This is a genomic window from Mycobacterium sp. NGS59, assembly GCF_059812345.1.
In genome coordinates this window covers 1-113,541 of record NZ_JCALCN010000002.1, presented here as the reverse complement: position 1 = coordinate 113,541, position 113,541 = coordinate 1, and the positions used below count along the sequence as shown (strand labels likewise).

At 66.9% G+C, this 113,541-nt stretch carries 113 protein-coding genes (1 of these 113 only partly in view); 49 read left to right on the top strand and 64 right to left on the bottom strand.

Annotated elements, in window-relative coordinates; genetic code table 11:
* Positions 1-159, bottom strand: the 5' portion of a protein-coding gene (locus AC5Y46_RS03075; RefSeq protein ID WP_499990263.1) for an acyl-CoA synthetase. 1,524 nt of this gene lie to the left of the window's left edge; the window shows 159 of its 1,683 coding nt (coding positions 1-159); the start codon lies at positions 157-159; the stop codon falls past the left edge of the window.
* Between the two features lie 34 nt (positions 160-193).
* Between AC5Y46_RS03075 and AC5Y46_RS03070 the strand changes: the two genes are divergently transcribed.
* Positions 194-1,003 (top strand): crotonase/enoyl-CoA hydratase family protein, encoded by an 810-nt coding sequence (locus AC5Y46_RS03070; RefSeq protein ID WP_499990067.1) that lies wholly within the window; start codon positions 194-196, stop codon positions 1,001-1,003.
* Positions 1,004-1,308: 305 nt separating this feature from the next.
* A complete protein-coding gene (locus AC5Y46_RS03065; protein ID WP_499990066.1) occupies positions 1,309-2,226 on the top strand; it encodes a type IV toxin-antitoxin system AbiEi family antitoxin in 918 nt (305 codons plus the stop codon).
* Here the strand turns inward: AC5Y46_RS03065 and AC5Y46_RS03060 are convergent.
* From AC5Y46_RS03060 to AC5Y46_RS03050, 3 genes are all read right to left on the bottom strand, one after another.
* On the bottom strand, positions 2,163-2,861 hold the full coding sequence (locus tag AC5Y46_RS03060) for a sensor domain-containing protein (protein ID WP_499990065.1): 699 nt from the start codon (positions 2,859-2,861) through the stop codon (positions 2,163-2,165). The two genes, AC5Y46_RS03065 and AC5Y46_RS03060, sit on opposite strands and share 64 nt — an antisense overlap.
* Complete coding sequence (locus AC5Y46_RS03055; RefSeq protein ID WP_499990064.1) at positions 2,858-4,501, bottom strand: serine/threonine-protein kinase PknH/PknJ; 1,644 nt, start codon at positions 4,499-4,501, stop codon at positions 2,858-2,860. The genes AC5Y46_RS03060 and AC5Y46_RS03055 overlap by 4 nt, the downstream gene beginning before the upstream one ends.
* 93 nt (positions 4,502-4,594) lie before the next feature.
* Positions 4,595-5,812, bottom strand: a complete 1,218-nt coding sequence (locus tag AC5Y46_RS03050) for a cytochrome P450 (protein WP_499990062.1) — start codon at positions 5,810-5,812, stop codon at positions 4,595-4,597.
* Positions 5,813-5,857: 45 nt separating this feature from the next.
* On the opposite strand from AC5Y46_RS03050, the gene AC5Y46_RS03045 reads away from it, so the two are divergent.
* Positions 5,858-6,568, top strand: a complete 711-nt coding sequence (locus AC5Y46_RS03045; protein ID WP_499990061.1) for an acetoacetate decarboxylase family protein — start codon at positions 5,858-5,860, stop codon at positions 6,566-6,568.
* 57 nt (positions 6,569-6,625) lie between these two features.
* On the opposite strand, the gene AC5Y46_RS03040 is transcribed toward AC5Y46_RS03045, so the two are convergent.
* Positions 6,626-7,657 (bottom strand): LLM class F420-dependent oxidoreductase, encoded by a 1,032-nt coding sequence (locus AC5Y46_RS03040; RefSeq protein ID WP_499990059.1) that lies wholly within the window; start codon positions 7,655-7,657, stop codon positions 6,626-6,628.
* Positions 7,658-7,718: 61 nt separating this feature from the next.
* On the opposite strand from AC5Y46_RS03040, the gene AC5Y46_RS03035 reads away from it, so the two are divergent.
* Genes AC5Y46_RS03035 through AC5Y46_RS03020 form a run of 4 tightly spaced genes read left to right on the top strand, consistent with a single transcriptional unit; the run spans position 7,719 to position 11,853 of the window.
* Positions 7,719-8,708 (top strand): Zn-ribbon domain-containing OB-fold protein, encoded by a 990-nt coding sequence (locus AC5Y46_RS03035; protein WP_499943188.1) that lies wholly within the window; start codon positions 7,719-7,721, stop codon positions 8,706-8,708.
* Between the two features lie 15 nt (positions 8,709-8,723).
* Positions 8,724-9,785 (top strand): thiolase family protein, encoded by a 1,062-nt coding sequence (locus AC5Y46_RS03030; RefSeq protein ID WP_499943189.1) that lies wholly within the window; start codon positions 8,724-8,726, stop codon positions 9,783-9,785.
* Entirely contained in the window at positions 9,785-10,963 is a 1,179-nt protein-coding gene (locus AC5Y46_RS03025; RefSeq protein ID WP_499943190.1) for a thiolase family protein, read from the top strand. Before AC5Y46_RS03030 ends, AC5Y46_RS03025 begins: the two co-directional genes overlap by 1 nt.
* 8 nt (positions 10,964-10,971) lie before the next feature.
* The gene (locus tag AC5Y46_RS03020; RefSeq protein WP_499990057.1) at positions 10,972-11,853 is read left to right on the top strand and encodes a TIGR03619 family F420-dependent LLM class oxidoreductase; all 882 of its coding nucleotides are present in this window, start codon (positions 10,972-10,974) and stop codon (positions 11,851-11,853) included.
* Positions 11,854-11,937: 84 nt separating this feature from the next.
* Here the strand turns inward: AC5Y46_RS03020 and AC5Y46_RS03015 are convergent, their stop codons facing one another.
* Positions 11,938-12,465 (bottom strand): gamma carbonic anhydrase family protein, encoded by a 528-nt coding sequence (locus AC5Y46_RS03015; RefSeq protein ID WP_499990056.1) that lies wholly within the window; start codon positions 12,463-12,465, stop codon positions 11,938-11,940.
* Positions 12,466-12,579: 114 nt separating this feature from the next.
* Here AC5Y46_RS03015 and AC5Y46_RS03010 point away from each other — a divergent pair, with 114 nt between their 5' ends.
* Positions 12,580-13,737, top strand: a complete 1,158-nt coding sequence (locus tag AC5Y46_RS03010) for a 3-ketosteroid-9-alpha-monooxygenase, oxygenase component (protein WP_499943193.1) — start codon at positions 12,580-12,582, stop codon at positions 13,735-13,737.
* A gap of 5 nt (positions 13,738-13,742) precedes the next feature.
* Positions 13,743-14,189, top strand: coding sequence for a hypothetical protein (locus tag AC5Y46_RS03005; protein ID WP_499990055.1), 447 nt, complete (start codon positions 13,743-13,745; stop codon positions 14,187-14,189).
* A 16-nt stretch (positions 14,190-14,205) separates the two neighbouring features.
* Here AC5Y46_RS03005 and AC5Y46_RS03000 read toward each other — a convergent pair whose 3' ends face one another.
* The 7 genes from AC5Y46_RS03000 to AC5Y46_RS02970 form a co-directional block, all read right to left on the bottom strand.
* The gene (locus tag AC5Y46_RS03000; RefSeq protein ID WP_499990054.1) at positions 14,206-15,351 is read right to left on the bottom strand and encodes a sulfotransferase family protein; all 1,146 of its coding nucleotides are present in this window, start codon (positions 15,349-15,351) and stop codon (positions 14,206-14,208) included.
* Positions 15,351-16,133 (bottom strand): SDR family oxidoreductase, encoded by a 783-nt coding sequence (locus AC5Y46_RS02995; protein ID WP_499990052.1) that lies wholly within the window; start codon positions 16,131-16,133, stop codon positions 15,351-15,353. Before AC5Y46_RS02995 ends, AC5Y46_RS03000 begins: the two co-directional genes overlap by 1 nt.
* Positions 16,130-17,257: a hypothetical protein gene (locus AC5Y46_RS02990; RefSeq protein WP_499990051.1), complete on the bottom strand. Its 1,128-nt coding sequence runs from the start codon at positions 17,255-17,257 to the stop codon at positions 16,130-16,132. The genes AC5Y46_RS02995 and AC5Y46_RS02990 overlap by 4 nt, the downstream gene beginning before the upstream one ends.
* A 91-nt stretch (positions 17,258-17,348) precedes the next feature.
* Positions 17,349-17,630, bottom strand: a complete 282-nt coding sequence (locus AC5Y46_RS02985; protein WP_499943198.1) for a hypothetical protein — start codon at positions 17,628-17,630, stop codon at positions 17,349-17,351.
* 51 nt (positions 17,631-17,681) lie between these two features.
* Positions 17,682-18,725, bottom strand: coding sequence for a 4-hydroxy-2-oxovalerate aldolase (gene dmpG, locus AC5Y46_RS02980; protein WP_499990046.1), 1,044 nt, complete (start codon positions 18,723-18,725; stop codon positions 17,682-17,684).
* Positions 18,722-19,636, bottom strand: coding sequence for an acetaldehyde dehydrogenase (acetylating) (locus AC5Y46_RS02975; RefSeq protein WP_499990045.1), 915 nt, complete (start codon positions 19,634-19,636; stop codon positions 18,722-18,724). Before AC5Y46_RS02975 ends, dmpG begins: the two co-directional genes overlap by 4 nt.
* Before the next feature lie 21 nt (positions 19,637-19,657).
* Entirely contained in the window at positions 19,658-20,443 is a 786-nt protein-coding gene (locus AC5Y46_RS02970) for a 2-keto-4-pentenoate hydratase (RefSeq protein ID WP_499990044.1), read from the bottom strand.
* Between the two features lie 72 nt (positions 20,444-20,515).
* On the opposite strand from AC5Y46_RS02970, the gene kstD reads away from it, so the two are divergent.
* Together kstD and chsH3 are read left to right on the top strand one after the other, a co-directional pair.
* Positions 20,516-22,198, top strand: a complete 1,683-nt coding sequence (gene kstD / locus AC5Y46_RS02965) for a 3-oxosteroid 1-dehydrogenase (RefSeq protein ID WP_499990043.1) — start codon at positions 20,516-20,518, stop codon at positions 22,196-22,198.
* Between the two features lies 1 nt (position 22,199).
* Complete coding sequence (gene chsH3, locus AC5Y46_RS02960) at positions 22,200-23,060, top strand: enoyl-CoA hydratase ChsH3 (protein WP_499990042.1); 861 nt, start codon at positions 22,200-22,202, stop codon at positions 23,058-23,060.
* 280 nt (positions 23,061-23,340) lie between these two features.
* Here the strand turns inward: chsH3 and AC5Y46_RS02955 are convergent, their stop codons facing one another.
* From AC5Y46_RS02955 to AC5Y46_RS02925, 7 genes are all read right to left on the bottom strand, one after another.
* On the bottom strand, positions 23,341-24,210 hold the full coding sequence (locus AC5Y46_RS02955; RefSeq protein ID WP_499943204.1) for a hypothetical protein: 870 nt from the start codon (positions 24,208-24,210) through the stop codon (positions 23,341-23,343).
* A 602-nt stretch (positions 24,211-24,812) separates the two neighbouring features.
* On the bottom strand, positions 24,813-25,970 hold the full coding sequence (ltp2, locus tag AC5Y46_RS02950; RefSeq protein ID WP_499990041.1) for a 17-hydroxy-3-oxo-4-pregnene-20-carboxyl-CoA lyase: 1,158 nt from the start codon (positions 25,968-25,970) through the stop codon (positions 24,813-24,815).
* Positions 25,970-26,371, bottom strand: coding sequence for a MaoC family dehydratase (locus AC5Y46_RS02945; RefSeq protein ID WP_499943206.1), 402 nt, complete (start codon positions 26,369-26,371; stop codon positions 25,970-25,972). The genes ltp2 and AC5Y46_RS02945 overlap by 1 nt, the downstream gene beginning before the upstream one ends.
* Positions 26,368-27,312 carry a bifunctional MaoC family dehydratase N-terminal/OB-fold nucleic acid binding domain-containing protein gene (locus AC5Y46_RS02940; protein WP_499990040.1) on the bottom strand — a complete coding sequence of 315 codons (945 nt, stop codon included), beginning with the start codon at positions 27,310-27,312 and terminating at the stop codon, positions 26,368-26,370. Before AC5Y46_RS02940 ends, AC5Y46_RS02945 begins: the two co-directional genes overlap by 4 nt.
* Entirely contained in the window at positions 27,309-28,472 is a 1,164-nt protein-coding gene (fadE29, locus tag AC5Y46_RS02935) for an acyl-CoA dehydrogenase FadE29 (RefSeq protein ID WP_499943208.1), read from the bottom strand. Before fadE29 ends, AC5Y46_RS02940 begins: the two co-directional genes overlap by 4 nt.
* Positions 28,472-29,476, bottom strand: coding sequence for an acyl-CoA dehydrogenase family protein (locus tag AC5Y46_RS02930; protein ID WP_499990039.1), 1,005 nt, complete (start codon positions 29,474-29,476; stop codon positions 28,472-28,474). The genes fadE29 and AC5Y46_RS02930 overlap by 1 nt, the downstream gene beginning before the upstream one ends.
* Before the next feature lie 7 nt (positions 29,477-29,483).
* Positions 29,484-30,722, bottom strand: coding sequence for a cytochrome P450 (locus AC5Y46_RS02925; RefSeq protein WP_499990038.1), 1,239 nt, complete (start codon positions 30,720-30,722; stop codon positions 29,484-29,486).
* Positions 30,723-30,843: 121 nt separating this feature from the next.
* Between AC5Y46_RS02925 and AC5Y46_RS02920 the strand changes: the two genes are divergently transcribed.
* From AC5Y46_RS02920 to AC5Y46_RS02910, 3 genes are read left to right on the top strand one after another with little or no spacing between them, the layout of a single operon-like run.
* On the top strand, positions 30,844-32,007 hold the full coding sequence (locus AC5Y46_RS02920) for a steroid 3-ketoacyl-CoA thiolase (protein WP_499990037.1): 1,164 nt from the start codon (positions 30,844-30,846) through the stop codon (positions 32,005-32,007).
* A 31-nt stretch (positions 32,008-32,038) separates the two neighbouring features.
* Positions 32,039-32,491 (top strand): nitroreductase family deazaflavin-dependent oxidoreductase, encoded by a 453-nt coding sequence (locus AC5Y46_RS02915; protein ID WP_499943212.1) that lies wholly within the window; start codon positions 32,039-32,041, stop codon positions 32,489-32,491.
* Positions 32,492-32,494: 3 nt separating this feature from the next.
* Entirely contained in the window at positions 32,495-33,718 is a 1,224-nt protein-coding gene (locus tag AC5Y46_RS02910) for a class I SAM-dependent methyltransferase (RefSeq protein ID WP_499990036.1), read from the top strand.
* On the opposite strand, the gene AC5Y46_RS02905 is transcribed toward AC5Y46_RS02910, so the two are convergent.
* Together AC5Y46_RS02905 and AC5Y46_RS02900 are read right to left on the bottom strand one after the other, a co-directional pair.
* The gene (locus tag AC5Y46_RS02905) at positions 33,715-34,635 is read right to left on the bottom strand and encodes an SDR family oxidoreductase (protein WP_499990035.1); all 921 of its coding nucleotides are present in this window, start codon (positions 34,633-34,635) and stop codon (positions 33,715-33,717) included. The two genes, AC5Y46_RS02910 and AC5Y46_RS02905, sit on opposite strands and share 4 nt — an antisense overlap.
* A 17-nt stretch (positions 34,636-34,652) precedes the next feature.
* Positions 34,653-35,444, bottom strand: a complete 792-nt coding sequence (locus AC5Y46_RS02900; RefSeq protein WP_499990034.1) for an SDR family oxidoreductase — start codon at positions 35,442-35,444, stop codon at positions 34,653-34,655.
* Positions 35,445-35,501: 57 nt separating this feature from the next.
* Between AC5Y46_RS02900 and echA20 the strand changes: the two genes are divergently transcribed.
* From echA20 to AC5Y46_RS02875, 5 genes are read left to right on the top strand one after another with little or no spacing between them, the layout of a single operon-like run.
* Complete coding sequence (echA20, locus tag AC5Y46_RS02895) at positions 35,502-36,257, top strand: (7aS)-7a-methyl-1,5-dioxo-2,3,5,6,7,7a-hexahydro-1H-indene-carboxyl-CoA hydrolase (protein ID WP_499990032.1); 756 nt, start codon at positions 35,502-35,504, stop codon at positions 36,255-36,257.
* Positions 36,254-37,138 (top strand): cholesterol ring-cleaving hydrolase subunit IpdA, encoded by an 885-nt coding sequence (gene ipdA / locus AC5Y46_RS02890; RefSeq protein ID WP_499990031.1) that lies wholly within the window; start codon positions 36,254-36,256, stop codon positions 37,136-37,138. Before echA20 ends, ipdA begins: the two co-directional genes overlap by 4 nt.
* On the top strand, positions 37,135-37,881 hold the full coding sequence (gene ipdB / locus AC5Y46_RS02885) for a cholesterol ring-cleaving hydrolase subunit IpdB (protein ID WP_499990030.1): 747 nt from the start codon (positions 37,135-37,137) through the stop codon (positions 37,879-37,881). Before ipdA ends, ipdB begins: the two co-directional genes overlap by 4 nt.
* Positions 37,878-38,945, top strand: a complete 1,068-nt coding sequence (ipdC, locus tag AC5Y46_RS02880; RefSeq protein ID WP_499943219.1) for a (3aS,4S,5R,7aS)-5-hydroxy-7a-methyl-1-oxo-octahydro-1H-indene-4-carboxyl-CoA dehydrogenase — start codon at positions 37,878-37,880, stop codon at positions 38,943-38,945. Before ipdB ends, ipdC begins: the two co-directional genes overlap by 4 nt.
* Positions 38,942-40,996 carry a fatty acid desaturase gene (locus AC5Y46_RS02875; protein WP_499990029.1) on the top strand — a complete coding sequence of 685 codons (2,055 nt, stop codon included), beginning with the start codon at positions 38,942-38,944 and terminating at the stop codon, positions 40,994-40,996. Before ipdC ends, AC5Y46_RS02875 begins: the two co-directional genes overlap by 4 nt.
* A 60-nt stretch (positions 40,997-41,056) precedes the next feature.
* Here the strand turns inward: AC5Y46_RS02875 and AC5Y46_RS02870 are convergent, their stop codons facing one another.
* From AC5Y46_RS02870 to kstR2, 3 genes are all read right to left on the bottom strand, one after another.
* On the bottom strand, positions 41,057-41,929 hold the full coding sequence (locus AC5Y46_RS02870) for a DUF559 domain-containing protein (RefSeq protein WP_499943221.1): 873 nt from the start codon (positions 41,927-41,929) through the stop codon (positions 41,057-41,059).
* A gap of 147 nt (positions 41,930-42,076) precedes the next feature.
* Positions 42,077-43,237 (bottom strand): steroid 3-ketoacyl-CoA thiolase FadA6, encoded by a 1,161-nt coding sequence (gene fadA6, locus AC5Y46_RS02865; protein WP_499943222.1) that lies wholly within the window; start codon positions 43,235-43,237, stop codon positions 42,077-42,079.
* Between the two features lie 2 nt (positions 43,238-43,239).
* A complete protein-coding gene (gene kstR2 / locus AC5Y46_RS02860; RefSeq protein ID WP_499943223.1) occupies positions 43,240-43,842 on the bottom strand; it encodes a TetR family transcriptional regulator KstR2 in 603 nt (200 codons plus the stop codon).
* 170 nt (positions 43,843-44,012) lie between these two features.
* Between kstR2 and AC5Y46_RS02855 the strand changes: the two genes are divergently transcribed.
* Positions 44,013-45,716 carry a PPE family protein gene (locus tag AC5Y46_RS02855; RefSeq protein ID WP_499943417.1) on the top strand — a complete coding sequence of 568 codons (1,704 nt, stop codon included), beginning with the start codon at positions 44,013-44,015 and terminating at the stop codon, positions 45,714-45,716.
* A gap of 59 nt (positions 45,717-45,775) precedes the next feature.
* On the opposite strand, the gene ipdF is transcribed toward AC5Y46_RS02855, so the two are convergent.
* A complete protein-coding gene (ipdF, locus tag AC5Y46_RS02850; RefSeq protein ID WP_499943224.1) occupies positions 45,776-46,564 on the bottom strand; it encodes a (5R,7aS)-5-hydroxy-7a-methyl-1-oxo-2,3,5,6,7,7a-hexahydro-1H-indene-carboxyl-CoA reductase in 789 nt (262 codons plus the stop codon).
* A complete protein-coding gene (gene ipdE1, locus AC5Y46_RS02845; protein WP_499943225.1) occupies positions 46,561-47,709 on the bottom strand; it encodes an acyl-CoA dehydrogenase IpdE1 in 1,149 nt (382 codons plus the stop codon). The genes ipdF and ipdE1 overlap by 4 nt, the downstream gene beginning before the upstream one ends.
* A gap of 48 nt (positions 47,710-47,757) precedes the next feature.
* Between ipdE1 and fadD3 the strand changes: the two genes are divergently transcribed.
* Genes fadD3 through AC5Y46_RS02820 form a run of 5 tightly spaced genes read left to right on the top strand, consistent with a single transcriptional unit; the run spans position 47,758 to position 53,471 of the window.
* Positions 47,758-49,287, top strand: a complete 1,530-nt coding sequence (gene fadD3, locus AC5Y46_RS02840) for a 3-((3aS,4S,7aS)-7a-methyl-1,5-dioxo-octahydro-1H-inden-4-yl)propanoate--CoA ligase FadD3 (protein ID WP_499943226.1) — start codon at positions 47,758-47,760, stop codon at positions 49,285-49,287.
* Positions 49,287-50,420 carry an acyl-CoA dehydrogenase family protein gene (locus AC5Y46_RS02835; protein WP_499943227.1) on the top strand — a complete coding sequence of 378 codons (1,134 nt, stop codon included), beginning with the start codon at positions 49,287-49,289 and terminating at the stop codon, positions 50,418-50,420. The genes fadD3 and AC5Y46_RS02835 overlap by 1 nt, the downstream gene beginning before the upstream one ends.
* Positions 50,420-51,355, top strand: coding sequence for an acyl-CoA dehydrogenase family protein (locus AC5Y46_RS02830; RefSeq protein WP_499943228.1), 936 nt, complete (start codon positions 50,420-50,422; stop codon positions 51,353-51,355). Before AC5Y46_RS02835 ends, AC5Y46_RS02830 begins: the two co-directional genes overlap by 1 nt.
* The gene (gene ipdE2 / locus AC5Y46_RS02825; RefSeq protein WP_499943229.1) at positions 51,352-52,308 is read left to right on the top strand and encodes an acyl-CoA dehydrogenase IpdE2; all 957 of its coding nucleotides are present in this window, start codon (positions 51,352-51,354) and stop codon (positions 52,306-52,308) included. The genes AC5Y46_RS02830 and ipdE2 overlap by 4 nt, the downstream gene beginning before the upstream one ends.
* Entirely contained in the window at positions 52,305-53,471 is a 1,167-nt protein-coding gene (locus AC5Y46_RS02820; RefSeq protein ID WP_499943230.1) for a pyridoxal phosphate-dependent aminotransferase, read from the top strand. Before ipdE2 ends, AC5Y46_RS02820 begins: the two co-directional genes overlap by 4 nt.
* On the opposite strand, the gene AC5Y46_RS02815 is transcribed toward AC5Y46_RS02820, so the two are convergent.
* Positions 53,436-54,272, bottom strand: a complete 837-nt coding sequence (locus tag AC5Y46_RS02815; protein ID WP_499943231.1) for an arylamine N-acetyltransferase family protein — start codon at positions 54,270-54,272, stop codon at positions 53,436-53,438. The genes AC5Y46_RS02820 and AC5Y46_RS02815 overlap by 36 nt on opposite strands.
* Positions 54,273-54,380: 108 nt before the next feature.
* On the opposite strand from AC5Y46_RS02815, the gene AC5Y46_RS02810 reads away from it, so the two are divergent.
* On the top strand, positions 54,381-54,842 hold the full coding sequence (locus tag AC5Y46_RS02810; protein ID WP_499943232.1) for a hypothetical protein: 462 nt from the start codon (positions 54,381-54,383) through the stop codon (positions 54,840-54,842).
* Positions 54,843-55,076: 234 nt separating this feature from the next.
* On the opposite strand, the gene hsaB is transcribed toward AC5Y46_RS02810, so the two are convergent.
* From hsaB to hsaA, 4 genes are read right to left on the bottom strand one after another with little or no spacing between them, the layout of a single operon-like run.
* The gene (gene hsaB / locus AC5Y46_RS02805; protein ID WP_499943233.1) at positions 55,077-55,643 is read right to left on the bottom strand and encodes a 3-hydroxy-9,10-secoandrosta-1,3,5(10)-triene-9,17-dione monooxygenase reductase subunit; all 567 of its coding nucleotides are present in this window, start codon (positions 55,641-55,643) and stop codon (positions 55,077-55,079) included.
* 2 nt (positions 55,644-55,645) lie between these two features.
* Positions 55,646-56,548 (bottom strand): iron-dependent extradiol dioxygenase HsaC, encoded by a 903-nt coding sequence (gene hsaC, locus AC5Y46_RS02800; protein ID WP_499943234.1) that lies wholly within the window; start codon positions 56,546-56,548, stop codon positions 55,646-55,648.
* A complete protein-coding gene (gene hsaD, locus AC5Y46_RS02795; RefSeq protein WP_499943235.1) occupies positions 56,545-57,420 on the bottom strand; it encodes a 4,5:9,10-diseco-3-hydroxy-5,9,17-trioxoandrosta-1(10),2-diene-4-oate hydrolase in 876 nt (291 codons plus the stop codon). The genes hsaC and hsaD overlap by 4 nt, the downstream gene beginning before the upstream one ends.
* Positions 57,421-57,423: 3 nt before the next feature.
* A complete protein-coding gene (hsaA, locus tag AC5Y46_RS02790; protein ID WP_499990024.1) occupies positions 57,424-58,608 on the bottom strand; it encodes a 3-hydroxy-9,10-secoandrosta-1,3,5(10)-triene-9,17-dione monooxygenase oxygenase subunit in 1,185 nt (394 codons plus the stop codon).
* Positions 58,609-58,781: 173 nt separating this feature from the next.
* On the opposite strand from hsaA, the gene AC5Y46_RS02785 reads away from it, so the two are divergent.
* Both AC5Y46_RS02785 and AC5Y46_RS02780 read left to right on the top strand, forming a co-directional pair.
* Entirely contained in the window at positions 58,782-59,867 is a 1,086-nt protein-coding gene (locus tag AC5Y46_RS02785; RefSeq protein WP_499990262.1) for a 2Fe-2S iron-sulfur cluster-binding protein, read from the top strand.
* A gap of 89 nt (positions 59,868-59,956) precedes the next feature.
* On the top strand, positions 59,957-60,487 hold the full coding sequence (locus AC5Y46_RS02780) for a hypothetical protein (RefSeq protein WP_499943237.1): 531 nt from the start codon (positions 59,957-59,959) through the stop codon (positions 60,485-60,487).
* Positions 60,488-60,575: 88 nt separating this feature from the next.
* On the opposite strand, the gene AC5Y46_RS02775 is transcribed toward AC5Y46_RS02780, so the two are convergent.
* The gene (locus AC5Y46_RS02775) at positions 60,576-62,693 is read right to left on the bottom strand and encodes an acyl-CoA dehydrogenase family protein (RefSeq protein WP_499990023.1); all 2,118 of its coding nucleotides are present in this window, start codon (positions 62,691-62,693) and stop codon (positions 60,576-60,578) included.
* 270 nt (positions 62,694-62,963) lie between these two features.
* On the opposite strand from AC5Y46_RS02775, the gene kstR reads away from it, so the two are divergent.
* Positions 62,964-63,563 carry a cholesterol catabolism transcriptional regulator KstR gene (kstR, locus tag AC5Y46_RS02770; RefSeq protein ID WP_463828576.1) on the top strand — a complete coding sequence of 200 codons (600 nt, stop codon included), beginning with the start codon at positions 62,964-62,966 and terminating at the stop codon, positions 63,561-63,563.
* 54 nt (positions 63,564-63,617) lie between these two features.
* Here kstR and AC5Y46_RS02765 read toward each other — a convergent pair whose 3' ends face one another.
* The gene (locus AC5Y46_RS02765) at positions 63,618-64,697 is read right to left on the bottom strand and encodes an Rv3575c family transcriptional regulator (protein ID WP_499990022.1); all 1,080 of its coding nucleotides are present in this window, start codon (positions 64,695-64,697) and stop codon (positions 63,618-63,620) included.
* Positions 64,698-64,850: 153 nt separating this feature from the next.
* Here AC5Y46_RS02765 and AC5Y46_RS02760 point away from each other — a divergent pair, with 153 nt between their 5' ends.
* From AC5Y46_RS02760 to AC5Y46_RS02745, 4 genes are read left to right on the top strand one after another with little or no spacing between them, the layout of a single operon-like run.
* Positions 64,851-65,564, top strand: a complete 714-nt coding sequence (locus AC5Y46_RS02760; RefSeq protein ID WP_499990018.1) for a sensor domain-containing protein — start codon at positions 64,851-64,853, stop codon at positions 65,562-65,564.
* A gap of 6 nt (positions 65,565-65,570) precedes the next feature.
* Positions 65,571-66,329 carry a LamB/YcsF family protein gene (locus AC5Y46_RS02755; RefSeq protein WP_499990017.1) on the top strand — a complete coding sequence of 253 codons (759 nt, stop codon included), beginning with the start codon at positions 65,571-65,573 and terminating at the stop codon, positions 66,327-66,329.
* On the top strand, positions 66,329-67,249 hold the full coding sequence (locus AC5Y46_RS02750) for an MBL fold metallo-hydrolase (protein ID WP_499990016.1): 921 nt from the start codon (positions 66,329-66,331) through the stop codon (positions 67,247-67,249). The genes AC5Y46_RS02755 and AC5Y46_RS02750 overlap by 1 nt, the downstream gene beginning before the upstream one ends.
* A 14-nt stretch (positions 67,250-67,263) precedes the next feature.
* Entirely contained in the window at positions 67,264-68,505 is a 1,242-nt protein-coding gene (locus AC5Y46_RS02745) for an SLC13 family permease (protein ID WP_499990015.1), read from the top strand.
* Positions 68,506-68,520: 15 nt separating this feature from the next.
* On the opposite strand, the gene rlmB is transcribed toward AC5Y46_RS02745, so the two are convergent.
* The 5 genes from rlmB to carD form a co-directional block, all read right to left on the bottom strand.
* Positions 68,521-69,450: a 23S rRNA (guanosine(2251)-2'-O)-methyltransferase RlmB gene (gene rlmB, locus AC5Y46_RS02740; protein ID WP_499990013.1), complete on the bottom strand. Its 930-nt coding sequence runs from the start codon at positions 69,448-69,450 to the stop codon at positions 68,521-68,523.
* The gene (cysS, locus tag AC5Y46_RS02735; protein ID WP_499990011.1) at positions 69,451-70,857 is read right to left on the bottom strand and encodes a cysteine--tRNA ligase; all 1,407 of its coding nucleotides are present in this window, start codon (positions 70,855-70,857) and stop codon (positions 69,451-69,453) included.
* Between the two features lie 104 nt (positions 70,858-70,961).
* Positions 70,962-71,441, bottom strand: a complete 480-nt coding sequence (ispF, locus tag AC5Y46_RS02730) for a 2-C-methyl-D-erythritol 2,4-cyclodiphosphate synthase (protein ID WP_499943246.1) — start codon at positions 71,439-71,441, stop codon at positions 70,962-70,964.
* The gene (gene ispD / locus AC5Y46_RS02725) at positions 71,438-72,109 is read right to left on the bottom strand and encodes a 2-C-methyl-D-erythritol 4-phosphate cytidylyltransferase (protein ID WP_499990009.1); all 672 of its coding nucleotides are present in this window, start codon (positions 72,107-72,109) and stop codon (positions 71,438-71,440) included. The genes ispF and ispD overlap by 4 nt, the downstream gene beginning before the upstream one ends.
* 29 nt (positions 72,110-72,138) lie before the next feature.
* Entirely contained in the window at positions 72,139-72,627 is a 489-nt protein-coding gene (gene carD, locus AC5Y46_RS02720) for an RNA polymerase-binding transcription factor CarD (protein WP_007166539.1), read from the bottom strand.
* 331 nt (positions 72,628-72,958) lie between these two features.
* Between carD and AC5Y46_RS02715 the strand changes: the two genes are divergently transcribed.
* The 3 genes from AC5Y46_RS02715 to disA are packed head-to-tail and all read left to right on the top strand — an operon-like array spanning position 72,959 to position 76,087.
* Positions 72,959-73,519, top strand: coding sequence for a copper chaperone PCu(A)C domain-containing protein (locus tag AC5Y46_RS02715; RefSeq protein ID WP_499990008.1), 561 nt, complete (start codon positions 72,959-72,961; stop codon positions 73,517-73,519).
* A gap of 51 nt (positions 73,520-73,570) precedes the next feature.
* Positions 73,571-74,980, top strand: a complete 1,410-nt coding sequence (gene radA, locus AC5Y46_RS02710; RefSeq protein WP_499990007.1) for a DNA repair protein RadA — start codon at positions 73,571-73,573, stop codon at positions 74,978-74,980.
* Positions 74,981-75,010: 30 nt separating this feature from the next.
* On the top strand, positions 75,011-76,087 hold the full coding sequence (gene disA, locus AC5Y46_RS02705) for a DNA integrity scanning diadenylate cyclase DisA (RefSeq protein WP_499943250.1): 1,077 nt from the start codon (positions 75,011-75,013) through the stop codon (positions 76,085-76,087).
* A 279-nt stretch (positions 76,088-76,366) separates the two neighbouring features.
* Here the strand turns inward: disA and AC5Y46_RS02700 are convergent, their stop codons facing one another.
* Positions 76,367-77,164: a hypothetical protein gene (locus AC5Y46_RS02700; RefSeq protein WP_499943251.1), complete on the bottom strand. Its 798-nt coding sequence runs from the start codon at positions 77,162-77,164 to the stop codon at positions 76,367-76,369.
* 103 nt (positions 77,165-77,267) lie between these two features.
* A complete protein-coding gene (locus tag AC5Y46_RS02695) occupies positions 77,268-77,906 on the bottom strand; it encodes a carbonic anhydrase (protein WP_499990006.1) in 639 nt (212 codons plus the stop codon).
* Between AC5Y46_RS02695 and AC5Y46_RS02690 the strand changes: the two genes are divergently transcribed.
* The gene (locus tag AC5Y46_RS02690; RefSeq protein ID WP_499990005.1) at positions 77,905-78,816 is read left to right on the top strand and encodes an iron-sulfur binding domain-containing protein; all 912 of its coding nucleotides are present in this window, start codon (positions 77,905-77,907) and stop codon (positions 78,814-78,816) included. The genes AC5Y46_RS02695 and AC5Y46_RS02690 overlap by 2 nt on opposite strands.
* On the opposite strand, the gene AC5Y46_RS02685 is transcribed toward AC5Y46_RS02690, so the two are convergent.
* Complete coding sequence (locus AC5Y46_RS02685; protein WP_499990003.1) at positions 78,770-79,564, bottom strand: alpha/beta fold hydrolase; 795 nt, start codon at positions 79,562-79,564, stop codon at positions 78,770-78,772. The genes AC5Y46_RS02690 and AC5Y46_RS02685 overlap by 47 nt on opposite strands.
* A gap of 23 nt (positions 79,565-79,587) precedes the next feature.
* Between AC5Y46_RS02685 and mhuD the strand changes: the two genes are divergently transcribed.
* Positions 79,588-79,905 carry a mycobilin-forming heme oxygenase MhuD gene (gene mhuD / locus AC5Y46_RS02680; RefSeq protein ID WP_499943255.1) on the top strand — a complete coding sequence of 106 codons (318 nt, stop codon included), beginning with the start codon at positions 79,588-79,590 and terminating at the stop codon, positions 79,903-79,905.
* Positions 79,880-81,235 carry a serine hydrolase gene (locus AC5Y46_RS02675; RefSeq protein WP_499990001.1) on the top strand — a complete coding sequence of 452 codons (1,356 nt, stop codon included), beginning with the start codon at positions 79,880-79,882 and terminating at the stop codon, positions 81,233-81,235. The genes mhuD and AC5Y46_RS02675 overlap by 26 nt, the downstream gene beginning before the upstream one ends.
* 77 nt (positions 81,236-81,312) lie before the next feature.
* Here AC5Y46_RS02675 and clpC1 read toward each other — a convergent pair whose 3' ends face one another.
* The 15 genes from clpC1 to AC5Y46_RS02600 form a co-directional block, all read right to left on the bottom strand.
* Positions 81,313-83,838 carry an ATP-dependent protease ATP-binding subunit ClpC gene (gene clpC1, locus AC5Y46_RS02670; RefSeq protein WP_499943257.1) on the bottom strand — a complete coding sequence of 842 codons (2,526 nt, stop codon included), beginning with the start codon at positions 83,836-83,838 and terminating at the stop codon, positions 81,313-81,315.
* A gap of 299 nt (positions 83,839-84,137) precedes the next feature.
* Positions 84,138-84,476, bottom strand: coding sequence for a histone-like nucleoid-structuring protein Lsr2 (gene lsr2, locus AC5Y46_RS02665; protein WP_499943258.1), 339 nt, complete (start codon positions 84,474-84,476; stop codon positions 84,138-84,140).
* A 113-nt stretch (positions 84,477-84,589) separates the two neighbouring features.
* Complete coding sequence (gene lysS, locus AC5Y46_RS02660) at positions 84,590-86,101, bottom strand: lysine--tRNA ligase (protein WP_499990000.1); 1,512 nt, start codon at positions 86,099-86,101, stop codon at positions 84,590-84,592.
* A gap of 38 nt (positions 86,102-86,139) precedes the next feature.
* Positions 86,140-86,958, bottom strand: coding sequence for a type III pantothenate kinase (locus tag AC5Y46_RS02655; RefSeq protein ID WP_499989999.1), 819 nt, complete (start codon positions 86,956-86,958; stop codon positions 86,140-86,142).
* Positions 86,959-86,960: 2 nt separating this feature from the next.
* Positions 86,961-87,380 (bottom strand): aspartate 1-decarboxylase, encoded by a 420-nt coding sequence (gene panD / locus AC5Y46_RS02650; RefSeq protein ID WP_499989998.1) that lies wholly within the window; start codon positions 87,378-87,380, stop codon positions 86,961-86,963.
* On the bottom strand, positions 87,380-88,303 hold the full coding sequence (panC, locus tag AC5Y46_RS02645; RefSeq protein WP_499989997.1) for a pantoate--beta-alanine ligase: 924 nt from the start codon (positions 88,301-88,303) through the stop codon (positions 87,380-87,382). Before panC ends, panD begins: the two co-directional genes overlap by 1 nt.
* Positions 88,300-89,211: a Rossmann-like and DUF2520 domain-containing protein gene (locus AC5Y46_RS02640; protein ID WP_499989996.1), complete on the bottom strand. Its 912-nt coding sequence runs from the start codon at positions 89,209-89,211 to the stop codon at positions 88,300-88,302. The genes panC and AC5Y46_RS02640 overlap by 4 nt, the downstream gene beginning before the upstream one ends.
* A gap of 99 nt (positions 89,212-89,310) precedes the next feature.
* A complete protein-coding gene (locus AC5Y46_RS02635; protein WP_499989995.1) occupies positions 89,311-90,540 on the bottom strand; it encodes a DUF6779 domain-containing protein in 1,230 nt (409 codons plus the stop codon).
* A gap of 77 nt (positions 90,541-90,617) precedes the next feature.
* Positions 90,618-91,097: a DUF3180 domain-containing protein gene (locus AC5Y46_RS02630; protein WP_499943265.1), complete on the bottom strand. Its 480-nt coding sequence runs from the start codon at positions 91,095-91,097 to the stop codon at positions 90,618-90,620.
* Positions 91,097-91,624 (bottom strand): 2-amino-4-hydroxy-6-hydroxymethyldihydropteridine diphosphokinase, encoded by a 528-nt coding sequence (gene folK, locus AC5Y46_RS02625; RefSeq protein WP_499943266.1) that lies wholly within the window; start codon positions 91,622-91,624, stop codon positions 91,097-91,099. The genes AC5Y46_RS02630 and folK overlap by 1 nt, the downstream gene beginning before the upstream one ends.
* Positions 91,624-92,013, bottom strand: coding sequence for a dihydroneopterin aldolase (gene folB / locus AC5Y46_RS02620; protein ID WP_499989994.1), 390 nt, complete (start codon positions 92,011-92,013; stop codon positions 91,624-91,626). Before folB ends, folK begins: the two co-directional genes overlap by 1 nt.
* Positions 92,006-92,836, bottom strand: a complete 831-nt coding sequence (gene folP / locus AC5Y46_RS02615) for a dihydropteroate synthase (RefSeq protein WP_499989993.1) — start codon at positions 92,834-92,836, stop codon at positions 92,006-92,008. The genes folB and folP overlap by 8 nt, the downstream gene beginning before the upstream one ends.
* Positions 92,833-93,435, bottom strand: a complete 603-nt coding sequence (gene folE / locus AC5Y46_RS02610) for a GTP cyclohydrolase I FolE (protein WP_499943269.1) — start codon at positions 93,433-93,435, stop codon at positions 92,833-92,835. Before folE ends, folP begins: the two co-directional genes overlap by 4 nt.
* Positions 93,436-93,450: 15 nt before the next feature.
* Positions 93,451-95,676: an ATP-dependent zinc metalloprotease FtsH gene (ftsH, locus tag AC5Y46_RS02605; protein WP_499989992.1), complete on the bottom strand. Its 2,226-nt coding sequence runs from the start codon at positions 95,674-95,676 to the stop codon at positions 93,451-93,453.
* Positions 95,677-95,856: 180 nt separating this feature from the next.
* Positions 95,857-96,270 (bottom strand): VOC family protein, encoded by a 414-nt coding sequence (locus AC5Y46_RS02600; RefSeq protein WP_499989991.1) that lies wholly within the window; start codon positions 96,268-96,270, stop codon positions 95,857-95,859.
* Positions 96,271-96,343: 73 nt separating this feature from the next.
* Between AC5Y46_RS02600 and AC5Y46_RS02595 the strand changes: the two genes are divergently transcribed.
* The 3 genes from AC5Y46_RS02595 to AC5Y46_RS02585 are packed head-to-tail and all read left to right on the top strand — an operon-like array spanning position 96,344 to position 99,503.
* Positions 96,344-97,309 carry an alpha/beta fold hydrolase gene (locus tag AC5Y46_RS02595; RefSeq protein WP_499989990.1) on the top strand — a complete coding sequence of 322 codons (966 nt, stop codon included), beginning with the start codon at positions 96,344-96,346 and terminating at the stop codon, positions 97,307-97,309.
* A complete protein-coding gene (locus AC5Y46_RS02590; protein ID WP_499943273.1) occupies positions 97,306-98,493 on the top strand; it encodes an LLM class flavin-dependent oxidoreductase in 1,188 nt (395 codons plus the stop codon). The genes AC5Y46_RS02595 and AC5Y46_RS02590 overlap by 4 nt, the downstream gene beginning before the upstream one ends.
* Complete coding sequence (locus AC5Y46_RS02585; protein WP_499989989.1) at positions 98,493-99,503, top strand: zinc-binding dehydrogenase; 1,011 nt, start codon at positions 98,493-98,495, stop codon at positions 99,501-99,503. The genes AC5Y46_RS02590 and AC5Y46_RS02585 overlap by 1 nt, the downstream gene beginning before the upstream one ends.
* 63 nt (positions 99,504-99,566) lie before the next feature.
* Here AC5Y46_RS02585 and AC5Y46_RS02580 read toward each other — a convergent pair whose 3' ends face one another.
* On the bottom strand, positions 99,567-100,808 hold the full coding sequence (locus AC5Y46_RS02580) for a PPE family protein (RefSeq protein WP_499989988.1): 1,242 nt from the start codon (positions 100,806-100,808) through the stop codon (positions 99,567-99,569).
* Between the two features lie 10 nt (positions 100,809-100,818).
* Positions 100,819-101,118 carry a PE family protein gene (locus AC5Y46_RS02575; protein WP_499943276.1) on the bottom strand — a complete coding sequence of 100 codons (300 nt, stop codon included), beginning with the start codon at positions 101,116-101,118 and terminating at the stop codon, positions 100,819-100,821.
* 853 nt (positions 101,119-101,971) lie between these two features.
* On the opposite strand from AC5Y46_RS02575, the gene AC5Y46_RS02570 reads away from it, so the two are divergent.
* A complete protein-coding gene (locus AC5Y46_RS02570) occupies positions 101,972-102,712 on the top strand; it encodes an SIMPL domain-containing protein (RefSeq protein WP_499989987.1) in 741 nt (246 codons plus the stop codon).
* Between the two features lie 2 nt (positions 102,713-102,714).
* Here AC5Y46_RS02570 and hpt read toward each other — a convergent pair whose 3' ends face one another.
* The 4 genes from hpt to dacB are packed head-to-tail and all read right to left on the bottom strand — an operon-like array spanning position 102,715 to position 106,704.
* Positions 102,715-103,332, bottom strand: coding sequence for a hypoxanthine phosphoribosyltransferase (gene hpt, locus AC5Y46_RS02565; protein WP_499989986.1), 618 nt, complete (start codon positions 103,330-103,332; stop codon positions 102,715-102,717).
* Positions 103,329-104,288: a tRNA lysidine(34) synthetase TilS gene (gene tilS / locus AC5Y46_RS02560; protein ID WP_499989985.1), complete on the bottom strand. Its 960-nt coding sequence runs from the start codon at positions 104,286-104,288 to the stop codon at positions 103,329-103,331. Before tilS ends, hpt begins: the two co-directional genes overlap by 4 nt.
* On the bottom strand, positions 104,267-105,286 hold the full coding sequence (locus tag AC5Y46_RS02555; protein WP_499990259.1) for a zinc-dependent metalloprotease: 1,020 nt from the start codon (positions 105,284-105,286) through the stop codon (positions 104,267-104,269). The genes tilS and AC5Y46_RS02555 overlap by 22 nt, the downstream gene beginning before the upstream one ends.
* A gap of 29 nt (positions 105,287-105,315) precedes the next feature.
* Positions 105,316-106,704, bottom strand: coding sequence for a D-alanyl-D-alanine carboxypeptidase/D-alanyl-D-alanine endopeptidase (gene dacB, locus AC5Y46_RS02550; protein ID WP_499989984.1), 1,389 nt, complete (start codon positions 106,702-106,704; stop codon positions 105,316-105,318).
* Between the two features lie 91 nt (positions 106,705-106,795).
* Between dacB and AC5Y46_RS02545 the strand changes: the two genes are divergently transcribed.
* The 4 genes from AC5Y46_RS02545 to AC5Y46_RS02530 are packed head-to-tail and all read left to right on the top strand — an operon-like array spanning position 106,796 to position 109,670.
* Positions 106,796-107,284 carry an inorganic diphosphatase gene (locus AC5Y46_RS02545; protein WP_499943281.1) on the top strand — a complete coding sequence of 163 codons (489 nt, stop codon included), beginning with the start codon at positions 106,796-106,798 and terminating at the stop codon, positions 107,282-107,284.
* A gap of 30 nt (positions 107,285-107,314) precedes the next feature.
* On the top strand, positions 107,315-108,580 hold the full coding sequence (locus AC5Y46_RS02540; RefSeq protein WP_499943282.1) for a hypothetical protein: 1,266 nt from the start codon (positions 107,315-107,317) through the stop codon (positions 108,578-108,580).
* A 35-nt stretch (positions 108,581-108,615) separates the two neighbouring features.
* The gene (gene ppgS, locus AC5Y46_RS02535; RefSeq protein WP_499989983.1) at positions 108,616-109,311 is read left to right on the top strand and encodes a polyprenyl-phospho-N-acetylgalactosaminyl synthase PpgS; all 696 of its coding nucleotides are present in this window, start codon (positions 108,616-108,618) and stop codon (positions 109,309-109,311) included.
* On the top strand, positions 109,308-109,670 hold the full coding sequence (locus tag AC5Y46_RS02530; RefSeq protein ID WP_499943284.1) for a DUF2304 domain-containing protein: 363 nt from the start codon (positions 109,308-109,310) through the stop codon (positions 109,668-109,670). Before ppgS ends, AC5Y46_RS02530 begins: the two co-directional genes overlap by 4 nt.
* Before the next feature lie 35 nt (positions 109,671-109,705).
* On the opposite strand, the gene AC5Y46_RS02525 is transcribed toward AC5Y46_RS02530, so the two are convergent.
* A complete protein-coding gene (locus AC5Y46_RS02525; RefSeq protein ID WP_499989982.1) occupies positions 109,706-110,638 on the bottom strand; it encodes an NAD-dependent epimerase/dehydratase family protein in 933 nt (310 codons plus the stop codon).
* On the opposite strand from AC5Y46_RS02525, the gene AC5Y46_RS02520 reads away from it, so the two are divergent.
* Complete coding sequence (locus AC5Y46_RS02520) at positions 110,604-112,406, top strand: hypothetical protein (protein WP_499989981.1); 1,803 nt, start codon at positions 110,604-110,606, stop codon at positions 112,404-112,406. The genes AC5Y46_RS02525 and AC5Y46_RS02520 overlap by 35 nt on opposite strands.
* Positions 112,407-112,478: 72 nt before the next feature.
* Positions 112,479-113,541 (top strand): PE family protein (locus AC5Y46_RS02515; RefSeq protein WP_499989980.1); only part of this gene is annotated, 1,063 nt, incomplete at its 3' end.

The following is a 113,541-nucleotide window of genomic DNA, read 5'->3' as shown; positions in this document are numbered from 1 at the left end:
CAGGCGGTTGGCCTTCTCTTCCAGTTCGGCGTAGGTCAACTGCTCGTCACCGCAGATGAGGGCTACACGGTCGGGCACAGCGTCGATGGCGTGCTCGGCGAGGTCAGCAATATTCAAGGCCACGGACCCTAAATTAGAACGTGTTACATTTCTTGACAAGCTGATCCCCAACGTCGCGCGAAAGGCGGTCACGGTGACCGAGACTCCAGCAAACGAATCCGAACCGGACGCCCTGGTCGAGCAGCGCGGTCACACGTTGATCGTCACGATGAACCGTCCGCACCGTCGCAACGCTCTGAGCACCGAAATGATGGAGATCATGGTGCAGGCGTGGGACCGCGTCGACAACGATCCCGACATCCGCTGTTGCATCCTCACCGGTGCCGGTGGCTACTTCTGCGCCGGGATGGACCTCAAAGCGGCAACCGCGAAGCCACCGGGCGATTCTTTCAAGGACGGCAGCTACGACCCGTCGCGCATCGACGCCCTCCTCAAGGGTCGCCGGTTGACCAAACCCCTGATCGCGGCCGTCGAGGGACCGGCGATCGCCGGCGGTACCGAGATCCTGCAGGGCACCGACATCCGCATCGCCGGCGAGAGCGCCAAGTTCGGCATCTCCGAGGCCAAGTGGAGTCTGTACCCGATGGGCGGCTCGGCGGTGCGCCTGGTGCGCCAGATTCCCTACACGGTGGCGTGCGACCTGCTGCTGACCGGACGGCACATCACCGCGGCCGAGGCCAAGGAGATGGGGCTGATCGGTCACGTCGTCCCGGACGGTCAGGCGCTGGCGAAGGCGTTGGAACTCGCGGAGATCATCGAGAACAACGGTCCGTTGGCCGTCCAGGCGATCCTGAAGACCATCCGCGAGACCGAGGGCATGCACGAGAACGAGGCCTTCAAGACCGACACGCAGGTCGGGATCAAGGTGTTCCTCTCCGACGACGCGAAGGAAGGCCCCCGGGCGTTCGCCGAGAAGCGCAAGCCGCAGTTCCAGAACAAGTAAGCCCCCCTTCGCCGAACGTGTAACCACTGCCAAATTCGGGCCAAAATTTCGCAGCAGCGACACGCTCGGCGAACCTGTCAGTCCCGCTCGGCGAACCTGTCCGCCCCCTTCGCCGAGCGTGTAACCACTGCCAAATCCAGGCCGAAATTTCGCAACAGCGACACGCTCGGCGAACCTGTCCGCCCCGGACGCCGAACCTGTCCGCCCCCTTCGCCGAGCGTGTAACCACTGCCAAATCCGGGCCGAAATTTCGCAACAGCGACACGCTCGGCGAACCTGTCCGCCCCGGTCGGCACACTGCGCTCATGGTCGAGCCATTTGTCGGCAGCGAAGCAATAGCGTCCGGCGTGATCACGCCCTACCAGCTGCGTAGCCGCTACACCGCGGTGCACCGGGACATCTACCTCCCGGTCCACACCGAACTGACCGCGACACAACGCGCGCATGCCGCCTGGCTGTGGTCGAAGCGGCGCGGTGTCGTTGCCGGCCAATCCGCCGCAGCGCTGCACCGCGCAAAGTGGGTTGACGACGAGCAGCCTGCACAGCTGCTCTACGACTGCCGCCGTCCCCCGCGGGGCGTCATCACCTGGTCAGACCGCATCACGCCGGACGAGACCCAGCTCATCCGGGGCATACCGACAACCACGCCGGCCCGCACCGCCTTCGACCTCGCCTGCCGGTATCCACTGGACAAAGCGGTCGCCGCCATCGACGCGCTCGCCCGCGCAACCAGACTCGACACCGCCGACATCGAGTCGCTGGCGAAGCGCCATAGCGGCCACCGCAACATCAGGCGGGCGCGACAGGCTCTCGCCCTCGTCGATCCGGGCGCGGAGTCCCCGCAAGAGACCCGGCTGCGGTTACTGGTCATCAGTGCCGGCTACCCGCCACCGCAGACCCAGATACCGGTGTACGGCTTATACGGGGAGCTGGTCGGAATCGTCGACATGGGTTGGGAGCAACTGAAACTCGCACTCGAGTACGAGGGGGCACACCATCGCACGCCCGACCGGTTCGGCCAAGACATCGCCCGCTACGAAACGATGAACACCGATCTGGACTGGATCACCATCCGGGTCACCAGCCGCGACACCGACGGCGGCATCCTGGGACGGCTGGGGTCGGCCTGGGCACGGCGCGGAATGCCGCCGCCCACGACTCAAGGATTTTCGAGATTGTCGACCAACTTGCCGGTGATGCGGTTGGCCACCACCTGCGCCTGATCGACGATGTCGTAACCGCACGCCACCACATCGATGACGTACTTGGTGTGGATGGTCAGCACATGCTGGCAGAGGTATCGCGCGTTCTCCTGGTTGATGCCGGCCGTCAGCGTGGTGCCCGTCTGCTCGAACGACTTCATCACCCAGTGCCCGACGCTGCCGCTGGCATCGGCGGAGTAAGACTTGCCGTTGCACTGTTGCCAGGCCTGGGCCGCGGTTTTCAGGTAGCTGCGCGCCGCGTCGGGCGTATCGAGGGCAGCGATCCCCTGCGCGACATAGTGCGAATGTTCCCCTTGCGGTGACGATCCCACGGCCCCCCTGAGCGCCTGCCAGTCGACGCCGGACAACGAGGTGGGCGGCAGAATCATCGAGACGCCGATGCAGGTGGTGGGATCGACCTTGACCGGATCCTTCGAAAGCCTGGTGAAGCGACTCGATGTCACGAAGTTGTTGTCGCTGACCGCCGATCGCACCTCGGCCTCGGTGAGCGTCGACGACGTCAGGCCCGCGGCCACCGGCTGATCGGTCAGCTTTCTGGTCTCGCCGCCACCGGCGGCACGCAGGACGGCGGTCGTGACGATCACTGCGACGGCGGTCAACGCGATGAGTATGCACGCCAGCACTTTTCGGTTCACGAGGCGTCCATGATCTTGGCAGCGATGGTGTCTGTCTTGGTCGCGACTCCCGACCGGTCGTCACAGACGATGACGCTGGCGATCGCGGTGCCGGCGGTTGTGACGTCCTGTTGGCAGAGGAAGCTGTCGTCGGCGGCGAAACGGTACTGGGCGGAGATCTTGTCGCGGCCATCCGCGACGATCGTCGCGGTCATCTTGACTCCGCCGGCCGAGTATTGCTGTTTGTTGCAGCCCCGCCAGGCTTGCAAGCGTTGTTGCATAAAGCGATTCGCCGCGGCGGTCGACGGCGCTGTCGCGACATACTGGTCGACGCTGCCGCGGATGTCATTGCCGGTGGCGTGCAGCGTCGCCGATTGGATCGAGTTGACGCCGACGGCAGCGAAGGCCGATTTGAGGTCGATTGACTGGATGGCTGCGCACTGTTGGGGCGTGACGGTGAAGCCGGGCTCGGTCAGTTTCGTCGTCGAGTCGATAAGTCGGTAATTCGTTTCACCCATCACCTCGTTGACTTCCTGCACCGACAACAGCGACGGCCCGGACGCCTGCGACGACCCGGTGGTCATGAAGATGATCGGCAACGCGATCGCCACGGCGGCGACCGCACAAACCGCGGTGATGGCAACGGCATGCCGCTTCCACCGCGACTCTTGTCCCGGCCGCTCGGGGCCGGGGCGCGGCGCGGAGAACGCGGGTGCCGGTGCGACGAAGGCCGCCGGTTGCGGCCAGGGCGGCGGGGTGGCCGGCGATTGTTGCCACGGTGCGGGAGCGACGGGTCCCGGGCCGGGTCGGGACGGCTGTGGATGCGGCGCAGGTTGCGGCCCGGTGTTAGGGGCGTTGATGGCAGCACGTGCCGCCGCGATCAGTTCCTTGGTGGTGGAGTAGCGCTCGTCGGGGTTCTTGGCCATCCCCTTGGCGACGACGTCGTCGAGTTGCGGTGGAATGCCGGGACGCAGCGTGGACGGGCGCGGCGGCGGCAGGGTCAGATGCCCACCCAGTTGTTGCTCGAGGCTGTCACCGGGGAAAGGTTGGCTGCCGGTCAGGCACTCGTGCATCACGCAGGTCAGCGCATAGATGTCGGCGCGGTTGTCGTTGCGGTCGCTGGTCAATCGTTCGGGCGCCAGATAGGCCCAGCTGCCGACGACGCTTCCGGTGTTGGTCAGCGACGTCTGCCCGGTCGCGCGCGCGATACCGAAGTCGATCAGATAGGCGAAGTCGTCCTCAGCCACCAGGATGTTGGACGGTTTGACGTCGCGGTGCACCAGATTGACCCGGTGCGCGGCGTGCAATGCCGAAGCCACCTGTCCGATGATGTGCAACATCCGCGCGGGTTCGAGCGGCCCTTCGGTCAATGCGGTTTGCAGGTCGCGGCCTTGGATGAGGCGCATCGTGACGAACAGCCGTCCCTCGATCTCACCGAAGTCGTAGATCGGAACCACGTGAGGTTCGTCGAGCCCGGCCGCCGAGCGGGCTTCGCGGCGGAACCGCTGCTGGTAGGTCTCGTCGTCGGCGAACTGCGCGGGCAGCACCTTGAGCGCGACCACGCGCTCGGTGGCTGTGTCGAACGCCCGCCAGACCTCGCCCATGCCGCCGCGCCCCAGCAACTCGATCAACCGGTAGCGGCCGAACGGCGTCCCTTCCACGTGCACCTCCCCCTAGGTTGCCTGCAGCGGTAACGATAGGGTTCGGCCACAGCATTCACCGAAGAAACTCAAAAACTCTGCCGCGGACGGGCGCTAAAACACCCGCGCGGTCGGCATGAACACCACCGGCATCGATTCCAGTCCGGACACGAAGTTCGCCGGCCGCAGCGGCAACGCCGACTCGTCGGCCAGCCGCAGATCCGGCAGACGCTGCAACACCCGCGACGTCATCAAAGACAACTCGAGCCGCGCCAGCTGATTCCCCATGCAGAAATGGGTGCCGAAGCCGAATGCCAAGTGGCTGTTAGGGTTTCGGCGGATGTCGAAGTGTTCCGGCTGATCGAACACCGACTCGTCGAAGTTCGCCGACTCGAACAGCAGCATGATCTTCTCGCCCTCGGTCAACGAGGTGCCGTGGAATTCGGTGTCCGCGGTCAGCGTGCGGCACATGTTCTTCACCGGTGAAGTCCAGCGCAGCATCTCCTCGATCGCACCGGGAAGCAATTCCGGGTCGGCCACCAGATCCGACCACTGATCGCGATGGCGCACCAGTTGCTCGGTGCCGCCGCTCAGCGTGTGGCGGGTGGTTTCGTCACCGCCGATCAGGATCAGCAGCGTCTCCATGACGATCTCTTCGTCGGCCATCCGCTGACCCTCGACCTCGGCGTTGATCAGGATCGAATAGAGGTCGTCGGTCGGCTCCGCGCGACGCTTCCCGATCAGGTCCATGGTGAACGCGGTATAGGCGGCGAACGCCTCCATCACCGTCTGAAATTCCACCGAGGTGGGGTCGATGTGCGAACTCAGCCCGCAGACCAGATCGTCGGACCACTTCAGCAACATGCTGCGGTCCTCGGGCAGCACGCCGAGCATGTCGCCGATCACCGCCATCGGCAACGGCGCCGCGATGTCGCGGACGAAGTCACATTCGCCGCGCTCGCACACCGCGTCGATCAACGTGTCGCACAATTCGCCGATCGAGGCTTCCTTGTCCTTGACCCGCTTGCGCGTGAAGCCGGCGTTGACGAGCTTGCGACGCACCAGGTGTGCGGGGTCGTCCATGTCGATCATGTACGGCATGCCGGGCTGGTCCGGCCGGATGCCGCCGGTGCTGGAGAACAACTCCGGGTTGCGCTCGGCGTCCAGGATGGCCTGATACGTTGTCGCACCGGCCAATCCGTTGCGGTCCCGGAACACCGGCTGGTTGGCGCGCATCCACCGGTACGCCTCGCGCGCCGCGACGCCGTCGGCATAGAAGTTGCCGTCCGCCAGATCGATGTCGCGGATTGTCTCCGGGATGATCGCAGTCATCTACAGCCTCCAGTTTTCTGTTTCGAGCCCATTACAGTAAGCCCCATGCCTGTCTCGCAACACACCATCGCCGGCACCGTCCTCACCATGCCGGTGATCATCCGCAAAGCCGACCAGCACTCGGCGATGTTCTCCGTCGACGCCGCCGCCGCGCAACGTCTCATCGACTACAGCGGCCTGCAGATCTTCGAATACCTGCCCGGCCGGGCCATCCTGCTGCAGCTGCTGGTCCGCTACATCGACGGCGATCTGGGCAAGTACCACGAGTACGGCACCGCTTTCATGGTGAACAAACCCGGCACCACAGCCAGGGGCCTGCGAGCGATGGCCGACGCGGCCACCTTCATCCATCACCTGCCGGTGGACCAGGAGTTCACCCTCGAAGCGGGGCGCACCATCTGGGGTTACCCAAAGATCATGGCGGACTTCACCGTTCGCGAGGGCCGCAAGTTCGACTTCGACGTCAGCGCCGACGGCCAACTGATCGCCGGTATCGAGTTCAGCCGGGGCCTGCCGCACCCCGCGATGAAGGCACAGAACTTGACGACCTACTCCCACCTCGACGGCGTCACCCGGGAGACCTCGTCGCAGATGAGCACCTCCGGGGTGCGCACCCGCCTCGGCGGCGCCCGCATCCGACTCGGCGATCACCCCTACGCCAGGGAACTGGCGTCGCTGGGCCTGCCCAAGCGGGCGCTGATGACGCAGTCGGTGAGCAACGTGGAGATGTCGTTCGACGACGCACGCGCCGTCTGAGCCCATCCCCATCGGGCCAATCTAGAACGCGTTCTAGCGGTCTCGCAAGCCTGCGCGTCAGGTCAGCGCGGCGAGGTCTCGTACCTGCTCAACGCTGCGAGCGCCCACCACCATCATGGTGACGCCGGATGCCTCCCACGCCTCGATCTGCTTACGCACGTAGTCCAGATCGCCGACGATCATCGCGTCGTCGACGAGTTCGTCCGGGATGGCCTTGCCGGCCTCGTCCTTGCGGTCGGACCGGAACAATTTGGTGACCTCGTCGACCACCTCGCCGTAGCCCATCCGGCGGTAGACGTCGGCGTGGAAGTTGGTGTCCTCGGCGCCCATGCCGCCCATATAGAGCGCCAGGAACGGTTTGATCCCCTCGAACGCGGCCGCGCGGTCCTCGGTGACGACGATCTGGGCCGTCGCGCAGATCTCGAAGTCCTCCCGGCTGCGTCGGGCGCCCGGGCGGGCGAACCCCTCGTCGAGCCACTCGTTGTACATGTCGGCCATGCGCGGCGAGTAGAAGATGGGCAGCCAGCCGTCGCAGATCTCGGCGGCCAGCGCGACGTTCTTGGGACCCTCGGCGCCGAGCATGATCGGGATGTCGGCGCGCAGCGGGTGGGTGATCGGCTTGAGTGCCTTGCCAAGTCCGGTGGTCCCAGAACCGCTCAGCGGCAACGGATAATGCGGTCCGTCGCTCGTCACCGGCGCCTGCCGGGCCCACACCTGGCGCACGATGTCGATGTATTCACGGGTGCGGGCCAGCGGCTTGGGGAACCGGGCCCCGTACCAGCCCTCGACCACCTGCGGCCCGGATACGCCCAGCCCCAGGATGTGCCGACCGCCGGACAGGTGGTCCAGCGTCAACGCCGCCATCGCGCACGCGGTCGGGGTGCGCGCCGAGAGCTGCACCACCGAAGTGCCCAGACGGACCCGCTGCGTCGAGGACCCCCACCAGGCCAACGGGGTGTAAGCGTCCGAACCCCATGCTTCGGCGGTGAAGACGGCGTCGAATCCGACCTCTTCGGCGGCGGCGACCAGCTCCGCGTGGTTCTCCGGCGGCTGAGCGCCCCAATAACCCAACTGCAGCCCGAGCTTCACGATGGTCGCCTCCTTGGGGCCAGTATTGAAACCAAACTTAGAACCTGTTCTACTCGATGGCGTGACAGCCAGTTCGAGCGGCCCGACCCTGATCGATCACCCTGAGCCGCCCCTCTCCGCACCGTTGACGTTGTCCTTCGACTACACCCGTTCGGTGGGTCCCACCCTCGGCAAGTTCTTCACCGGGCTACGTGACCGCCGCGTTCTGGGGGTACGCGGTTCCGATGGCCGGGTGCATGTGCCGCCTCCGGAATACGACCCGGTCACCTACGAACCGCTGGGCGAGATGGTACCCGTGTCCAGCGTCGGGACCGTCGTGTCGTGGACCTGGCAACCCGAGCCACTGGGTGGGGAACCGCTGGACCGTCCGTTCGCGTGGGCGCTGATCAAGCTGGACGGCGCCGACACCCCACTCATTCACGCCGTCGACGCGGGATCCTCGGACAAGATCGAGACCGGCGCCCGGGTGCACGTGCACTGGGCCGACGAGACGGTGGGCGCCATCACCGACATCGCCTACTTCGCACTGGGCGAGGAGACCGAACCCGAAGGCACGGAGTCCGACCAGGACCCGGTCAGCATGGTCGTCACGCCCATCTCGTTGACCATTCAGCACACCGCCTCGCACGAGGAAAGCGCCTACCTGCGCGCCATCGCCGAGGGAAAGTTACTGGGCGCCAAGACCGGTGAAAAAGGCAAGGTCTACTTCCCCCCGCACGGCGCCGACCCCGCCACCGGCCGGCCCACCACCGATTTCGTCGAGCTGCCGGACAAAGGCACGGTCACGACGTTCGCGATCATCAACATCCCGTTCCAGGGCCAGCGCATCAAACCGCCGTACGTGGCGGCTTACGTGCTGCTCGACGGCGCCGACATCCCGTTTCTGCACCTGGTCGCCGACGTCGACGCGCACGAGGTGCGGATGGGCATGCGGGTGGAGGCGGTGTGGAAACCCCGCGAGGAATGGGGATTCGGCATCGACAACATCGAATTCTTCCGGCCGACCGGCGAACCGGACGCCGACTACGACACCTACAAACACCACCTGTAAAGGGCCCACTCACAAATGAGCACTCGCAATGTCGCGGTGGTCGGCTTCGCGCACGCGCCGCACGTGCGCCGTACCGACGGCACCACCAACGGCGTCGAAATGTTGATGCCGTGCTTCGCCCAGCTGTACGAAGACCTGGGCATCACCAAGGCCGATATCGGCTTCTGGTGCTCGGGCTCGTCGGATTACCTTGCCGGACGGGCGTTTTCCTTCATCTCGGCGATCGACTCCATCGGGGCGGTGCCGCCGATCAACGAGTCGCACGTCGAAATGGACGCCGCCTGGGCACTTTACGAGGCCTACATCAAGATCCTCACCGGCGAGGTCGACACCGCGCTGGTGTACGGGTTCGGCAAGTCCTCGGCCGGCATCCTGCGCCAGATCCTGACCCGGCAGACCGACCCGTACACCGTCGCGCCGTTGTGGCCGGACTCGGTGTCGCTGGCCGGGTTGCAGGCCCGCATCGGTCTGGACTCCGGCAAGTGGACGCCCGAGCAGATGGCGCAGGTCGCCCTCGACTCGTTCGCACAGTCCGAACGCACCGATTCCGAGAAACCGGCCAAGGACATCGACGAGCTGCTGTCCAGGCCGTTCTTCAACGACCCGCTGCGCCGTCACGACATCGCACCGATCACCGACGGCGCAGCAGCGATCGTGCTCGCCGCCGACGACCGGGCCCGTGAACTTCGCGAAAAGCCCGCCTGGATAACGGGAATCGAACACCGCATCGAGACTCCGGTGCTGGGTGCGCGCGATCTCACCGTCTCGGCGTCGACGGCGGCCTCGGCGGCAGCGGCCACCGGTGGCGACACCGGATTCGACGTCGCCGAGATCTACGCGCCGTTCACCCACCAGCACCTGATCCTGGCCGAGGCCATCGGACTGAACGGGTCGACCAAGGTGAACCCGTCCGGCGGTGCGCTGGCCGCCAACCCGATGTTCGTCGCCGGCCTGGAGCGCATCGGCTTTGCCGCACAACACATCTGGAACGGTTCGGCGGGCCGCGTGCTGGCACACGCGACCAGCGGGCCTGCGCTGCAACAGAACCTGGTCGCGGTCATGGAAGGAAAGAACTGATGGCAGGCGCAGGGGCGAACCTCGCCGCGGTGCTGGGCACCGGACAGACCAAGTACGTCGCGAAGCGCAAAGACGTTTCGATGAACGGCATGGTGCGCGAAGCCATCGACCGTGCGCTGCAAGATTCCGGATCCACGTTCGACGACATCGACGCCGTCGTCGTCGGCAAGGCACCGGACTTCTTCGAGGGCGTCATGATGCCCGAACTGTTCATGGCCGACGCCGTCGGAGCCACCGGCAAGCCGCTGATCCGCGTGCACACCGCGGGCTCGGTCGGCGGCTCCACCGGAGTCGTCGCGGCCAGCCTCGTGCAGTCCGGCAAGTACCGCCGGGTGCTGGCGATGGCGTGGGAGAAGCAGTCTGAGTCGAATGCTATGTGGGCGTTGTCGATTCCGATCCCGTTCATCAAGCCGGTCGGCGCCGGCGCGGGCGGGTATTTTGCCCCGCACGTGCGCTCCTACATCCGGCGCTCCGGTGCACCGACCAACATCGGCGCCATCGTCGCGGTGAAGGACCGGCTGAACGGCGCCAAGAACCCGCTAGCGCACCTGCATCAGCCCGACATCACCGTCGAGAAGGTGATGGAGTCGCCGATGCTGTGGGACCCGATCCGGTTCGACGAGACCTGCCCGTCGTCCGACGGCGCCTGCGCGGTGGTGATCGGCGACGAGGACAGCGCCGATGCCCGTCTGGCGGAAGGACATCCGGTGGCCTGGATCCACGCCACCGCGCTGCGCACCGAGCCGCTGCAGTTCTCCGGACGTGACCAGGTCAGCCCGCAGGCCAGTCGGGACGCGGCGGCCGCACTGTGGAAAGCCGCCGGCATCACCAGTCCGATCGACGAGATCGACGCCGCCGAGATCTACGTGCCGTTCTCGTGGTTCGAGCCGATGTGGTTGGAGAGCTTGGGTTTCGCACCCGAAGGCGAGGGTTGGAAGCTCACCGAGGCGGGCGAGACCGCGATCGGCGGCCGGTTGCCGGTGAACCCGTCGGGCGGTGTGCTGTCGTCCAATCCGATCGGCGCCTCGGGTCTGATCCGCTTCGCCGAGGCCGCGATCCAGGTGATGGACAAGGGCGGTGACCACCAGGTGCCCAATGTGCGAAAGGCGTTGGGGCACGCCTACGGTGGCGGCTCGCAGTACTACTCGATGTGGGTCGTCGGGCGCGACAAACCGTGACCACGCGGATGAAGTACACCCTGAGCATCGCGATGGGTCCGCTGGACCAGCTGACCGAACTCGCCAAGACCGCGGAGGAAGTCGGTTTCGATTCGATCGCGCTGCCGGACTCGATCTTCTATTTCGAGAAGCAGTCCGTCGACTATCCCTACACCGCCGACGGTAAGCGGATGTTCGACGAGAACACGCCGTGGGCCGATCCGCTGATCCTGGCCGCGACGCTGGGCGCGGTCACCTCCAAGCTGCGTTTCTACACCAACGTGATGAAACTCGGGTCACGCAACCCGCTGCTGCTGGCGCGCCAGGTCGGCACGGTGGCCAACCTGACCAACAACCGGTTCGGCTTCGGGGTCGGAATCGGCTGGGCGCCGGAGGAATTCGAGTGGTGCGGGGTGCCGTTCCAGCGTCGCGGCAAGCGCGTCGACGAGATGATCGAAGTCATCAAGTTGGTGCTGGCCGGTGGCATGGTCGAATTCCACGGCGAGTTCTACGATTTCGACCGCCTGCAGATGAGCCCGGCACCCACCAAGCCGGTGCCGTTCTACGTCGGCGGGCACACCGAGGTCGCCCTCAAGCGCGCCGCCCGGGTCAGCGACGGCTGGACCAGCGCGATGATGACGCATGCGCAGCTGGACGAGACCATCGGCAAACTCAAGGCGCTGCTCGCCGAAAACGGCCGGGCGGATGATCCTTTCGAGTATCAAGCTGTCTGCATGGACAAGTTCGGGGTGGACGGTCATCGCGAGCTCGTCGAGATCGGGGTGACCGACTACATCACCATCCCCTGGATTTTCGACGGTCTGGGTTTCGATGCGCCGCTGGACAAGAAACAGGACTCGATGAAGCGCTTCGCAGACACTTACATCCACTCCGGGTGGCAGGAGGGGTGACCGGCGCGTCCACCCGTCGAGTGTGAATCTCACGACCCGACACGCCGTTTCGGCGTCGCACACTTCACACTCGATGCGCCGCGCTCACTCCAGCGGTTCCACACCGGCGAGGTGCCGTTGCGCCAGGTCGCGGTAAGCCTGCGGATTGACGTTGACCCACATTTCGGCACCGGTTCCCTCGATCGGCCCCTTCACCTTGGCCGGCGCGCCGGTCACCAGCATCCCGGCCGGGATCTGCGTGCCGCCGGTGACCAAGGATCCCGCCGCCACCAGGCAACGCGCGCCGATCACCGCGCCGTCGAGCACCGTGGCGTGGTTGGCGATCAATGCCTCGGATCCGATGTGGGCGCCGTGGATGACGCACAGGTGGGCCACCGTAGCCCCCGGGCCGATGTCGACCGGAATACCCGGCGGCGCATGCAACACCGACCCGTCCTGCACGTTGGCTCCTTCCCGGATCACAACGGGGGCGTAGTCGCCCCGCAGGACTGCGTTGTACCAGACGGAGGCTCCCGCCTGGACCGTGACGTCGCCGATCAGCGTCGCGGTCGGGGCCACGAAGGCGGTGGGATCGACCCGCGGCGATCGACCCTCGAATGAATACAACGGCATTGCCTACATATACCGCACCATGCATATGCCGTGGTTAGGGTCCCCGTCGTTGCGCTCCCCCGCCCCAAAACTGTAACGTGTTCTAGTTAGCAGCCCATTATTGGAGGTAACAAGGTGAGTACCGGCACAAGCGGCGTCGGTGTTCGGGAAATCGATCCCGGCGCCTTACCGACCAGGTATGCCCGAGGCTGGCACTGCCTGGGCGTCGCGAAGGACTTTCTCGACGGCAAGCCGCACTCGGTGCAGGCTTTCGGCACGAAGCTGGTGGTGTTCGCCGACTCTCACGGGGACATCAAGGTTCTGGACGGCTACTGCCGGCACATGGGCGGTGACCTGTCCGAGGGCACCATCAAGGGCGACGAGGTCGCCTGCCCGTTCCACGACTGGCGCTGGGGCGGCGACGGCCGCTGCAAGCTGGTGCCCTACGCCAAGCGCACCCCGAAGACGGCCCGCACCCGGTCCTGGACGACCGACGTGCGCAGTGGGCTGCTGTTCGTCTGGCACGACCACGAGGGCAACCCACCCGACCCCGCGGTGCGCATCCCCGAGTTGGCCGAAGCCGCCAGCGACGAATGGACCGAGTGGCGCTGGAACAGCATCCTGATCGAGGGATCCAACTGCCGCGACATCATCGACAACGTCACCGACATGGCGCACTTCTTCTACATCCACTACGGATTGCCGACGTACTTCAAGAACGTCTTCGAGGGTCACATCGCCTCGCAGTACCTGCACAACGTGGGCCGCCCCGACGTCGACGACCTCGGAACCACCTACGGCGAGGCGCATTTGGATTCCGAAGCGTCCTACTTCGGGCCGTCGTTCATGATCAACTGGCTGCACAACAGCTACGGCGGGTACAAGGCGGAGTCGATCCTAATCAACTGCCACTACCCGGTCACGCAGAATTCGTTCGTGCTGCAGTGGGGCGTCATCGTCGAAAAGCCCAAGGGCATGGACGAAAAGATGACCGACAAGCTCTCCCGGGTGTTCACCGACGGCGTCAGCAAGGGCTTCCTGCAGGACGTGGAGATCTGGAAGCACAAGACGCGCATCGACAATCCGCTGCTGGTCGAGGAAGACGGCGCGGTCTATCAGCTGCGCCGCTGGTATCAGCAGTTCTATGTCGACGCCGCCGACGTCGCCCCGGAGATGGTGGAGCGCTTCGAGATCGAGGTCGACACGACGCGCGCCAACGAGTTCTGGAACGCCGAGGTGGCCGAGAACTTGAAGGCGCGCGACACCGAGTCCGACGAGGTCCCGGCGAACTGACGGACATGTCCGACGATAAGCCGGCCGTTCCCGACGTCGACCGCTTGGCACGGTCGATGCTGGCACTGCACGGCGATCACCATGACCATGACGAGGCGCCGTCGACGAACGGTGGTTCCGGGGCCTGGTCGAAGTCAAGGGATTTCAGCAACGACCCCGATCGCGCCGCCTCGGTGGCCGAAGCCAGCCGCGCCGACCGCGAGCGCTACCTGTCCGCCGGGTTGCGGCCGGTGGACTGTCGGTTCTGTCACGTCACGGTGACCGTGCGCAGGCTCGGCCCGGGTCACACTGCGGTGCAATGGAATAGCGACGCCGCGCAGCGTTGCGCGCACTTTGCCGAAGTGCGCGCATCCGGCGGGGATACCGCGCGCACCCGGTCCTGCCCGCGGCTTTCCGACAGCATCGAGCACGCGGTGGCCGAGGGGATTTTGGAGCACGAGGCGGCCGAGTAGAGCCGCTGCCGTCAGGTCACAGCCCGGCGAACCGCTCCTTGACCGCTTCGGCCGTCAACCCGTAATCAGCAAGGGAGTAGCGGTGTTTCGGCGCCCGATCGCCCTGCTGACTTGCCGCGTGACTGGCTTCCATCGCCTGCCTGGCCTCGTCGGTCAGCGTGATTCCAAAGTGCCGGTAGATGTCGGCGACCGTGCCCAGCGGGTCGGCGATCAACTCCTTGTAGTCGACGTCGTAGAACTGCGCCGAATCGTATTTGGCGCGTGCGGTGTTGAACCGTTCCAACCCCCGCGACCACGTCTCCATCGAGTCTGCGCCGATCTGGGCTCCGGTGTAGGTCGTCGACCATCCTTCCGCGGTGTGCTGGGCCAGCGAGCACATCGACGCCATGATCGTCTCCACCGGCCGGTGGGTCTGAATCACCAGGGCGTCAGGATAAGTCGCCATCAGCGCGTCCAGGGCGAACAGATGGCTGGGGTTCTTCAGCACCCAGCGCTTGTCGGCGTCGTTCATGCCGATCAACTGCAGGTTGCGCTTGTGCCGCTGATACGACGGCGTCCAGTCCTGCTGGGACAGCCACTTCGCGTAAGTCGGTAGGTGCGCGAGGGTCTCGTAGGACACCGAGTGCAGCGACTGGCGCAACAGCTGCCAGCACTCCTCCAGCTCGTAGGCGGCCATGAAGTGCAGACCGGTGTAGCCGGGATTGTCCGCGTGATGCTGGTTGAACTGGTCATCGAGCCTGCGGTACAACGGGTTCGAGTCCCAGGTGTCGCGCGGCGGTCGCGGCTGCGGGAACTCCGCCAGCCACATGTGCAGCCCCTGATGTGTCGGGTCGGCGCCCAGCAACCGGTGCAGCGCCGTCGTGCCGGTGCGCACCAAGCCGGTCACGAAGATCGGGCGCTCGATAGCGACGTCCCGGTAGGCGGGGTTCTGTTGCCACGACGACTCGGACAGCAACCGGGCGACCAGCGCGCCGCGCAGGAAGAACCGATTCATCTTGCTGCCCAACACCGTCAGGCCGGCCTCGTTGCGGTAGGAGTCGAGCAGCACTTCGAGAGCTTCGCGGTAGTTGTCGTCGTCGGGGCCGAAATCGTCAAGCCCGGTGAGTTTGGTTGCCGACGCGTGTAATTCGTCGACGGTCGCGATGTCGGTGCGCTGGGTCATTACGTGTGGTACTCCCCGCAGTTGACGTCCAGGGTCTGCCCGGTGATGCCGCTGGACAGATCGCTGGCCATGAAGAGGATGGCCGACGCCACCTCGTCCTCGGTGGGCAGCCGCTTGAGGTCGGACTGCGCCGCGGTGGCCTGATAGATCTGCTCGGCGGTGGTCCCGTACTTACCCGCCTGGTGGTTGAAGTAGCCCTGCAGCGTGTCGCCCCAGATGTAGCCGGGTGCAACGGAATTGACGCGGATGCCCTGCTCGCCCAGTTCGGTTGCCAGGGACTGCGACATGGACAGCAGCGCCGACTTGGCCATCTTGTACGCCCCGTACTTGGCCTGCGAGTGCCGGATCACCATGGAGTTGACGTTGACGACCGAACCGTTCGACTCGGCCAATGCCGGTGTGAAGCCCTGGATGAGCCGCAAAGCCCCCAGCGCACTGAGCTCGATGGCGTCCCGGATGTGCTGAAAGGTGGTGCCGGCCAACGGCTTCATCGACGGCACCCGGAAGGCGTTGTTGACCAGCACGTCGACCTTGCCGTAGGCCTCCAGGCTCGAGTCGACGAGATTGCTCACCTGCTCGTCGTCGGTGATGTCGGTGCGCACGGCCACCGCTTTGCGGCCCAGGTCGACCACCTGCTTGGCGACATCGTCGAGCCGGTCCGCGCTGCGGGCCGCCAACACCAGGTCGGCCCCTTCCAGGGCACATCGACGCGCCAGGGTGGTACCCAACCCGGGACCCACCCCGCTGATCACCACTACCTTGCCGTCCAGCAGATCGGTCATCCCAGCATCCTTGCCGCAATTTGCTGCTGGCGCAACGTGATTCGTGCCCGCCAGTCGTCCTCGGAGATCTTGTTGTGGTCGTAGTACGGCAACGCGGCCGCCACCTTGTCGACATCGACCAACTCGACGGTGGGCCCGTCGGCCTCGGTCAGCTCGCGCGAGACGCGCTGCCAGCGGAACTGCAGGAATCCCCGTCGATGGTCCAGCGTCTCCACCCAGTTGGTGACCCCGGGGTTCTGGTCGCTGACCACGATGCGGACCTTGCCGTCCGGATCCGCCTGTGCCTGAGTGTTGTTCAGCGACGTCTGGTGGTTGATGTAGTCCAGCGAGATGTACCACAGGCTGCCCAACTGGAAACCCAGATACGGGGCGTCGCTGACGGGCACGGTGATCACCAGTGCCTGATCCGGTTCCAGGTCGAAGTGACCGACCGAGGAGTACTGGGTCGACAGACCGCCCGGGGTCAGCCGCGGCGCCACCATGGTGTTGACCGGGATGCCGAGATAGAACCACTGCGGGAACTGCAGCCAGGTCTTGACCCGGTTGATCAATTGCTTTCCCGCTGTGGCGTAACGTTTTTCGATCAGCTGACGGGTCAGCGGCGGCGGTGCGGTGCCCGCGGTGTCGAGTCGCTCGATGGTCAGCGTGCCGCGCCGAGCCGACCAGTCGCCGTACACCTCGCGGATCACCAACTGGCTGGGGCTTGTCAGGCGGACCCGCCACTCGAAGCTGCCGTCGGGAGCGATGTCGAGTTCGCGGTCGTCGAACGCGGCCTGGCTGGCCGGCACGTTGTCGTCGGTGTACTCACCGCCGAGCAACTGGAAACTCAGGTCGGTGGTGGTACCACGCACGCCGCGGACCACGTAGTCGCGGTTGGCGTGCACCCGCGTTCCGAAATAGAGGGTGTCGGGATTGTCCAGGCCCATCTTGGTGAACGGGCCGGTTCCCGACTGCAGAAATGGATGGTCGCGCTCGTAGTCGAACGCCAGGTGGAGACAGCCGGCCACACATCCGGCCAGGTATTGCAGTCCTTCCAGCAGGTCGGCTTCGGTCTCGATGAAGGGAGCATCTGCGACCAGACTCTCGGCTTCGGCGATCGCTGCAGTCAGCGTGTCAGAGAACACGACTCTGACGCTAGAACGTGTTCCTGTTTTGAGTCAACCGCTAACATTTCCGCGCGTCATACGCGCGGTAGTGGGACGAAGCCCGCTCACCTCAGGACGTGCACTGGTTGGCGAGGGTGATCAACGCCTGCCGCACGTCGGGGTGCCGGTTGAGGTAGTCGGTGAGGTCGGTGCCGGACCCCGCCCTGGCTTGCAACTGAGCCCGCACGTCGGGGTGGCGGTCCAGATAGCCGTTGACTTGTTCGCCCGCCGTCTGCCCCACGGTGGTGTTGCAGGGATCGGCATTGGCGACCGGCAGCGCGATCGCTGCCGAAGCGATGACGGTGAACAGGCCGCCGGCAAACCAGCCGACGGTCCTCGATGTGCTGGTCATGCGATCGAGGTTACTCGCGAAATCAAGGCCCGGGGGCCTTGCTTTCCGGTACTAGGCCGGCGCTTCCTGCTCGCGCCTGATCTCCAGCGCGATGTCGATCAACTGGTCTTCCTGGCCGCCGATCAACTTGCGCTGCCCGGCGCGGTGCAGCAGTTCGTGCGGCGGCACGCCGTAGCGCTCACCCTGCCGGATGGCGTGCTTGAGGAAGCTCGAGTAGACGCCCGAGTACCCCATGATCAGCGCGTTGCGGTCCAGCAGGCACTCGGCTGGCATGGCCGGGCGCACCACGTCCTCGGCGGCGTCGGCGATGTCGAAGAAGTCGATGCCGGTCTTGACGCCGATCTTGTCGAACACCCCGATCAACGCCTCGACCGGCGCGTTGCCCGCCCCGGCACCGAAACGGCGCACGCTGCCGTCGATCTGCTTGGCGCCGGCGCGTACCGCCTCCACCGAGTTGGCCACCCCGAGACCGAGGTTCTCATGACCGTGGAAGCCCACCTGCGCGTCCTCGCCGAGCTCGGCCACCAACGCCGAGACCCGGTCGGCGACGCCGTCGAGCACCAAGGCGCCGGCGGAGTCGACGACGTAGACGCACTGGCAGCCGGCGTCGGCCATGATCCGCGCCTGCGCGGCCAGCTTCTCCGGCGGGATGGTGTGGGCCATCATCAGGAACCCGACGGTCTCCAGGCCCAGCTCACGGGCCAGCCCGAAATGCTGGATCGAGACGTCGGCCTCGGTGCAGTGGGTGGCGATCCGGCAGATCGTTCCGCCGTTGTCCTGCGCTTGTTTGATGTCCTCCTTGGTGCCCACGCCGGGGAGCATCAGGAACGCGATCTTGGCTTCGGTCGCGGTTTCGGCGGCGAGCTTGATCAGTTCCTGCTCGGGGGTTTTGGAGAAGCCGTAGTTGAAGCTCGACCCGCCCAGGCCGTCGCCGTGCGTCACCTCGATCACCGGCACCCCGGCGGCATCCAGCGCCGTCACGATGGAACGCACCTCGTCCTTGGTGAACTGGTGGCGTTTGTGATGCGAACCGTCACGCAGCGAGGTGTCGGTGATCCGGACGTCCCACGCGCCCTCGAAAATGTGGCCGGTCATCGTGCGCCTCCCGTCACCGCGAGCGTCTCTTTGGCGATCTCCTCGCCGACCTTGGTGGCCGCCGCGGTCATGATGTCGAGGTTGCCGGCGTAGGGCGGCAGGTAGTCGCCCGCGCCTTCGACCTCGACGAACGTGGTGACCAGCGCCTGGCCGCCGGAGTTGATCGACGGCTCGTCGAACTGCGGCTCGTTGAGCAACCGGTAGCCGGGCACGTAGGTCTGCACTTCGGCGACCACGTCCTTGATCGACTGGGCGATGGCGTCGCGGTCGGCGTCCTCGGGGATGGCGCAGAAGATGGTGTCGCGCATGATCATCGGCGGGTCGGCCGGATTCAGGATGATGATCGCCTTGCCCCGTGCGGCGCCCCCGATGGTCTGCACGCCGCGCGAGGTGGTCTTGGTGAACTCGTCGATGTTGGCTCGGGTGCCCGGGCCGGCCGAGACCGATGCCACCGACGCGACGATCTCGGCGTACGGAACGTCCACCACCCGGGACACTGCGTAGACGATCGGGATCGTCGCCTGTCCCCCGCAGGTGATCATGTTGACGTTGGGGGCGTCGAGGTGTTCCCGCAGGTTCGCCGGCGGGATCACCGCCGGGCCCACCGCGGCCGGTGTGAGGTCGATGGCCAGGATGCCGGCGGCCTCGTACTTCGGTGCGGCGTCGCGGTGCACGTAGGCACTGGTGGCCTCGAACACCAGGTCGGGTTTCTCGGACTGCTCGAGCAACCAGTCGGCGCCCTTGTGGCTGGTCTCCAGTCCCAGCTTGCGGGCCCGCGCCAGACCTTCGCTGTCCGGGTCGATGCCGACCATCCAGCGTGGTTCCAGCCAGTCCGATCGCAGCAGCTTGTAGAGCAGGTCGGTGCTGATGTTTCCCGACCCGACAATGGCCACACTCGCCTTGTCTGGCATGACGCGCTCCTCTTACTTGAGCTATTCGAACGACAAACGAACGGCACCCAGGCCGGCGAAGTCGGCGACGAACTCGTCGCCGGCATGCACGTCGACCGCAAAGGTGCACGACCCGGGCAACACCACGTCACCCTTTTTCAACCGCACCCCGAAGCTTTCCACCTTGCGAGCCAGCCAGGCCACCGCCGTGGCGGGATTGCCCAGCACGGCGTCGCTGCGGCCCTCGGCGATCAGCTCCCCGTTGCGGGTCAGCTTCGCGTCGATCGCGGTGATGTCGACGTCGTCAGGCGACACCCGGGCCTCGCCCAGCACGAACCCGGCCGACGAGGCGTTGTCGGCGATGGTGTCGCACAACGCGATCTTCCAGTCCCGGATCCTGGTGTCGATCAGTTCGATGGCGGGGGCGACGGCCTCGGTGGCGGCCAGTACGTCGTCTTCGGTGCAGCCCGCTCCGGGCAGGTCCTCGCCCAGGATGAAGCCGACCTCGACCTCGACCCTCGGCAAGAGGTACCGGCCGGTCTTGACGGGCGTGGACTCGAACACTTCCATCTCGTCGAGCAAGTGCCCGTAGTCAGGTTCGTCGACGCCCATCATCTGCTGCATCACCTTCGACGACAGCCCGACCTTGTGCCCGACCACCCGGGCGCCCTCGGCCACCCGTTGCCGGATGTTGATCAGCTGGATCTCGTAGGCGTCCACGACGTCGATCTCGGGGTACGCGGATGTGAGCGAGGCTATCCCGACGCGGCTCCGTTCGGCCTGTGCGAGGTCGGCAGCCAGCTCGTCGCGGGTCGCAACATGCAGCATTTACCGAATTCCCTTCGCGCTTGTGACCGGGCCAGTAGCGCCCGACCCGGGCAATTCTATAACGTGTTCTACATGACAGCACAGGAGTACGACGTCGTCGTGGTAGGCAGCGGCGCCGCCGGCATGGTGGCTGCCCTCACCGCCGCGCACCGCGGCCTCTCGACAGTAGTCGTCGAGAAGGCTCCGCACTTCGGCGGATCGACCGCCCGGTCCGGCGGTGGCGTCTGGATCCCGAACAACGAGGTGCTGGAGCGGGACGGAGTGCGCGACACACCCGAGGCGGCTCGGCAGTATCTGCACGGCATCGTCGGCGATGTCGTCGAACCGGAACGCATCGACACCTACCTGCAGCGCGGGCCCGAGATGCTCTCGTTCGTCCTCAAGCACACGCCGCTGAAGATGTGCTGGGTGCCCCGCTACTCCGACTACTACCCGGAAGCGCCGGGCGGCCGCGCGGACGGGCGGTCCATCGAGCCGAAGCCGTTCAACGCCCGCAAACTCGGTCCCGACGAGGCCGGACTGGAGCCGGCGTACGGCAAGGTCCCGCTGAATGTCGTTGTGATGCAGCAGGACTACGTGCGCCTGAACATGCTCAAGCGGCACCCGCGGGGGGTGGCCCGCAGTTTGAAGGTCGGTGCACGCACCATGTGGGCCAAGGCAACCGGCAAAAACCTGGTCGGCATGGGTCGCGCGTTGATCGCGCCACTGCGGATCGGGTTGCAGCGGGCCGGTGTCCCGGTGGTGCTCAACACCGCGCTGACCGACCTGTATGTGGAGGACGGCGTGGTGCGCGGGATCTACGTGCAGGACACCGCGGCGCCGGAATCGGCTGAACCACGGCTGATCCGGGCCCGACGCGGCGTGATTCTGGCCTCCGGCGGCTTCGAACACAACGAGCAGATGCGGGTCAAGTATCAGCGCGCACCGATCACCTCGGAGTGGACCGTGGGCGCCAAAGCCAACACCGGTGACGGCATCGTCGCCGGCGAAAAGCTGGGCGCCGCACTCGATTTGATGGAGGACGCCTGGTGGGGTCCGACGGTGCCGCTGGTCGGTGCGCCGTGGTTCGCGCTGTCCGAGCGCAACTCGCCGGGTTCGATCATCGTCAACATGTCCGGCAAGCGGTTCATGAACGAATCGATGCCCTATGTCGAGGCCTGCCACCACATGTACGGTGGCGAACACGGCCAGGGCCCCGGGCCGGGGGAGAACATTCCGGCCTGGCTGGTGTTCGACCAGCAGTACCGCGACCGTTACATCTTCGCCGGACTGCAAGCCGGACAACGGATTCCGCGCAAGTGGATGGAATCCGGGGTGATCATCCAGGCGGACACCCTCGAGGAGCTGGCCGCCAAGGCCGGCCTGCCGGTCGAGGAGTTCAGCAAGACCGTGGCACGTTTCAACGGCTTCGCGCGGTCCGGCGTCGACGAGGACTTCCACCGCGGTGAAAGCGCCTACGACAAGTACTACGGCGACCCGACCAACAAGCCCAATCCCAACCTGGGTGAGATCAGCCATGCCCCCTATTACGCCGCCAAGATGGTTCCGGGTGACCTGGGCACCAAGGGCGGCATCCGCACCGACGTGCACGGACGTGCCCTGCGCGACGACGGCAGCATCATCGACGGCCTCTATGCCGCAGGCAATGTCAGTGCGCCGGTGATGGGTCACACCTACCCGGGTCCGGGCGGCACGATCGGCCCGGCCATGACGTTCGGATACCTGGCGGCACTGCACATCGCCGGAAAGGGCTGACATGCCGATCGATGTAGCGACCGCACTGGCCGCCGAGCTGGACCCGATCGAATTCGCTTGGACCAGTAGCGATATCCAGCTCTACCACCTGGGTCTGGGCGCGGGCGCCGATCCGATGGATCCGCGCGAACTGCGTTACCTGGTGGACGACACCCCGCAGGTGTTGCCGACGTTCGGCAACGTGGCCGCGTCGTTCCACATGACGGAGCCCCCCACCGTGCAGTTCCCCGGCATCGACATCGAGTTGGCGAAGGTGCTGCACGCCTCCGAGCGGGTGGAAGTGCCCGCGCCACTGCCGCCGTCGGGTTCGGCGAAAGCCGTCACCCGGTTCACCGACATCTGGGACAAGGGCAAAGCCGCGGTGATCTGGAGCGAGACGACGGTGACGGCGCCGGACGGCACGTTGTTGTGGACGCAGCGACGGTCGATCTTCGCCCGCGGTGAAGGCGGATTCGGTGGCGAGCGTGGGCCCTCGGGGTCGGACGCGGCTCCCGACCGTGCACCCGATCTGCAGATCCCGCTGCCGTTGCTGCCGCAGCAGGCGCTGCTGTACCGGTTGTGCGGTGACCGCAACCCGCTGCACTCCGATCCCGAATTCGCCTCTGCCGCAGGCTTTCCCAAGCCCATTCTGCACGGCCTATGCACCTACGGCATGACCTGCAAGGCGATCACCGACGCGTTGCTGGACGGGGACGCGTCGGCGGTGGGAGCGTACGGTGCCCGCTTCGCCGGTGTCGCGTTTCCCGGCGAGACGTTGCTGGTCAACGTCTGGAAAGAGGACGGTCGTTTCCTGGCCGGGGTGGTCGCGCCGTCGCGCGACGATGCGGTGGTGCTGACCGGCGTGGAGCTCGTCCCCGCGTAGGTGGGGGCTTCGCCCCTCGCCCCTCGTCCCTCGCCCCTCGCCCCTCGCCCCTCGCGCCGAGCGTGCGGCTGCCGCAGCGCCCCCTTCTCGCCACGCCCACTCGCCGAGCGTCACGCTAGCGTGGCCGTCGACGCCGAGCGTCACGCTAGCGTGACTCGCGACGGGGACCGCCGCAGCTCTCGCCACGCCCCTCTCGCCACGCCCCTCTCGGCACGCCCTCTCGCCACGCCCCCTCTCGCCGAGCGTCACGCTAGCGTGACTGCCGACGCCGAGCGTCACGCTAGCGTGGCATTCGGAGGCGATCGGACGTCACACCCCGTCTGGCGCGAGCGGCTGCGACACGTCGGACGATGTCCGCGGGTCGATCGCTCGCGACGACGCGGATGTTGATCCAGCCGCATCGCTCGACCTTTTCCTGTCGGCGGACGTCCCACTTGTATCGCCGCCTATCCGTGCGGTGCTGTTCGCCGTCGTACTCGGCAGCGACCTTGACGTCTTGCCAGCCCATGTCCAGATAGGCAAACTCGTCGCCATACTCGTCGACGACTGGGATTTGTGTTTGCGGACGCGGGAATCCCGCCCTGATCAGCAGCAACCGAAGCCATGTTTCTTTGGGTGATTGGGATCCGCCGTCTGCCAGTGCGAGGGCGGACCGCGCTCGGCGTATTCCGCGCCGCATCGGGTACCGCTCGGCGAGCACGTTTGCCTCGGCAACCTGCAGATTGCCGGCCGCGAGCAAGGCGTCAATCGCCGCAACGGCATCGTCGGTCGGGTACCAGCAGCCCAGGTCGAGTGCCGTCCGGGCGGGACTCGTCACAGGTATATCGGCGCGACGGACGATCTCGTCGGCCCCGACGGCATCGCCGTGAACTCTGATCCCTGGCAACGGATTTCGATTGGTATGGAGAATCTCCATCGGCCCGCAAGGATCGACCCACTTGGCGCCGTGTACCGCACTGGCTGTCAACCCTGCGACAATTCCTCGCCGTCTCGACCACAGCCATGCCGCTTTGGCCCGCATTTCCGGCGTCAGCTCCGCGTGCGGGTCGACATACACGTCACGAAGCAGCTTCCGGTACCGCGTGCGCAGAACACTCTTGATCAAATCCCCGCTCGCGACGGCTTCGCTGCCGATAAACGGGTCGCCCATCGCCGCAAGGTGACACGCGGCGGCGTCAACGTCACTTCATTCATCCACAGCGCCACACTGGCGTGACGCTCGGTGATCACGGACGCTCTGGTGAGAGGGGGCATGGCGAAGCCGCGGCGGTCCCCGTCGCGAGCCACGCTAGCGTGACGCTCGGCGTCGACGGCCACGCTAGCGTGACGCTCGGCGCTCATGGACGCTCGGCGAGAGATCGGCGCGAGGGGGCATGGCGAAGCCGCGGCGGTCCCCGTCGCGAGTCACGCTAGCGTGACGCTCCGCGTCGACGGCCACGCTAGCGTGACGCTCGGCGAGAGATCGGCACGAGGGCGCGTGGCGGAGCCGCGGCGGTCCCCGTCGCGAGTCCCGCTAGCGTGACGCTCCGCGTCGACGGCCACGCTAGCGTGACGCTCGGCGAGAGATCGGCACGAGGGCGCGTGGCGGAGCCGCGGCGGTCCCCGTCGCGAGTCACGCTAGCGTGACGCTCGGCGTCGACGGCCACGCTAGCGTGACGCTCGGCGAGAGATCGACCGAGGCCAGGCCAGGCGAGGGGTAAGGCGCGGCGGCGAGTGATCGCGGCGAGGCCAGGCCAGGCGAGGGCCCGGGGGCTACCCCAGGATCAACCCCGACGTCGGCACACCCGTCCCAGCGGTAACCAGCACATGCTCGACGTCAGGCACCGGGTTCACCGAGGTCCCCCGCAGCTGACGCACACCCTCCGCGATGCCGTTCATGCCGTGGATGTAGGCCTCACCGAGTTGACCACCGTGGGTGTTGATGGGCAGCCGCCCGCCGATCTCGATCGCACCGTCGGCGACGAAGTCCTTGGCCTCACCCCGACCGCAGAATCCCAACTCCTCCAACTGGATCAGCGTGAACGGCGTGAAGTGGTCGTAGAGCACCGCGGTCTGAATATCGGCAGGGGTAAGACCCGACTGCGCCCAAAGTTGTTGGCCGACAAGACCCATCTCGGGCAGACCCAGCTCGGACCGGTAATAGCTGACCATCGTGTACTGGTCAGGACTGGACCCCTGCGCCGCCGCCTCGATCACGGCGGGCCGGTGCTTGAGGTCGCGTGCCCGCTCCGCCGACGTCACCACGATCGCCACCGCACCGTCGGTTTCCTGGCAGCAGTCCAGCAACCGCAGCGGTTCGGCGATCCAGCGCGAATTCTGGTGATCCTCAATGGTTATCGGCTTCTCGTAAAAGTACGCCTTCGGATTCTTCGCTGCATGTCGACGGTCTGCCACCGACACCGCACCGAAGTCCCGGCTGGTAGCACCCGACCAGTGCATGTAACGCCGGGCGATCATGGCGACCTGCGCGGCCGGTGTCGACAGCCCGTGCGGGTAGGAGAACGAGTTGTCCACACCGGTGGAGTCGGCGTTCTCGGTCAACCGGGTCTGCACCTGGCCGAAGCGCATCCCGGACCGCTCGTTGAAGGCGCGGTACGCGACGACGACGTCGGCGACACCGGTCGCGACGGCAATTGCCGCCTGCTGCACCGTCGCACATGCCGCGCCGCCGCCGTAGTGGATCTTGGAGAAGAACTTCAGATCGCCGATCCCAGCCGCCCGCGCCACCGCGATCTCGGTGTTGGTGTCCATCGTGAACGTTGTGAGACCGTCGACGTCGGCAGGCGAAAGACCAGCGTCGTCAAGCGCGTCCTGCACCGCCTCGGCCGCCAGCCGCAGCTCGGACCGACCGGAGTTCTTGGAGAAGTCGGTGGCGCCGATCCCGACAATGGCCGCCTTGCCCGACAGCATCACACGTCCCCAATCGTCAGCGTCACCGTCGCGATCACATGATTGCCAAGGCTGTTGGCGCCGATCACCTTCACCGTGATCAAGCCGTCCTGCACCGCGGTCACCTCACCGGAGAAAGTCACCGTGTCATAGGCGTACCACGGCACACCCAGCCGCAGCCCGATCGACTTGATCAACGCCGACGGCCCCGCCCAGTCGGTGACGTAACGCTGCACCAACCCGGTGTCGGTCAGGATGTTGACGAAGATGTCCTTGGACCCCTTGGCCTGCGCCAGATCCCGATCGTGGTGCACATCCTGAAAATCCCTGGTGGCCAACGCAGTCGAGATGATGAACGTCGGGGTCCCTTCCAGCTTCAACTCGGGCAGCTGCAAACCCACTTCCACAGCGGGCGCGCTCATGCTTCCGGCTCCCACGCGTAGAGCGTCCACGACGGCCCGGAATCGCCGGCCGGGAAATCGATATATGTTGCCCGCACGGGCATTCCGATTTCGACGGCCGCCGGGTCGACGCCCCGCAACTCGCCGAGCATCCGCACGCCCTCCTCCAGTTCCACCAGCGCGATCACGAACGGCAGTGTCCGGCCGGGGACCCGGGGTGCATGGTGCACCACGAAACTGAACACGGTGCCGCGGCCGCTGGCCACCGCATACGCGACCGGCTCAGCGGGGTCCTGCCACACGGCCGGTACCGGCGGGTGCTGCAACGAACCGTCGGCCAGCTTCTGGATCCGCAACTCGTGCGCGTTGACGCCTTCCCAGAAGAACGCGGTGTCGCGCGACGAGGCCGGACGCATCATCGCGTCGGCGTCGAGGTCCTCGGGAACAGCCGATGCGGAGTCGGCGGGTTTGAATTTGAGGATGCGCCAATTCATTTCGGCTACATCCTCGTCACCCACCCGCCAGGTGATGAGTTGGTTGATGAAGTAGCCCTCACCGAGCGCGGTCTGCTTGGGCCCGATTACATCGCGCATCTCCGAAACAATGCTGACCTGCTCGCCGGGGCGCAGATACCGGTGGTAGGTCTGCTCACAGTTCGTCGCCACCACACCGATGTATCCGGCGTCGTCGAACAGCTGCATGATCGGACCCATGGGATCGTCGGTCGGGCGCTGGCCACCCTGGCCGAACATCGTCCACACCTGAATCATGGCCGGCGGAGCCACGATTCCGGGATGACCGGCCGCACGAGCCGCGTCCTCGTCCACATAGATCGGATTGCGGTCACCCAGCGCTTCGACCCAGTTGTTCACGATCGGCTGGTTCACCGGGTCCCGCGCTTCGCGCGGCTTGGCGACAACCGTCGCAATCACCTCCGCGACGGCTTCTTTCAGGTCGGTCATCGAGGCACCCTCGGCACCTTCAAACCGGCAGCCGCGATCATCTCCCGCATCACCTCGTTGACGCCCCCGCCGAACGTGATCACCAGATTGCGTTTGGTCTGAGAATCCAGCCACTCGAGCAGCTCCGCCGTTTCCGGCTCGGCCGGGTTGCCGTACTTGCCGACGATTTCCTCGGCCAGCCGACCGATGTACTGAATCTTCTCGGTGCCAAAGACTTTCGTCGACGCGGCGTCGGCGACGTTGATGTCCTCACCGGCCGCGGCCACCTGCCAGTTCAGCAATTCGTTGATCCGCCAGAGCGAATAGATCTCACCGAGGGCGCGCTTGACGTCATGGTGGTCTATCGGGGTGACGCCATCGCCGCCGGGCTTGGAGGCCCAAGCGTGCACGCGGTCGTAGATGCCGGCGGTGCGGCCGGCCGGTCCGAGCATCACCCGCTCGTTGTTGAGCTGCGTGGTGATCAACCGCCACCCGCCGTTCTCCTCGCCGACCAGCATGTCGGCCGGTACCCGCACGTCGTTGTAGTACGTGGCGTTGGTGTGGTGCGCCCCGTCGGACAGGATGATCGGCGTCCACGAGTAGCCGGGATCCTTGGTATCGGCGATCAGGATCGAAATGCCCTTGTGCTTAACGGCTTCCGGGTCGGTGCGGCAGGCCAGCCAGATGTAGTCGGCGTCATGGGCGCCGGTGGTGAAGATCTTCTGTCCGTTGACGATGTACTCGTCCCCCTGGCGCACCGCGGTAGTCCGCAGCGACGCCAGGTCGGTGCCCGCATCCGGTTCGGTGTAGCCGATCGCGAAGTGCACCTCGCCGGCCAGGATCGCGGGCAGGAACTTCTTCTTCTGCTCCTCGCTGCCGAACTGCTGCAGCACCGGACCGACCGTCTGCAACGTCACCGCCGGTAACGGCACATCGGCGCGATGCGCCTCGTTGACGAAGATGGACTGCTCGATCGGCCCGAAACCCAAGCCGCCGAACTCTTTCGGCCATCCGACGCCGAGCTTGCCGTCCTTGCCCATCCGGCGGATCACCGCGCGGTAGGCCGCGTTGTGCCGGTCGGACTCCATCGCTTTGGCTTCGTCGGACGAAATCAGGTTGGAAAAGTATTCCCGCAGCTCCGCTTGCAGCTGGCGCTGCTCCGGAGTCAAGTCTATGTACATCAGACTCCCACCAGATCGAGACGATGCGAAGGGCCGCCCAGCAACCGGGTGAGATCCTTGATCGTGGAGTAGTACCGGTGCATGGGATAGGTGACGTCCATGCCCATGCCGCCGTGCAGATGGTGACAGATCTGCATCACCGGAGGCGCCTGCGACGCCAGCCAGTAGCCGAGCACGTCGAGATCCGACGCCGCATCCAGCCCTTCGGCGAGCTTCCAGATCACCGCCTTGGAAGCCAGATCGATGGTGCGCGAGGCGATGTAGACCTCGGCCAACTGTGCGGCCACGGTCTGGAACGTCGACAACGGTTTGCCGAATTGCTTGCGTTCGGCGACATAGTCGGCGGTCAGCCGCAACGCGCCGGCCACCAACCCGTCGGCGTACCCGCCAATCATGGCCAGCGCCAGCTGATTTACCCGTGTTGCTGAAGCACCGGCAAGGACGTCACCGTCAGCAACCGAGACGTCGTCGAACGTCACGGTGTATTCCTCGGCGTCGTTGGACGTGGGCGTACGAACCAAGCCGACGCCCTCGGCCTTCGGCGAGACGACCACCACCGCGTCGTCGGCGGTCACCAGCAACCATTCTGCCGAGTCTGCGTATCCCACACCGACTTTCACACCCGAGAGCCGACCACCGTCGAATGCGACCGACGGCCGTTCCGGCAACGCGCGACCGGGTTCATTCAGGGCGGCGGTCAACACCCCGCCTTTGGCGACGCCGGCCAGGAAACGATCCTGCTGCTCGTCGGACGCCAACTCGAGCAACGGCACCACACCGAATCCCAAGGTGGCCAACGCCGGTGTGATCGCGCCATGCCTGCCCACTTCGGTGAGCACGGTGCCCACCTCGGTCAGCCCGACCCCGTCACCGCCGAGGCGTTCCGGCACCGCCAACGCCGTCACGCCACCGGCAACCAAAGCCTCCCAGGACAATTCGCGGTCGAAGACGGAGGTGACGACGTCGGCGACGGCCTCTTGCTCTGCACTGAGATCGAAGTCCATGCCAGGATCACCGGGCGCCGGTGTAGTCGACCTGCCAGTGCTTGATGCCGTTGAGCCAGCCGGACCGCAGCCGCTCGGGCTCGGAGACCGGCTTGAGGTTCGGCATGTGGTCGGCGATCGCGTTGAAGATCAAGTTGATCGTCATCCGGGCCAGGTTGGCACCGATGCAGTAATGCGCTCCGGTGCCGCCGAAGCCGACGTGCGGGTTGGGGTCGCGCAGGATGTTGAACGTGTGGGGGTCGTCGAAGACGTCCTCGTCGAAGTTGGCCGACCGGTAGGACATCACCAACCGCTGACCCTTCTTGATCTGAACGCCGTTGAGCTCCAAGTCTTTATTGGCGGTGCGCTGGAACGCCGACACCGGCGTCGCCCAGCGGACGATCTCGTCGGCCGTGGTGGACGGCCGTTCCTTCTTGAAAAGCTCCCACTGGTCGGGGTTGTCCGCGAAGGCGATCATTCCGTGCGTGATCGAGTTACGGGTGGTCTCGTTGCCGGCCACCGCCAGCATGATGACGAAGAAGCCGAACTCGTCGTCGGACAGCTTCTCTCCGTCGATGTCGGCCTGGATCAAGGTGGTGACGATGTCGTCGGTCGGGTTCTCGTTGCGCTCCGCGGCCATCGCCATGGCGTAGGTGATCAGCTCCAGCGACGACTGTGCGGGGTCGATGTCGGCGTATTCGGGATCCTCTCCGCCGGTCATCTCGTTGGACCAGCGGAACAACTTGTCCCGGTCGTCCTGCGGCACGCCCAGCAGCCCGGCGATGGCCTGCAGCGGCAGCTCGCACGACACCTGCTCGACGAAGTCGCCGGAACCCGCCGTTGCCGCCTCCTCGGCGATGCTCTGGGCCCGGCGGGAGAGCTCATCCTCCAGCCGTCCGATCGCGCGCGGGGTGAACCCGCGCGAGATGATCTTGCGCAGCCGGGTGTGATGCGGAGCGTCCATGTTGAGCATGACGTTGCGCTGCAGCTCGACGCTCTCGCGGGTCATCTCCTTGGGCCAGGTCGGGATCGCGCCGTTCTCCCAACTCGAGAAGTCGTCGCTGCGCCGCGACACCTCCTTGACGTCGGCGTGCTTGGTCACCAGCCAATAGCCGTTGTCCTCGAAGCCCGCGCAGCCGTCGGGCACTTCCACCCAGTGGATCGGTTCCGACTCGCGAAGCTGGGCGAGTTCCGCGACGGGAAGCCCGGCAAGGTTAATGTCGGGGTCGAGGAAGTCGAAGTCCGCCGGAATTTCCGAGTGTGCCATTCGGGTGCTCTCCTAAATTGCAACGAGTTCTAGTGCCAGTAAAACACGGCTCCACCGCAGACAAAAGGCGGTCCGGCATCCTCGCTTGTCATAGTAATGAAACGTGTTCTAGCCTGGCTCCATGGGTAACCCGGTAATCGTCGAAGCCACCCGCAGCCCGATCGGGAAGCGCAATGGATGGCTGTCTGGACTGCACGCCACCGAGCTCCTGGGCGCCACCCAGAAGGCGCTGGTGGACAAGGCCGGCATCGACGCGGGCGACGTCGAACAGATCGTCGGCGGCTGCGTGACGCAATTCGGCGAGCAGTCCAACAACATCACCCGGGTGAGCTGGCTGGTCGCCGGGCTGCCGGAGCACGTCGGCGCCATGACCGTCGACTGCCAGTGCGGCAGCGGCCAGCAGGCCAACGGTCTGGTGGCCGGGCTGATCGCGGCGGGTGCCATCGACATCGGCATCGCCTGCGGCATCGAGGCCATGAGCCGCGTCGGCCTGGGCGCCAACGCCGGTCCCGACCGCAGCATCCTGCGGCCGGCGTCGTGGGACATCGACCTGCCCGACCAGTTCACCGCCGCCGAGCGGATCGCCAAGCGGCGCGGCATCACCCGCGACGAACTCGACGAGTTCGGCTATCAGTCCCAAGCCAAGGCAAAGCAAGCCTGGGCCGAAGGCCGCTTCGATCGCGAGATCTCGCCGCTCGAGGCCCCCGCGCTCGACGAGAACAAGCAGCCGACGGCGGAGCGCGTCACGATCAACCGCGACCAGGGGCTGCGGGAGACGTCGCTGTCGGGGCTGAGCACGCTGAAGCCGGTGCTGGACGGCGGCATTCACACCGCGGGCACCTCGTCGCAGATCTCCGACGGCGCCGCAGCGGTGTTGTGGATGGACGAGGACAAGGCGAAGGCGCTGGGTCTCAAGCCGCGGGCGCGAATCGTCAGCCAGGCGCTCGTCGGTGCCGAGCCCTACTACCACCTCGACGGCCCGGTGCAGTCGACGGCGAAGGTGCTGGAGAAAGCCGGCATGAAGATCGGCGACATCGACCTGGTCGAGATCAACGAGGCGTTCGCGTCGGTCGTGCTGTCCTGGGCGCGGGTGCACGAGCCCGACATGGACCGGGTCAACGTCAACGGCGGCGCGATCGCACTCGGCCACCCGGTGGGCAGCACCGGCAGCCGGCTGATCACCACCGCGCTGCACGAGTTGGAGCGCACCGACAAGAGCACCGCGCTGATCACCATGTGCGCCGGCGGCGCCCTGTCGACCGGGACCATCATCGAACGCATCTAGCACTTGCGCGCGACACCCATAAGATGTGCCCATGCCGAAATCACCGCCACGGTTTCTGAATTCGCCATTCAGCACTTTTTTCATCAAATGGATGTCGCGGCTGAACACCTGGATGTATCGCCGCAATGGCGGTGAAGGTCTGGGCGGCACCTTCCAGAACATCCCCGTCGCGCTGCTGACCACCATCGGCCGCAAGACCGGCGAGGAGCGGGTGAGTCCGCTGTATTTCCTGCGCGACGGTGACCGGGTGGTCGTGGCGGCTTCGCGGGGCGGGTCGGCGAAGAACCCGATGTGGTACCTCAACCTGAAGGCAAACCCGAAGGTGAAAGTACAGATCAAGAAAGAAGTGCTGGACCTGACCGCTCGCGACGCCACCGACGAGGAGCGCGGCAAGTACTGGCCGAAACTGGTCGACATGTATCCGACCTACGAGGACTACCAAGCCTGGACCGACCGCACGATCCCCATCGTCATCTGCGAGTGACAAATGACTGATCGGTTGAACGATGTCGTGTCCGCGCAATACGAGAAGTGGACATATCCCGAACCCATTCAGGACATCACCGAATGGCTTGTCGACGGCTGGCAATGGTTCGACCCGAGTCACGCACACCTGCAACTCTGGCCGGACCGTGAATACCAGCCCGACTCGGACATTCTGATCGCCGGATGCGGCAGCAATCAGGCCGCGATCATCGCCTACAACAATCGCTCTGCCAGGGTGGTGGCGATCGACGTCAGCCAACGGTCACTGGATCACGAGCAGTACCTCAAAGACCGGCACGGGCTGTCCAACCTGGAGTTGCACCGGCTGCCCATCGAAGAGGTGTCGACGCTCGGGCGCGATTTCGACCTGATCATGTCCACCGGGGTGCTGCACCACCTGGCCGATCCGGCGCTGGGTATGAAGGCGCTCGCCGATTGCCTGCGGCCGGGCGGCGCCGTGGCACTGATGCTGTATGCGCGCTACGGCCGGGTCGGCGTCGAGTTGTTGCAATCGGTCTTCCGCGATCTGGGGTTGGGTCAGGACGAGGACGGGATCCGGATGGTCAATGAGACCATCTCAATGCTCGATCCCAACCATCCGTTCCTGGCATACCGCGACACGGCTCCGGACCTGTATTACGATGCGGGCCTTGTCGATACGTGTCTGCACGGCCGCGACCGCAGCTTCACCACCGGAGACTGCATCGAGCTGGTCACCTCGGCCGGACTGGTGTTCCAGCGGTGGTTCCACAACGCGCCGTACTACCCGCACGACCTCAATTCCCTGTCCAACCCGGCCACCGAATTCTTCGCAACGATGAGCGCGTTGCCGGAGCACCAAATGTGGGCTCTGCTGGAAAAACTCAGGACGGCCAATTCGTGCCACTTCTTCATCGCCGCGCACCCCGACCGGCCGAAACAGAGCTACACCATTGACTTTTCGTCGCCCGATGCCCTGGACTACGTGCCGCGGATGCGGCTGAGCTGCCGCTTGACCGGCGCCGAGCTCCATCGCCCGCAGTGGGACATGACCCTCAATGCCGCCGAGTTGCCATTCGTCCAATACATCAACGGGCAGCGCACAATTCGCGAGATCGCGGCCGCCGTCGCCGGCGACGGGACCGACAGCATCAAGCTCGAACTGTACGAGAAGTTCGGCCGCGGGCTGTTTCAGTCGCTGTGGCGGCTCGACTTCGTCGACATGAGCCTGGAAGCGGTCCGCTAGGAACCGGCTCCGTAAACCGGTACCGGCGTGCGCGACTTGGCCAGCAGGTCGGTGACGACGGGCCCCAGCTCAGCCGGATCCCAGCGAGCGCCCTTATCGATCTGCGGGCCGTGCGCCCAACCTTCCGCGACCCGGATCAGGCCGGCTTCGACCTCGAACACCTTGCCGGTGACGTCGCGGGATTCGACGCTGCCCAACCACACCACCAGCGGCGAGACGTTCTCCGGGGCCATCGCGTCGAAGCCGCCGTCCTCGGGAGCCGCCATGGTCTCGGCGAACACCGCCTCGGTCATCCGGGTGCGGGCGGCCGGCGCGATCGCATTGACGGTGATTCCGTAGCGGCCGAATTCGGCGGCACCGACCAAGGTCAGCGCAGCGATGCCGGCCTTCGCGGCCGAGTAGTTGCCCTGCCCCACGCTGCCCTGCAGACCGGCGCCCGAACTGGTGTTGATGATGCGGGCGTTGAGCGTGTCCGGGCCCACCGCACCGGATTTGATCTGGCGGCGCCAGTAACCGGCGGCGTGCCGCAGGGTCGCAAAGTGCCCCTTGAGGTGGACGCGGATCACCGCGTCCCACTCACTTTCACTGGTATTGGCCAACATTCGGTCGCGGATGAAGCCGGCGTTGTTGACCAGCACGTCCAGACCACCGAAGGTGTCGACGGCGGTGTCGATCAGATTCTGCGCGCCCGTCCAGTCGGCGACGTCGTCACCGTTGGCGACCGCTTCGCCCCCGGCCGCGGTGATTTCGTCCACGACCTGTTGTGCCGGGCTATCGCCGGCCGACCCGTCCAGGCCCACCCCGATGTCGTTGACCACCACCCGCGCGCCCTCGGCCGCGAAGGCCAACGCGTGCGCGCGGCCGATCCCGCGGCCCGCACCGGTGACGATGACAACCCGGCCGTCCACCACGCCCATACCCATTACACCTTTCGTTATTTGTTGGCACTCGAGGTGTTCAGGTACTGCGGCGGCTCCCCTCCGCCGTGCACCTCGAGCGTGGCACCGCTGACGTAGGAAGCCACATTGGACACCAAAAACGCTGCGGCCCAACCGACGTCGGCCGGGAGTGCGAGCCGTCCCAGCGGCACGGTGGCCGAGATCCGTTCGATCGACTCGGCATCGCCGTAGAACAGGTCGGCCTGCTCGGTTTCGACCATGCCGACCACGACGGCGTTGACCCGGACCTTGGGCGCCCACTCCACCGCCAGGGTGGTGGTGAGGTTCTCCAGGCCGGCCTTGGCGATCCCGTAGGCCGCCGTACCAGGGGTGGGCCGCCGGCCACTGACACTGCAGACGTTCACGATGGATCCCCCGCTGTCCTGCTGTTGCATCAGCGCGTTGGCGTGCTGCGAAACCAGCAGCGGGGCAAGCACATTCAGGTCGACGATCTTGCGGCTGAAGTTATGCGGGGCCTCGGCCGCCAGCACGTACGGCGACCCTCCGGCGTTGTTGACCACAACGTCGAGGCGGCCGTGCTGCTCACCTATCGAGTCGACGAGCCGCTTGACCGAATCCTCGTCACGGACGTCGCAACTGTGGAATTCGTGCGGGTATCCCTCGACCGGCCGGCGCGCGCAGGCGATCACCGTCGCGCCCTGCTCGGCGAAAACCGCGCTGATCCCGGCGCCGACACCTCGGACTCCGCCGGTCACCAGCACCACCCGCCCGGTCAGGCCGAGATTGATCCCGTCGCCGTTCGGGGGGGCTGATCGCGGATGGGGCACTGTGCTAGCGTACCAAGCAAGTGCTTGCTTAGGTAATCGACCCCAGCAGGAAGTGCCATGACGATCACCTCTTCTACCCTCGAACCGGGCATAGTCGCCGTCACGGTCGACTACCCGCCCGTCAACGCCATCCCGTCGAAAGGATGGTTCGAACTGGCCGACGCGATCACGGCCGCGGGCGCCGATCTGGAGACCCACGCGGTGGTCCTGCGGGCCGAGGGCCGAGGCTTCAACGCCGGCGTGGACATCAAGGAAATGCAGCGTACCGAGGGTTTCACCGCGCTGATCGACGCCAATCGGGGCTGCTTCGCCGCCTTCCGCGCGGTCTACGAATGCGCGGTGCCGGTGATCGCCGCGGTGAACGGATTCTGTGTGGGCGGCGGCATCGGCCTGGTCGGCAACTCCGACGTGATCGTCGCCTCCGACGACGCCACCTTCGGTCTGCCGGAGGTGGAACGCGGTGCGCTCGGCGCGGCCACCCACCTGTCCCGCCTGGTGCCCCAGCACCTGATGCGACGACTGTTCTTCACCGCGGCCACCGTGGACGCCGCCACCCTGCACCATTTCGGGTCGGTGCACGAGGTGGTGCCGCGCTCCGAGTTGGACGAAGCCGCGCTACGGGTGGCCCGCGACATCGCCGCCAAGGACACCCGCGTCATCCGCGCGGCCAAGGAGGCGCTGAACCTCATCGACGTGCAACGGGTCAACTCGAGTTACCGCATGGAGCAAGGGTTTACCTTCGAACTCAACCTCGCCGGAGTCGCCGACGAGCACCGCGACGCGTTCGCCGGCACGGCGAAGGGCAAGAAGTGAGCGACAAGCGCACCACCCTGGACGAGGCCGTCGCGCAGGTCGAAAGCGGCATGACCATCGGCATCGCCGGCTGGGGATCCCGGCGCAAGCCGATGGCCTTCGTCCGCGCCCTGCTGCGCACCGACGTCACCGACCTCACCGTCGTCACCTACGGCGGACCCGACCTGGGCCTGCTGTGCTCGGCCGGCAAGGTGAAGCGCGTCTACTACGGGTTCGTCTCGCTGGACTCCTCGCCGTTCTACGACCCGTGGTTCGCCAAGGCGCGTACCACCGGCGCCATCGAGGCCCGCGAGATGGACGAAGGCATGCTGCGTTGCGGACTGCAGGCGGCGGCCCAGCGGCTGCCGTTCCTGCCGATCCGCGCCGGATTGGGCAGCTCGGTGCTCGACTTCTGGGAGGGTGAGCTGCAGACCGTCACCAGTCCGTATCCGTCGGCGGGCAGCGGGCACGAGACGCTGATCGCGATGCCCGCGCTGACCTTGGACGTCGCCTTTGCGCACCTCAATCTCGGTGACGCAGCGGGCAATGCGGCCTACACCGGCATCGACCCGTACTTCGACGACCTGTTCCTGATGGCCGCGCAGCAGCGCTTCCTGTCGGTGGAACGCGTGGTGTCCACCGAAGAACTGGTCAAAGCCGTTCCGCCGCAGGCACTGTTGATCAACCGGATGATGGTCGACGGTGTCGTGGAAGCGCCGGGCGGTGCCCACTTCACCACCGCCGCACCCGATTACGGACGGGACGAGAAGTTCCAGCGGCACTACGCCGAGGCCGCCTCGACCGACGAGGGCTGGCAGCAGTTCGTGCAGACCTACCTGTCCGGCAGCGAAGAGGACTACCAGGCGGCGGTACGCAAGTTCGGTGAGGAGGCGGGCAAGTGAGCACCACCCGAGCCGAGGTCTGCGCGATCGCGTGCGCCGAATTGTTCCGTGACGCAGGCGAAATCATGATCAGCCCGATGACCAACATGGCCTCGGTGGGCGCCCGGCTGGCACGGCTGACCTTCTCCCCCGACATCCTGCTCACCGACGGTGAAGCCCAGCTGTTGGCCGATACCCCGCCGTTGGGCAAGACGGGTGCCATCGAGGGCTGGATGCCGTTCGGCCGGGTCTTCGAGACCCTGGCCTGGGGCCGGCGGCACGTGGTCATGGGCGCCAATCAGGTTGACCGCTACGGCAATCAGAACATCTCGGCGTTCGGGCCGCTGCAGCAGCCGACCCGGCAGATGTTCGGCGTCCGCGGCTCGCCCGGCAACACCATCAACCACGCGACCAGCTACTGGGTGGGCAATCACTCCAAGCGGGTGTTCACCGATACGGTCGACGTCGTCTCCGGAATCGGCTACGACAAGGTGGACGCGAGCAACCCGGCGTTCCGGTTCGTCAACGTCTACCGGGTGGTGTCCAACCTCGGTGTGTTCGACTTCGGCGGCCCGGACGGCACCATGCGCGCAATGAGCCTGCACCCCGGCGTTGCCCCCGACGAGGTACGGGAGGCGACTTCGTTCGAGGTGCACGGGCTCGACGAGGCTGGCGAGTCCAGGCTGCCGAGCGACGACGAACTCCGCCTGATCCGCGAGGTCATCGACCCGAAGGCGCTGCGCGACAGAGAGATCCGGCAGTGAGGCTGCGTACCCCGCTGACCGAACTGGTCGGCATCGAGCATCCGGTGGTGCAGACCGGGATGGGTTGGGTGGCCGGTGCGCGGCTGGTTTCCGCGACAGCCAATGCCGGCGGGTTGGGCATCCTGGCGTCGGCGACCATGACGCTGGACGAACTGGCTGTGGCGATCAAGAAGGTCAAGGCTGCCACCGACAAGCCGTTCGGGGTGAACATGCGCGCCGACGCGGCCGACGCCGGCGATCGGGTCGAGCTGATGATCCGTGAAGGTGTCAAGGTGGCCTCGTTCGCGTTGGCGCCCAAACAGGAGCTGATCGCCCGGCTGAAAGAAGCCGGCGCCGTGGTGGTTCCGTCGATCGGCGCCGCCAAGCACGCACGCAAGGTCGCCGCCTGGGGTGCGGACGCGATGATCGTGCAGGGTGGGGAGGGCGGCGGGCACACCGGTCCCGTCGCGACCACGCTGCTGCTGCCGTCGGTGCTGGATGCGGTGAAGGACAGCGGGATACCGGTGATCGCCGCGGGCGGGTTCTTCGACGGACGCGGTCTGGCCGCAGCGCTTTCCTACGGCGCCGCTGGTGTTGCCATGGGCACCCGGTTCCTGCTCACCTCGGACTCCACCGTGCCCGACGCCGTCAAGCAGCGGTACCTGGAGTCAGCGCTGGACGGCACCGTAGTCACCACGCGGGTCGACGGCATGCCGCACCGGGTGCTGCGCACCGGACTCGTCGAGAAGCTGGAAAGTGGCTCGCGGGCAAGGGGTTTCACCGCGGCAGTGCGTAATGCGGGGAAGTTCAAGCAGATGTCGCAGATGACCTGGCGCTCGATGATCCAGGACGGGCTGGCCATGCGCCACGGCAAGGAACTGACCTGGTCGCAGGTGGTGATGGCGGCCAACACCCCGATGCTGCTCAAGGCCGGGCTGGTCGAGGGCAACACGGAAGCCGGGGTGCTGGCATCGGGGCAGGTGGCCGGGATCTTGGACGACCTGCCGTCCTGTGCGGAGCTGATCGACACGATCGTGCGCGACGCGATCACGCATTTACAAAAGGCATCTGCGCTGGTCGAGTGAGTGGCGCGTGTCAAATAGGCTACGCTATCGCAGCTATGGCGACCGTCGAGATGGAACCAGCGGCCCCAGAAGCTACCCACCACGCGCTGCCCGACCCGGGTGAAGCGGTACCCAAGCTGGCGCTGCCCACGGTCGGAATCTTTTTCGCCGCACTGACCTCGTTCGTGGTGGCGACCGTCGGTTATCTGCACGGCTGGGCGCCCTGGTGGGTGACCATCCCAGTCAACGCGGCGGTGACATTCGTAATGTTCACCGTCGTGCACGACGCGTCGCACTACTCGATCAGCTCGACGCGCTGGGTGAACGGGCTGATGGGACGACTCGCTTGGCTCTTCGTCGGTCCGGTGGTCGCCTTCCCGTCGTTCGGCTACATCCACATCCAGCATCACCGGCACTCCAACGACGACGACCAGGACCCGGACACCTTCGCTTCGCACGGCAAGTGGTGGCAGCTGCCGCTGCGGTGGTCGCTGGTCGAGTACTTCTATCTGCGGTACTACCTGCCGCGGGCGCGCAGCCGACCGGTCGGCGAGGTCGCCGAGACGCTGGCGATGATGGCTTTGAGCGTGACCGGGCTGGTGGTCGCGATCGTCACCGGAAACTTCTGGGCACTAGCCGTCGTCTTCCTGATCCCGCAGCGCATCGGGCTCACCGTCCTGGCGTGGTGGTTCGACTGGCTGCCGCACCACGGACTGGCCGACACCCAGCGCACCAACCGCTACCGTGCCACCCGCAACCGGGTCGGCGCCGAATGGTTGTTCACCCCGGTGCTGCTGTCGCAGAACTACCACCTGGTGCACCACCTGCACCCGTCGGTGCCGTTCTACCGCTACGTGCGCACGTGGAAGCGCAACGAAGAGGCTTACCTGGAACGCAACGCGGCGATCTCCACGGTCTTCGGTCAGCAGCTGAATCCGGACGAGTTCCGGGAGTGGAAGGAACTGAACGGCCGGCTGGCGAAATTGCTGCCGGTGCGGATGCCGAGCCGGTCCAGCTCTCCGCACGGGGTGTTCCACCGCATCCCGGTGGCCTCCGTCGATCCGATCACCGCCGACAGCACCCTGGTCACCTTCGCCGTGCCGGAAGCATTGCGGGACGCGTTCCGGTTCGAGCCGGGCCAGCACGTGACGGTGCGCACCGACCTGGGCGGTCAGGGGGTACGCCGTAACTACTCGATCTGCGCCGCCGCGACCCGTGCCCAGTTGCGCATCGCGGTCAAACACATTGGCGGCGGGGCGTTCTCGACGTTCGTGGCCGAGCGGTTGCAGGCCGGTGACGTCCTGGAGCTGATGACACCCACCGGGCGGTTCGGCACGGCGTTGAATCCGTTGCACCGCAAGCACTACGTGGGCCTGGTGGCCGGCAGCGGGATCACGCCGGTGCTGTCCATCCTCGCGACGACCCTCGAGGTCGAGACCGAAAGCCGGTTCACGCTGATCTACGGCAACCGCACCAAGGAATCGACGATGTTCCGCGCCGAGCTGGATCGGCTGGAGGCGCGCTATGCCGACCGGCTGGAGATCCTGCACGTGCTGTCGGGTGAGTCGATGCACACGCCCGCACTGCGCGGCCGCATCGACCGCGACAAGCTCAACCTGTGGCTGACCGGAAACCTGCAGCCGGATGCCGTTGACGAGTGGTTCATCTGCGGACCGATGGAGATGACGACGACGGTCCGTGAGGTGCTGCTCGAGCATTGCGTGGACTCCGAACGGATCCACCTCGAACTGTTCCACGGCTTCGGCACCGCATCGCCGGCCGAACACGAATACGGCTCGGCGACAGTGACTTTCACGCTGTCCGGCGAGCAGTACAGCTACGACCTGGCCCCCGGCGACTCGATTCTGGAAGGCACGCTGCAGGTGCGCGACGACGCGCCGTACGCCTGCATGGGCGGGGCGTGCGGGACGTGCCGGGCGCGGCTGGTCGAGGGGCAGGTGGAGATGGATCACAACTTCGCGCTGGGGCAGGCCGAACTCGACGCCGGCTACATTCTGACGTGCCAGTCGCATCCGACGACGCCGTTCGTGGCGGTCGACTTCGACGCTTGATTTCCTTCCCGGCCGAACGTGAATTACACGACGCGACACGCCGATTCGGTGTCGCGCCGTTCACACTCGTTGTGATGCCTGCCATCCGGCGGCGTGCATCGCCCGGTAGACGCGGGAGATGATGGTGCCCTGCCGGTAACGCAGGAGATCACGACTGACCCTGATGACTGTCCACCCGAGCTCCGTCAACGCGACTTGCCGCTCGATATCGCGGGCCTGCTGGTCGGGCTCCGTCCAGTGTTGCGGCCCGTCGTATTCAACGGCGACCCGAAACTCCCGATAGCCCATATCGACGCGGGCGACGAAATCCCCGTATTCGTCGTAAACCCTGATCTGCGTCTGCGGTTTCGGCAGGCCCGCATCGATTAACACCAATCGGAGCCGCGTCTCCTGGGGCGATTCCGCACCCCCGTCGACAAGCGGCAACACCCGTCGCAGCCTGGTCAGCCCGCGCACACCGCGATGTTCGGAGATCACGGCTTCGATGTCGGCGATCTTGACGTCGGTCGCGTTCGCCAACGCGTCGAGTCGCTGGACGGCGTGTAACCGGACGGTGGTTCGTCGTCCGATATCGAAGGCGGTGCGCGCCGGGCTGGTCACCGGAATCCCCGCCCTGGTCATCGTCTCGTGGAGCGCCAACCTGTCCGAATGAACAGTGATGCGGGCCGGTGGTTTTCGGTTGTCGTGGACCAATTCCGCATCAAGCTTCGAGCTGACCCACTTCGTACCGAGCAGTGCCGCCGCCGAGTTGCCGGCAACGACCGCACGCCGGCGCGACCATAGCCAAGCCGCCTCGGCACGCTGAACCGCCGTCAGTTCGATACCCGCCGGGCTGTACACCCCGGGATAGACGGGTTCGTAGAGCAGTCGCATTGCCCGCTCTGGAATCACCCCGCAGGCCAGTGCTTCGGCGCCAAGAAACGGCCAGTCCATGCGGGCATGCTGCCAACAATGTGCGGCGGCTCGTCACCACTGATCCACAGCCCCTAAACCGCCGCCCGGCGGGGCCCGCCCGAGTGTGAAGTTTACGACCCGACACGCCGCGTGGACGTCGGGAGATTCACGCTCGGCGGTGAGGGGTCAGAGCCGTTCGATGATGGTGACGTTGGCGGTGCCGCCACCCTCGCACATGGTCTGCAGACCATAGCGACCCCCGGTGCGCTCCAACGTGTTCAGCATCGTGGTGAACAGTTTGGCTCCGGTGGCGCCCAGCGGATGCCCGAGCGCGATAGCGCCGCCGGACGGGTTGACCTTCTCCGGGTCGGCCTTGATCTCCTTGAGCCAGGCCAGAACTACCGGTGCGAATGCCTCGTTGATCTCCACGGTGTCGATGTCGTCAATGGACAGGCCGGTCTTCTCCAGCGCGTAGCGGGTGGCCGGAATGGGACCGGTCAGCATGAACACCGGGTCGGCGGCCCGGGCACTGATGTGATGGATGCGGGCCCGGGGGGTCAGTCCGTGATCCTTGACCGCCTGCTCGGAGGCCAGCAACACCGCCGACGCTCCGTCGGAGATCTGGCTGGCCATCGCCGCCGTCAACCGGCCACCTTCGACCAGGGGCTTGAGGCCGGCCATCTTCTCCAGGGACGATTCGCGCGGCCCCTCATCGACCCGGAACGGCCCGGTTTCGGTTTCCACGGTGAGGATTTCGTTGTCGAAGTTGCCGCCGCGGATGGCGGCGAAGGCGCGCTCATGGCTGGTCAGCGAGTAGCGTTCCATCTCTTCGCGCGACAGGTTCCACTTCTCGGCGATCAGCTCCGAGCCGCGGAACTGCGAGATCTCCTGGTCGCCGTAGCGGTGGAGCCACTGCTTGGATTCGCTGGTCGGCGAGGTGAAGCCGAACTGCTCGCCGACGGTCATCGCCGACGAGATCGGAATCTGACTCATGTTCTGCATGCCGCCGGCCACAATCAGGTCGGCGGTTCCCGACAAGATCGCCTGTGCGCCAAACGAAACCGCTTGTTGGCTGGAGCCGCACTGCCGGTCGACGGTGACGCCGGGCACCTCTTCGGGGTAGCCGGCAGCCAACCACGACAGCCGGGCGATGTTGCCGGCTTGGCCGCCGATGGCGTCGACACAACCCGCGATCACGTCGTCGACCGCACCCGGATCGACGTCGTTGCGGTCGAACAACCCGCGCCAGCCCAGCGCGCCCAGGTCGACGGGGTGTACCCCGGCCAGCGCGCCGCCGCGCTTGCCAACCGCGGTCCGCACAGCGTCGATGACGTACGCTTCCGGCATTTTCAGACTCCTTCTTTTGCGATCCCGCCCAGCACGATGGCGAGGTATTTCTGACCGACCTCGTGCGCGGTGAGCGGTCCGCCGGGTTGATACCAGCGCACCGACACCCACGTGGTGTCTCGGATGAAGCGGTAGACCAGGTCGACGTCCAGATCGGGCCGGAAGTAGCCCTCCTCGATGCCCTGGTGCAGGACGTCGACCCACATTTTCCGCTGCTGCTTGTTCAGGTCTTCGATGTAGGAGAACCGCGGCTGCGACGAAAGTCGTTGCGCCTCATCCTGATAGATGACGACTTGCGCGTGCCGGTGCTCGATGGCCTCGAACGACGTCATGAACAGGCCCTTGAGCCGTTCCAGCGGATTGGTTTGACTGTCGACGATCTCGCGGTAACGGCTGAAGAGCCAGTCCAGGAACCCGCGCAGCAACTCGTCGACCATCTCCTCTTTGGACGCGAAGTGGTGGTACAGGCTGCCCGACAGGATGCCGGCGCCGTCGGCGATGTCACGTACCGTAGTGGCGCGCAACCCGCGCTCGGCGAACATCACCGCGGCGAGTTCCAACAACTCGTCTCGGCGGCTGTTTGCCTGACCGGTCACTCGGTCCACTGCATCAGGGTATCAACCAAGCGCTTGCTCGGCCAAGGTGGGGGTTTTCGTGCTGGGCTTTCTCGTCCAGGAAGTTCTGCAAAAACTGCACATCACGGCGGCATCGGATCTTATCCTTTGATGAAGTTCGAGCTCGCGGGGAGACGAGCGACGGGGATCATCGGGGGTTCATTGTGAGTTTTTTTGCTCTTCCACCAGAGATCAATTCCCTGCGGATGTTCCTGGGTGCAGGTTCGGCGCCGTTGCTGCAGGCGTCGGCCGCCTGGTCCGGACTCGCCGAGGAATTGGCTTCGGCGGCCGACTCGTTCTCCTCAGTGACCACCAACCTGGCCAGCCAGGCGTGGCAAGGTCCGGCTGCCAAGGCGATGTCCGCGGCGGCAGCGCCATACTCGGCGTTCTTGCAAGCCGCATCTGAGCGAGCAGTCAACGCTGCCGGCTCAGCCCAGGCCATAGCCGGAGCATTCGAAGCGGCCAAGGCTGCGACAATCCACCCGGAGGTCGTCGCGGCAAACCGCAACGCATTCGTGCAGCTGGTCCGATCAAACTTCTTCGGACTGAACGCACCTGCGATCGCCGCAGCGGAAAATATCTACGAAGAATTCTGGGCCGCAGATGTGGCCGCCCTGGTTAACTATCACGGTTTGGCGTCTGCAGCGGCAACGCAATTGTCCTCGTGGCAGCAGACATTAAGGGGCCTACCCGGTATCGGACAATTCGTCAGCGGAATCGGATCAGCCGCCCCGGGCGACCCGAATTTTGGTATCGGGAACCTTGGCGGCGGCAATATCGGGAACGGCAACAACAGCTTTACCGGGCCTGGCAACTTCGGTAACGGCAACCTCGGTTCAGGCAACATCGGCAGCGGCAACTTCGGCAACGACAATGTCGGCAGTGGCAACATTGGCAGCGATAACCGAGGCGCTGGGAATGTCGGCTACGGCAACGTCGGCTTCGGAAATGGGGGCTTAGGAAGCAGCGGTGGCTTGTTTAGCCAGCCCACGCTGGGCAGTAACAACGTAGGCCTGGGCAACAGTGGTAATAATAATTTTGGGTTAGGGAACAGCGGTAACGGAAACCAAGGTGCCGGTAACACCGGGAACAACAACATCGGATTCGGACTCACCGGAAACAATCTGATCGGCGTCGGCGGCGCTCACTATGACCTGGCGTCGGGTCAATTCCACTTCGACGGACTGAACTCCGGCACCAACAACATCGGCTTCGGCAACTCGGGTAGTAACAACATCGGGTTCTTCAACTCCGGCGACGGCAACATCGGCTTCTTCAGTTCAGGCGCCAACACCCTTACCGGCGGCCTCAATAGCCTGGGCTTGGGCAACTCGGGAACGGGGGCGATTGGCTTCGGGAATTCGGGCGTCGGAAACTTCGGCTTCGGCAATGCGGGTGCCCTGAACACGGGCCTTGCGAATGCGGGGCCGGGAAACACCGGGTTCGGAAACTCTGGCGGGTGGAATACCGGCATGCACAACTCGGGTACCTACAACACGTTCTCCGGGAATTCGGGAAACACCAATACGGGTTTCTGGAATGCCGGAGACTTCAACACTGCGATCGGCTCTAGCACCGATGTGCCCGGCACATTCAGCTCTGGCTTCAACAACTCGGGTGGCTTCGTCTCCGGCTTCAATAATTCGCTGTCCGGTCCCAATGCGTACGGGGTTTCAGGGTTCGGAAATACGGTGGGTGGCGCGAACAGTTTGAACAGCATGATGTCGGGCTTTTTCAACACTGGCGTCCCGAAGAGCTTGCCGCCCTTCCCCCCTGCCGTCACAGTTAGCGGATTGAATTCTGGTTTATTCAACGTAGGCACGGCGATTTCAGGACTATTCAGCCTACAATCCGCGCTTTCCTGAAAAATTCGACTTCGCACCTACCCCTAGGCCAGCAGCCTTTCAGCCGCTCAATCAAAACCCTACGGGTGCTGGCTGGACACCGAAATCACTTCTCCGGTCAGGTAACTGGCGTAGTCACTGGCCAGGAACGCGATGGTGGCCGCCACCTCCCACGGTTCGGCGGCCCGCCCGAACGCCTCACCGGCCGATAGCCGGTCCAGCAACTCCGAAGACGACGTCTTGTCCAGGAATTTGTGCCGCGCGATGCTGGGTGACACAGCGTTGATCCGCACTCCGTATTCCGCGGCTTCGATTGCGCTGCAACGCGTCAACGCCATCACGCCGGCCTTGGCGGCGGCGTAGTGCGACTGCGAGTGCTGGGCCCGCCAGCCCAGGACGCTGGCATTGTTGACGATCACCCCGCCGTGCGGGGCGTCCCGGAAGTACCGCAGCGCGGCCCGGGTGGCGCGGAACACCGACGTCAACGACACGTCCAGGACGCGGTCCCACTCTTCGTCGGTCATGTCAGCAACCGGCGTCTGACCGCCCAGGCCCGCGTTGTTGACCAGCACGTCCAACCGGCCGAATCGTGCTGTGGCGGTGGATATCAGCGCGTCGACCTGCGCGGTGGAAGTCACGTCGCATACCACGCTCTCCACCCGGCCCTGTCCGAGCGCCGCCAACTCCGCAGCCGTCTCACCCAACCGTCGTTCGTGGTGGTCGGACACCAGCACATCGGCACCCTCGGCCAGGGCCCTACGAGCGGTGGACGAACCGATCCCGGTGCCGGCCGCCGCCGTCACCACCACCACCTTGCCGTCCAGAAGACCGTGTCCGGCAATCTCTTTCGGCGCTTCCGACAAGCTCATCCCTTGACCTCCCGAGGCAGGCCGAGCACCCGCTCGGCGATGATGTTGCGCTGGATCTCATTCGACCCGCCGTAGATGGTGTCGGCGCGGGTGAACAGGAACAACCGCTGCCATTCGTCGAAATCGCCGTCGGTCAGCGTCAGTCCCGGCTTGCCCAGCACATCCATCGCCAGCTCGCCCAGACTGCGATGCCAGTTGGCCCACAACAACTTCGACACGTTGTCCTGGCCCGGCTGCTCGACATCCATCGTCGCCAACGCATACGAACGCATCGCCCGCAACCCGGTCCAGGCCCGGGTCAGCCGTTCCCGAATGGCCGGGTCTTCGGCCGCGCCGGTGCGCCGGGCGAGGTCGGCCAAGTTGGAAAGCTCACGGGCATAGACGATCTGCTGCCCCAGCGTGGAAACACCCCGCTCGAAGGTCAGCGTTCCCATCGCCACCCGCCAACCGTCGCCGGGCTGGCCGACCACCAGCGAGGCTTCGGTGCGGGCGTCGTCGAAGAACACCTCGTTGAACTCCGCGGTGCCGGTGATCTGGATGATCGGACGCACCTCGACACCGGGTTGGTCCAGTGGCACCAGCAGATACGACAGCCCGGCGTGCCGCTTGGAACCCTTCTCGGTGCGCGCGACGACGAAACACCACTGCGACAAATGTGCCAGCGACGTCCACACCTTCTGCCCATTGATCACCCACTCGTCACCGTCCAGCTCGGCGGTGGTGGAGACGTTGGCGAGGTCACTGCCGGCGCCGGGTTCGGAATATCCCTGGCACCACAGCTCGGTGACGTCGAGGATGCGCGGCAGGAAACGCTGCTGCTGCTCGGGTGTCCCGTAAGCGATCAGCGTCGGCCCGAGTAGCTCCTCGCCGAAGTGGTTGACCTTGTCCGGGGCGTCGGCCAGCGCGTATTCCTCGTAGAAGGCCACCCGGTGCGCGGTGGAAAGTCCGCGTCCGCCGTGTTCAACCGGCCAGCCCAGACAGGTCAGCCCGGCTCTGGCGAGGTGCTGGTTCCAGGCCCGGCGTTCTTCGAACGCTTCGTGCTCGCGTCCGGGCCCGCCCAGACCCTTGAGTGCTGCGAAGTCGCCGACCAGATTGTCGGCGAGCCACTGACGGACCTCTGCCCGGAACTCTTCGACGTCCTGCATGACCTGTAGGCTAACCTACCAAGCACTTGCTTTGTTAGGAGTATCCCCGTGACCACCGATCCCCGCACCGTTCCCGCGGCGCTGGATCAATTCGCGCGCCGCCACCCCGATCACGCCGCCCTGATCACCGAGGAGCGCAGCTTCACCGCCACCACCCTGCGCGACGAGGTGCACCGCGCCGCCGCCGCACTGGTCAGCCTCGGCGTCGAACCGCAACAGCGGGTCGCCATCTGGTCGCCCAACACCTGGCACTGGGTGGTCGCGTGCCTGGCCATCCACCACGTCGGCGCGGCCATGGTGCCGCTGAACACGCGCTATACCGCAGCCGAAGCCGCCGACATCATCGCGCGCACCGATGCGCCGGTGCTGTTCGCCGCGGGCCGCTTCCTGGGCGCCGACCGGACCGCGGACCTGGACCGCGCCGCCCTGCCCGCGCTGCGGCACATCGTGCGGATCGGCATCGACGAACGCGACGGGAACTGGGACGAGTTCATCGCCCGAGGCGACGATCCCGCGGCCGCCCAGACCGTGCGCGAGCGTGCCGCCGCGGTCACCCCCGACGACGTCAGCGACATCCTGTTCACCTCCGGCACCACCGGCCGCAGCAAAGGCGTGCTGTGCGCGCACCGGCAGTCGCTGTCCGCCTCGGCGGCCTGGGCCGCCAACGGCAAGATCACCAGCGACGACCGCTACCTGTGCATCAACCCGTTCTTCCACAACTTCGGCTACAAGGCCGGCATCCTGGCCTGCCTGCAGACCGGCGCGACGCTGATCCCGCACCTGACCTTCGATCCGCTGCGCACGCTGCAGGCCATCGAGCAGCACCGCATCACCGTGCTGCCCGGGCCGCCCACCATCTATCAGACCCTGCTCGACCACCCGGCCCGCGGCGACTACGACCTGAGCTCGCTGCGGTTCGCGGTGACCGGCGCGGCCACCGTGCCGGTGGTCTTGGTGGAGCGCATGCAGTCCGAACTCGACATCGACATCGTGCTGACCGCCTACGGCCTGACCGAGGCCAACGGGATGGGAACGGCGTGCCGGCCCGAGGACGACGCGGTGACGGTCGCGACCACCTGCGGACGCCCGTTCGCCGACTTCGAACTGCGCATCGGGGATGACGGTGAGGTGCTGCTGCGCGGACCCAACGTCATGTTGGGCTATCTCGACGACCCGCAGGCGACCGCCGCCGCGATCGACACCGACGGATGGTTGCACACCGGCGACATCGGCACCGTCGACGCCGCAGGCAACCTGCGGATCACCGACCGGCTCAAGGACATGTACATCTGCGGCGGCTTCAACGTCTACCCCGCCGAAATCGAGCAGGTGCTGGCCCGGATGAACGGAATCGCCGATGCCGCGGTGATCGGAGTCCCCGACCAGCGGCTGGGCGAGGTGGGCCGCGCGTTCGTCGTCACCCGGCCCGGTGCCGAGTTGGACGAGGAATCGGTAATCGCTTACACCCGTGAGCATTTGGCGAACTTCAAAGCACCCCGTTCGGTGCGGTTCGTCGACGCGTTGCCGCGCAATCCCGGCGGCAAGGTGGTCAAACCACAACTGCGAGAGTTGGCTTGATGGATCTACATTTCGACGAAGAGACGTTGGCCTTCCAGTCCGAGGTGCGCGAGTTCCTCGAAGCCAACCGGGGCACGATCCCGACGAAGTCCTACGACAACGCCGAAGGCTTTGCCCAGCACCGTGACTGGGACAAGGTCCTGTTCGACGCCGGTCTGTCGGTGATCACCTGGCCGGAGAAGTACGGCGGCCGGGATGCTCCGCTGCTGCACTGGGTGGTCTACGAGGAGGAATACTTCCGGGCCGGGGCGCCCGGTCGGGCCAGCGCCAACGGCACCTCGATGCTGGCCCCCACCCTGTTCTCGCACGGTACCGAGGAGCAGCTGGACCGTATCCTGCCGAAAATGGCCAGCGGTGAACAGATCTGGGCCCAGGCCTGGTCGGAACCGGAGTCCGGCAGCGACCTGGCGTCGCTGCGCTCCACCGCGACTCAGACCGACGGCGGCTGGCTGCTCAACGGCCAGAAGATATGGAGTTCGAGGGCGCCGTTCGCCGAAATGGGTTTCGGGTTGTTTCGCTCCGACCCCGGATCCCAACGCCACCAAGGCTTGACCTACTTCATGTTCGACCTGAAAGCCAAGGGTGTCACGGTGCGCCCGATCGTCCAGCTCGGCGGTGACACCGGATTCGGCGAGATCTTCCTCGACGACGTCTTCGTTCCCGACCAGGACGTGATCGGCGCCCCGAACGACGGGTGGCGCGCGGCGATGAGCACCTCAAGCAACGAGCGCGGCATGTCCCTGCGCAGCCCGGCTCGTTTCCTGGCCGCCGCCGAGCGGCTGGTGCAGCTCTGGAAGGACGCCGGTTCGCCGCCGGAGTTCGCCGACCGGGTCGCCGACGGCTGGATCAAGGCGCAGGCCTACCGGTTGCAGACCTTCGGCACCGTCACCCGGCTGGCCGGCGGCGGTGAACTCGGCGCGGAATCCTCGGTCACCAAGGTGTTCTGGTCTGATCTGGACGTGGCACTGCACCAGACCGCGCTGGATATCCGCGGCGCCGACGGCGAGCTCGCCGGACCCTGGACCGACGGCCTGCTGTTCGCGCTGGGCGGACCGATCTACGCCGGTACCAACGAGATTCAGCGCAACATCATCTCCGAACGACTGCTCGGCCTGCCCCGGGAGAAGCGGTAATGGACTTCGCATTAGACGAACAGCAGCGTGATTTCGCTGCCAGTATCGACGCGGCGCTGGGCGCCGCCGATCTGCCCGGCGCGGTTCGTGCCTGGGCCGCCGGAGACAACGCACCCGGTCGCAAGGTGTGGGAGCAACTGGCCGACCTCGGCGTCACGGCGCTGATGGTGTCGGAAAAGTTCGACGGCATCGACGCCTCGCCGGTCGATCTGGTGGTTGCCCTCGAGCGCCTCGGTCGCTGGTGTGTGCCCGGCCCGGTCACCGAATCCATCGCCGTCGCACCGGTTCTGCTCGCTGACGACGACCGTAGCGGTGCTCTGGCGTCCGGCGAGCTGATCGCCACCCTCGCGCTACCACCGGATATTCCCCGGGCGTTGGACGCCGACGTCGCCGGACTGGTATTGCTGGCCGGTCCGGAAGGTGTCAGCGAAGCGACCCCGGGTGAGCGTCACGAGTCCGTCGACCCCAGCCGTCGGCTCTTCGACGTGACGGCAACCGGGGACACCTGGCAGGCCGACACCGCGCGCGCCTACCAGTTCGGCGCACTGGCCACCGCCGCACAGCTCGTCGGGGCGGCCGAAGCCCTGCTGACCGGCAGCGTCGACTACGCCAAGCACCGCTCCCAGTTCGGCAGGGTCATCGGCTCATACCAGGCGATCAAGCACAAACTGGCCGACGTGCACATCGCGATCGAACTGGCCCGGCCGCTGGTGTACGGCGCGGCGTTGACACTGGACGCGCGGGATGTGAGCGCGGCCAAAGCCGCGGCCGCCGAGGCGGGTCTGCTGGCCGCACGTTCTGCGTTGCAGACGCACGGGGCGATCGGTTTCACTCAGGAGCACGACCTGTCGCTGCTGCTGCTGCGGGTGCAGGCGCTGCGTTCGGCCTGGGGTACACCGGAGCAGCATCGGCGACGAGTACTGGAGGCGCTATGACGTCCACCGAAGAACGGGAGATGCTGCGCGACAGCGTGGCCGCGCTGGTGACCAAGCACGCCGGCCCCGCTGCCGTGCGTGCGGCGATCGAGTCCGAACGCGGCTACGACGAGTCGCTGTGGCGGCTGCTGTGCGAGCAGGTCGGTGCGGCCGCGCTGGTGGTACCCGAGGAGCTCGGCGGAGCCGGTGGTGAACTGGCCGACGCGGCAACGGTTTTGCGGGAGCTGGGCCGCGGTTTGGTCCCGTCTCCCCTACTGGGCACCACGCTCGCCGAACTCGCGTTGCTGGCCGCACCCGAACCCGACGGCGCGGCGCTGGAGGCTCTGGCCGAAGGCAGCTCGATCGGAGCGCTGGTGCTCGACCCGGACTACGTGATCAATGGCGACATCGCCGACGTCGTCGTGGCTGCCACCGACGGTCAGCTGAGCAGATGGACCCGATTCAGCGCCGAGCCCGTCGCCGCCATGGACCTGACCCGCCGGCTGGCGCGGGTCCGCGCCGAAGACACCGAACCGTTGGGCGACGACCCCGGCCTGGCGGACTTCGCGGCGATTCTGTTGGCCGCCGAGCAGATCGGCGCCGCCGAACGCTGCCTGGACCTCACCGTCGAGTACGCCAAGAGCCGGGTGCAGTTCGGCCGCCCCATCGGCAGCTTCCAGGCGCTCAAGCACCGGATGGCCGATCTGTATGTCGCAGTTGCCGCGGCCCGGGCCGTCGTCGACGACGCGTGCGACCAACCCGGACCCGTCAATGCCGCCACTGCGCGACTGGCCGCCACCGAAGCGCTGAATGTCGTTGCAGCCGAGGCTATTCAGCTGCACGGGGGCATCGCGATCACCTGGGAACACGACATGCACCTGTACTTCAAGCGCGCCCACGGCAGCGCGCAGTTGCTCGACTCCACCCGAGACGTGCTGCGCCGGCTGGAAGCTGAGGTGCTGCCGACCCCGTGACCGGTCACGTCGCACTGCGCGCAGGCATCCCCCCGTTCTATGTGATGGATGTCTGGCTGGCGGCCGCGGAACGCCAACGCACCCACGGCGACCTGGTGAACCTGTCCGCGGGTCAGCCGAGCGTCGGTGCGCCGGAGCCGGTGCGCGCCGCCGCCGCTTCGGCGCTGCATCTCAACGAACTCGGTTACACCGTGGCACTGGGCATTCCGGAGCTGCGGGCCGCGATCGCCGCGAACTATGAACGCCAGCATGGTATTTCCGTCGAACCCGATGCCGTGGTCGTGACCACCGGGTCCTCCGGGGGATTTCTGCTGGCATTTCTGGCGTGCTTCGACGTGGGCGACCGGGTCGCGATGGCCAGTCCCGGCTACCCCTGTTACCGGAACATCCTGTCGGCGTTGGGATGTGAGGTGGTCGAGATCCCGTGCGGCCCGGAGACCAGGTTCCAGCCCACCGCGCAGCTGCTGGCCGAACTCGACCCGCCGGTGCAGGGCGTCATCGTCGCCAGCCCGGCCAACCCGACCGGCACCGTCATCCCGCCGGAGGAACTCGCGGCCATCGCGCAGTGGTGCGACGACAGCGGTGTGCGGCTGATCAGCGACGAGGTCTACCACGGCTTGGTCTACGACCAAGCGCCGCCGACCAGCTGCGCCTGGCAGACCTCGCGAAACGCGGTGCTGGTCAACAGCTTCTCCAAGTACTACGCGATGACGGGTTGGCGGCTGGGCTGGCTGGTGGTGCCCACCGAGTTGCGCCGCGCGGTGGACTGCCTGACCGGCAACTTCACCATCTGCCCCCCGGTGCTGTCGCAGGTTGCCGCGGTGTCAGCGTTCACCCCGGAATCGACCGCCGAGGCCGAGGCCAACCTGAAGCACTATTCGGTCAACCGCGCGTTGCTGCTGGACGGGCTGCGCGGCATCGGCGTCGAACGACTGGCGCCCACCGACGGCGCGTTCTACGTCTACGCCGACGTCTCCGACTTCACCAGCGACTCGCTGGGGTTCTGCTCGCAGTTGTTGCGCGACACCGGCGTTGCCATTGCACCGGGCATCGACTTCGACCCCGCGCGCGGCCACTCCTATGTCCGGCTGTCGTTCGCCGGGCCGACGGGTGACATCGAAGAGGCGCTACGCCGGATCGGTGCGTGGCTGCCTCGCCAGTAGCGCTTCGAGCGCAGCGCGGTCGACATCGGCCAGGTTGATCCCGAACCGCTCGTCGAGGGCGGCGACCACCGCGGCCGCGTCGTCCAGTACGACCTTCTCGCTGCCGTCGGCGCGGTGGATGACGAGGTTGCGTCCGGCCAGGTTCATCCGCCCGTCCTCGGTGACCAGTGCCACCATCAGGTCGGTGACGAAGTGCGACGACGGGTGCGTCGAGACATACCAACTGCCCACCGTCAGGTCGATCTGCGGGCGGGTCACCGTGGTGAACTCATAGAGCGCTTGCCACTCACCGCGGATCTGGGCTTGCAGGACCAGCCCGTCGCCGTGGTCCTCCAGGCGATACGGCTCGTGGGCGGTCTGCTGCACGCCGCCGGTCTGCAGGCGCAACGGCGACGTCGGTGTCTGGCCGCCGAATCCGACGTCGACCAGATACGGACCTGCACTGCCCGGAAACGTCACGGCGAGCACCGTGTGCGTCTCCGCCGGTGTCGGCGCTTGCGGCGACAGCGACCAGACCACCCGGCCGGCCAACCGGCGCACCTGGAAGCCGAGTTCGGCCAGCACATAACCCATCAACCCGTTCTGTTCGTAGCAGTAGCCGCCCCGCCTTCGGTGAATCAGCTTGTCGGCCAATCCCTCTGGGCTCAGGTCGTCGACGGGCACGCCCAACATCGGGTCGATGTTCTCGAAGGGGATGGTCCGAGAGTGGGCCGTTATCAGTGCCTGCAGGACATCCAGGGTCGGTTCTACCGGCCCGTGGTAGCCGATGCGGTCGAAGTATGCGCTGAGATCCAGAGCCATAGCAGCCATTCTGACCCGACTCGCTTGTTTTATCTCTGTCGAATGTGGGGACTCGATACAGACACGGCTACCGCACAGCCGCAAACCGAAGAATCGATGGAGCTCATCATGAGTACCGACAACGTCGTCTGGATCGTGATCGCCGCGCTGGTGGTCATCGCCGTGATCGCCGCGCTGGCCATGCTCGCCAACCGGAGCAAACGCCGCAAGCGGATTCAACAGGCCGAAGAGATACGCGAGCAGGCCAAGCTCGAACAGGCCCGTGTCGAACGCCGTGAGGCGCTGGCCGACGAGACCGCGGCCAGGGCACGCGCCGCCCAGGCCGAGGCCGAGGCGAAAGCCGCCGAAGCGGCCCGGTTGCAGGACCGCGCCGCAGCGCATCAAAGCGAAGCAGCCACCTCGCGCGAGAAGCTCGACGAGCAATGGCAGCGTGCCGAAGATCTGCACCCGACGGACAAAGTGGATTCCGCGGACCGGGCGGAAGGCGCCGACACCGTGACCGACGGGGGACGGGGCACCGAGTCAGGGAACTACCGCGACGACGACCACTCCCGCGGAGCGCGTACCTGAGACCGGCACGAACCCGTAACGCTGCTGCGAAACTCCCTCCAACTCCTTTCGCAGCAGCGTTACCCCGTGTTCCGGCCCGGCTACCGCCCCCCGGCGGGCGGCGGCACCAGCTGGTTCGATGTACTTGTATTGAGCGCCTGCGAGACACCGTCTTCGACGCGGGCGGCTTGTCGGCCTTGAAAGTCAAATTGCTTTACACCGAATCGGTGTTTCGACTTTGCGTGTCGAATTCGTTTACAGCCAGGTGTCCTGGGTGGTGGTGGTGAGAAACGCCTCCAGGTCGTCGCGCCACTGAGCCGGGGTGTTCTTGTCCGGTTCGATGCCGGTGTATTCGCCGCGATAGAACAGCAGCGGACGCGGCTTGATCTTGGGCAAGTCGGACAGCGAGTCGACCGCACCGAACACCACGAAGTGGTCGCCACCCTCGTGCACCGATGCCACCGTGCAGTCGATGTAGGCCAGTGAGCCTTCGATGATCGGCGAACCGAGTTGGGAAGGCCGCCAATCGATCCCGGCGAACTTGTCGGGTTCCTTGGACCCGAACCGCGCCGAGACGTGCTGCTGTTTCTCGGTAAGCACGTTGACGCAGAACCGCCCGCTCGCCTCGATCGCCTGCCAGGACCGCGACACCTTGGTCGGGCAGAACAGCACCAGCGGTGGGTCCAACGACAACGCCGCGAACGACTGACACGCGAAACCGATCGGCACGTCGTCGTGCACGGTGGTGATGATGGTGATCCCGGTGCAGAACTGACCGAGCACGCTGCGGAACGTGCGCGGATCGAGAGGCGGGGCAGCCACGGTCAGCTCTTGAAGCCGACCGAGAAGTCGTGGCCCCACAGACTGACCGCCGTGCTTTCCCGGGCGATCCAGTCGTCGTCGGCGACTTGCCTTCCTTCACAACCGAATTCGACGTCGAAGCCACCCGGCGTCTTCATGTAGAAGGACAGCATCAGATCGTTGACGTGCCGGCCCAGCGTCGCCGACATCGGCACCTTCTTGCGCAGCGCGCGGTCCAGGCACAAACCGACGTCGTCGGCGTTCTCCACCTCGACCATCAGGTGCACGATGCCACTGGGGGTCTGTCCGGGCATGAAGGCCAGACTGTGGTGACGAGGGTTGCAGCCCAAGAACCTCAACCAGGCCGGCGCTCCGTCGGCGGGTCGGCCCACGAGTTGTGGGGGCAGCCGCATGGAATCGCGCAACGTGAAGCCCAGGACGTCCCGGTAGAAGTGCAACGTTTCCGCGTCGTCACGGGTCGTCAGCACCACGTGTCCCAGCCCCTGCTCACCGGTGACGAATTTGTGTCCGTAGGGGCTGACCACCCGGCGATGCTCCAGTGCGACGCCGTGGAAGACCTCCAGGCAGTTGCCCGACGGGTCGGAGAACCGGATCATCTCGTCGACGCGACGGTCGGCCAGCTCGGCGGCGGTCGCCTCCTTGTACGGCGTGCCCTCGACTTCGAGCCGATTCCGGATCTCTTGCAGCCCTTCGGCGTTCGCGCATTCCCAGCCGGCCTCCGAGAGCCGGTCGTGCTCGCCGGGGACGACGACCAGCCGGGCCGGGAAGTCGTCCATGCGCAGATACAGGGCACCCTCGACGGTGCCCTTACCCTCGACCATGCCCAGGACCTTGAGCCCGTACTCGCGCCAGGCGGCCATGTCGGTGGCCTCGATGCGCAGATAACCCAGGGAACGGATGCTCATCTCGCACCTCCTACGAAATCGATGGTCAGCTTGTTGAACTCGTCGAACTTCTCCACCTGGGCCCAGTGCCCGCATTGCCCGAACACGTGCAGCTGGGCTCTGGGGATGGTCTTGAGCGCCACGAGCGCACCGTCGAGCGGGTTGACCCGATCCTCGCGGCCCCAGATCAGCAGCACCGGCTGACGCAGCTTGTACACCTCGCGCCACATCATGCCGAGCTCGAAGTCGGCTCCGGAAAACGACATTCCCATCGCGCGGGTCGCCGTGAGCGACTCCGGCGTGCTGGCCAACTCGAACCGCTGGTCGATCAGTTCGGGGGTGATCAGCTTCTGGTCGTAGACCATGACCCGCAGGAACGCTTCCAGGTTGTCCCGGGTCGGCTCCATCGAGAACTTCCCCAGGCGTTTGACACCCTCGGTCGGGTCCGGGGCGAACAGATTGACGCTCAGCCCGCCGGGGCCCATCAACACCAGCCGCCCGGCCAGGTCCGGGTAGTCCAGCGCGAACCGCACCGCGGTGCCGCCGCCCAGTGAATTGCCTACCAGCGGAGCGCGTTTGAGCCCGAGCTGGTCGAAAAGCCCCTTGAGCGCTCGGGCCGCATAGCGGTTGAACTGGCCGTGTTCGGCGCGCTTGTCGGAGTGCCCGTATCCGGGCTGGTCCACGGCCAGCACATGGAACCGCTCGGCCAGCACCGCGATGTTGCGCGAGAAGTTCGTCCAGCTCGACGCGCCCGGACCGCCGCCGTGCAGCAGCACCACCGTGGGGGCGTTGCCGATGCCCGCCTCGTGGTAGTGCAGTTTCAGCGGTCCGTCGACGTCGACTTCTGCAAAACGAGAGGTGGATTCGAAGGTGAGTTCCTCAGTGGCGGTCATGGCCTAGACCATGGTGTCGCCGGGCGGCAACCCGAACGCGTGGTTCCCGAAGATCTGGTAGGCCCGTTCCGGGTCGTTCGCGGCGTGCACCCGGCCCGCGTGCGCGTCACGCCAAAAGCGTTGCACCGGTTGCTCGATGCCCAACGCGGTGGCGCCGGACGCCTCGAACAACCGGTCTATCGAGGAGATCGACCGCCCGGTGGCGCGCACCTGGTCGCGACGGGCGCGGGCACGCAGGTCGAACGGGATCTCCTTGCCGGCCGACAGCAGCGCGTACTCGTCGCCGACATTGCCGATCAGTTGCCGCCAGGCGGCGTCGATGTCGCTGGCCGCCTCGGCGATGCGCACCTTGGCGAACGGGTCGTCCTTGGATTTCTCCCCGGCGAACGCCGCACGCACCCGCTTGCCCTGGTGCTCGACGTGCGCGTCGTAAGCGCCGTAGGCCATGCCGACGATCGGCGCCGAGATGGTGGTGGGATGCATTGTGCCCCAAGGCATCTTGTAAACCGCGGCGGTGTTGCGCTCATACCCGCCGGCGGTGCCGTCGTTCATCGCCTTGTACGACAGGAACCGGTGCCGGGGCACGAACACGTCCTTGACCACCACGGTGTTGCTGCCGGTGCCCTTCAGCCCGACCACGTGCCACACGTCGTCGATCTGGTACTCGCTGCGCGGGATCAGGAAGCTGCCGAAGTCGACCGGGCGCCCGTCCTTGATCACTGGGCCGCCCAGAAACGCCCAGGTGGCGTGGTCACATCCGGACGACCACTGCCATGCTCCGTTCACCAGGTAGCCGCCGTCGGCGACGACACCGGCGCCCATCGGCGCATACGACGACGAGATCCGCGTCTTGGTGTCCTCTCCCCACACCTCTTCCTGGGCCTGCTGGTCGAACAGCGCCAGGTGCCAGTTGTGCACACCCAGGATGGAGCTGACCCAGCCGGTGGAACCGCAGGCGCTGGCGATGCGGCGTACGGCCTCGTAGAACAGGGTGGGGTCGCATTGCAGGCCGCCCCACTGCTCGGGCTGCAGCAGGGTGAAGAAGCCAACCTCGTCGAGTTCCTGCACCGTTTCGTCCGGCAGCCGGCGCAGATCCTCGGTTGCCTGAGCGCGCTCACGGATCCGCGGCAGCAGATCGTCGATGGCAGCTAACACCTGCTGCGCATCACGCTGTTGAATGGTGGTCACTTAGGTTTGCCTCCTGTGGGAGTGCGGGCTGAGTCGAGAACCGATGCGGCTGACTTAGGGAAAGACTAGAACACGTTCCGATTTGTGTCGAGCAGGGTATTCCTGCGGCTGGTAGAGATGCCAATCGGGTTTTCTATAACATGTTCTAGTTGAGATGGAAGAGAGGGCGCGCCTTGACCCAGGCGGATCTGGACCAAGCACCGGACGAACCGCTCGGCGACCATGTCCTGGAGCTGCAGATCGCCGAAGTCGTCGCCGAGACCGACGATGCACGGTCGCTGGTGTTCGCAGTGCCCGACGGTGCGTCCATCCCGCCGGAACGGCTGCGCTACGCGCCCGGTCAGTTCTTGACCTTGCGGGTGCCCAGCGACCGCACCGGTTCGGTGGCGCGGTGCTACTCGTTGTGCAGTTCGCCGTTCACCGACGACGCGTTGACCGTCACCGTCAAACGCACCGCGGACGGGTACGCCTCCAACTGGCTGTGCGACAACGCGCACCAAGGCATGCGTATCCATCTGCTGGCGCCGTCGGGCACCTTCGTGCCCAAGACCCTGGACGGCGACTTCCTGCTGCTGGCCGCCGGCAGCGGAATCACCCCGATCATGTCCATCTGCAAGTCGGCGCTGGCCGAGGGCAGCGGGCAGGTAACGCTGGTCTACGCCAACCGCGACGACCGCTCGGTGATCTTCCGCGACACATTGCAGGACCTGGCCACCAAATATCCCGACCGGCTGACGGTGGTGCACTGGCTGGAGTCTTTGCAGGGCCTGCCCAGTGCGGCCGCATTGGCTCACCTCGCCGCGCCCTTCACCGACCGGCCCGCGTTCATCTGCGGACCCGGACCTTTCATGGAGGCGGCGCGACAGGCGCTGGATGCGCTGAAAGTGCCGGTGCAGCAAGTGCATATCGAGGTGTTCAAGTCGCTGGAGTCCGACCCGTTCGCCGCCGTCACGATCGACGACAGCGACGACGACGAGGCGGGACCGGCCACCGCGGTGGTCGAACTGGACGGGGAGACCCATACCGTCTCGTGGCCGCGCAGCGCGAAGTTGCTCGACGTGTTGCTGGCCAAGGGGCTCGATGCGCCGTTCTCCTGCCGGGAAGGTCACTGCGGCGCGTGCGCCACCACGCTACGTGGCGGCAAGGTCACGATGGAGATCAACGACGTGCTCGAGCAGGAGGATCTCGACGAGGGTCTGATCCTGGCCTGTCAGGCTCATCCGGATACCGACACGGTCGAGGTCACCTATGACGAGTAGGCACAACGACCTGTCAATCTCCCCCGAAATCTGATTCGGTAGAGGTCACAGCGCTAAGTTCTGCTCAGGTCGGTGGAAAGGGGAGCACGATGAAGCGGTTGGTACCGGGTCTTGCGCTGGTCGGGCTGATGCTGACGTTGCTGCCCGCCCCGACAGCCGTCGCCGGCAGCAACACCGCCACCACGTTGTTCCCGGTAGACGAGGCGAATCAGATCGAGACGCACACCTTCGTCAACTGCCACGGGAACGGCAGTTGCGACTTCGTTGCCGGGGCGAACCTGCGCACTCCCGACGGGCCGGCCGGCTTCCCGTCCGGTCTGTGGGCACGCCAGACCACCGAGATCCGGTCCAACAGTCGGGTGGCCTACCTGGATGCGCACGCGACCAGCCAGTTCGAGCGGGTGCACAAAGAGGGCGGGATCGACACGATCACCACCGTCTACTTCGGCGAGGGCCCGCCGGACAAGTACCAGACCACCGGCGTCATCGACTCGGTGAGTTGGTCGACCGGACAACCGATGACCAACGTCACCGTCTACGTCTGCACGCACATGCAGGTCGTCTATCCGGGGGTGAACCTCACCTCGCCCAGCACCTGCGCCGTCACCAACTTCGCCTGAGGCGGGGCCGGCCCTCACCGCGAGCGTGAATCAGACGACGCTGCACCGGCGTGTCGGGTCGCAGGATTCACAGTCGGCGTAGGGGCTTCTAGCGCGGCAGCCCCAACAACCTCTCGGCGGCCACGGTCAGCAGGATCTGCTCGGTGCCCCCCGCGATGGTCAGGCACCGGGTGTTGAGGAAGTCGAATACCGCCTGGTTGTGAACCAGGCCGCCGCCCTCGGACACATCCATCATGTATTCGGCCAGCTCCTGCCGGTAGCGCACGCCGATCAGCTTGCGCACGCTGGACTGAGCCCCGGGGTCTTGCCCGCCGACAGCCAGCACCGCGATGCGCTGGTCGAGCAGCGCGCCGGACTGGGCCAACAGGATCAGGTCGGCCAGCCGGTCCTGCTGGGCGGCGTCGAGGTCGAGCTCGGCGAGCACCTTGAGTAATTCCTCCATCGGGTTGCCCAACGCGGTCCCGCTGGCCATCGCGATCCGCTCGTTGGCCAACGTGGTGCGGGCCAACCGCCAGCCGTCGTTGACCTTGCCGACCACCATCTCGTCGGGCACGAACACGTTGTCCAGAAAGACCTCGTTGAACAACGAGTCGCCGGTGATCTCGCGCAGCGGCCGGATCTCGATGCCGGGCGCCTTCATGTCGATCAGGAAGTAGGTAATGCCCTTGTGCTTCGAAACGTCCGGGTCCGTTCGGGCCAGACACACCCCCCAGGCGGCCTTGTGCGCGGCCGACGTCCACACCTTCTGTCCGCTGAGCAGCCAGCCGCCGTCGCCTCGCACCGCTTTGGTGCGCAACGACGCCAGGTCCGAGCCCGCCCCCGGCTCGGAGAACAGCTGACACCACAGGAAGTCACCACGCAGGGTCGACGGCACAAATCGCTCGATCTGTTCGGGTGTGCCGTGCTCGAGGATGGTCGGTGCGGCCCACCAGCCGATCACCAAATCCGGCCGCTCGACGCCGGCCGCCGCCAGTTCCTGGTCGATGAGCAGCTGCTCGGCCGGACCCGCGCCGCGCCCGTGCGGCGCCGGCCAGTGCGGCGCCTGCAGCCCGGCCTCGGCCAGTGCGGCCTGCCGCTTCTCGACCGGCAACTCAGCCACTTCGGCGACGGCCGCGGCGATCTCCGAACGCCGACCCTCGACTTCGGTCAGGTCGATGGACAGCTGCCGGCGCACGCCGTCCTGGGTCAGCGCCGCGACCCGGCGCATCCAGAATTCCGCACCACCCAGGAATCGTCCGATGCTGTGCGCCCGCCGCAGGTAGAGGTGAGCATCGTGCTCCCAGGTGCAGCCGATGCCGCCGAGCACCTGAATGCAGTCCCGCACGTTGGCCTTGGCGGCCCTGATGGTCAGACCGGCGGCGACGGCCGCGGCGATGGCGAACTGCCGAGCGTCGGGATCGGACGCCGCGCCGGCTGCATCGCCGGCGGCCACGTCGGCCTGCTCGGCGCGGCACAACATTTGCGCGCACAGGTGCTTGATCGCCTGGAAGCTGCCGATCGGCTTGCCGAACTGTTCACGCACCTTGGCGTAGGCGACCGCGGTCTCCAGGGCGTACCGGGTGACGCCCGCGGCCTCCGCCGCCAGCAGCGTCGCGGCCAGGTCGGCGACCCGTCCGGGCGGGGTGTCCAGCCGCACGGCCCGCGCCGACGTCAACTCCACCCTGGCCAGCGGGCGGGAGAAATCGGCGGCGCGCAGCGGCTCGAGCGACACCCCGTCGGCGTCAGCGTCGACAAGCAGCCACTCTCCGTCGCCCGGCACCAACAGCACGCCGCCCGGTGCACCGCCGGACACCCACGGCAAGACCCCGGAAGCCACCGAACCGTCGAATCGCACCCCGCCTTCCAACGCCAGTCCGGCGAAACGTTCACCGGATATCAACGCGGCCAGGACTTCCGGATCATCAACGACGAGAGTCGCCAGCGCGGTTGTGGCGACCGGGCCGGGCACCAGCGCCTTGGCGGCCTCCTCGACCATGGCGCACAAGTCCGCGATGCTGCCGCCGGCTCCTCCGGCCTCCTCGGACACCGCAACGCCGAACAGGCCGAGCTCGGCCAACCCCGCGAACACCGGCCGCCACGCGTCGGGCTCTCCCTGTTCCACGGCCCTGGCCACCACGGCGGCGGCCTGCCCCGAAGCCGCGCCGCGGGCCCAGTCGCGCACCAACTCGCGCGCTGCGAACTGTTCGTCGGTGACGGTCGCTACCACCAGCACTCCTCGGCGTCATCAAATTCACAGGGCAGGCAATCAATCATGCCCACTAGAACGTGTTCTAATAGTGGAAGCGATCAACCGTCAAGTCGACGGTATCAGGCCAGGACACGTCGTCGGCCCGGCTACGGGGAGGTGGGAGATTAACGCGAAGAATGCGTATCGTTTGCGAACAGATCGCCCGCACGAGGAGCCGCCCGCCGTATGTCGCCAGCGAACACGAGCAACGCTCGCGCTTCCGACAACCACCCTCGCGAGGTCGTGAACGTGGCGGTACTGGCTGAATCGGAGTTGGGGTCGGAGGCGCAGCGCGAGCGGCGCAAGCGCATCCTGGACGCCACCATGGCCATCGCGTCCAAGGGCGGCTACGAGGCCGTTCAGATGCGCGCGGTGGCTGATCGCGCCGACGTCGCGGTGGGCACGCTGTACCGCTACTTCCCGTCCAAGGTGCACCTGCTGGTGTCGGCGCTGGGCCGCGAGTTCAGCCGCATCGACGCCAAGACCGACCGTTCCGCGGTGGCCGGCGGCACCCCGTTCCAGCGGCTGAATTTCATGGTCGGCAAGCTCAACCGCGCCATGCAGCGCAACCCGCTGCTGACCGAGGCCATGACGCGCGCCTATGTGTTCGCCGACGCCTCGGCAGCCAGCGAGGTCGACCAGGTCGAAAAGCTGATCGACTCCATGTTCGCCCGGGCCATGAGCGACGGCGAGCCGACCGAGGACCAGTACCACATCGCCCGGGTCATCTCCGACGTGTGGCTGTCCAATCTGTTGGCGTGGCTGACCCGGCGCGCCTCGGCCACCGACGTCAGCAAGCGCCTGGACCTGGCCGTGCGGCTGCTGATCGGCGACCACGAGAACTGCTAGTCGCGATCGCAAGAGCGGCCGCTAGGCCGCTCGCAGCGGGTCGCGACCATCGGACTAAGCCGGCGGGCCGCAGGTCCGCCCCCGGACCAGTTCGGTGTCCAGCAATTCGACCACCGGCAGGCCGGACCGCGGCGGTTGCAGCACCAGTTCACCCGCGCGGCGGCCCTTCTGCAGACTGGGCTGCGCCACCGTCGTCAACCCACGGCTGATCGCGTCCTCGACGCCGTCGAAACCGGTCACCGTCATCTGCCCCGGCACGTAAATGCCGTGTGCGCGAAGGTAATCCATGGCCGACAGGGCCAGGATGTCGGCCGTGCACATCAGCGCGGTGATCCGCGGATTGGCCTGCAGAGCCACTCTGGCGGCGTCGCCGCCCGAAGTGGGCAGGTGCTCATAGCTTTCCACCACCGTCAGCGAATCCGGATCGACGCCGGCAACCGCCATCGCCTCCCAGACCCCGATGATGCGTTCGCGCTGCACGTCGAACGTCGGCGACATCAACCGTTCGGCGTCGACCAGCCCTTGGCGCCGGTCGCGTCCCAGTCGCATGGTGAGCAGCCCGATCTCCCGATGTCCCAACCCCAGCACGTGGTCGGCGATTCGGCGCATCGCCGCGCGGTCGTCGATGCCGACCCGCGACACCGCCGACAAGCCCACCGGCTGATCGACCACCACCACCGGCAGCCGCCGTTGCAGCACTACCTGCAGGTAGGGGTCGTCGTCGGACACCGAATACACCACGAACCCGTCCACCCCGGCGCCCAGTACCGCGGTGGCGCCGTCCTCGATGCTGCGACTGGGACCCACGGACACCAGCAACAGCCCCTGACCGAGCTCCTCGCACGACTGTGCCAGTCCTGCGACGAAGTCCCGTGCCGCCGGGTCGCTGAAGGAATAGGTCAGCGCCTCGGTCATCACCAGACCCACCGCACCGGCCTTGCGGGTACGCAACGATCTGGCCACCGGATCGGGGCCCGCGTACCCGATGCGTTTCGCGGTGGCGAGCACCCGCTCACGAAGTTCCGGGGAGAGTTGGTCGGGCCGGTTGAAGGCGTTGGAGATCGTGGTGCGCGATACCTTGAGCTCGGCTGCCAACGACGCCAGAGTCGCCCGCCTGCGCGGTGTGGGACTCACGTTCGGTGAGGCTACCGCGGTTTGCGGGCCGCAGCTGCAAGACGGCGCGGGTGTCGGAGGCCGGGGCCGTTCGGCGACATCGACACAGCCAGCGCCTAAGCTGATGAGGCGCCGGCTGATGGGGCCTGCGAGGTGCTTGGGGAAGGGGGAACAGTGCGCCAGCAGATCGCCGCGCTCGTCGCGCTGAGCGGGGCGTGCCTGCTCATCGGCGGTTGCACAGACGTGATTGACGGCAAGGCCATGGCAGGCGACAAGACCGGTCTGGCTAATCAGACTCCGATCTCGGTCAGCGCCTTGGACAACCTCCTGCTCGACACCAGCCAGATCAACAGCGTCCTGGGTGCGACGTCGATGAAGGTGTGGTTCAGCGCCAAAGCCATGTGGGACTGGAGCAAGAACGTCAGCGACAAGAACTGCCTGGCCGTCGACGGCGCCGCGCAGGAAAAGGTCTACGCCGGGACCGGGTGGAAGGCGATGCGCGGGCAGCGCCTCGACGACAGCATCGACGACTCCAAAAAACGCAAGCACTACGCGATCCAGGCGGTGGTGGCCTTCCCGAACGCCCAGGACGCCAGCAACTTCTACAACTCCTCGGTGCAGAGCTGGAAAGCCTGCGGCAACCGTCGCTTCAACGACGTCAGCCCCAACCAGCCCGACACCATCTGGACGGTCAACGATGTCACCGACCAGAACGGCATGCTCAACACGTCCGAAGTCCAGGAGAACGGCGACGGCTGGGCGTGTGAACGTGCCCTGACGGTGCGCAACAACATCGCGGTCGACATCGTGACGTGCGCCTACTCCGAATCCGGCACCGCGGCAGTCGACATCGCCAACCAGATCGCCGGCAAGATCGCCAAGCTGTAGGCCGAATTGCGCCGCATCGACCTCAACGCCGATCTGGGTGAAGGATTCGGCGTCTGGCGACTGGGTGACGACGAAGCCATGCTCGGGATCGTCACCAGCGCCAACGTGGCGTGCGGCTTCCACGCCGGCGACCCGGCCGGCCTGCTGCGGGTGTGCCGGTCGGCCGCCGAGCGGGGGGTGCGGATCGGCGCACAGGTGAGTTACCGCGACCTGGCCGGATTCGGCAGGCGGTTCATCGACGTCGACGCCCAGGACCTGCACGCCGACGTGATCTACCAGATCGGCGCACTGCAGGCGTTGGCACAGGCCGGCGGTGCGGCCGTGTCCTACGTCAAACCCCATGGGGCGCTGTACAACACGATCGTCACGCATCGGGAACAGGCCGCCGCGGTCGCCGCTGCGATACATGATGTGGACGCTGCGCTGCCGGTGCTGGGCATGACCGGCTCGGTGTTCTTCGACGAAGCCGAAAGCCGAGGTCTGCGCACCGTCGCCGAGGCGTTCGCCGATCGCGCCTACACAGCCGAGGGCCGGTTGGTGCCCCGTCGCGAACCCGGTGCGGTGCTGCATGATCCGACGCAGATCGCCCAACGGGTAACGGCCATGGTGGCCTCGGGCGAGGTGCCGGCAGTCGACGGCTCCCCGGTTGCAGTGACGGTGGAATCGGTTTGCGTGCACGGTGATTCGCCGGGCGCGGTGGCGATCGCGGCCGCGGTGCGTGACGAACTGCTGGCCGCCGGGGTCGAGTTGGGTGCGTTCTGCTGATGCGGCTCAAACTGGGACGGCCCGACCTCGGACAGTATTCGGATCGGTTCGATGTTCCCGCCGCCCAACCTGATTCGCCGCTGTGGGCAACCTGGATGGGGGTGGCGACACTGCTGCTGGACGACGGGTCGTCGGCGCTGCTGACCGACGGCTACTTCTCCCGTCCGGGACTGGCACAAGTGGCCGTCGGCAAGGTCGCGCCGTCGGCCGCGCGCGTCGACGGCTGCCTGGCCCGGGCCAAGGTATCTCGGCTCGCCGCCGTCATACCGGTGCACACTCACATCGACCACGTCATGGATTCCGCGTTGGTCGCCGAGCGTACCGGGGCCCAGTTGGTCGGCGGCGAGTCGGCGGCCAACGTCGGCCGCGGACACGGCCTCCCAGAGGACCGTCTGGTCGTCGCGGTCTCCGGGGAACCAATCACGTTGGGCGCCTACGAGGTTACGCTGGTCGAGTCACATCACTGCCCGCCCGACCGGTTTCCCGGGACGATCGACGCGCCGTTGGTGCCACCGGTGAAGGCGTCGGCCTACCGCTGCGGCGAGGCGTGGTCGACGTTGATTCACCACCGGCCATCAGCGCGACGGCTGCTGATCCAGGGCAGCGCCGGTTTCGTCGAGGGCGCACTGGCGGGATACCGAGCCGAGGTCGCCTATCTCGGTGTCGGACAACTGGGTGTGCGGCCGCGCTCATACCTGGTCGACTACTGGACCGAGACGGTACGCACAGTGGGAGCGCGCCGCGTGGTTCTCATCCACTGGGATGACTTCTTCAGCTCGCTGTCAGAACCGTTGCGGGCCATGCCATACGCAGTTGACGACCTGGACGTGTCCATTCGCATCCTCGACGAGCTGGCTGCAGAGGACGGTGTCGAGATCCATATGCCGACGGTGTGGCGGTACGAAGATCCCTGGCGTTAGAAGCGAATTCAGCCTTGGCCCTGATCCTCAGCCTGATATCGCTCGTTGTCGTCCTCGGCTTCGCCGTGGCCCGCCCCCGCGGATGGCCGGAAGCCGCTGCGGCCGTACCCGCGGCCGCCATGCTGATCGCAGTTGGCGCCATCTCACCAAGCCAGGCCGCGGCGCAAACCTCCGGACTGGCCCGCGTGGTCGCCTTCCTCGGAGCGGTGCTTGTGCTGGCCAATCTGTGTGACGCCGAGGGTCTGTTCGAAGCGGCCGGCGCAGCCCTGGCGCGTGCGACCGCAGGGTCGACCGGGCTGTTGCGACAGTTGTTCGTCATCGCCGCTGTCATCACTGCGGTACTCAGCCTGGACGCGACCGTGGTGCTATTGACTCCGGTGGTGCTGGCAACCGTCCGGCAGCTGCGAACTCCGTTGCCCCCGTACGCTTATGCCACAGCCCACCTGGCCAATGCGGCTTCGCTGCTGCTTCCGGTGTCGAATCTGACCAACCTTCTCGTCTACCGCGGCGCGAATATCTCGTTCACCAGGTTCACGTTGCTCATGGCGCTGCCGTGGCTGTCCGCGGTCGCTACGGTCTATCTGGTCTTCCGGTTGTTCTTTGCGCGGGACTTGCGGGTCGACCCAGACCGTACCCAAATCGGTCCGCCGGCGCGTCCGCCGCTGTTCGTTCTGCTGGTCGTGGCGCTGACGCTCGTCGGGTTCGTCGCCGCCGAGTCGCTTGACGTGGCACCCGCATGGGCCGCGCTGGCCGGGGCCACAGCGTTGGGGTTGCGGAGTCTCCGGCAGAGGCACATCTCGGTGACAGAGATCGTTCGCTCGGCGAATCTGCCGTTCCTGGTGTTCGTGCTCGCGCTGGGCATTGTCGTTCAGGCGGTAACGCTGAACGGGATGTCGGCGCGGATGTCGGCGTTCCTGCCAGCCGGGTCGAGCCTGCCGGCGCTGCTCGGTGTCGCCGCCGTGGCCGCCGTGCTGGCCAACCTGGTAAACAATCTGCCCGCGACACTGGTGTTGGTGCCTCTGGTCGTGGCCAGCGGTCCGGCGGCCGTGCTGGCGGTGTTGATCGGTGTCAACATCGGACCGAATCTGAGCTACGCCGGATCGCTGTCCAACCTGTTGTGGCGACGGGTGCTGCGGAGCCATGATGTGCCGACCGGCGTTGGCGAATACACGCGACTCGGGTTGTGCACGGTGCCGCCCGCTCTGGTGGTGGCGGTGGTGGCCCTGTGGGCGAGCGTGCAACTGTTCGGGGTGTAGTTGTTCCTGCGCGCCCTAACTTCTGCGTTGACGTGCGATTTCGGCGAGCACCACCCCGGCGGCAACTGCGGCGTTCAGCGATTCGGTCCGACCCGCCATCGGGATCGACACCACCTCGTCGCAGTTCTGGCGCACCAACCGGGACAACCCCTTACCCTCCGAGCCGACGACGACAACGACCGGATCGGTGCCGTCCAGCTCGTCCAGCGGGGTGTCGCCGTCGGCGTCGAGCCCGACCACGCGCAACCCGCGATCAGCCCAATCCTTAAGTGTTCTGGTCAGATTCGTCGCTCGGGCCACCGGTATCCGGGCTGCCGCCCCAGCGCTGGTGCGCCACGCGACGGCGGTCACCGAGGCCGACCGGCGCTGCGGGATGACCACGCCGTGGCCGCCGAATGCCGCCACCGATCGCACGATCGCACCGAGGTTGCGCGGATCGGAGATGTTGTCCAGCGCGACCAGCATCGCCGGGGGCGCGGCCAGTGCGGTCGCGACCAGGTCGTCGGGGTGGGCGTAGTCGTACGGCGGCACCTGTAACGCGATGCCCTGATGCAGATGGTTGGCGGTCATCCGGTCCAGGTCGCTGCGCGGCACCTCCAGGATCGAGATACCCGAATCGGCTGCACGAGAGACGGATTCGGTGAGCCGCTCATCCGCCTCGACGCCCAGCGCCACATATAGCGCGGTGGCCGGCACACCGGCGCGCAGGCATTCCAGCACCGGGTTGCGGCCCAGCACCGTCTCGGTCTCGTCGACCTTCCGGGCCGGGCGCTGCGGTTGGGCCTTGGCCCGCTTGGCTGCCGGATGATTGGGCCGCAGATGGGCCGGCGGCGTCGGCCCGCGCCCCTCCAGCCCACGACGGCGCTGGCCACCCGAACCGACGGTCGGACCTTTCTTGGTACCGGTCTTACGGATGGCTCCCCGGCGCTGCGAATTGCCGGCCATCTACTTGCCGTCACCACCCAGCGTCCACTGCGGACCGTCGGCGGTGTCGGTGACCTCGATGCCGGCCTGCTTGAGCCGGTCCCGGATCTCGTCGGCCAGGGCCCAGTTTCGCTCCTCGCGAGCCTTCTGCCGGTTCTGCAATTCGGCCTGCACCAGCACGTCGACGGCGGCCAACGCGGCCGAGGTCTCGTCTTTGGATTCCCAGCGCTCGTCGAGCGGATCGCAACCCAGGATGCCCGTCATCGCCCGGATCGCACCGGCGGCGTGCAACGCACCCTCGTGGTCCCCGACATCCAGCGCGCGGTTGCCGTCGGCGCGGGCCTGGTGGATCTCGGCCAGCGCCGCCGGCACCGACAGGTCGTCGTCGAGCGCCGCGGCGAACCGCGGCGTCCATTCGCCGGGGCAGACGGCTCCCACCCGGCTGCGCACCCGGTGCAGGAAATCCTCGAGCCCGACATAGGCCTTCACCGCGTCCTGCAGTGCGACCTCGGTGTACTCCAGCATCGAACGGTAATGCGCGCTGCCCAGGTAGTAGCGCAGTTCGGCCGGTCGCACTCGCTGCAGCATCGCGGGGATGGCCACCACGTTGCCCAGCGACTTGCTCATCTTCTCGCCGCCCATCGTCACCCAGCCGTTGTGCAGCCAGAAGCGGGCGAACCCGTCCCCGGCGGCACGGCTCTGGGCGATCTCGTTCTCGTGGTGCGGGAAGATCAAATCCATTCCGCCGCAATGGATGTCGAATTCCGGTCCGAGATAGGTGCGGGCCATCGCCGAGCATTCGATGTGCCAGCCGGGACGTCCGCGCCCCCACGGCGAGGGCCACGACGGCTCGCCCGGCTTCTCGCCCTTCCACAGGGTGAAGTCGCGCTGATCGCGCTTACCGGTCGCCACGCCCTCGCCCTGGTGGACATCGTCGATGCGATGCCCGGACAGTTGCCCGTAGTCCGGGTAGCTGAGCACGTCGAAGTAGACGTCGCCACCGGCGGCGTAGGCGTGACCGGTTTCGATCAGGCGTTCCATTAAGTCGATCATCTGGGTGATGTGGCCGGTCGCGCGTGGCTCGGCGGACGGGGGCAACACGTCCAACGAGTCGTAGGCCGCGGTGAACGCCCTTTCGTGGGTGGCCGCCCACTCCCACCAGGGCCGGCCGGCGGCGGCCGCTTTGGTGAGGATCTTGTCTTCGATGTCGGTGACGTTGCGGACGAAGGCGACGTCGTAGCCACTCGCGGTCAGCCAGCGGCGCAGGATGTCGAACGCGACGCCGCTGCGGACGTGGCCGATGTGCGGTAGCCCCTGCGGGGTGGCGCCGCACTGGTAGATCGAGACGTGTCCGGGCCGTAGCGGCGCGAAGTCACGCACGGCACCGGTCGCCGTGTCATGGAGCCGCAGGCCGGCACGATCGGTCACGACGTGCCAGCTTACTGCCTGCACTCGGGCCGCCCGGCGCGAGCGTCACGCCAGAGCGACCGTCAGCGCCGAACGTCACGCCAGCGTGGCTCACCAGCGCGGGGTCAGCGCAGCGGAAGGACCATCGCCGTGGCAATGGCGGCCAAGCCCTCACCCCGCCCGGTGAGCCCGAGCCCGTCGGTGGTGGTGGCGGCCACCGACACCGGGGCGTTGAGCAACCTCGACAGCACCGCCTGAGCCTCGGAGCGCCGCCCGCCGATCTTCGGCCGATTCCCGATCACCTGGACGGCCGCGTTGCCCACCCGGTAGCCGTCCTCGGTGAGCAGTTCGATCACGTGCCGAAGCATGTCGGCGCCGCTGACGCCCTGCCAGCGTGGCTCGTCGACCCCGAACACACCGCCGATGTCACCCAGTCCGGCTGCGGAGAGTACGGCGTCACACAGCGCGTGCACCGCGACGTCGCCGTCGGAGTGTCCGGCGCAGCCGTCGGCACCGGGGAACAACAGGCCCACCAGCCAGCAAGGACGGCCGGGTTCGATGGGGTGCACGTCGACACCCAACCCGACGCGCGGCGACTGGATCACTGGCGGGCTATCGACTTGGCCAGCAACAGATCCAACTGGGTGGTGATCTTGAATGCCAGCGGGTCACCGTCGACCACCTGGATCTGTCCGCCGACGTGCTCCACCAGGGATGCGTCGTCGGTGAACCCGCCGGTGTCGGCGCGACGGTAGGCGCGCGTCAACAACTCGGTCGAGAATCCCTGCGGTGTCTGCACTGCGCGCAGACCCGCCCGCTCCGGCGTGCCCAGAACCACCCCGTTGGCATCGACCGCCTTGATGGTGTCGGACAGCGGCAGTCCGGGCACGACGGCGCTGTGGCCTGCCCGCAACGCCTCGACGACCCGCACGATCAGCGCGGGGGGTGTGAGCGGGCGAGCGGCGTCGTGCACCAGCACGTACTCCGTCGACTCCGCGATCGCCGACAGCGCTAACTGCACGGATTCGGCGCGGGTCGGCCCGCCGGCGACGATGGTGGCGAGGTGGCCCAGGATCAGCTTCGCCTCGTCGGTGCGGTCAGGCGGCACCGCCACGACGACGGTGTCGATGACACCCGATGCCCGCAGACCCTCGACGGCCCGCTCGACCAGCGACTGCCCTTCGAGTTGATAGAACGCTTTGGCCACACCCGCGGCCAGCCGTTGCCCCGACCCCGCGGCCGGGACGATCGCAGCTACGTTTCCCGCGCCCATTTACGAGCCCCGGGCGGTTCAGGAGGCGTTCAGGAAGCTGCCGCCAGAACCTCGTCCAAGATGGTTTCGGCCTTGGCGTCATCCGTGCTCTCGGCCAGCGCCAACTCGCCGACCAGGATCTGCCGGGCCTTGGCCAGCATCCGCTTCTCGCCGGCGGACAGGCCGCGCTCCTGGTCGCGCCGCCACAAGTCGCGCACTACCTCGGCGACCTTGTTCACGTCGCCGGAAGCCAGCTTCTCCAGGTTGGCCTTGTACCGACGCGACCAGTTGGTCGGCTCTTCGGTGTGCGGTGCGCGCAGCACCTGGAAAACCTTGTCGAGGCCTTCCTGGCCTACGACATCGCGGACGCCGACGTACTCGGCGTTGTCAGCGGGCACTCGAACGGTCAGGTCACCCTGCGCAACTTTCAAGACGAGATACTCTTTTTGCTCCCCTTTGATGGTTCGAGTTTCGATCGCCTCGACTAACGCAGCACCGTGATGTGGGTAGACAACGGTGTCACCGACCTTGAAGATCATCTGATTCGAGCCCCTTTCGTTAGTTAAGTCTAACACGCGGGCCCGGCGCGTGTGGAACAACGGTGCAGGTCAGAGGCACGCCACGCGCAGATTAGGGGTTGACAGGCGGGCTCAGACGTGCAGGGGGATTATCTTCGGTGACGCATTCGGCCCCCTGGGCACGGGTCCGAATCCGCCCTCTGAGGGTACCTTGTTGGGTTCGACGGAATTCGGCGGGGCTGTCCGCCCTGCGACATCCCCGGTCCCCGCTACCGCCCGCGGTGCCTTGCTACTACTGTCCATAGTTGAAAACCAAGTCCGTGAAGTCCGTGCGCCGAGCAGGAGGCATTGAGTGAACCGGTTGAACATCCGCCTGCCCAAGCTAACCGCCTCGTTGGCGACCGCCGGCATGGCTGTCGCCGTGCTCAGTGGCTGTGGCACCGGTCAGATCTCCCAGACCGCGGCGCAGGAACCCGCCGTCAACGGCAACCGGCTCACCATCGGCCAACTGGCGCTGCGCGACATCCGCATCCAGGCCACTCAGACCGGCGACTTCCTGCAACCAGGCCGCACGGTGGACTTGGTGCTGGTGGCGGTCAACGATTCGCCGGACAAGAGCGACCGGCTCACCAGCATCACCAGCGAAATCGGTTCGGTGACGCTGGCCGGGGACGCGAAGGTGCCGGCTTCCGGGATGCTGTTCATCGGCACCCCGGACGGACAGTCGGTGGCCCCCGGCCCGCCGGGATCCACCGGCGCCGCGAAGGCGACCGTGAACTTGTCCAAGCCCATCACCAACGGGCTGACCTACAAGTTCACCTTCAAGTTCGAGAAGGCCGGCGAGGGCAGCGTGCAGGTACCGATCTCGGCCGGTGTGGAACAGTCGCAGCAGCCGGCTCCGCATCACTCCTGAACCGCCTGTCGATCCAGGGATCTGTCGGACCCCGCAGATACGGTCACGTTCGTGGCCAATGCACGTTCGCAATACCGCTGCTCGGAATGCAGCCATGTCAGCGCCAAATGGGTGGGACGCTGCCTGGACTGCGGTAGCTGGGGCACGGTTGAAGAAGTCGCGGTGCTGGCCGCGGTCGGTGCCGGCCGGCGCTCGCCGGCGCCGTCCTCGCGGGCGGTGCCGATCAGTTCCGTCGAGGCCGACACGAGTCGGCACCGATCGACCGGGGTCGACGAACTCGACCGGGTACTGGGCGGTGGTGTCGTCGCCGGGTCGGTGACGCTGCTGGCCGGTGAGCCCGGGGTGGGCAAGTCCACCCTGCTGCTCGAGGTCGCCCACCGGTGGGCACAGCGCGGGCAACGCGCCCTGTACATCTCCGGTGAGGAATCCGCCGGGCAGGTGCGGCTGCGGGCGGATCGGATCGGCTGCGGCGGTGACGAGGTCTATCTGGCCGCCGAATCCGACCTGCACACGGTTCTGCAGCACGTCGAAACGGTGCGGCCGGCGCTGGTCATCGTCGACTCGGTGCAGACGATGTCGACCAGCGAAGCCGACGGCGTCGCCGGCGGGGTGACCCAGGTGCGTGCGGTGACGGCGGCGCTGACCGCCGTGGCCAAGACCAAGGGTGTCCCGATGATCCTGGTCGGGCACGTCACCAAGGACGGCGCGATCGCCGGTCCGCGCTCGCTGGAGCACCTGGTCGACGTGGTCCTGCATTTCGAGGGCGACCGCAACAGTTCGCTGCGCATGGTCCGCGGCATCAAGAACCGGTTCGGCGCCGCCGACGAGGTCGGTTGTTTCCTGTTGCACGACAACGGAATCGAAGGCGTCGCCGACCCGTCACACCTGTTCCTGGACCAGCGGCCGACACCGGTACCCGGCACCGCGATCACGGTGACGCTGGACGGAAAACGCCCGCTGATCGGGGAAGTCCAGGCCCTGCTGGCCGAGCCGAACGGCGGTTCGCCCCGCCGGGCCGTCAGCGGTATCGACCATTCCCGGGCCGCGATGATCACCGCCGTGCTAGAGAAGCACGGCAAGCTGAAACTCGGCGCCGTCGAGATCTACCTGTCCACCGTCGGCGGCATGCGGTTGACCGAACCGTCGTCGGACCTGGCGATCGCGACCGCGCTGGCGTCGGCGTGGGCCGGCCTGCCGCTGCCCACCACCGCGGTGATGATCGGCGAAGTGGGCCTGGCGGGTGACCTGCGCCGGGTGCACGGCATGGAGCGGCGGCTGGCCGAAGCCGCCCGCCAGGGATTCAACGTCGCGTTGATTCCGCCGGGCTGCGCCGCCGTCCCGGCCGGAATGCGGGCCTTGACCGCGGCCACCATCCGCGAGGCGCTGCACCACATCGTCGACATCGCCGACCATCACAGCTTCGAGCCGCCGCCGCTCCAACAACTCGACGGCACCGGATAGGGGTCCCGCCCAGCCGCCCGGCGTAGCAGAATGCTCGCTGTGACTCGTCCGACCCTGCGTGAGGCCGTTGCCCGCCTGGCCCCCGGCACCGGGCTGCGCGACGGCCTGGAACGCATCCTGCGTGGCCGCACCGGCGCCCTGATCGTGCTCGGTCACGACGAGAGCGTCGAGGCCATCTGCGACGGCGGCTTCTCACTGGACGTGCGCTACGCCCCGACCCGGCTACGTGAACTGTCCAAGATGGACGGCGCCGTCGTGCTGTCCACCGACGGCAGCCGCATCGTGCGGGCCAACGTGCAGCTGGTCCCGGACCCTTCGATCCCCACCGACGAGTCGGGGACCCGGCACCGCTCGGCGGAACGGTCGGCGATCCAGACCGGCTACCCGGTGATCTCGGTCAGCCATTCGATGAACATCGTGACCGTCTACGCCGGCGGTGAGCGCCACGTGCTGACCGACTCGGCGACCATCCTGTCGCGTGCCAACCAGGCGATCGCGACCCTGGAGCGGTACAAGACCAGGCTCGACGAGGTCAGCCGGCAACTGTCCCGGGCCGAGATCGAAGACTTCGTGACGCTGCGCGACGTGATGACGGTGGTGCAGCGGCTCGAACTGGTCCGGCGCATCGGGCTGGTCATCGACAACGACGCCGTTGAGCTGGGCACCGACGGGCGCCAGTTGCGGCTGCAGCTCGAGGAACTGCTGGGCGGCAACGACACCGCCCGCGATCTGATCGTGCGCGACTACCACGCCAGCCCCGAGCCACCGGCCGAGGCGCAGATCGCCGCCACGCTTGCCGAGCTGGATGCGCTGTCGGACACCGACCTGCTCGAGCTCACCGCACTGGCCAAGGTCTTCGGGTATCCGACGACAGCCGAGGCCCAGGATCAGGCGCTGAGCCCGCGCGGCTACCGCGCCATGGACGGCATCCCCCGACTGCAGTTCGCCCACGTCGACCTGCTGGTCCGGTCGTTCGGAACGCTGCAGGGGCTACTGGCGGCCAGCGCCAACGACCTGCAATCCGTCGACGGCATCGGCGCGATGTGGGCCCGGCACGTACGCGAGGGGCTCTCGCAACTGGCCGAGTCGACCATCGCCGATCACTGAGCCCTGCCACGGCCTGTCTTGACGATCGCGGCGGAAACACCCAGAAGACGGTTCCCCGCGGGCAGGGTAGGACCGTTCTGGCTGCTCCACTACTTCGAGTGTGAATCCTTGGCTTTGCGTGTGAAGCGACGGCTTTCGGAGTGAGCCGACGGTGGGAAAAACGGCGAAATCCCGCCAAGGCTTCACCCGCAAGGCCCAGTTTTCACACTCAAAGCCCAGCTTTCACGCAACGCCCAGGCGTCCCGCTGAACGCCCAAGTTCACCCGAACGCGGCAGCGATCAGCCTCCCGTCGGCGGGGCCTCCGGCATCGGCGCCTGAGCGGGTCCCGGCGCGGGCGCCGGACCGGGCGGCTGCGGCGGCTGGTTCAGTACGAACGGGACCGGCTGCGAGCGCAGGTTCCCCAGCTGCACGACCAGGTTGTAGGTGCCCGGTCCGATCGCCGGCCGCGGCAACGGGCACTTCGGCGCGGACCCCATCCCGGTCCAGGTCACCGCGGTGGTCACCTGCTCACCCGGGGTGAAGGTCTTTACCAGCGTCTCGTTGGACGGCGCGCAGTCCAGGTTGGACCACAGCCGCTTGTTGTCCAGCGAGTAGACGTAGGCGGCGAGCACCGCGGCGCCGACATCGCGCTTGCAGGACACCAAACCGATGTTGGTGACGACCATCGTGAACTTCGGCTGGTCACCGATGTAGTACTGCGGCGAGTTGGTCAGCCCCTTGACCGCCAGCGTCGAATCCGGGCAGTCGTCGCCCTCCTTCAGAACCGGCGGCGGTTGCACGGCGGCGGTCGGCGTCGGCGCCTCCGGGTTCACCGTCCCCGGCGGCGCACCCGGGGCGGGCGCCCCGGTCTGTCCGGCCGGCTGTGGCGCGCCGGGCGCTTGAGGCGCGTTCGACCCCAGGTTCCCTTGCGCCGTGGTGCCCTTGTCGGCCGGCTTCGCTCCGGCGTCACTACTGACGAATGCGATGACGATGGCGACGGCTATCCCGATCGCGACAACCGCGATGCCCAGGGCAAGTCCCCTGCGCCGCCAGTAGATCTCGGTGGGTAGCGGGCCTCGCGGTTCCAGATCCAGCACATTTACACGGTAGGGCCAGGTCACGCAGACGCGTCCGACCCGCGTCGGCGTGTCGCGCGGTTAACCGGTCGACGGCCGTGTTAGTAGCCGCACCGCACTGCCGTCAGGCGGTCTTGCTTTCTGGCTCAGCTCCGATGTCGCCCTCGGTGTGGACCAGCTCCGCGCGTCCTTCGGCCAGGCGGTAGGTGACGCCGGCTATTCCCAACACGCCGTCCGCCACACGCTTGGCGATGATCGTCGAACGCTCCATCAACTGCGCCGCGGTCTCGCGTACGTGTCGCTCCTCGAATTCGTCGACCCGGGTCAGTCCGTCGCGGCGGCCCAACAACACCGTCGTCACGACCCGCTCCACCAGGTCCCGCACGAAACCGGATTGGATCTCACCGTCGTCGGCTGCGCTCAGTGCGGCTTTGACGGCACCGCAGCTGTCATGGCCGAGGATCACGATCAGCGGCACTTCCAGGACCGCCACCGCGTACTCGATGGAGCCCAGCACTGCCGCGTCGATGGCTTGCCCGGCCGTGCGAACTACGAACACGTCTCCGAGACCCTGGTCGAAGATCAACTCGGCGGCGACCCGGCTGTCCGAACAGCCGAAGATGACCGCTGTCGGCTTCTGGCCGGTGGCCAGCCCGGCCCGGTACTCGATGCTTTGGCTGGGGTGCTCGGGCTTCCCGGCGACGAATCGCTCGTTACCCTCTTTGAGTGCTTTCCAGGCGCTTACGGGGTTGCTGTTCGGCATGCCAGACATTCTGCCGGAAGGACTCGTGACCGTCTCGCCCCACATACCAGTCACAAATGTGCTGGCCTGGTACGACAGCTCCAGCCGCGACCTGCCGTGGCGGCAGCCCGGCGTCAGCGCCTGGCAGATCCTGGTCAGCGAATTCATGCTGCAGCAGACGCCGGTCGCCCGGGTCCTGCCGATCTGGACCGACTGGGTACGGCGCTGGCCCACCCCCTCGGCCACCGCGGCCGCCACCGCCGCCGACGTGCTGCGGGCGTGGGGCAAATTGGGTTACCCGAGGCGGGCCAAGCGACTGCACGAGTGCGCCGTCGTCATCGCCCGTGACCATGGCGACGTGGTTCCCGACGACGTCGAAACGCTGCTGGCGTTACCGGGGGTGGGCAGCTACACCGCGCGGGCGGTGGCCTGCTTCGCCTATCGCCAGCGGGTGCCGGTGGTGGACACCAACGTTCGCCGCGTAGTGGCCCGCGCTGTCCACGGCCGCGCCGACGCGGGTTCGCCATCGGCGACCCGCGACCACGCCGACGTGCTCGAGCTGTTGCCGGATGACGAACGGGCGCCGACGTTTTCGGTGGCGATCATGGAGCTGGGCGCGACGGTGTGCACCGCCCGGGCGCCCAAGTGCGGGATGTGCCCGCTCGGGCAATGCGCCTGGCGACGTGCCGGCTACCCGCCGGCCGCCGGCCCGGCCAAGCGCGTTCAAACCTATGCCGGGACCGATCGCCAAGTCCGGGGGCGGCTGCTGGATGTGTTGCGCGCCAAGGACTCTCCGGTGACCCGGGCCGAGCTGGACGTGGCGTGGCTTTCCGACACCGCCCAGCGGGACCGGGCACTGTTCTCGTTGCTCGCCGACGGACTGGTCACGCAGACGTCGGACGGCCGGTTCGCGCTGGCCGGCGAGGAGTAGTCAGGAAGGATTCGACCGCACGCCGGTAAACCTCCGGGGCGTCGTCGTGAATAAGGTGGCCGGCGCCAGGGACATGCAGATATGTTGTCGCAACGGTTGATTCGTGCATCTGGCGCATCTGCCCCGGCGGTGTCACCGAGTTGCCGGCCTCGATCAGCAGTACCGGTGAACGCACGGCCCGCCACTGTGCCCAGTAGTCGCGCAGACCCCACTGCGCGGCGATCTCTATCCACCGCTGGGTGTGACCGTGCAACCGCCAACCCGTCTCGGTACGGTCGAAGGCTTCCAGGAAGTACTGTCCGGCAACAGGTCCGAACTCGGCGAATACCTGTTCGGGAGAATGGAATTCGACGGGCAGGGCGTGCAGCCACGGCTCCCAAGGGCCGGTGGTACGCCCGACGAAGTCCGGGGCCATGTCCTCGACTACCAGCGCGTCGACCAACTCGGGATGTTCGGCGGCCAGACACCAGGAATGCAGTGCGCCCATCGAATGCCCGACGAGCGTCACCGGCACACCCGGACCGGTGACTGCCTCCCCGAGATCGGCCACGAACCGCTCGGTGCTGATCGGATAGGGGTCGTCGACGTCCCGGCCCCGGTGCCACGGCGCGTCGTAGGTGTACACCGCGCCCAATCGGGTGAGCCACGGCAGCTGGCGCGTCCAGGTGGTGCCCCGGCCCATCAGCCCGTGCACGAGGACCAACGGTCTGCCCTGACCGCCGCGGTGGGTCAGCAGATCGGTGGGCACGGGTGGCACGGTAACCTAACGGCATGCCAGTGGTGAAGATCAACGCAATCGAGGTGCCCGCCGACGCTGGCCCTGAGCTGGAGAAGCGGTTCGCGCACCGCGCCCACGCGGTGGAGAACTCGCCCGGTTTCCTCGGCTTCCAGCTGCTGCGTCCGGTCAAGGGTGAGGACCGCTACTTCGTGGTGACGCACTGGGAGTCCGATGAAGCGTTCCAGGCGTGGGCGAGCGGACCTGCCATTCAAGCCCACGCCGGAATGAACAAGAACCCGGTGGCCACCGGTGCTTCGCTGCTGGAATTCGAGGTCGTGCTCGACGTTGCCGGGAACGTACAGGCTCAGTAGTCGGCGCCGAGTCGCGGCGCTGAGCGCCGTGACCGCGCTGGTGGTGACGTTGACGCCTGGGTGCGCTCCGTCGCCGACACCCGCCGCGAACGCGGCGAACCCCGGGCACCGCATCGACACCACTACCCCGCCCGGGCTGCGTGCCCAGCAGACCATGGACATGCTCAATTCCGACTGGCCGATCGGCCCGGTCGGGGTGGCCACCCTGGCCGCGCCGGAAAAGGTCGACTCGGTGGAAGCGACCATGGAAGGACTCTGGTGGGACCGGCCGTTCACCTTGGCCGGCGTGGACATCGGCGCCAGCGTGGCCACCCTGCACCTGATCTCGTCCTACGGTGCGCGACAAGACATCCGGATTCACACCGACGACGGTGGCTGGGTCGACCGGTTCGACCTCGAGACCCAACCGCCCCCACCGATCACCGCATGGCCGGATATCGATGCGGTGCTGAGCAAGACCGGCGCCCGCTACTCCTACCAGGTGGCGAAGATCGACAACGGTCAGTGCGTCCGGGTGGCGGGCGCCAACACCGGCGAATCGCTGCCGTTGGCTTCCATTTTCAAGTTGTACGTCCTGCACGCACTCGCCGTGGCCGTCAAGCGCGGCACCGTCTCCTGGGACGACCAGTTGACGGTGACCACGAAAAGCAAAGCCGTCGGGTCGTCCGGCCTGGAGCTGGCACCCGGCGATCACGTCTCGGTGCGAACCGCCGCCGAGAAGATGATCGCCACCAGTGACAACATGGCCACCGATCTACTGATCGGCCGGATGGGCACGCAAGCCGTCGAAGAGGCGCTGGTCACCGCCGGGCACCACGATCCGGCCAGCATGACCCCGTTTCCGACCATGTACGAGCTGTTCTCGGTCGGCTGGGGCCAGCCCGATGTCCGGGAGCGTTGGAAGAAGGCGTCCCAGCAGGAGCGCGCCGCAATGCTGACGCAGGCGAATTCGACTCCCTACCAACCGGATCCGACTCGCGCCCACACTCCGGCCTCGGCCTACGGCGCCGAATGGTACGGCACCGCCGAGGACATCTGCCGGGTACATGTGGCGCTGCAGGCCGACGCCGTCGGCACCGCCGCACCCGTGCGGCAGATCCTGTCCGCCGTGGCCGGCATCCAGCTGGACCGCAACGTGTGGCCCTACATCGGCGCGAAAGCTGGTGGGCTGCCGGGAGATTTGACGTTCAGCTGGTATGCCGTCGACAAGACCGGACAACCGTTCGTGGTGAGCTTCCAGTTGAACTGGCCCCGCGACCACGGGCCGACGGTGACCAGCTGGATGCTGCAGGTCGCCAAGCGCGCCTTCGCGCTGATCGAACCGCGCTGATATAGATCGACGAGCAGACGCAAAAGCCCCTCATTTCGGCAGGAAATGGGGGCTTTTGCGTCTGCTCGGCGAAACTGCTACTCCGGCGCGCTGTGCGCCCCGGCCTTGGCCAGGTCCGGCTCGGTCGGCTTGCGGGTCCCGGTGAAGGTGAACTTCGCGTCCTCGCCGGCGCTTTCGCCGTCCCAGTTGTCGACGTCGACGGTGACGATCTGGCCCGGACCGATCTCCTCGAACAGGATCTTCTCCGAGAGCTGGTCCTCGATCTCGCGCTGGATGGTGCGCCGCAGCGGACGCGCACCCAGCACCGGGTCGAAGCCGCGCTTGGCCAGCAGTGCCTTGGCCTTGTCGGTCAGCTCCATCGACATGTCCTTGGTCTTGAGCTGCTTGCCGACCCGCTCGATCATCAGGTCGACCATCTGGATGATCTCGTCGCGAGTCAACTGGTGGAAGACGATGATGTCGTCGATGCGGTTGAGGAACTCCGGGCGGAAGTGCTTCTTCAGCTCGTCGTTGACCTTCTGCTTCATCCGCTCGTAGTTGTTGTCCCCACCGCTCTGACTGAAGCCCAGCCCCACCGGCTTGGAGATATCCGAGGTACCCAGGTTCGAGGTGAAGATCAGCACGGTGTTCTTGAAGTCCACCGTGCGGCCCTGACCGTCGGTGAGCCGGCCGTCCTCGAGGACCTGCAACAGACTGTTGTAGATCTCCTGGTGGGCCTTCTCGATCTCGTCGAACAGCACCACGCTGAACGGCTTGCGGCGCACCTTCTCGGTGAGCTGGCCGCCCTCCTCGTAGCCGACGTACCCGGGCGGGGCACCGAACAGCCGCGACGCGGTGAAGCGGTCGTGGAACTCGCCCATGTCGATCTGGATGAGCGCGTCGTCGTCGCCGAACAGGAAGTTGGCCAGCGCCTTGGACAGCTCGGTCTTACCGACGCCGGACGGGCCGGCGAAGATGAACGAACCCGACGGGCGCTTGGGGTCTTTCAGCCCGGCACGGGTACGGCGGATCGCCTTCGAAACAGCCTTGACGGCGTCGACCTGGCCGATGATCCGCTTGTGGATCTCGTCCTCCATGCGCAGCAGCCGGGTGGTCTCGGCCTCGGTGAGCTTGAACACCGGGATGCCGGTCCAGTTGCCCAGCACCTCGGCGATCTCGTTGTCGTCCACCTCGGCGACCACGTCCATGTCGCCTGAGCGCCACTGCTTTTCGCGCTCGGCCCGCTGCGCGACCAGTTGCTTCTCCCGGTCCCGCAGGCTCGCGGCCTTCTCGAAGTCCTGGGCGTCGATCGCCGATTCCTTCTCCCGGCGCGCCTCGGCGATCTTCTCGTCGAACTCGCGCAGGTCTGGCGGAGCGGTCATCCGGCGGATCCGCATGCGCGCCCCCGCCTCGTCGATCAGGTCGATCGCCTTGTCCGGCAGGAACCGGTCGTTGATGTAACGGTCCGCCAGGGTGGCGGCAGCCACGATCGCGGAGTCGCTGATCGACACCCGGTGGTGCGCCTCGTAGCGGTCCCGCAGACCCTTGAGGATCTCGATGGTGTGCGCCACAGTCGGCTCGCCGACCTGCACCGGCTGGAAGCGGCGCTCCAGGGCGGCGTCCTTCTCGATGTACTTGCGGTACTCGTCTAGCGTCGTGGCGCCGATGGTCTGCAGCTCACCGCGGGCCAGCTTGGGCTTGAGGATGCTGGCCGCGTCGATTGCGCCCTCGGCAGCACCCGCCCCGACCAGCGTGTGCAACTCGTCGATGAACAGGATGATGTCGCCGCGGGTGTTGATCTCCTTGAGCACCTTCTTCAGGCGTTCCTCGAAGTCACCGCGGTAGCGCGAACCGGCGACCAGCGAACCCAGGTCCAGGGTGTAGAGCTGCTTGTCCTTGAGCGTCTCCGGAACTTCGCCGTGCACGATGGCCTGGGCCAGCCCCTCCACGACGGCGGTCTTGCCGACACCGGGCTCGCCGATCAGCACCGGGTTGTTCTTGGTGCGGCGGCTCAGCACCTGCATGACCCGCTCGATTTCCTTCTCGCGGCCGATGACCGGGTCGAGCTTGCCTTCCATGGCGGCCGCGGTCAGGTTGCGGCCGAACTGGTCGAGGACCAGCGACGTCGACGGAGAGCCGGACTCGCCGCCACGACCACCGGTGCCGGCTTCGGCGGCCTCCTTGCCCTGGTAGCCGCTCAGCAACTGGATCACCTGCTGACGCACCCGGGTCAGCTCGGCACCGAGCTTGACCAGCACCTGCGCCGCCACGCCCTCACCCTCGCGGATCAGGCCCAGCAGGATGTGTTCGGTGCCGATGTAGTTGTGGCCCAGCTGCAACGCCTCGCGCAGGCTCAGCTCGAGGACCTTCTTGGCCCTCGGGGTGAACGGGATGTGCCCGGACGGTGCCTGCTGGCCTTGGCCGATGATCTCCTCGACCTGGCTGCGCACGCCTTCCAGCGAGATGCCCAGGGACTCCAGTGACTTGGCTGCGACGCCTTCGCCTTCGTGGATGAGACCCAGCAGGATGTGTTCAGTCCCGATGTAGTTGTGGTTGAGCATCCTGGCCTCTTCTTGAGCCAGAACGACGACCCTGCGGGCACGGTCGGTAAAACGTTCAAACATCGGTTATTACCTGCTCTCCCTCACCATCGGTACTCCGTCTCGAAACGACGACACCCTGTCTTCGTTCGACCCAGCCGGCACAGGGGCCGACGTCGCGTACCTTCCGTCCACTCTAATGGTCGGCCCGCCGCGGTACTAACCTCGCGGTACGCAGCGACACCGAAGCACAAAGGGGATAACGCAAAAGGACGTCCATGCGTTTCCGCCAATGCCCGCCGATCGGTTCGCCGCAAGCGAAAGGCAAAAAAATCCGGCGCTCAGGCCTCGGGCCCGGACGCCGGATCAAGCGTGTCGTGCGGTTAGGTTGCGGCGTGGAAGGCGTCGATGACGTCGGCCGGGATACGGCCGCGGGTCGACACGTTGTGCCCGTTGCGGCGCGCCCATTCCCGAATCGCGGCGCTCTGCTCACGGTCGATGGCGCCGCGGCCCCGTCCGGTACCCGAACGACCGCGCCGCCTGCCCCCGACCCGGCGCCCGGCAGCCACCCAGCCCTTCAGGTCGTTGCGCAGTTTCGCCGCATTTTTACTCGAAAGGTCGATCTCATAGGTCACCCCGTCAAGCCCGAATTCAACCGTTTCGTCGGCGGCGCCGGCACCGTCGAAATCATCGACCAAGGTGACGGTCACTTTCTTCGCCATTGGCTTACCCTCACGTTTCTTCGTGTGCTGTTACAGATCCAGTTCGGATAGACTCCCCGGAACTAATCTGCCATAAGAACCTCAAATACTCAATCCGGCACAACTCCGCCAGTTCAGTTGGAGTGCGGCCGAACAATCGGGAACAAAACGGTCTCCCTAATTGACAGCCCGGTCAAACACATCAACAACCGATCGATACCCATTCCCGTTCCGGTGCAAGGGGGCATACCGAACTCCAGAGCGGCGAGAAAATCCTCGTCGAGAAGCATCGCCTCGTCGTCGCCGGCGGCCGCCGCACGCGCTTGATCAGCGAATCTCTCCCGCTGCACCACCGGGTCGTTCAATTCCGAGTAACCGGTGGCCAGCTCCACGCCGTGCAGGTATAAGTCCCACTTCTCGGTGACCCCGGCAATACTGCGGTGCTGGCGGGTCAAAGGGGTGGTCTCGACGGGGAAATCCCTGACAAATGTGGGTGCGGTCAAGCTCTTGCCGACCGCGTGTTCCCAAAGTTCTTCGACGAGTTTGCCGTGCCCAAAACCCCGGTCGTCGGGAATCTCCACGTCTAGCCGAGCCGCGATCGCACGCAGACTGTCAACCGAAGTATCGGGTGTGATCTCTTCCCCGAGTGCTTCGGAGAGTGAGAAATACATCTCAAGAGTTGCCCATTCTCCGTCGATGTTGTACACGCTGCCATCTGGCATCGGAAGTTCTCTGGTGCCGATCGCCTCGTCGGCCACCTCTTGAATAAGTTCCCTAGTGACGACCGCCGAATCGTCATAGGTGCCGTAGGTCTGGTAGGTCTCCAACATTGAGAATTCCGGCGAATGGGTGGAATCGGTTCCTTCGTTTCGGAACACCCGATTTAGTTCGAAGACCTTGTCAAAACCGCCCACGATGCAGCGCTTGAGGAACAGTTCCGGAGCGATCCGCAAGTAAAGATCGATGTCGAGCGCATTGGAATGGGTGACGAAGGGCCGCGCCGCCGCCCCCCCAGCCAACGTCTGCAAGATCGGCGTTTCGACTTCGAGGAACCCGCGGCGTTCCAGCGCATTCCTGATCGCGCGGATGACCGCGATCCGCTGCCGGGCCACGTCGCGCGCTTGCGGGCGCACGATCAGGTCGACGTAGCGCTGCCGGACCCGCGCCTCCTCGCTCATCTCTTTGTGCGCGACGGGCAACGGCCGCAGTGACTTGGCGGCCATCCGCCAGGAATCGGCCAGCACCGACAATTCGCCGCGCCGTGAACTGATCACCGTGCCGTGCACATAGACGATGTCGCCCAGGTCCACGTCGGACTTCCAGGCATCCAGCGATGCCTGTCCAACCTTGTCCAGGCTGACCATCGCCTGCAGCTGGGTTCCGTCGCCGTCTTGGAGCGTCGCGAAGCACAGTTTTCCGGTGTTGCGCGCGAACACCACGCGCCCGGCGACACCGACGACGTCCTCGGTCGCGGTGTCGGTGGGCAGGTCCGGGTAGGCGGCCCGGATCTCGGCAAGGGTGTGCGTGCGATCGATGGCCACCGGATAGGGGTCGTGCCCGTCGGCCAACAGCCGAGCCCGCTTGTCCCGACGGATCCGGAATTGTTCGGGAAGGTCCGCGGCGGCGTCTTGATCGGGGGAACTCACGACGTGCCAGCTTAAATGAACGCGCGCCGTCGTTCGCTTCAGCGTGCGGACTTCAGCCGGCCGCGCTGGGCATCCCGGTTGCGTTCGAAGACCAGCCGCAGTCCGTCCAGCGTCAGGTGCTGGTCGTAGTGCTCGACGGTGTGCAGTTCGGGGAGCAGCAGCGGCGCGGTGTGGCCGGTGGCGACCACGGCGACGTCGTCGTCGGCGGAGAAACCTTTGACGTCGTCGCGGATCCGGCCGACCAGTCCGTCGACCAGTCCCGCGAAACCGAACACCGCGCCGGACTGCATGCATTCCACGGTGTTCTTTCCGATCACCGACCGCGGCCGCGACAGCTCGACCCGCCGCAGCGCCGCCGAGCGCGCCGCGGCCGCGTCCGAGGAGACCTGCACCCCGGGCGCGATGGCGCCCCCGAGGAACTCGCCCTTGGCCGACACCACGTCCACGCAGATCGAGGAGCCGAAGTCGACGACGATCGCGGCTTTGCCGAACTTGCTGAATGCCGCCAGGCAGTTGACGATTCGGTCGGCACCCACTTCTTTGGGATTGTCGACCAACAACGGGATCCCGGTGCGGACCCCGGGCTCGATCAGCACGTGCGGCACCGACGGCCAGTACTGCTCGAGCATGATCCGCACCTCGTGCAAGACCGAGGGAACGGTGGACAGCGCCGCGGCACCGGTGAGTCGCTCGGCGTCCTCACCGACCAGGCCGTCGATGGTAGCCGCGAGTTCGTCCGCGGTGACTTCCGACTCGGTGCGAATCCGCCACTGCTGCACGACTTTCGCGTGCTCCTTCGCGCCGGACAGCAGACCGACGACGGTGTGGGTGTTGCGGACGTCGATCGCCAGCAGCACGGTTATCGCACACCGATCCGCGGGTCGAGCAGTTCGTCCACGCCGTCGGGCACGAAGGCCGGGTCGTGGCCGAGGTCGATCTGCTTGTTCGCCGCGTCGACGAACACGATCCGCGGTTGGTAGGCGCGCGCCTCGGCGTCCTCCATGGTGCCGTAGGCGATCAGGATGACCAGGTCGCCAGGATGTACGAGATGTGCTGCGGCGCCGTTGATTCCGATGACGCCGCTACCGCGTTCGCCGGTGATCGCATAGGTCACCAGCCGGGCGCCGTTGTCGATGTCGACGATGGTGACCTGTTCGCCCTCGAGCAGGTCCGCGGCTTCCATCAGGTCGGCGTCGATGGTCACCGATCCCACGTAGTGCAGGTCGGCCTGGGTGACGGTGACGCGGTGGATTTTCGACTTCAGCATTGTCCGTAACATCAGTTCCTCCAATGTGATTCGTCCGACCCGATGGCGGTGTCGGCGAGATTACCGATTTGGATAGCAACATTGTCCAGCAGTCTGGTGGCGCCGAGCCGCGCCGCGATCAGCAGCCGGCCGGACCCATTGGTGGGCACCGGGCCCAACTCGGTGTCGCGCAGTTCCAGATAGTCGAGCACCAGCCCCGGCGTCGCGTCGAGCACGGCCTGCGCCGCGTCCAGCGCGGCCTGCGCACCCTCGGTGGCAGCGTGCGCCCCGGCCGTCAGCGCCGCCGAAAGTGCCACGGCCAGTTCACGTTGCGCCGGGTCCAAGTAACGGTTGCGCGACGACATCGCCAGGCCGTCGGCCTCCCGCACGGTCGGCACGCCGACCACCTGCACGCCGACGTTCAGGTCGGCGACCATTTGCCGGACCAATACCAGTTGCTGGTAGTCCTTCTCGCCGAAGAAGACGCGATCCGGGCGCACGATTTGCAGCAGTTTCAGCACGACGGTCAACATCCCGGCGAAATGCGTTGGCCGCGCGGCACCTTCGAGCTCGGCGGCGAGCGGGCCGGGCTGCACCGTGGTGCGCATGCCGTCGGGGTACATCGCCGTCGCGTTCGGGGCGAACACGATTTCCACACCCTCGGTCTGCAACAGCGCGACGTCCTGATCGAGGGTGCGGGGGTAGGCGTCAAGGTCTTCGTTGGCGCCGAACTGCAACGGGTTGACGAAGATCGACACCGCGACCACCGAACCCGGCACCCGCTTGGCGGCGCGCACCAGGGTCAGGTGACCGTCGTGCAACGCTCCCATGGTCGGCACCAACATGATTCGTCGTCCGGTGTGCCGCAGCGCGCGGGTGACATCGGAGACGTCCCGCGGTGTTTCGTAGACGTTGAGTTGGCCTCGGTCGAACGTCGGCGCCTTTTTGGACCTCATCGCGCCAACACCTCGACAACGGCCGCGGGGGCATGGGCGCGCTGCGCGGTCCGCAGCGCATTCACCCGATAGGCCTGCGCCAGTTGCGGATCCGCGGCTTCCAATGCCCGCAGATGCCCGGCTACGGCGGCGGCGTCACCGCGGGCGACGGGCCCGGTGAGCGCCGCCTGCCCGCGCTGCAGGGTGTTCTCCAGCGCCGCGCGCGCCAGTGGCCCGACGATGCGTTCGGCGATGCCGCCCGGCTGGTCGTCGACGCGTTCCGCGCCGAGCAGTTCGTCGCCGCGCACCGCGGCCCGCAATGCCTCGAGCGCGTCGGCCAGTACCGTCACCAAGTGGTTGGCGGCGTGGGCCAGCGCGGCGTGATAAAGAACACGTGCGTCCTCGGGCACAGCGAACGGCTCGCCACCCATTTCCAGCACCAGCGACTGACCGATGGCATAACCCACTTCGTCGGCTGCGGTGATACCGAAACAGGTGTCGGGCAACCGGACGATGTCCTCGTCGGAGCCGGTGAACGTCATCGCCGGGTGGATGGCCAGCGGTATGCAACCTTGCGCGGTCAGCGGCGCCAGGATCGCCACGCCGTTGGCTCCGGAGGTGTGCGCCACCATCGTCCCGGGCCGCACCGCCGACGTGGCGGCCAAGCCGGATACCAGACCGGGCAACTCGCTGTCGGGGACCGCCAATAACAGCAGCTCAGCGCTGGCAGCGACGTCCGGTGGCGGCAGCACCCGGGTATCGGGCAATCGTCGCTGCGCCCGCTGCAGCGAGGCGTGGGAGATGGCGCTGCACGCGACCACCACGTGGTCGGCGCGCTCCAGCGCGACCCCCAGCGCGGTGCCCACCCGGCCGGCGGAGATGATTCCCACCTTGAGCCTGGCCGGGCGCAAACCGTCGAACTGCCCCATCGCAGACGACCTCACAGAGATATTCGTTCGTTCCAGTCCCGCGGCGCGGGTACCGGACGGTCACTAAGACTGTAGTCGATCCACCGGTGGGACCCCAGTTCATCCCTCGCGGCGACGACGCCGTCCGCCCCCACCGGGCTGGACCTGTAGCCGCGCCATCAGGTCGGCCACCGTCTGCCCGGCGGCGTGCCGCTCGGCTTCAACGGGTTGCTCGTTTTCCTCCTCGGCGCTGCGATGCCGAGGCGCCGGCGCGGGGGGTTCGGGTTGCTCGGGGGGAGCCGACGGGATCTCCTCGACGACGCTTTCGGCCGGACGCGCGAAACTACCCACACCGAACTCGCGATACTCCTCGGAGTGGCGCGACCGCGACCGGCGACCCCCGTACTGGGGCGGCTCGTCGACCTGGGCCACCGGTGGCGCCGCGTCCTCAGCATCGTCCCGGCGTCGCCGGCGCCCGCCCGACGACGCGGGAGCAGCGGGTTCTTCGGGGGACACCCAGTTGCTGCCGGGCGCTCCGGGCGGCAACCACTGCCCTTCCGCCGCGACCGGTTGCCACGGCTGCGGCTGTGCCGGTGGAGCGGGTTGCGGCTGCGGCTGTGCTGGTGGAGGGGGCCGGTGCCGCGGCCCGACGAACGGCTCCGGAGGTGGGGGCGGCGCCGGCGGCGCATACTCGCGCGCCGGCTCAGGACGCGGCGGCAGGAGCGGTTCCTCGGGCACGTCGATGATCGCCGTGTCGTCGGTGCGGGCGATCCGCTCGTCCCGTCGCACTGCGGTGACGCGGTCGCTGGTCACCCAGTCGGCCGGCGGGAGGTCACCGTGTTGGGCGCCGTTGGGGGCTCGATCGGTCAAGGCCCGGGCGCCGTCTCGGCCCAGGGTTTCCAGCGCGGGTCGCTGCTCGAGGTCGGTGTCGAACAGGATCTCCAGGTTGGTGCGCAACGAGGCCAGTTCGGCCCGCAGCGCCGCGATTTCGTCGGCGGCCTGCGCGTGGATCTCGGCAGCCAGTTCGCGGCGCAGCTGCGACTCCACCGTCAGCTCGTACTCCCGGCGCGCCGATATCTCCCGATCCAACTGGAGGTCGTAGACGAGTTTCATGTCCCGGGCTCTGGCCTGGTCCGCCTCAGCCTGCCGGCGGTACAGCACCGACACGAAAGCGCCGGCGACAGCGGCCCACAGCGCCAGGATCACAGCTAGCTTGAGAAGTTCCACGCGATCGGTGAAAACCAGTGCGGAACTGGCCCCGATGGCCAGCACCAGCAACGTCGTCAAGAGCACCCACCCCGGCCTGCGGCCGCCGCGCCGGACCCGGGCGCCGCGGGACAGAACGGTCATGGCCCCTGACTGTACCGGGCGAGGTCACTTGGCGTGTCGCGCCAGTCCGGCGATTCTCGCGCCGAGTTGCCGCCCGGCTAGGTCTCGGCTCCCTCGCCGTGCTCGGCCGGATCCTGCGGTGGGGACTTGCAGCAATGCTGCAACCACAGCGCCGCGACGATCAGGGCCAACGCGCTGACGGCGGCCACCACGGCACCGGCGGTGTCCTCGGCGGCCGCCCGCATCCACGACATCCGCGGCAGAAAATAGACCAGTACCCCCAGCCACCAACCCAGCACCAGCGCACCCACCCACGCCGACGCCTTGGCCACCACCACGCTGCGCGCCACCGCCAGCGGATGCAGCCGACCGGGTCCGTCCCCGATCTCACCGTCGTCGATCTTGGTGCGCACGAAGCGGCCCCATCGCCATTCGGCGAACGCGACCACCAGCAGCGAGATGCCCGTCCACAACGTGATCGGGGGGAACCACCGGTACAGCGCGTTGATGAGCAGGTAACCCACCACGGCGGCACCGAGCACCAGGATGCTCAGGTCACGTTTGCGGGTGGGTCCCATCAGCGTTCCAGCGTCAACGACGTCGGTCGCACACCGGCCCGGTCGGCGGGTTCGAGTTCCGCGAGCAGCTTCGCGACGGGCTGCGGCCCGCCGGCAAGCGTCAGCTCGGCTTCGGGATCGACATCCAGCCAGGGGATCAACACGAACGCCCGTAGATGCGCATGCGGGTGGGGCAACGTCAACTCGCTCCGACTGCTCAGCACTTCGCTCGGGCCGTCGTAGCAGGTGATCAGGTCGACGTCGAGAGTGCGTGGCCCCCAGCGCAGTTCGCGCACGCGTCCGGCGGCGTGCTCGAGTTCTTGCGCGTGGCGTAGCCAGCCGTACGCATCGCGGCCCGGATCGTCGGCGATCACCACCGCGTTGAGGAACGGGCCCTGGTCCACCCCGCCCCACGGATCGGCTTCGTAGACCGGAGACACCGCCACCAGCGTCGATCCGGGCGCGTCGCCGAGTCCGTCCACCACCGACTGCAGCCGGGCCAGCCGGTCGCCCAGGTTGGATCCGATCGAGAGCACCACGCGCGACATCAGACCGGGATCACCGAACCTCGACCGCCGCGGCGCGACCGCCGGGTCACCACCGCCACGTCGTCGAAACTCTGCGCGATGGGCGCCTGCGGCTTGTGCACGGTCACTTCCACGGCATGCACGCGCTCGTCGGTGATCACTTCCTCGGCGATCTGCGCCCCGACGGTTTCGATCAGGTTCCGGGCGGTTCCGCCGACCACGTCGGCGGCCAACTGGGCCAGCACGCTGTAGTCGTAGGTGTCGGTCAGCTCGTCGCTGGCCGCGGCGCGGGCGAGGTCGATCCACACGGTGATGTCGACGACGAAGTCCTGGCCGTCGCGCCGCTCGTGTTCGAACACACCGTGATGACCACGAATCCGCAAGCCGCGCAACTCGATTCGATCAGCCATCGGAGACCCCCTGCCAGGCCGCGACCACCTTGAGCGCGTCGACCGAAGCGCGCACGTCGTGCACCCGCACACCCCACGCCCCGTGCAGGGCGGCCAGCGCCGAGATCACCGCGGTCGCCGTCTCGCGGCCGTCCGGCGGGCGGGGGACGCCGTCGGGGCCGGCCAGCAGCGTCCCCAGGAAACGCTTGCGGGAGGCCCCGACCAGCACCGGCACCCCGGTGGCGACCAACTCCGACAAACCGTGCAGCAGCGCCCAATTGTGTTGTCCGGTCTTGGCGAATCCCAGCCCGGGATCGATCACCAGCTTGGCCGGGTCGACGCCGGCCGCCACCGCGTCGTCGACGCTGGACAGCAGGTCGGCACGCACGTCGGCCACCACGTCCCGGTAGTCCGGGACCTGATGCGGATGTTGCGCCGACACGGGCCGCCAGTGCATCAACACCCACGGCACCTTCGCGTCGGCGAGCAGGGGCGCCATCGCCGGGTCGGCCCGCCCGCCGGACACGTCGTTGACGAGCTGAGCGCCGTTCTCCAGCGCCACCCGGGCGACCTGCGCGTGCATGGTATCGATACTGACCGTAATGCCCTGCGCGGCAAGCTCTTTCACCACGGGGACGACGCGGTGGGCTTCGACGTCCGGTGCCACGCGCGTGGCGCCGGGGCGCGTCGACTCGCCACCGACGTCGACGATCTCCGCGCCTTGGGCGGCCAGCGCCATACCGTGCTCCACGGCGCCACCGACCTCGAGGTAGCGGCCGCCGTCGGAGAACGAGTCGTCGGTGACGTTGAGCACTCCCATCACCTGCACCGGCGCCGAACTCACTTGCGCAGAATGAGATCGAGCGCCTCGGCTCGAGAGGCGGCGTCGGTCTTGAACTGACCCCGCACCGCCGACGTCGTGGTGATCGCGCCCGGCTTGCGCACGCCACGCATCGCCATGCACAGGTGCTCGGCCTCGACGACCACGATCACGCCGCGCGGATCCAGCTTGCGCACCAGGGCGTCGGCGATCTGGCTGGTGAGCCGTTCCTGGACCTGCGGACGCTTGGCGTACAGATCGACCAGCCGGGCGATCTTCGACAGACCGGTGACGCGGCCGTCCTCCCCGGGGATGTAGCCGACATGGGCCACACCGTGAAAGGACACCAGATGGTGTTCGCAGGTGGAGTACATCGGTATCTCTTTGACGATCACCAGTTCGTCATGGTCTTCGTCGAACATGGCGTTGAGCACCGAGCCCGGATCGGTGTAGAGGCCGGCGAAGATCTCCCGGTAGGCCCGGACGACGCGAGCTGGGGTGTCCCGCAAGCCGTTTCGGTCCGGGTCCTCGCCGATCGCGAACAGCAGCTCGCGGACGGCGGCCTCGGCTCGGGATTGGTCGAACTCCCGCACCCGGTCTGTTCTGGAATCCAGCTGCGTCATCGAAGCCTCCGTTATTCAGCCGTGGGCCGGCGGGTTGGACCGGGTCACGTCTTGCTCGTGCCGATCGGACTCGTCGGGGTCCGTCTTGGTATCCGGGCTGGGATAACTGGGTGCTGGTTGCGGACGATTGGGCGATTTGGGCGGCCACCCGGGCGCGTGCCAGCCGGCCGGCGCGCCGTAGTCGGGCTGGGTGGGGCCGGGCGAACCGTTGGCGGCCTTGTCGCCGTTTCCCTGCGCCTCGGCGCCGGCCTCCTCGGCGGCCTTGCTGGCGCGGGCGATGGCCGCCTTGAACGCGGGCTCGGGAACCGGCTGCGGCCACGGCTCGCCGCGCTCGATCGCCAACTCGCCGGGAGTTTTGATCGGCGGCTTGTCCGACGGGATCCGGCCACCGAAATCGTCGAACATGGTCAGCCGGGGCCGCTTTTCGACGTCGCCGAAGATCGCTTCCAGCTCGGGGCGGTGCAGGGTCTCCTTCTCCAGCAGCTCGCCGGCCAGGATGTCCAGCACGTCGCGGTACTCGGTGAGGATCTCCCACGCCTCGGTGTGCGCCGCCTCGATCAGCTTGCGCACCTCTTCGTCGATGGCGCCGGCGACCTCGTGCGAATAGTCCGGCTGCGAACCCATCGTCCGGCCCAGGAACGGATCGCCGTGTTCGGTGCCGTACTTCACCGCTCCCAGACGGGCGCTCATGCCGTACTCGGTGACCATCGCCCGGGCGACCTTGGTCGCCTGCTCGATGTCGGAGACGGCGCCGGTGGTCGGCTCGCGGAACACCAGTTCCTCCGCGGCCCGGCCGCCCATCGCGAACACCAGCTGGGCGATCATCTCCGAGCGGGTCCGCAGGCCCTTGTCCTCTTCCGGGACGGCGACCGCGTGCCCCCCGGTGCGGCCGCGGGCCAGGATCGTCACCTTGTAGACGGGGTCGATGTCGGGCATCGCCCAGGCCGCCAGGGTGTGACCGCCCTCGTGGTAGGCGGTGATCTTCTTCTCGTGCTCGCTGATGATGCGGCCTTTGCGGCGTGGACCGCCGATGACCCGGTCGACGGCTTCTTCCAGCGCGGGGCCGGTGATCACGGTGCCGTTCTCGCGGGCGGTCAACAGCGCCGCCTCGTTCACGACGTTGGCCAGGTCGGCGCCGGTCATGCCGACGGTCCGTTTGGCCAGCCCGTCCAGGTCGGCGTCGTCGGCGATCGGCTTGCCCTTGGAGTGCACCCGCAGCACTGCGCGCCGGCCCGCCAGGTCGGGGTTGGACACCGGGATCTGCCGGTCGAACCGGCCGGGGCGCAGCAGGGCGGGGTCGAGGATGTCGGGCCGGTTGGTGGCCGCGATCAGGATGACGCCGGCACGGTCGCCGAAGCCGTCCATCTCGACCAGCAGCTGGTTGAGGGTCTGTTCGCGCTCGTCGTGACCACCGCCCAGTCCGGCGCCGCGCTGGCGGCCGACGGCGTCGATCTCGTCGACGAAGATGATGCACGGACTGTTCTGCTTGGCCTGCTCGAACAGATCCCGGACGCGCGAGGCGCCGACGCCGACGAACATCTCGACGAAATCGGATCCGGAGATGGTGAAGAACGGAACGCCTGCCTCTCCCGCTACCGCGCGGGCCAGCAGGGTCTTGCCGGTGCCCGGCGGACCGTAGAGCAGCACCCCCTTGGGGATCTTGGCGCCGAGGGCCTGATACCTGCTGGGGTTCTGCAGGAAGTCCTTGATCTCGTAGAGCTCCTCGACCGCCTCGTCGACGCCGGCGACGTCAGCGAACGTGGTCTTGGGCATGTCCTTGGACATCTGTTTGGCGCGCGACTTGCCGAAGCCGAAGCCCATCCGCGCCCCGCCCTGCATGCGGGAGAACATCACGAACAGACCCACCAGCAACAACAGCGGCAACACGTAGACCAGCAGCTCGCCGATCAGGCTGCCCTCGTTGACGACGGTGGCCACCTTGGCGTTCTTGGCGCTGAGCGCCTTGAAGAGGTCGACACCGTAACCGGTGGGGAATTTGGTGATGATCTTGTCGGAGTTCTCGGTGTCGCCGTTGCCCTTCTTCAGGGTCAGACGCAACTGTTGTTCCCGGTCGTCGATCTGCGCGCTCTTGACGTTGTCGCTGTTGATCTGGGCCATCGCCACGGAGGTGTCGACGGGCTGGTAACCGCGGGTGTCGTCGCTGAAGTAGAAAAACGACCAGCCGAGCAGCACCAACACGGCGATCGCCGTTAGTGTGCGGATCACGTTTTTACGGTTCATCAATCATCGGCCGCGTCGGCCAGGTCCTTCCCGATACGCACGCTGGAAGTGTCCAGGTTACCGCGTAGCTAACGAGCGGAAGTTCCCGATGGCGTCGATATCGCCGGGCCGGCGAACGTCACTCTAGCGTGACGCTCGGTCGCGACGGCCACGCTGGCGGGACGCTCGACGCTCCAGAAGTCAGTCGTAGTAGCGCGCTTCGACGACATTGCCGTCGGGATCGGCGAAGTAATACGCCTGCGGCGCCCAGCCCTGGGCGCCGAAACTGTGGTTCAGGCGCGCGCTGGTGTCAATCCCCTCGTCCTGCAACCGCCGGTCCAGGGCGTCGTACTCGTCCTTGGTCATCGCCAGGCAGACGTGGTTGACGCGATGGCCGGCGCTGCCCTCGGCCTTGGTCATCGCATCGGTGACCGCCGCGCCCTGGGCCGCCATCAGGTCGATGATCGAGTCCTGCGACACCCGCACGCTCGGGAACGGCGCCTCGCCGGCCCGGTACTCGTCGAACCGGAGCGGCTCCAATCCGAGCACCCTGGTGTAGAAGTCCATCGCGGCAACGGGATCTTTCGTCCAGAGCACCACGTGATCGACTCGCATGGCCACACGATAGCTACCCAGCTGCACCCTCAGTGCCCTTCTCAGCCCGATCCGGTTGTGATTTGGTGTGACGGTGGGCTCGTCAACCGAACGGTTAGTGGATACCAACGGCGTGCAGTTGCGGGTGGTCGAGGCCGGGCAACGCGGGGCACCGGTGGTGCTGTTGTGCCACGGGTTCCCGGAGTTGGCTTACTCGTGGCGACACCAGATCCCGGCCCTGGCCGACGCCGGCTATCACGTGCTGGCTCCCGATCAGCGCGGCTACGGCGGATCGTCGCGGCCCGAGCCGATCGAGGCTTACGACGTCCATCAGTTGACCGCCGACCTGGCAGGCCTGCTCGACGACGTCGGCGCCGAGCGGGCCGTCTGGGTGGGTCACGACTGGGGTGCCGCCGTGGTGTGGAACGCGCCCTTCCTGCATCCCGACCGGGTCGCCGGCGTCGCCGCCCTGAGCGTGCCCGTGACACCTCGCTCGAAAGTCGCGCCGACGCAGGCGTGGCGACGCATGGTCGGGGACAACTTCTTCTACATCCTGCATTTCCAGGAACCCGGCGTCGCCGACGCCGAACTCGACGCGGACCCGGCCCGCACGATTCGCCGGATGATGGCCGGACTGCGGCTGTCGGACGACCACAGCGCGGGCTTGCGGATGGTGGCGCCCGGACCCGAGGGGTTCGTCGAACGACTGCCCGAGCCCGACGGGTTGCCCGCCTGGATCACCCAGGACGAACTCGACCATTACATCGGCGAATTCACCCGCACCGGCTTCACCGGCGGCTTGAACTGGTACCGCAATTTCGACCGCAACTGGGAGACCACACCCGAACTCGCCGGCGCCACCATCTCGGTGCCGTGCCTGTTCATCGGCGGAACCGCCGACCCGGTGCTGAGTTTCACCCGTGCCGACCGGGCGGCGGAAGTGATCACCGGCCCCTACCGCGAGGTGATGCTCGACGGCGCCGGACACTGGATTCAGCAGGAACGGCCCGCAGAAGTCAACGCGGCGCTTCTCGAATTCCTCAAAGGAGTGCAATGGTGAGTGCCCCAATGCGATTCGGCGTCTTCATCACGCCCTTTCATCCGACTGGCCAATCTCCCACGGTGGCACTGCAATACGACATGGACCGGGTCGTCGCGCTGGATCGGCTGGGCTACGACGAGGCGTGGTTCGGCGAACACCATTCCGGCGGCTACGAATTGATCGCCTGCCCGGAGGTGTTCATCGCGGCGGCGGCAGAGCGGACCAGACACATCCGCCTGGGTACCGGTGTCGTCTCGCTGCCCTATCACCACCCGCTGATGGTGGCCGACCGCTGGGTGTTGTTGGATCACCTCACCCGCGGCCGGGTCATGTTCGGCACCGGACCCGGCGCGCTGCCGTCGGACGCCTACATGATGGGTATCGACCCGGTCGACCAACGGCGGATGATGCAGGAGTCGCTGGAGGCGATCCTGGCTTTGTTCCGCGCCGCACCCGAGGAACGCATCGATCGGCACACCGACTGGTTCACCCTGCGCGACGCGCAGTTGCACATTCGTCCCTACACCTGGCCGTATCCCGAGATCTCCACGGCGGCAATGATTTCGCCCTCGGGTCCGCGGCTGGCCGGTGCGTTGGGCACCTCGCTGCTGTCGCTGTCGATGTCGGTGCCCGGCGGCTACGCGGCGCTGGAGAACACCTGGGAGGTGGTGCGCGAGCAGGCCGCGAAAGTGGGCAGGGCAGAGCCCGACCGCCGCGATTGGCGGGTGTTGAGCATCATGCACATCGCCGACACCCGCGATCAGGCGATCGAGGACTGCACCTACGGGTTGATGGACTTCGCCAAGTATTTCGGGGCCGCCGGGTTCGTCCCGTTGGTCAACGAGGTCGAGGGTGCGCAGACACCCCGCGAGTTCGTCGAAGACTATGCGGCCAAAGGGAATTGCTGTATCGGCTCGCCCGAGGATGCGATCGCCCACATCGAGGACCTGCTGGAACGCTCCGGCGGTTTCGGCACGCTGCTGCTGCTCGGCCACGACTGGGCGTCGCCGCAGGCCACCTACCATTCCTATGATTTGTTCGCCCGCAAGGTGATTCCGCACTTCAAGGGGCAACTCGAAGCACCGCGCGCCTCCCACGAATGGGCCAGGGACAAGCGCGAGGAGCTGATCGGCCGCGCCGGACAGGCCGTGGTGCAGGCCATCACCCAGCACGTTGCGGAGCAGGACGGGTCGGACAACTGATGCGCGGGTCGGTGCTGCGCGACGGACGCATGGTCTACCGCGACGATCTGCCTGATCCGGTTCCCGGACCCGGCCAGGTGCTGGTCGCGGTCAAAGCCTGCGGAATATGCGGCTCCGACCTGCATTTCGCGGCGCACGGCGGCAAGGTACTGGAGCTGAGCCGTCAGGCCGGTGACGCGGGCGGGATGAACGTCGACCTGAATCGCGACATCTTCATGGGCCACGAGTTCAGCGCGGAAGTGCTCGAATCCGGTCCCGACACCAAGACGCATCCGCCGGGAACCCTGGTCACCTCGCTGCCGGTTCTGTTGTCCGACAAGGGCGTCGAACCGATCGTGTACAGCAACACCACGCTCGGCGGGTATGCCGAGCGGATGCTGCTGTCGGCGCCGCTGCTGCTACCCATACCCAACGGCCTGGACCTGCGGCACGCGGCGTTGACCGAACCGATGGCGGTAGGACTGCACGCGGTGAACAAGTCCGGGATCGCGGCCGACGAGGCGGCGCTGGTGCTGGGCTGCGGCCCGATCGGTATCGCGATCATCGCCGCCCTCCGGGTGCGCGGTGTCGAAAACATTGTGGCGACAGACTTTTCGCCGAAGCGCCGCGAACTAGCGGCACTGATGGGCGCTCAGCAGACCCTGGACCCGGCGCAGGGTTCCCCATTCGACGTCATCAAGGCGGCCGTGGTGTTCGAGGCCGTCGGCGTGCCCGGAATCATCGGCGACGTGCTGCGGCGGGCCCGGCGGGGCACCCGTCTGGTGGTCGCTGGCGTCTGCATGGAGCCCGACACCATCCATCCGTTCTTCGGCACCGCCAGGGAGATCAGCATCCACTTCTCGGTGGCCTATGACATGGAGGAATTCGCCGCCGCACTACGCGCCATCGCCGAGGGCGACATCGACGTCAGCCCCCTTGTCACCGGCGAGGTCGGACTCGATCGCGTCGGGGAAGCTTTCGACGATCTGGCCGACCCGTCGCGGCATTGCAAGATTCTGGTGATGCCGTGACGTCAGCGCACGTTCGGGACCGAACGGGCGGCCCGATCTGAATGTCTCCTCGAAGTGGGTTGATTATCCGCCGGACGGCGGTTGTGCGATCACGGTCGGTTTGAACCCGTAGCGGGGAGCGGCGAAGTTCGCCACGGTGCGACCGGTGCCGCCCCCTGGCACCATCGGGAGACCGCCGAAGGCGGAAGTGGCGGGTTCGGCCGCGGCCGCACCGGCCGCGCCGTTGAGCGCCACATTGATCGGAGTGGCCGCCGGGGTCGCGGTCCAGCTCGCCGGAACCGACACGGCCCCCACCTTGGCCGCGTTGCCGACCGCCCCGGTGATGCCGCCCAGGCCACTGCCCAGGTTCGGTACGGCCGCCGCGGCAGCCGCGCCCGCACCCTCGGCGGCTTTCGCGGCGCCCTCGGCCGCCTTGCCGAGACCCGGGAAGAACGAGTGCGCGAGCCCGTCCATGTCTTTCATCGTGGTGGTGCTGAGTCGAGCCGGGGAGACCAGCCGGATGTAGGCGTCGAAGACGGTGCTGGCATCCAGCGTCGACGATCCGGTAAGGCCCTCGGCGAGGTCGCCCAACACACCGTTGAGGACAATCCCGTCACCGGTGGAGTTCCAGGTGATACCGGTCAGGCCGAGCGCGGACCCTGGATTGGTGAGCCAGGGCGGCATGTTCGACAGCCCGGCCATCTGGTTGAGGGCTTTGACCACATCCTGGGACGCTGTTGCCGCGACCGCAGAGTTGATCGCATTGGCCTGCGCGCCGAATTGGGCTCCCAGCCCGCCGATGCTGGTACCGACCGACTGCGGGGTCAGTGCCGGCAACTCCGCTGCTGCCGCCGACGCCCCGGAGTATGCGTACATGGCGGCCGCGTCCTGTGCCCAGAACTCCAGATATTGGGCCTCGGTGGCGGCGATCGCCGCGGTGTTCTGCCCCAGGAAGTTCGTCGCCAGCAACGCTGCCAGCAGCGCCCGGTTCGCTTCGATGACCGGTGGCGGCACCGTCGCGAGAAACGCCGCCTCGTAAGCGGCCGCGGCGGCAACTGCCTGCGCGCCGGTCTGCGCGGCCTGTTCGGCCGTTGTGGTCAGCCACGCAATCTGCGGTGTGGCGGCGCTCGCCATGGCAGCCGCCGAGGGCCCCACCCACGGTCCGTCGGTCAGACCGGTGACGACCCCCCCGTACGAGGCCGCGACGGATTGCAGGTCTCCGGCCAGACCCTCCCAGGCCGCAGCGGCAGCCAGCATCGGTCCCGACCCCGGTCCCGCATACATCAGCGCGGAGTTGATCTCCGGCGGTAAAGCAGCGAAATCCATCGACTGCGCCCTACGCGACCGCGGCGGCGTTGGCGGATTCGGTGATGCCGTAGGAAGCACCACTGATACCCAGCGTGGTCGCCAACTGCTCCTGGACCACCGCAGCCTGAGCACTGATGGCCTGGAAGAGGTTGGCGTGGTTGACGAAGTGGTTGGCCATGATGGCCGACACCAGGTCCGATGCGGCCGGAACAACCGAAGTCGTGGGGCCCGCGGCGGCGGAATTACCGGCGCGATGGGTCGAAAAGATCGACATCAACTCCCCCGAGGCGCCAGCCAGCACCTCCGGCTCGGCGAAGACGATCGACATTTGAGTCCTCCCTCAAATTCACGTTGCAAAACTGCGTTTAGCGACTCATGACGGTGACGAAACTCGGCGCTGAGTCGATCCTCCGCCACGTTAAGCCAGGCACTCAGCAACAAAACAGCTTCCGGGCAGCATGTTCACTGCTAAGTCAGTAACTATTCATTTGCTGCAGCGAATCGGCGGGTTCCGGCGCGGACACATTTGAATAACATATGAGTCGGCTATGGCATGAGTCTCATATGAACCCGCGCCCCATCGTGCCGTCGGCCGGTAGGGTCGCGGTCTATCCCGCGGCGACGGGGCCGCGACCGAGGGCGGTGCCGATTCGAGTGCCCCCCGGGGGTGAATCGCGCACGGATGCCCTCCGCAGGATTCGCCGATCCTTGCCCGGCAGACGAATTCGAAGGTGCAATGCGATTGGCGTAGCTCCCTCAAATGCTCTGTACCCTAATGGTTTTCACAGTCGACATACCGCACGTTGTCAGAGCCGGGGGTGCCGACGATCCGATTGCCGGCCGGCCGGCGCAACCGGCTGCGCCGAGCGACCCGAACTCGGCGCGAGCGCCGCCCACCGACGGTTCCGCTTGCCTATCAAGCACAAATCAAGGCTGGCGGGTAGGCGTGTTCACCCACCCGGCCAGCCGATACGCCGCACCGCACGGCAACCACTGATCGACTCCGCAACTGTTTGCTGGGAGTTACTTACGTCACTTTTCGGGCGCTCCGCACACCCTAGTCACACGACGACATTTGACCGGAAACAACTCAGTTGAATGGCGGGTAAACAAATGATGTCGCAATGGCGGACGAAGGGCGTCGATCAATTTCAGCGGTTCGAGCCGCTAGGGTCCCAGACATGCCCGTTCGGACTACCTCCACCCGATTCCGCAGGTCGATCGTGGCTGCCGCCGCAGCCCTGGCGGTGGCGACCCTGCCTTCGTGCGATGCACAGACCGCCGCGCCCACCCCTGGACTCAACCCACGCCAGGTCACCGTCAACGGTTCCGGACAGGTCCAGGGCGTCCCGGACACGTTGACGGCCGAGGTGACGATCGAGTTCACCGCAGCAGACGTCACCACGGCGATGAACCAGACCGGTGACCGCCAGCGGGCGGTGATCGACGCGTTGGCGACCGCCGGGCTGGACCGCAAGGACATCCGCACCACGGGAGTCACCTTGCAGCCGCAATACAACTCGTCCGAGCCGGGCGGGCCCCCGACCATCAACGGCTACCGTGCCGAGAACTCCGTCGAGATCAAGATCCACCCGGCTGATTCGGCGTCGAAACTGCTGGCGGTCGTCGTCGGCACCGGTGGTGACGCCACCCGGATCGGCTCGGTCAACTACTCGATCGCCGATGATTCGCAGCTGGTGAAGGATGCGCGGGCACGTGCCTTCGACGACGCCAAGAACCGGGCTCAGCAGTACGCGCAGCTCTCCGGTCTCAGCCTCGGCAAGGTGCTGTCCATCTCCGAAGCCACGGGATCGATGCCGCCGCCCACCGGAGCTCCGGCCCCCCGCGCGGCGCTGGTGCCGCTGGAACCCGGCCAGCAGACGGTGAACTTCTCGGTGACCGCGGTCTGGGAGCTGATCTAGAGCTACTGGTAGACCCGGGGGTCCAGCGTCCCGATATAGGACAGGTCACGGTAGCGCTCGTCGTAATCCAGTCCGTAGCCGACGACGAAGTCGTTGGGGATGTCGAAGCCGACGTAGGCGATGTCGACGTTGGCGCCCACCGCGTCGGGCTTGCGCAACAGCGTGCACACCCGCAGCGAGCGAGGATGCCGGCTGGTCAGGTTGCGCAGCAGCCACGACAGCGTCAAGCCTGAGTCGACGACGTCCTCGACGATCAGCACGTCGCGGTCGTGGATGTCGCGGTCGAGGTCTTTGAGGATGCGCACCACGCCCGACGACGACGTCGAGGAACCGTAGGAACTGACCGCCATGAATTCGAACTGGGTGGGCAGCGGGATCGCGCGGGCCAGGTCGGTGACGAACAGCACGGCGCCCTTGAGCACGGTGATCAACAGCAGATCATGACCGGTCTCGGCCGCCAGATCGCGGTAGTCGTCCCCGATCTGCGCCCCGAGTTCGGCGATGCGGGTCTGGATCTGCTCCTGGGTGAGCAGCACCGACTTGATATCGCCCGGGTACAGCTCCGCCGTCACGTGCACAGCCTGCCACGCCCGGCTGTGATCGACCAACGCAGCCGTCAAATCGCCTCCTGTCGCAGCGTGAGGACACCGTCGTGCCGCCCGGCGACCAGGCGCTGACCGCGCAGCTCGGACCCGACCGCCACCCCGCCCTGGCCGCGCCAGGCGGTGACCAGCTTGTCCACTCCGCGAATCTGCTTGTCCGTGAGTCCGATTGCCCCGCCGGCGAGCAGCCAACCGCGGATCACCCGCCGCCGCACCGGGTCGGGCAGCGCGCGCAGCGTGCCGGTGTCCAGTCCCGATCCGGCGGCGACCATGCGCAGCGACTCGGCGGCGATCGCGTCGATCAGCTCGGTGTCCTCGCGCAGCGCGGTCGCCGTACGGGCCAGCGCCGCGGCGACCCCGCCGCCGAGTACGTCCTCCAACAAGGGCAGCACCTCGGTGCGCAGCCGGACCCGGGTGAAGCGGCGGTCGTCGTTGTGCGGGTCCTGCCAGGGGGTCAGGCCCAGTTCCCGGCACGCGGCGTGGGTGACCTCGCGGCGCACCGCCAGCAGCGGCCGGCACCACGGCGGATCGTAGGCGCGCATCCCGGCGATGGACCGGGCCCCGGAACCGCGGCCCAACCCCAGCAGGACCGTCTCGGCCTGGTCGTCGAGCGTGTGCGCCAACAGCACCGGGCCGTCCCGGTGACTGTCCAACGCGTGGTAGCGGGCGGCCCGGGCCGCGGCTTCCGGGCCGCCGCCGGCACCGACCTGGACACGAAGCACCCGAACATCCACACACCCAAGCGAAAGGGCTTGCGTCCGTGCGGTTTCGGCGACCGCGGCGGATCCGGACTGCAGCCCGTGGTCGACGATCAGCGCCGTGGTCGGGCGCAACGTTGCGGCAACGGCGGTGAGCGCCAACGAATCCGGACCGCCGGACAGCCCGACGCACCAGCGGTCATCGGAGACCAGATGGTCCTGCGCGAAATCAGTTGCAGCCCTGCGCAACTGGGCTACAGCACCCGATCGATCCATCGCTGCGGATGTTCGATCTCGGCGGGCAGGGGCAACGTCTCGGGCCCCGTCCAGATGGTGTTGAAGCGCTGCATGCCGACCCGGTCCACCACGGTGTCGACGAACGCCTTGCCGCGGGTGTACTGCTTGAGCTTCGCGTCCAGACCCAGCAGTGCGCGCAACACCCGTTGCAGCGGCGGTTGTTTACGCTGCCGACGCTCGTCGAACCGCTGCCGGATCATGGCGACCGAAGGAACCACCATCGGCCCGACCGCGTCCATCACATGCTCGGCGTGTCCTTCCAACAACGTCCCCAGCACCAACAACTGATCCAGCGCTCGGCGTTGCGGCTCGGACTGCACGGCGCGCACCAGGCCCAGAACCCCGGTGGCGTCGGAGTCGTCCTCCTCGGCGCCACGGGTCCGGACGAATTCGGCGAGCCGACCGGCGACCTGACGGATGTCTTCGGCGGGTTCCCGGGTCAGCAAGGCCAGCGAATCGGACATGTAGCCGGCGATCCAGGGGTTGGCGGTGAACTGCACCCGGTGGGTGACCTCGTGCAGGCACACCCACAGCCGGAAGTCGGACGGATCGACCTTGAGCTGGCGTTCGACGGCGATGACGTTCGGATACACCAGCAGCAAGGTTCCGCCGTCGGAGCCGAACGGATCGTACTGGCCCAGGATTCCCGACGACACGAACGCCAGCACCGCGCCGGTCTGGGCGCCGGTGAGCCGCCCGGTGAGGAAGCCGCGCGGCTTGTCGCCGCCCTTGGTCATCAGCCGCATCGACTCGGCAGCCGCCCGGATCCACTGCGGCCGGTCCACGACCCGGGCCGGCGGCACCGCGCCGTCGGTGATTAGTCCGGTGACGTCGCGCACCGGCGGTTCGGCCTGCTCGGCGGACCGCAGCAACTGATCGGCCACCTGCGACCGGGTGTATTCGGAGGTGACCGGCCCCCCGCGGGCCAGCTTCTCCCCCACGGTGGCGGCGAACCGCCAGTCGACCGCGTCGCCCATGGTCAATTCGGCAGAGGATGCGGACGGGCTCACGTCACGCACCCACAGAACCAGAGCCGAGTGGCCAGCGCGTCGATCGCGTTGCGGCCGTTGGGGCCGGCGTCGTTGGAGATGAACGCGAAGGTGAGCACCCGCCCGCTGGCGTCGGTGAGCACTCCGACCAGGGAGTTGACGGCGGTGAGCGAACCCGTCTTGGCCCGCAGCCAGCCGGCGGGCCCCTGGTCGGTGGAGCGGTCGAGGAAGCGTTCACCCAGCGTGCCGCTGCCCCCGGCGATCGGGAGCAGATCCAGCAGTGCCCGCAGCGACGGCTGATCCGGCCCCGCCGCGGCCTGCATCACGCCGTCGAGGGTGCGCGCCGTCAATCGGTTGTCGACGGACAGACCGCTGGAATCGACCAGCGCGGTACCGGCTGTGTCGACGTGCGCGGTGTTGAGTCTGCTGGTCACCGCGTCGACGGCGCCGGTGAAACTGCGCGGCCGGTTGATGGCGGCGGCCACTTCCCGACCGATGCATTCGGCCATCACGTTGTCCGAAGCGTTCATCATCTGACTGAGCCGCTGGATCAGCGGGGCCGATTGCACCACGGCCAGTTGGCGGGCCGCCGACGGCGCCGAGGCCAGCGACACCGCGGCCGGATCCAGGCCCAGCGCGCTGGCCAGCTCCCGGCCGGCGTCCAGGGCCGGAGTCTTGGAGCGCCGCGAGTTGACCGTGGTGGGCTGGATGCGCCCGGCGTCGATCATCGCGGCTTCCATCGGGGCGACATCGCCGTTGTCGACGTCGGCGGGATCCCAGCCCGGCGCCAGGGTGGGACCGCTGAACGCCGAGATGTCCACCTGCACCGCGGTCGGCGTCACCCCGCTTCGGTGTATCTGTTCGACCAGGTCGTTGATCCGCGCCGCGCCGCGATACCAGGTATCGACGCCCGGAGGTGCGGCCGACAACGTCGGATCCCCGGCGCCTACCAACACGACCGGACCCTGCGGGCTTTGGCCGGCCGCCACCACCCGGGTGCTGATGCGGGCCTGCCGGTCCAGGGTGAGCAGGGCCGCCGCGGCGGTCAGGACCTTGTTGACCGAGGCCGGCACCATCGGCACGTCGTCGAGTTGCCGCCACAGTTCCTTGCTGGTGATCGCGTCGGTGACCCGGCCGCCGAGCCGGCCCAGATTGGGGTCGGCCGCGGCCGGCGCCAGCGCCGCCGCCACGCCCGTCGCGCTGGGCGTCTCGGCGTTGTCGGCCACCGCGCTGACCCCTGGTTTGACCGTCGGCGGCCGCGGCGGCGGAACGGGGGACCGCGCCCCGCTGGTGCCGTGCCCGCCCGCGGTGAACAGCACCGCGGCGGCCACCACGGCGGCGACGAACGCAACGACCGCCAACCCGACGAGCACGTGGGTGGTCTTGCGCCAGCGTCTGGGACCCATGGAAACCTGCGATCTCCTGTCTTCTCGGGTCCCATTCTGCCGAACCGGCCGCACGGCAATGCCGCCGCACCTGCTCGACTACTGTGTAGCCGTGCAATTCGACGTCACCATCGAAATACCGAAGGGCCAGCGCAACAAATACGAGGTCGATCACGAGACCGGCCGCGTGCGTCTGGACCGCTACCTCTATACCCCGATGGCCTACCCGACCGACTACGGATTCATCGAGGACACCCTGGGCGAGGATGGCGACCCGCTGGACGCGCTGGTGCTGCTGCCGCAGCCGCTGTTCCCGGGCGTGCTGGTGGAGGTCCGGCCGGTGGGAATGTTCCGGATGGTCGACGAGGCCGGCGGCGACGACAAGGTGCTGTGCGTGCCGGCCGGCGACAAGCGGTGGGATCACATCCAGGACATCGGCGACGTTCCAGAGCACGAGCTCGAGGCGATCAAGCACTTCTTCGTGCACTACAAGGACCTGGAGCCGGGCAAGTACGTCAATGCCGCCGACTGGGTGGGCCGGGCGGAGGCCGAGGCCGAGGTGCAGCGTTCGGTGGAGCGGTTCAAGACCACCGGGCACTGACGCGATCCGTCGACCGCTAGTGTCGCCACGGTGACGGACGGCGCGGGTCCCCCCGCAGTGTCGGCGGGGCCGGTCACCCGCGGCAGTGTCGCGCGGGTCGGCACCGCCACCGCGGTCACCGCGCTGTGCGGCTACGCCGTGGTGTACCTGGCGGCACGCAACCTGGCGCCGAGCGGTTTCTCGGTATTCGCGGTGTTCTGGGGCGCCTTCGGCCTGGTCACCGGCGCTGCTTCGGGTCTGTTGCAGGAAACCACGCGCGAGGTGCGGGCGATGCAGTACGTCGACGTACTGCCCGAGCACCCTCGCACCCATCCGCTGCGCGTCGCCGCCCTGGTCGGCTTGAGCTCGGCCGTGCTGATCGCGGGCAGTTCCCCGTTGTGGAGCGGGCGGGTGTTCGTCGAGGCGCGCTGGTTGTCGGTCGGACTGCTCAGCGTCGGACTGGCCGGGTTCTGCCTGCATTCGACGTTGCAGGGCATGCTGGCCGGCACCAACCGGTGGGGTCACTACGGGACGCTGATGGTCACCGACGCCGTCATCCGGGTCACGGTCGCCGCCGCGACCTTCGTGCTCGGCTGGGGTCTGGTCGGGTTCCTGTGGGCGACCGTCGCCGGCTCGGTGTCCTGGCTCATCATCCTGGTTTCGTCGCCGACGGCGCGCGCGACCGCGCGGCTGCTGACACCTGGCACTATGGCTGCGTTTCTGCGCGGCACCGCGCACTCGATCACGGCCGCGGGGGCCAGCGCCATCCTGGTGATGGGCTTCCCGGTGCTGCTGAAGGTGACGTCCGCCGAACTGGGCGCGCAGGGCGGCGTCGTCATCCTGGCAGTGACGTTGACCCGCGCGCCGTTGCTGGTGCCGCTCACGGCGATGCAGGGCAACCTGATAGCGCACTTCGTCGACGAACGCGGCCACCGGTTGCGCGCGCTGATCTCGCCAGTGCTGCTGGTGGCCGGCGTCGGTGGGCTGGGGGTGCTGCTGGCCGGGCTGGTGGGGCCATGGCTGCTGCGCTCCGCGTTCGGCGCGCAGTATCAGGCCTCCAGTGCGCTGCTGGCATGGCTGACGGCCGCCGCGGTGGCGATCGCGCTGTTGACACTCACCGGCTCCGCGACCGTGGCCGCAGCCCTGCATCGCGCGTATTCGGTGGGCTGGGTCGGCGCGACGGTGGCCGCGGCGTTGCTGTTGATGCTGCCGATAGCGCTGCAGACCCGCACCGTGGTCGCCCTGCTGTGCGGACCGTTGGTGGGTATCGGCGTCCACCTGTTCGCCCTCGGGCGTGCCGCACGCGCGGGCGACTGATCGCGACCTGCTCGGCGTGTACGTTGTGGCTTGAAATGGGCTCCGAAACACATGACGTCTGGATCGTCGTCCCGGACTTCAACGAAGGCCAGGTCATCGGCGAGGTGATCGCCGACCTGAGATCGGTTTTCGACAACGTCGTCTGCGTGGACGACTGCAGCTCCGACGGCAGCGGCGCGATAGCCCGGCAGGCCGGGGCGCATCTGGTGCGCCATCCCATCAACCTCGGGCAGGGCGCGGCGCTGCAGACCGGTATCGAGTACGCCCGCGCGCAGCCCGGGGCCGCGGTGTTCGCGACCTTCGACGCCGACGGTCAGCACCGGGTGAAGGACGTGGCCAGGATGATCGACCGGCTCCGACGCGGCGACGTCGACGTCGTGATCGGGACCAGGTTCGGCCAAGCCGTCGCCAGCCGGCCTCCGTTGCTGAAGCGGATCGTGCTGCAGACCGCGGCCCGGCTCAGCAGACGCGGCCGGCGGCTTGGTCTGACCGACACCAACAACGGTCTGCGGGTGTTCAACAAGACCGTCGCCGACGGGATGAACATCACCATGAGTGGGATGAGCCACGCCACCGAGATCGTCATGATGATCGCCGAAAACCGTTGGCGGGTGGCCGAAGAGCCCGTCGAGGTGCTCTACACCGACTACTCGAAGTCGAAGGGCCAGCCGCTGCTCAACGGCGTCAACATCATCTTCGACGGGTTTCTGCGGGGAAGGATCAGGCGATGAACTGGATCAAGGTGCTGCTGATCGGTTCGATCATCGCCCTGCTGATCTTTCTGTTGCGGTCGCGCCGCAGCGCTCGGGCACGCGCCTGGGTGAAGGTGGGCTACGTCCTGTTCGTGCTGCTCGGTATCTACGCGGTGTTGCGGCCGGACGACACCACGGTGGTCGCGCACTGGTTCGGCGTGAATCGCGGCACCGACCTGATGCTCTACGGGCTGATCATGGCGTTCAGCTTCACGACGTTGAGCACCTACATGCGGTTCAAGGACCTGGAGTTGCGCTACGCGCGGCTGGCCCGGGCCATCGCCCTGGAAGGCGCGCAACTCCCTCCGCGAGCAGACGCAGAATCGCATAATCGCTAGCGATTTTGTGCGATTCTGCGTCTGCTCGCGCAGTTCTAGTGGCGGAAATAGTCCACCGTCCGGCGCACGCCCTCTGCCAACTCGACCTGTGGTCGCCAGCCCAAAACCCTTGCCGCCAAACCGATGTCAAGACACGAGCGCTTCAGGTCACCCAGCCGCGGCGGATGGAACTCCGGGTCGTCGGGGCCGCCGACGGACGCCGCGACCGCCGTGTGCAGTTGCCGGTCGGACGTTTCGATGCCGGTGCCGACGTTGAAGCGTTGCCCGCCGCCCGCCGTTCCGGACGCCTTGACGAAGGCGTCGACGACGTCGTCGACGAACACGTAGTCGCGTGTGTTGGAGCCGTCACCGAACACCTTGGTGGGCCTGCCCTCCAGCAATGCCTGCGCGAAGATCGCCACCACTCCGGCCTCACCGTGCGGATCTTGACGCGGGCCGTAGACATTGGCGGGCGCGATATGCGAACAGTCCAGACCGTACAGATGCCGGAAGGTGTTCAGGTAGATCTCACCGGCCACCTTTCCCGCGGCGTATGGCGAAGCCGGATCGGTGGGCACCGTCTCGGGCGTCGGATACACCGGCGGCACCCCGTAGATCGATCCGCCCGAGGAGGTGTGCACGACCTTGCGCACCTGCGCGTGCCGCGCCGCCTCGGCCAGCCGGATGGTGCCGATCACGTTGACCGACGCGTCGAACTGCGGGTCTGCCACCGAGTGCCGCACGTCGATCTGTGCGGCCAGGTGGAATACCACCTCCGGGCGGTGTTCATCGAGGACGGCGTCCAGGTCCGCGGTCACGATGTCGGCCTCGACGAAGACGTGCGCCGGGTTGTCGGCGAGGTGCTCGAGGTTGGTTGCGCGGCCGGTCGCGAAGTTGTCCAGGCTCACCACCGTGTGGCCGTCGGCGACGAGACGGTCGACTAGCGTCGACCCGATGAAACCGGCTGCCCCGGTGACCAGTGCGCGCACCGGCCCACCATACAGAGTGGCGACGGCGGCAGCGGTGTTGATCGCGGTGCAGTTGGGCATTCGCGCGGTGCTGGCGTTCGGCGGATATTTCTACTGGGACGACCTGATTCTCATCGGCCGGGCCGGCACCCAGGATCTGCTGTCCCCGTCCTACCTGTTCGACGACCACGACGGGCACGTGATGCCGGGTGCGTTCCTGGTGGCCGGGGCGATCATCCGACTGGCGCCGCTGGACTGGACCGGCCCGGCGGTCAGCCTGGTGGTGCTGCAACTGCTGGCGTCCCTGGCGTTGCTGCGCACGCTGTATCTGATCCTGGGCTGGCGGCCGGTGTTGTTGCTGCCGTTGACGTTCGCACTGTTCACGCCGCTGGGTCTGCCGGGATTCGCGTGGTGGGCGGCGGCACTGAACTCGCTGCCGATGCTGGCTGCGCTGGCCTGGGTGTGCGGGGACGCCGTGTTGCTCATCCGCACCGGTCGTCAGCGCTACGCGGTCACCGCCGCGCTGGCCTATCTCGGCGGGCTGCTGTTCTTCGAGAAAGCCGCGGTGATCCCGTTCGTGGCCTTCGCAGTGGTCGCCCTGCTGTGTCACGTCGCGGGTGAGCCGAGCCCGGTGCGCGCCGTTTGGCGCGAGGGGCGTCGGCTGTGGGTGGCGTCGCTGGCACTGACCGCCGGTTGGGTGACCCTCTACTTGTCGGTGGTCGACCAGCGGCGCTGGAGTTCGGATCTGACGATGACGTGGGCGCTGCTGCGTCGCTCGATCACCCACGGCATCGTGCCGGGTCTGGCTGGCGGACCCTGGGATTGGGCGCGGTGGGCGCCGGCCTCCCCATGGGCCACCCCGGGTCCGTTGGTGATGACGCTGGGCTGGCTGACTTTGGTTGGCGTGCTGGCGGTTTCGCTGATCCGCAAGCGGCGCATAGGGCCCGTGTGGCTCAGCGCGGCCGGGTACGCCGTGGCCTGCCAGGTGCCGATCTACCTGATGCGGTCCTCGCGGTTCACCGCACTCGAACTGGCACAAACGCTGCGGTATTTCCCCGACCTCGTGGTGGTACTCACATTGCTGTCCGCGATCGCGTTGACCGCGCCCAACCGCGAATCGGCTGGGTGGCTGGACTCGTCCCGGCTACGCACCGCGACGACATCCGTTGTGGCACTGTCTTTTCTGGCGAGCAGCCTGTATTCGACGGCAACATTCCGGACGGCGTGGCGGGACAACCCCGCCGAACCGTATCTGAAGAACGCCCGTAACGGTCTGGCAAGCGCGAATCCGACTGTGCCGCTGCTGGATCAGGAAGCCGACCCGCTGGTCCTGCAGCGGGTGGCGTGGCCGGAGAACCTGGCCAGCCACCTGTTCGCTCTGCTTCGTGACCGGCCTGAATTCGCTTCGGCGACAACGGCGTTGCGGATGCTGAACAGCAAGGGCCAACTCGTCGACGCGCGGGTGACCTGGGTGCGGACGATCAGACCTGGGCCCGTCGAGCAATGTGGTTACTTCGCCGCTCCTGACCAGCCGGCCCGCCTGATCCTGGATGGTCCGCTGCTGCCGGCCGACTGGACCGTCGAACTGAACTACTTGGCGAACACCGACGGCTCGATGATGCTGGCTCTCTCCGAGGGCCCCGAGGTGAAGGTTCCGGTGCATCCCGGACTCAACCGAGTCTATGTCCGGTTGCCGGGCGCCGGAGACGCGATCACGGTGCAGGCCAGCACCGCCGCCCTTGCGCTGTGCCTGGCGTCGGGACCGGTGGGTTTCCTGGCCCCCACCTGATCTGCCTGAACATCGACCTGCGGAGCCGTCACGGCGATAAGCTGAGTTTCCCCTAACGGCGGGAGGACGACGATGTCCTATCTGACAGCGGCCCCGGAGTACCTGGCGTCGGCGGCGACAGACCTGGCCGGCATCGGGGAATCGCTCCGCGCGGCGAATCTTGTTGCGGCCCTTCCCACTTCAACGGTGTTGGCGGCCGGAGCCGACGAAATCTCGGCCGCGCTGACCGCGCTGTTCGGCGGGTACGCGCAGCAATACCAGGCCGTGAGCGCGCACGTCGCGGCGTTGCACCAGCAGTTCGTGCAGACGCTCACGGCCGGAGCCGGGGCGTACGCGGCCGCCGAGGCCCTCAACGTCGGTCCGCTGCAACCGGTTGTCGACCTGATCAACACACCCACCCAGACGCTGCTGGGCCGTCCGCTGATCGGTAACGGCACCGACGCGACGACGCCCGGCGGCGCCGGAGGTGCCGGCGGATTCCTGTACGGCAACGGCGGCAACGGCGCGGCGGGCGGGACTAATCAGGCCGGCGGCGCCGGCGGCGATGCCGGCCTGATCGGTAATGGCGGGATCGGTGGCAAGGGCGGACTCGGCGGGATGGCCGGTGGTGCCGGTGGACGCGGCGGCTGGCTGTTCGGCGACGGCGGCATGGGCGGGGCGGGCGGACAAGGCTTCGGGATCAACCTCGTCGGTGGTGCCGGCGGGGCGGGCGGGCCGGCCGGAATGTGGGGCAACGGGGGCTACGGCGGGGAAGGCGGAGCTGGCACAGCGACCTTGACCCCCGGTAGTGCCGGTGGCCGCGGGGGTGACGGCGGCCACGGCGGATGGCTGAGCGGTGATGCCGGTGACGGTGGAAATGGCGGCCACGCCACCGTCTCGGCGGGGGGCGGCGACGGCGGCAACGGCGGCAACGCCGGTCTGATGGGCGGCGGTGGCCACGGCGGGGTCGGCGGCGCCGCGAACGGCCTCGGCGGATCCGGCAGTTTCACCGGTGGCAACGGCGGTCTCGGCGGGCGTGGGGGATGGCTGCTCGGTGACGGCGGCTGGGGTGGCATGGGCGGGGTCAGCACCAGCACCAGCCTGGGTTCGCAGGGCGGGGCCGGTGGCAATGCCGGGCTGTTCGGCGACGGTGGCG

Bases quoted from the DNA above. Each gene is read 5' to 3' on its own strand.
- AC5Y46_RS03065 (WP_499990066.1), top strand. From the start codon at position 1,309: ATGGTCGAGCCATTTGTCGGCAGCGAAGCAATAGCGTCCGGCGTGATC.
- AC5Y46_RS03050 (WP_499990062.1), bottom strand. From the start codon at position 5,812: ATGACTGCGATCATCCCGGAGACAATCCGCGACATCGATCTGGCGGAC.
- AC5Y46_RS03045 (WP_499990061.1), top strand. From the start codon at position 5,858: ATGCCTGTCTCGCAACACACCATCGCCGGCACCGTCCTCACCATGCCG.
- AC5Y46_RS03030 (WP_499943189.1), top strand. From the start codon at position 8,724: ATGAGCACTCGCAATGTCGCGGTGGTCGGCTTCGCGCACGCGCCGCAC.
- AC5Y46_RS03025 (WP_499943190.1), top strand. From the start codon at position 9,785: ATGGCAGGCGCAGGGGCGAACCTCGCCGCGGTGCTGGGCACCGGACAG.
- AC5Y46_RS03020 (WP_499990057.1), top strand. From the start codon at position 10,972: ATGAAGTACACCCTGAGCATCGCGATGGGTCCGCTGGACCAGCTGACC.
- AC5Y46_RS03015 (WP_499990056.1), bottom strand. From the start codon at position 12,465: ATGCCGTTGTATTCATTCGAGGGTCGATCGCCGCGGGTCGATCCCACC.
- AC5Y46_RS03005 (WP_499990055.1), top strand. From the start codon at position 13,743: ATGTCCGACGATAAGCCGGCCGTTCCCGACGTCGACCGCTTGGCACGG.
- AC5Y46_RS03000 (WP_499990054.1), bottom strand. From the start codon at position 15,351: ATGACCCAGCGCACCGACATCGCGACCGTCGACGAATTACACGCGTCG.
- AC5Y46_RS02995 (WP_499990052.1), bottom strand. From the start codon at position 16,133: ATGACCGATCTGCTGGACGGCAAGGTAGTGGTGATCAGCGGGGTGGGT.
- AC5Y46_RS02985 (WP_499943198.1), bottom strand. From the start codon at position 17,630: ATGACCAGCACATCGAGGACCGTCGGCTGGTTTGCCGGCGGCCTGTTC.
- dmpG (WP_499990046.1), bottom strand. From the start codon at position 18,725: ATGACCGGCCACATTTTCGAGGGCGCGTGGGACGTCCGGATCACCGAC.
- AC5Y46_RS02975 (WP_499990045.1), bottom strand. From the start codon at position 19,636: ATGCCAGACAAGGCGAGTGTGGCCATTGTCGGGTCGGGAAACATCAGC.
- AC5Y46_RS02970 (WP_499990044.1), bottom strand. From the start codon at position 20,443: ATGCTGCATGTTGCGACCCGCGACGAGCTGGCTGCCGACCTCGCACAG.
- kstD (WP_499990043.1), top strand. From the start codon at position 20,516: ATGACAGCACAGGAGTACGACGTCGTCGTGGTAGGCAGCGGCGCCGCC.
- chsH3 (WP_499990042.1), top strand. From the start codon at position 22,200: ATGCCGATCGATGTAGCGACCGCACTGGCCGCCGAGCTGGACCCGATC.
- AC5Y46_RS02955 (WP_499943204.1), bottom strand. From the start codon at position 24,210: ATGGGCGACCCGTTTATCGGCAGCGAAGCCGTCGCGAGCGGGGATTTG.
- ltp2 (WP_499990041.1), bottom strand. From the start codon at position 25,970: ATGCTGTCGGGCAAGGCGGCCATTGTCGGGATCGGCGCCACCGACTTC.
- AC5Y46_RS02945 (WP_499943206.1), bottom strand. From the start codon at position 26,371: ATGAGCGCGCCCGCTGTGGAAGTGGGTTTGCAGCTGCCCGAGTTGAAG.
- AC5Y46_RS02940 (WP_499990040.1), bottom strand. From the start codon at position 27,312: ATGACCGACCTGAAAGAAGCCGTCGCGGAGGTGATTGCGACGGTTGTC.
- fadE29 (WP_499943208.1), bottom strand. From the start codon at position 28,472: ATGTACATAGACTTGACTCCGGAGCAGCGCCAGCTGCAAGCGGAGCTG.
- AC5Y46_RS02930 (WP_499990039.1), bottom strand. From the start codon at position 29,476: ATGGACTTCGATCTCAGTGCAGAGCAAGAGGCCGTCGCCGACGTCGTC.
- AC5Y46_RS02925 (WP_499990038.1), bottom strand. From the start codon at position 30,722: ATGGCACACTCGGAAATTCCGGCGGACTTCGACTTCCTCGACCCCGAC.
- AC5Y46_RS02920 (WP_499990037.1), top strand. From the start codon at position 30,844: ATGGGTAACCCGGTAATCGTCGAAGCCACCCGCAGCCCGATCGGGAAG.
- AC5Y46_RS02915 (WP_499943212.1), top strand. From the start codon at position 32,039: ATGCCGAAATCACCGCCACGGTTTCTGAATTCGCCATTCAGCACTTTT.
- AC5Y46_RS02910 (WP_499990036.1), top strand. From the start codon at position 32,495: ATGACTGATCGGTTGAACGATGTCGTGTCCGCGCAATACGAGAAGTGG.
- AC5Y46_RS02905 (WP_499990035.1), bottom strand. From the start codon at position 34,635: ATGGGCGTGGTGGACGGCCGGGTTGTCATCGTCACCGGTGCGGGCCGC.
- echA20 (WP_499990032.1), top strand. From the start codon at position 35,502: ATGACGATCACCTCTTCTACCCTCGAACCGGGCATAGTCGCCGTCACG.
- AC5Y46_RS02870 (WP_499943221.1), bottom strand. From the start codon at position 41,929: ATGGACTGGCCGTTTCTTGGCGCCGAAGCACTGGCCTGCGGGGTGATT.
- fadA6 (WP_499943222.1), bottom strand. From the start codon at position 43,237: ATGCCGGAAGCGTACGTCATCGACGCTGTGCGGACCGCGGTTGGCAAG.
- ipdF (WP_499943224.1), bottom strand. From the start codon at position 46,564: ATGAGCTTGTCGGAAGCGCCGAAAGAGATTGCCGGACACGGTCTTCTG.
- ipdE1 (WP_499943225.1), bottom strand. From the start codon at position 47,709: ATGCAGGACGTCGAAGAGTTCCGGGCAGAGGTCCGTCAGTGGCTCGCC.
- AC5Y46_RS02835 (WP_499943227.1), top strand. From the start codon at position 49,287: ATGGATCTACATTTCGACGAAGAGACGTTGGCCTTCCAGTCCGAGGTG.
- AC5Y46_RS02830 (WP_499943228.1), top strand. From the start codon at position 50,420: ATGGACTTCGCATTAGACGAACAGCAGCGTGATTTCGCTGCCAGTATC.
- ipdE2 (WP_499943229.1), top strand. From the start codon at position 51,352: ATGACGTCCACCGAAGAACGGGAGATGCTGCGCGACAGCGTGGCCGCG.
- AC5Y46_RS02815 (WP_499943231.1), bottom strand. From the start codon at position 54,272: ATGGCTCTGGATCTCAGCGCATACTTCGACCGCATCGGCTACCACGGG.
- AC5Y46_RS02810 (WP_499943232.1), top strand. From the start codon at position 54,381: ATGAGTACCGACAACGTCGTCTGGATCGTGATCGCCGCGCTGGTGGTC.
- hsaC (WP_499943234.1), bottom strand. From the start codon at position 56,548: ATGAGCATCCGTTCCCTGGGTTATCTGCGCATCGAGGCCACCGACATG.
- hsaD (WP_499943235.1), bottom strand. From the start codon at position 57,420: ATGACCGCCACTGAGGAACTCACCTTCGAATCCACCTCTCGTTTTGCA.
- AC5Y46_RS02780 (WP_499943237.1), top strand. From the start codon at position 59,957: ATGAAGCGGTTGGTACCGGGTCTTGCGCTGGTCGGGCTGATGCTGACG.
- AC5Y46_RS02750 (WP_499990016.1), top strand. From the start codon at position 66,329: ATGCGGCTCAAACTGGGACGGCCCGACCTCGGACAGTATTCGGATCGG.
- rlmB (WP_499990013.1), bottom strand. From the start codon at position 69,450: ATGGCCGGCAATTCGCAGCGCCGGGGAGCCATCCGTAAGACCGGTACC.
- ispD (WP_499990009.1), bottom strand. From the start codon at position 72,109: ATGGGCGCGGGAAACGTAGCTGCGATCGTCCCGGCCGCGGGGTCGGGG.
- carD (WP_007166539.1), bottom strand. From the start codon at position 72,627: ATGATCTTCAAGGTCGGTGACACCGTTGTCTACCCACATCACGGTGCT.
- disA (WP_499943250.1), top strand. From the start codon at position 75,011: ATGCTCGCTGTGACTCGTCCGACCCTGCGTGAGGCCGTTGCCCGCCTG.
- AC5Y46_RS02690 (WP_499990005.1), top strand. From the start codon at position 77,905: ATGCCAGACATTCTGCCGGAAGGACTCGTGACCGTCTCGCCCCACATA.
- AC5Y46_RS02695 (WP_499990006.1), bottom strand. From the start codon at position 77,906: ATGCCGAACAGCAACCCCGTAAGCGCCTGGAAAGCACTCAAAGAGGGT.
- mhuD (WP_499943255.1), top strand. From the start codon at position 79,588: ATGCCAGTGGTGAAGATCAACGCAATCGAGGTGCCCGCCGACGCTGGC.
- clpC1 (WP_499943257.1), bottom strand. From the start codon at position 83,838: ATGTTTGAACGTTTTACCGACCGTGCCCGCAGGGTCGTCGTTCTGGCT.
- lsr2 (WP_499943258.1), bottom strand. From the start codon at position 84,476: ATGGCGAAGAAAGTGACCGTCACCTTGGTCGATGATTTCGACGGTGCC.
- panD (WP_499989998.1), bottom strand. From the start codon at position 87,380: ATGTTACGGACAATGCTGAAGTCGAAAATCCACCGCGTCACCGTCACC.
- panC (WP_499989997.1), bottom strand. From the start codon at position 88,303: ATGAGGTCCAAAAAGGCGCCGACGTTCGACCGAGGCCAACTCAACGTC.
- AC5Y46_RS02640 (WP_499989996.1), bottom strand. From the start codon at position 89,211: ATGGGGCAGTTCGACGGTTTGCGCCCGGCCAGGCTCAAGGTGGGAATC.
- AC5Y46_RS02635 (WP_499989995.1), bottom strand. From the start codon at position 90,540: ATGACCGTTCTGTCCCGCGGCGCCCGGGTCCGGCGCGGCGGCCGCAGG.
- AC5Y46_RS02630 (WP_499943265.1), bottom strand. From the start codon at position 91,097: ATGGGACCCACCCGCAAACGTGACCTGAGCATCCTGGTGCTCGGTGCC.
- folK (WP_499943266.1), bottom strand. From the start codon at position 91,624: ATGTCGCGCGTGGTGCTCTCGATCGGATCCAACCTGGGCGACCGGCTG.
- folB (WP_499989994.1), bottom strand. From the start codon at position 92,013: ATGGCTGATCGAATCGAGTTGCGCGGCTTGCGGATTCGTGGTCATCAC.
- folE (WP_499943269.1), bottom strand. From the start codon at position 93,435: ATGACGCAGCTGGATTCCAGAACAGACCGGGTGCGGGAGTTCGACCAA.
- ftsH (WP_499989992.1), bottom strand. From the start codon at position 95,676: ATGAACCGTAAAAACGTGATCCGCACACTAACGGCGATCGCCGTGTTG.
- AC5Y46_RS02600 (WP_499989991.1), bottom strand. From the start codon at position 96,270: ATGCGAGTCGATCACGTGGTGCTCTGGACGAAAGATCCCGTTGCCGCG.
- AC5Y46_RS02585 (WP_499989989.1), top strand. From the start codon at position 98,493: ATGCGCGGGTCGGTGCTGCGCGACGGACGCATGGTCTACCGCGACGAT.
- AC5Y46_RS02580 (WP_499989988.1), bottom strand. From the start codon at position 100,808: ATGGATTTCGCTGCTTTACCGCCGGAGATCAACTCCGCGCTGATGTAT.
- AC5Y46_RS02575 (WP_499943276.1), bottom strand. From the start codon at position 101,118: ATGTCGATCGTCTTCGCCGAGCCGGAGGTGCTGGCTGGCGCCTCGGGG.
- AC5Y46_RS02570 (WP_499989987.1), top strand. From the start codon at position 101,972: ATGCCCGTTCGGACTACCTCCACCCGATTCCGCAGGTCGATCGTGGCT.
- tilS (WP_499989985.1), bottom strand. From the start codon at position 104,288: ATGGATCGATCGGGTGCTGTAGCCCAGTTGCGCAGGGCTGCAACTGAT.
- AC5Y46_RS02555 (WP_499990259.1), bottom strand. From the start codon at position 105,286: ATGGGCGACGCGGTCGACTGGCGGTTCGCCGCCACCGTGGGGGAGAAG.
- dacB (WP_499989984.1), bottom strand. From the start codon at position 106,704: ATGGGTCCCAGACGCTGGCGCAAGACCACCCACGTGCTCGTCGGGTTG.
- ppgS (WP_499989983.1), top strand. From the start codon at position 108,616: ATGGGCTCCGAAACACATGACGTCTGGATCGTCGTCCCGGACTTCAAC.
- AC5Y46_RS02530 (WP_499943284.1), top strand. From the start codon at position 109,308: ATGAACTGGATCAAGGTGCTGCTGATCGGTTCGATCATCGCCCTGCTG.
- AC5Y46_RS02520 (WP_499989981.1), top strand. From the start codon at position 110,604: ATGAAACCGGCTGCCCCGGTGACCAGTGCGCGCACCGGCCCACCATAC.